General features: G+C 67.9%; 85 protein-coding genes. 46 read left to right on the forward strand and 39 right to left on the reverse strand.

Annotated elements, in window-relative coordinates:
* Nucleotides 1-734 precede the first annotated feature (734 nt).
* The gene (locus WG922_RS08900; RefSeq protein WP_340282156.1) at nt 735-2195 is read right to left on the reverse strand and encodes a PRC-barrel domain-containing protein; all 1461 of its coding nucleotides are present in this window, start codon (nt 2193-2195) and stop codon (nt 735-737) included.
* A gap of 341 nt (nt 2196-2536) precedes the next feature.
* Between WG922_RS08900 and WG922_RS08905 the strand changes: the two genes are divergently transcribed.
* Nucleotides 2537-4804 (forward strand): arginine/lysine/ornithine decarboxylase, encoded by a 2268-nt coding sequence (locus WG922_RS08905; protein ID WP_340282157.1) that lies wholly within the window; start codon nt 2537-2539, stop codon nt 4802-4804.
* Nucleotides 4805-4914: 110 nt separating this feature from the next.
* Here the strand turns inward: WG922_RS08905 and fabI are convergent, their stop codons facing one another.
* Nucleotides 4915-5706, reverse strand: coding sequence for an enoyl-ACP reductase FabI (gene fabI / locus WG922_RS08910; protein WP_340282158.1), 792 nt, complete (start codon nt 5704-5706; stop codon nt 4915-4917).
* Between the two features lie 67 nt (nt 5707-5773).
* Here fabI and WG922_RS08915 point away from each other — a divergent pair, with 67 nt between their 5' ends.
* From WG922_RS08915 to WG922_RS08985, 15 genes are all read left to right on the forward strand, one after another.
* Nucleotides 5774-7573 carry an extracellular solute-binding protein gene (locus tag WG922_RS08915; RefSeq protein ID WP_340282262.1) on the forward strand — a complete coding sequence of 600 codons (1800 nt, stop codon included), beginning with the start codon at nt 5774-5776 and terminating at the stop codon, nt 7571-7573.
* Nucleotides 7574-7579: 6 nt separating this feature from the next.
* Nucleotides 7580-8614: a microcin C ABC transporter permease YejB gene (locus tag WG922_RS08920; RefSeq protein WP_340282159.1), complete on the forward strand. Its 1035-nt coding sequence runs from the start codon at nt 7580-7582 to the stop codon at nt 8612-8614.
* The gene (locus WG922_RS08925; protein WP_340282161.1) at nt 8598-9824 is read left to right on the forward strand and encodes an ABC transporter permease; all 1227 of its coding nucleotides are present in this window, start codon (nt 8598-8600) and stop codon (nt 9822-9824) included. The genes WG922_RS08920 and WG922_RS08925 overlap by 17 nt, the downstream gene beginning before the upstream one ends.
* Entirely contained in the window at nt 9821-11443 is a 1623-nt protein-coding gene (locus tag WG922_RS08930; protein WP_340282163.1) for an ABC transporter ATP-binding protein, read from the forward strand. The genes WG922_RS08925 and WG922_RS08930 overlap by 4 nt, the downstream gene beginning before the upstream one ends.
* A 102-nt stretch (nt 11444-11545) precedes the next feature.
* Complete coding sequence (gene arfB / locus WG922_RS08935) at nt 11546-11950, forward strand: alternative ribosome rescue aminoacyl-tRNA hydrolase ArfB (RefSeq protein ID WP_340282165.1); 405 nt, start codon at nt 11546-11548, stop codon at nt 11948-11950.
* Nucleotides 11951-12223: 273 nt separating this feature from the next.
* Nucleotides 12224-12790, forward strand: a complete 567-nt coding sequence (gene rimP / locus WG922_RS08940; RefSeq protein ID WP_340282166.1) for a ribosome maturation factor RimP — start codon at nt 12224-12226, stop codon at nt 12788-12790.
* A gap of 1 nt (nt 12791) precedes the next feature.
* A complete protein-coding gene (gene nusA, locus WG922_RS08945) occupies nt 12792-14294 on the forward strand; it encodes a transcription termination factor NusA (RefSeq protein WP_340282167.1) in 1503 nt (500 codons plus the stop codon).
* Nucleotides 14295-14317: 23 nt separating this feature from the next.
* A complete protein-coding gene (gene infB, locus WG922_RS08950; protein ID WP_340282168.1) occupies nt 14318-17152 on the forward strand; it encodes a translation initiation factor IF-2 in 2835 nt (944 codons plus the stop codon).
* A 22-nt stretch (nt 17153-17174) separates the two neighbouring features.
* A complete protein-coding gene (rbfA, locus tag WG922_RS08955; protein WP_340282169.1) occupies nt 17175-17558 on the forward strand; it encodes a 30S ribosome-binding factor RbfA in 384 nt (127 codons plus the stop codon).
* A 2-nt stretch (nt 17559-17560) separates the two neighbouring features.
* Nucleotides 17561-18511, forward strand: coding sequence for a tRNA pseudouridine(55) synthase TruB (truB, locus tag WG922_RS08960; protein ID WP_340282170.1), 951 nt, complete (start codon nt 17561-17563; stop codon nt 18509-18511).
* Nucleotides 18512-18527: 16 nt separating this feature from the next.
* Nucleotides 18528-20360: a translational GTPase TypA gene (gene typA, locus WG922_RS08965; protein WP_340282172.1), complete on the forward strand. Its 1833-nt coding sequence runs from the start codon at nt 18528-18530 to the stop codon at nt 20358-20360.
* A gap of 90 nt (nt 20361-20450) precedes the next feature.
* A complete protein-coding gene (locus WG922_RS08970) occupies nt 20451-21293 on the forward strand; it encodes a DMT family transporter (RefSeq protein ID WP_340282263.1) in 843 nt (280 codons plus the stop codon).
* A complete protein-coding gene (locus tag WG922_RS08975) occupies nt 21290-22423 on the forward strand; it encodes an enoyl-CoA hydratase/isomerase family protein (protein WP_340282174.1) in 1134 nt (377 codons plus the stop codon). The genes WG922_RS08970 and WG922_RS08975 overlap by 4 nt, the downstream gene beginning before the upstream one ends.
* Nucleotides 22424-22547: 124 nt before the next feature.
* Complete coding sequence (locus WG922_RS08980; RefSeq protein ID WP_340282176.1) at nt 22548-23039, forward strand: CesT family type III secretion system chaperone; 492 nt, start codon at nt 22548-22550, stop codon at nt 23037-23039.
* A gap of 12 nt (nt 23040-23051) precedes the next feature.
* Nucleotides 23052-24362: a lipase family protein gene (locus tag WG922_RS08985; RefSeq protein WP_340282178.1), complete on the forward strand. Its 1311-nt coding sequence runs from the start codon at nt 23052-23054 to the stop codon at nt 24360-24362.
* Between the two features lie 94 nt (nt 24363-24456).
* Here WG922_RS08985 and smpB read toward each other — a convergent pair whose 3' ends face one another.
* Nucleotides 24457-24930 (reverse strand): SsrA-binding protein SmpB, encoded by a 474-nt coding sequence (gene smpB / locus WG922_RS08990; protein ID WP_340282179.1) that lies wholly within the window; start codon nt 24928-24930, stop codon nt 24457-24459.
* A 62-nt stretch (nt 24931-24992) separates the two neighbouring features.
* On the opposite strand from smpB, the gene WG922_RS08995 reads away from it, so the two are divergent.
* The gene (locus WG922_RS08995; RefSeq protein ID WP_340282180.1) at nt 24993-25433 is read left to right on the forward strand and encodes a type II toxin-antitoxin system RatA family toxin; all 441 of its coding nucleotides are present in this window, start codon (nt 24993-24995) and stop codon (nt 25431-25433) included.
* Nucleotides 25426-25896 carry an RnfH family protein gene (locus WG922_RS09000; protein ID WP_340282181.1) on the forward strand — a complete coding sequence of 157 codons (471 nt, stop codon included), beginning with the start codon at nt 25426-25428 and terminating at the stop codon, nt 25894-25896. Before WG922_RS08995 ends, WG922_RS09000 begins: the two co-directional genes overlap by 8 nt.
* A 21-nt stretch (nt 25897-25917) precedes the next feature.
* Here WG922_RS09000 and WG922_RS09005 read toward each other — a convergent pair whose 3' ends face one another.
* Nucleotides 25918-26481: a DUF4124 domain-containing protein gene (locus WG922_RS09005; RefSeq protein WP_340282182.1), complete on the reverse strand. Its 564-nt coding sequence runs from the start codon at nt 26479-26481 to the stop codon at nt 25918-25920.
* A gap of 104 nt (nt 26482-26585) precedes the next feature.
* Here WG922_RS09005 and guaB point away from each other — a divergent pair, with 104 nt between their 5' ends.
* The 4 genes from guaB (at nt 26586) to WG922_RS09025 (ending at nt 31791) form a co-directional block, all read left to right on the forward strand.
* Nucleotides 26586-28055, forward strand: a complete 1470-nt coding sequence (guaB, locus tag WG922_RS09010; RefSeq protein ID WP_340282183.1) for an IMP dehydrogenase — start codon at nt 26586-26588, stop codon at nt 28053-28055.
* Nucleotides 28056-28162: 107 nt separating this feature from the next.
* On the forward strand, nt 28163-29776 hold the full coding sequence (guaA, locus tag WG922_RS09015; protein WP_340282185.1) for a glutamine-hydrolyzing GMP synthase: 1614 nt from the start codon (nt 28163-28165) through the stop codon (nt 29774-29776).
* 72 nt (nt 29777-29848) lie between these two features.
* Nucleotides 29849-30361, forward strand: coding sequence for a pyridoxamine 5'-phosphate oxidase family protein (locus WG922_RS09020; protein ID WP_340282186.1), 513 nt, complete (start codon nt 29849-29851; stop codon nt 30359-30361).
* A gap of 5 nt (nt 30362-30366) precedes the next feature.
* Entirely contained in the window at nt 30367-31791 is a 1425-nt protein-coding gene (locus tag WG922_RS09025) for a GAF domain-containing protein (protein ID WP_340282187.1), read from the forward strand.
* Here the strand turns inward: WG922_RS09025 and WG922_RS09030 are convergent.
* Nucleotides 31772-32536: a hemerythrin domain-containing protein gene (locus WG922_RS09030; RefSeq protein WP_340282188.1), complete on the reverse strand. Its 765-nt coding sequence runs from the start codon at nt 32534-32536 to the stop codon at nt 31772-31774. The two genes, WG922_RS09025 and WG922_RS09030, sit on opposite strands and share 20 nt — an antisense overlap.
* 139 nt (nt 32537-32675) lie before the next feature.
* On the opposite strand from WG922_RS09030, the gene WG922_RS09035 reads away from it, so the two are divergent.
* From WG922_RS09035 to WG922_RS09045, 3 genes are read left to right on the forward strand one after another with little or no spacing between them, the layout of a single operon-like run.
* Entirely contained in the window at nt 32676-33302 is a 627-nt protein-coding gene (locus WG922_RS09035; RefSeq protein WP_340282189.1) for an FMN-binding negative transcriptional regulator, read from the forward strand.
* Nucleotides 33299-34699 (forward strand): tRNA adenosine(34) deaminase TadA, encoded by a 1401-nt coding sequence (tadA, locus tag WG922_RS09040; protein ID WP_340282190.1) that lies wholly within the window; start codon nt 33299-33301, stop codon nt 34697-34699. Before WG922_RS09035 ends, tadA begins: the two co-directional genes overlap by 4 nt.
* A 5-nt stretch (nt 34700-34704) precedes the next feature.
* Nucleotides 34705-35619, forward strand: coding sequence for an LD-carboxypeptidase (locus tag WG922_RS09045; protein WP_340282191.1), 915 nt, complete (start codon nt 34705-34707; stop codon nt 35617-35619).
* 88 nt (nt 35620-35707) lie between these two features.
* On the opposite strand, the gene WG922_RS09050 is transcribed toward WG922_RS09045, so the two are convergent.
* Entirely contained in the window at nt 35708-36079 is a 372-nt protein-coding gene (locus WG922_RS09050) for a hypothetical protein (RefSeq protein WP_340282192.1), read from the reverse strand.
* 213 nt (nt 36080-36292) lie between these two features.
* On the opposite strand from WG922_RS09050, the gene WG922_RS09055 reads away from it, so the two are divergent.
* Nucleotides 36293-36925: an adenylate/guanylate cyclase domain-containing protein gene (locus WG922_RS09055; protein WP_340282193.1), complete on the forward strand. Its 633-nt coding sequence runs from the start codon at nt 36293-36295 to the stop codon at nt 36923-36925.
* Between the two features lie 6 nt (nt 36926-36931).
* On the opposite strand, the gene WG922_RS09060 is transcribed toward WG922_RS09055, so the two are convergent.
* Together WG922_RS09060 and WG922_RS09065 are read right to left on the reverse strand one after the other, a co-directional pair.
* Entirely contained in the window at nt 36932-38020 is a 1089-nt protein-coding gene (locus WG922_RS09060) for a mechanosensitive ion channel family protein (RefSeq protein ID WP_340282194.1), read from the reverse strand.
* 103 nt (nt 38021-38123) lie between these two features.
* On the reverse strand, nt 38124-38549 hold the full coding sequence (locus WG922_RS09065) for a DUF4383 domain-containing protein (protein ID WP_340282195.1): 426 nt from the start codon (nt 38547-38549) through the stop codon (nt 38124-38126).
* A gap of 185 nt (nt 38550-38734) precedes the next feature.
* On the opposite strand from WG922_RS09065, the gene WG922_RS09070 reads away from it, so the two are divergent.
* A complete protein-coding gene (locus WG922_RS09070) occupies nt 38735-39163 on the forward strand; it encodes a BLUF domain-containing protein (RefSeq protein ID WP_340282196.1) in 429 nt (142 codons plus the stop codon).
* 71 nt (nt 39164-39234) lie between these two features.
* Here WG922_RS09070 and WG922_RS09075 read toward each other — a convergent pair whose 3' ends face one another.
* Both WG922_RS09075 and WG922_RS09080 read right to left on the reverse strand, forming a co-directional pair.
* A complete protein-coding gene (locus WG922_RS09075) occupies nt 39235-40185 on the reverse strand; it encodes a 1-phosphofructokinase family hexose kinase (RefSeq protein WP_340282197.1) in 951 nt (316 codons plus the stop codon).
* A gap of 125 nt (nt 40186-40310) precedes the next feature.
* Nucleotides 40311-40664 (reverse strand): winged helix-turn-helix domain-containing protein, encoded by a 354-nt coding sequence (locus WG922_RS09080; RefSeq protein ID WP_340282198.1) that lies wholly within the window; start codon nt 40662-40664, stop codon nt 40311-40313.
* Nucleotides 40665-40763: 99 nt separating this feature from the next.
* Here WG922_RS09080 and modA point away from each other — a divergent pair, with 99 nt between their 5' ends.
* From modA to WG922_RS09095, 3 genes are read left to right on the forward strand one after another with little or no spacing between them, the layout of a single operon-like run.
* Nucleotides 40764-41534 carry a molybdate ABC transporter substrate-binding protein gene (modA, locus tag WG922_RS09085; RefSeq protein WP_340282199.1) on the forward strand — a complete coding sequence of 257 codons (771 nt, stop codon included), beginning with the start codon at nt 40764-40766 and terminating at the stop codon, nt 41532-41534.
* Nucleotides 41534-42196, forward strand: a complete 663-nt coding sequence (gene modB, locus WG922_RS09090; protein WP_340282200.1) for a molybdate ABC transporter permease subunit — start codon at nt 41534-41536, stop codon at nt 42194-42196. The genes modA and modB overlap by 1 nt, the downstream gene beginning before the upstream one ends.
* The gene (locus tag WG922_RS09095) at nt 42197-43249 is read left to right on the forward strand and encodes an ABC transporter ATP-binding protein (RefSeq protein WP_340282201.1); all 1053 of its coding nucleotides are present in this window, start codon (nt 42197-42199) and stop codon (nt 43247-43249) included.
* 60 nt (nt 43250-43309) lie between these two features.
* Here WG922_RS09095 and WG922_RS09100 read toward each other — a convergent pair whose 3' ends face one another.
* The 8 genes from WG922_RS09100 to WG922_RS09135 all read right to left on the reverse strand — a co-directional run bounded on the left by WG922_RS09100 (nt 43310) and on the right by WG922_RS09135 (nt 49151).
* A complete protein-coding gene (locus tag WG922_RS09100; RefSeq protein WP_340282202.1) occupies nt 43310-43696 on the reverse strand; it encodes a hypothetical protein in 387 nt (128 codons plus the stop codon).
* A gap of 320 nt (nt 43697-44016) precedes the next feature.
* Nucleotides 44017-44286, reverse strand: coding sequence for a hypothetical protein (locus WG922_RS09105; protein WP_340282203.1), 270 nt, complete (start codon nt 44284-44286; stop codon nt 44017-44019).
* A 110-nt stretch (nt 44287-44396) separates the two neighbouring features.
* The gene (locus WG922_RS09110) at nt 44397-44753 is read right to left on the reverse strand and encodes a copper-binding protein (protein ID WP_340282204.1); all 357 of its coding nucleotides are present in this window, start codon (nt 44751-44753) and stop codon (nt 44397-44399) included.
* Between the two features lie 208 nt (nt 44754-44961).
* On the reverse strand, nt 44962-45462 hold the full coding sequence (locus WG922_RS09115) for a cupredoxin domain-containing protein (protein ID WP_340282205.1): 501 nt from the start codon (nt 45460-45462) through the stop codon (nt 44962-44964).
* A 28-nt stretch (nt 45463-45490) separates the two neighbouring features.
* Nucleotides 45491-46879 (reverse strand): multicopper oxidase family protein, encoded by a 1389-nt coding sequence (locus tag WG922_RS09120; RefSeq protein ID WP_340282206.1) that lies wholly within the window; start codon nt 46877-46879, stop codon nt 45491-45493.
* Between the two features lie 15 nt (nt 46880-46894).
* Nucleotides 46895-48298, reverse strand: coding sequence for a TolC family protein (locus tag WG922_RS09125; RefSeq protein ID WP_340282207.1), 1404 nt, complete (start codon nt 48296-48298; stop codon nt 46895-46897).
* Nucleotides 48295-48651 (reverse strand): hypothetical protein, encoded by a 357-nt coding sequence (locus WG922_RS09130; protein WP_340282208.1) that lies wholly within the window; start codon nt 48649-48651, stop codon nt 48295-48297. The genes WG922_RS09125 and WG922_RS09130 overlap by 4 nt, the downstream gene beginning before the upstream one ends.
* Nucleotides 48652-48749: 98 nt before the next feature.
* Complete coding sequence (locus WG922_RS09135) at nt 48750-49151, reverse strand: hypothetical protein (protein WP_340282209.1); 402 nt, start codon at nt 49149-49151, stop codon at nt 48750-48752.
* A 169-nt stretch (nt 49152-49320) separates the two neighbouring features.
* Between WG922_RS09135 and WG922_RS09140 the strand changes: the two genes are divergently transcribed.
* Nucleotides 49321-49641 carry a heavy-metal-associated domain-containing protein gene (locus tag WG922_RS09140; RefSeq protein ID WP_340282210.1) on the forward strand — a complete coding sequence of 107 codons (321 nt, stop codon included), beginning with the start codon at nt 49321-49323 and terminating at the stop codon, nt 49639-49641.
* 124 nt (nt 49642-49765) lie between these two features.
* A complete protein-coding gene (locus WG922_RS09145; RefSeq protein WP_340282211.1) occupies nt 49766-52198 on the forward strand; it encodes a copper-transporting P-type ATPase in 2433 nt (810 codons plus the stop codon).
* Nucleotides 52199-52310: 112 nt separating this feature from the next.
* Here WG922_RS09145 and WG922_RS09150 read toward each other — a convergent pair whose 3' ends face one another.
* The 7 genes from WG922_RS09150 to mltG all read right to left on the reverse strand — a co-directional run bounded on the left by WG922_RS09150 (nt 52311) and on the right by mltG (nt 58339).
* Nucleotides 52311-53777, reverse strand: coding sequence for an MFS transporter (locus WG922_RS09150; RefSeq protein WP_340282212.1), 1467 nt, complete (start codon nt 53775-53777; stop codon nt 52311-52313).
* Nucleotides 53774-54433, reverse strand: coding sequence for an ankyrin repeat domain-containing protein (locus WG922_RS09155; RefSeq protein WP_340282213.1), 660 nt, complete (start codon nt 54431-54433; stop codon nt 53774-53776). Before WG922_RS09155 ends, WG922_RS09150 begins: the two co-directional genes overlap by 4 nt.
* 19 nt (nt 54434-54452) lie before the next feature.
* A complete protein-coding gene (locus tag WG922_RS09160; RefSeq protein ID WP_340282214.1) occupies nt 54453-55259 on the reverse strand; it encodes a TatD family hydrolase in 807 nt (268 codons plus the stop codon).
* An 83-nt stretch (nt 55260-55342) separates the two neighbouring features.
* Nucleotides 55343-55699 carry a PilZ domain-containing protein gene (locus WG922_RS09165; protein WP_340282216.1) on the reverse strand — a complete coding sequence of 119 codons (357 nt, stop codon included), beginning with the start codon at nt 55697-55699 and terminating at the stop codon, nt 55343-55345.
* On the reverse strand, nt 55696-56703 hold the full coding sequence (locus tag WG922_RS09170; protein ID WP_340282217.1) for a DNA polymerase III subunit delta': 1008 nt from the start codon (nt 56701-56703) through the stop codon (nt 55696-55698). The genes WG922_RS09165 and WG922_RS09170 overlap by 4 nt, the downstream gene beginning before the upstream one ends.
* Nucleotides 56694-57332: a dTMP kinase gene (gene tmk / locus WG922_RS09175; protein WP_340282219.1), complete on the reverse strand. Its 639-nt coding sequence runs from the start codon at nt 57330-57332 to the stop codon at nt 56694-56696. The genes WG922_RS09170 and tmk overlap by 10 nt, the downstream gene beginning before the upstream one ends.
* The gene (gene mltG / locus WG922_RS09180; protein WP_340282264.1) at nt 57329-58339 is read right to left on the reverse strand and encodes an endolytic transglycosylase MltG; all 1011 of its coding nucleotides are present in this window, start codon (nt 58337-58339) and stop codon (nt 57329-57331) included. Before mltG ends, tmk begins: the two co-directional genes overlap by 4 nt.
* A gap of 45 nt (nt 58340-58384) precedes the next feature.
* Between mltG and ygfZ the strand changes: the two genes are divergently transcribed.
* Nucleotides 58385-59305 (forward strand): CAF17-like 4Fe-4S cluster assembly/insertion protein YgfZ, encoded by a 921-nt coding sequence (ygfZ, locus tag WG922_RS09185; RefSeq protein ID WP_340282220.1) that lies wholly within the window; start codon nt 58385-58387, stop codon nt 59303-59305.
* A gap of 101 nt (nt 59306-59406) precedes the next feature.
* On the opposite strand, the gene WG922_RS09190 is transcribed toward ygfZ, so the two are convergent.
* Nucleotides 59407-60309, reverse strand: a complete 903-nt coding sequence (locus tag WG922_RS09190; RefSeq protein WP_340282221.1) for a YbgC/FadM family acyl-CoA thioesterase — start codon at nt 60307-60309, stop codon at nt 59407-59409.
* 16 nt (nt 60310-60325) lie between these two features.
* A complete protein-coding gene (locus WG922_RS09195; RefSeq protein ID WP_340282223.1) occupies nt 60326-61291 on the reverse strand; it encodes an alpha/beta hydrolase in 966 nt (321 codons plus the stop codon).
* Between the two features lie 70 nt (nt 61292-61361).
* Between WG922_RS09195 and WG922_RS09200 the strand changes: the two genes are divergently transcribed.
* On the forward strand, nt 61362-62498 hold the full coding sequence (locus tag WG922_RS09200) for an iron-containing alcohol dehydrogenase (protein WP_340282225.1): 1137 nt from the start codon (nt 61362-61364) through the stop codon (nt 62496-62498).
* A 272-nt stretch (nt 62499-62770) separates the two neighbouring features.
* Here the strand turns inward: WG922_RS09200 and WG922_RS09205 are convergent, their stop codons facing one another.
* Nucleotides 62771-63859, reverse strand: a complete 1089-nt coding sequence (locus WG922_RS09205) for a patatin-like phospholipase family protein (protein ID WP_340282226.1) — start codon at nt 63857-63859, stop codon at nt 62771-62773.
* A 4-nt stretch (nt 63860-63863) separates the two neighbouring features.
* On the reverse strand, nt 63864-66218 hold the full coding sequence (locus tag WG922_RS09210) for a Tex family protein (RefSeq protein ID WP_340282227.1): 2355 nt from the start codon (nt 66216-66218) through the stop codon (nt 63864-63866).
* A gap of 144 nt (nt 66219-66362) precedes the next feature.
* Here WG922_RS09210 and WG922_RS09215 point away from each other — a divergent pair, with 144 nt between their 5' ends.
* Nucleotides 66363-66980: a hypothetical protein gene (locus WG922_RS09215; protein ID WP_340282229.1), complete on the forward strand. Its 618-nt coding sequence runs from the start codon at nt 66363-66365 to the stop codon at nt 66978-66980.
* Nucleotides 66981-67129: 149 nt separating this feature from the next.
* Here the strand turns inward: WG922_RS09215 and WG922_RS09220 are convergent, their stop codons facing one another.
* On the reverse strand, nt 67130-68611 hold the full coding sequence (locus WG922_RS09220; RefSeq protein ID WP_340282230.1) for a SulP family inorganic anion transporter: 1482 nt from the start codon (nt 68609-68611) through the stop codon (nt 67130-67132).
* A 421-nt stretch (nt 68612-69032) separates the two neighbouring features.
* Here WG922_RS09220 and WG922_RS09225 point away from each other — a divergent pair, with 421 nt between their 5' ends.
* The 3 genes from WG922_RS09225 to WG922_RS09235 are packed head-to-tail and all read left to right on the forward strand — an operon-like array spanning nt 69033 to nt 70741.
* Nucleotides 69033-69704: a c-type cytochrome gene (locus tag WG922_RS09225; RefSeq protein WP_340282231.1), complete on the forward strand. Its 672-nt coding sequence runs from the start codon at nt 69033-69035 to the stop codon at nt 69702-69704.
* Nucleotides 69705-69722: 18 nt separating this feature from the next.
* On the forward strand, nt 69723-70172 hold the full coding sequence (locus tag WG922_RS09230) for a DUF305 domain-containing protein (RefSeq protein WP_340282265.1): 450 nt from the start codon (nt 69723-69725) through the stop codon (nt 70170-70172).
* Nucleotides 70172-70741: a hypothetical protein gene (locus WG922_RS09235; protein WP_340282232.1), complete on the forward strand. Its 570-nt coding sequence runs from the start codon at nt 70172-70174 to the stop codon at nt 70739-70741. Before WG922_RS09230 ends, WG922_RS09235 begins: the two co-directional genes overlap by 1 nt.
* Before the next feature lie 32 nt (nt 70742-70773).
* Here WG922_RS09235 and WG922_RS09240 read toward each other — a convergent pair whose 3' ends face one another.
* Complete coding sequence (locus tag WG922_RS09240) at nt 70774-71997, reverse strand: MFS transporter (RefSeq protein ID WP_340282233.1); 1224 nt, start codon at nt 71995-71997, stop codon at nt 70774-70776.
* A gap of 403 nt (nt 71998-72400) precedes the next feature.
* Between WG922_RS09240 and WG922_RS09245 the strand changes: the two genes are divergently transcribed.
* The 4 genes from WG922_RS09245 to pdeM all read left to right on the forward strand — a co-directional run bounded on the left by WG922_RS09245 (nt 72401) and on the right by pdeM (nt 80324).
* A complete protein-coding gene (locus WG922_RS09245; protein ID WP_340282234.1) occupies nt 72401-74884 on the forward strand; it encodes an NAD-dependent epimerase/dehydratase family protein in 2484 nt (827 codons plus the stop codon).
* A 215-nt stretch (nt 74885-75099) separates the two neighbouring features.
* Nucleotides 75100-76917, forward strand: a complete 1818-nt coding sequence (locus WG922_RS09250; protein ID WP_340282235.1) for an ABC transporter ATP-binding protein — start codon at nt 75100-75102, stop codon at nt 76915-76917.
* Nucleotides 76918-77181: 264 nt separating this feature from the next.
* Nucleotides 77182-79665, forward strand: coding sequence for a ligase-associated DNA damage response DEXH box helicase (locus WG922_RS09255; protein ID WP_340282236.1), 2484 nt, complete (start codon nt 77182-77184; stop codon nt 79663-79665).
* Complete coding sequence (gene pdeM / locus WG922_RS09260) at nt 79662-80324, forward strand: ligase-associated DNA damage response endonuclease PdeM (RefSeq protein ID WP_340282237.1); 663 nt, start codon at nt 79662-79664, stop codon at nt 80322-80324. Before WG922_RS09255 ends, pdeM begins: the two co-directional genes overlap by 4 nt.
* Before the next feature lie 19 nt (nt 80325-80343).
* Here the strand turns inward: pdeM and WG922_RS09265 are convergent, their stop codons facing one another.
* The 4 genes from WG922_RS09265 to WG922_RS09280 form a co-directional block, all read right to left on the reverse strand.
* Nucleotides 80344-81612, reverse strand: a complete 1269-nt coding sequence (locus tag WG922_RS09265; RefSeq protein WP_445322810.1) for an Hsp70 family protein — start codon at nt 81610-81612, stop codon at nt 80344-80346.
* Nucleotides 81613-81832: 220 nt separating this feature from the next.
* Nucleotides 81833-82699: a class I SAM-dependent methyltransferase gene (locus WG922_RS09270; RefSeq protein WP_340282240.1), complete on the reverse strand. Its 867-nt coding sequence runs from the start codon at nt 82697-82699 to the stop codon at nt 81833-81835.
* 16 nt (nt 82700-82715) lie between these two features.
* The gene (locus WG922_RS09275; protein WP_340282242.1) at nt 82716-83603 is read right to left on the reverse strand and encodes an extracellular catalytic domain type 1 short-chain-length polyhydroxyalkanoate depolymerase; all 888 of its coding nucleotides are present in this window, start codon (nt 83601-83603) and stop codon (nt 82716-82718) included.
* A 163-nt stretch (nt 83604-83766) separates the two neighbouring features.
* Nucleotides 83767-84789 (reverse strand): alpha/beta fold hydrolase, encoded by a 1023-nt coding sequence (locus tag WG922_RS09280; protein WP_340282243.1) that lies wholly within the window; start codon nt 84787-84789, stop codon nt 83767-83769.
* A 341-nt stretch (nt 84790-85130) separates the two neighbouring features.
* Between WG922_RS09280 and WG922_RS09285 the strand changes: the two genes are divergently transcribed.
* The gene (locus tag WG922_RS09285; RefSeq protein ID WP_340282244.1) at nt 85131-85604 is read left to right on the forward strand and encodes a hypothetical protein; all 474 of its coding nucleotides are present in this window, start codon (nt 85131-85133) and stop codon (nt 85602-85604) included.
* Nucleotides 85605-85679: 75 nt separating this feature from the next.
* On the forward strand, nt 85680-86240 hold the full coding sequence (locus tag WG922_RS09290; RefSeq protein ID WP_340282245.1) for a dihydrofolate reductase family protein: 561 nt from the start codon (nt 85680-85682) through the stop codon (nt 86238-86240).
* Between the two features lie 60 nt (nt 86241-86300).
* Here WG922_RS09290 and WG922_RS09295 read toward each other — a convergent pair whose 3' ends face one another.
* Nucleotides 86301-87563, reverse strand: a complete 1263-nt coding sequence (locus WG922_RS09295) for a ferritin-like domain-containing protein (protein WP_340282246.1) — start codon at nt 87561-87563, stop codon at nt 86301-86303.
* Between the two features lie 309 nt (nt 87564-87872).
* Between WG922_RS09295 and WG922_RS09300 the strand changes: the two genes are divergently transcribed.
* Nucleotides 87873-88604, forward strand: coding sequence for a hypothetical protein (locus tag WG922_RS09300; RefSeq protein WP_340282248.1), 732 nt, complete (start codon nt 87873-87875; stop codon nt 88602-88604).
* A 280-nt stretch (nt 88605-88884) separates the two neighbouring features.
* On the opposite strand, the gene WG922_RS09305 is transcribed toward WG922_RS09300, so the two are convergent.
* The 3 genes from WG922_RS09305 to WG922_RS09315 all read right to left on the reverse strand — a co-directional run bounded on the left by WG922_RS09305 (nt 88885) and on the right by WG922_RS09315 (nt 93687).
* A complete protein-coding gene (locus WG922_RS09305) occupies nt 88885-90300 on the reverse strand; it encodes a mercuric reductase (RefSeq protein WP_340282250.1) in 1416 nt (471 codons plus the stop codon).
* Between the two features lie 1061 nt (nt 90301-91361).
* Nucleotides 91362-92756, reverse strand: a complete 1395-nt coding sequence (locus WG922_RS09310; protein WP_340282252.1) for an AAA family ATPase — start codon at nt 92754-92756, stop codon at nt 91362-91364.
* On the reverse strand, nt 92710-93687 hold the full coding sequence (locus WG922_RS09315) for a reverse transcriptase domain-containing protein (protein ID WP_340282253.1): 978 nt from the start codon (nt 93685-93687) through the stop codon (nt 92710-92712). The genes WG922_RS09310 and WG922_RS09315 overlap by 47 nt, the downstream gene beginning before the upstream one ends.
* A 556-nt stretch (nt 93688-94243) precedes the next feature.
* Here WG922_RS09315 and WG922_RS09320 point away from each other — a divergent pair.
* A complete protein-coding gene (locus WG922_RS09320) occupies nt 94244-95815 on the forward strand; it encodes a GmrSD restriction endonuclease domain-containing protein (RefSeq protein WP_340282255.1) in 1572 nt (523 codons plus the stop codon).
* Nucleotides 95816-96122 lie beyond the last annotated feature (307 nt).

A 96122-nucleotide genomic window follows, 5' to 3' on the forward strand; every position in this document is an offset into this window, starting at 1 on the left:
CTTCGCCGCGTTGCGGTGAAGGGATCGATCGGCGAAAAGAGTGCTTTCCTACTGATCGGAGGGGGAGAGCTGCCGATGCGCCGCGAATTCTAGAGCTATCGTGCCCGGCGCCGAACACGAGCTGGACTGTAAGAGTTGACGTGTACCGCGGCGCGTGTTGCGGCCGCGCTGCTTTAATGCGTCCAACTCAACGGGAGGTGGAAATGCGCAACAAAGAACTATTCGGCCACGCGGACGCAGTCGTTTCCAAGCCACGCGGCTGGCGAGAACCACACCCTACCGCAGCGCCCATGAAGAAGCCTCCTCAAGGGGCGGACCGTTCTTCCAAGGAGTCGCACAGCCGCTGATTTCGGCTGATTCGAAGCCCCCCTGTCGCGGGGGGGGGAGGAAACCATTCTCTTGAGCATTGCAGCGCGACTGGGTTCCGGCGGGAACGCATGCACTGGAACTGACCCGGCGCGCCGCCAGCCAGAAGCGATTTCGACAAGGGCAGAAGCGCCCCAGTTGCTGACTGCGGCGCTATCGCGTCGGCTGTTAGCCCAGCCTTGGTCTGTATAGGAGTAGCTAGCTCACCGGGCGCCTTTCGCCGCGGCGCCCATCTCCCCAGGGCCTGACGGGCCCGGCTGGGGATTTTCCTCGCGCACTGCGGTCGCCCCGCCTGAGGCGAGTGGCGACCGCAGCCGTGGCAGGGGGTGCCGCGGGTGCGTCCGAACTGCACCCGCCGCCGCAGGGCCTTACTGGCGCTGGCCCGAGGAACTCCCCTGGCCGCTTGTGCTGGCGCCGCCGCCTTGCGAGGAAGAACCGGAACCGGAACCGGAGCCGGAGCCCAGGTCCATCGTCGCGGTACCACCGGTGCCCGACTGCGCTCCCGATCCGCCCGAGCTGCCCTGGCTGCTTCCGGAGGCACCCATCGCGCCAGAGCTGCTGCCCGATGCGCCCGAGCTGCTCTGATTGCTGCCGGATGCGCCCGTGGAGCTGCCCGAGCCGCCGCTTGCACCGGAAGCGCCTTTGCTGCTGCCGCCCGAGGCACCCATCGCGCCCGAGTTCCCCTGGCTGCTGCCCGATCCGCCTGACGCGCCCGAGGAACTGCTCTGATCGCTGCCCGACGCGCCCGTGGAGCTGCCGCTCGCACCGGAGCTGCCTTTGCTTCCCGAGGCGCCCATGGCGTCGGTGCTTCCCTGCGATCCACCGCTGCCCGAGGCACTCTGGCCGGCCGCCTGGCCTTGGCCCGGGCCCTGCGCCGCCTGGCCGCCGCTCGTCGTCACGACGGTCACGAGGTAACGGTCGACGTCGGTCACGAAGGTCCGGTCGTTCATGTTTGCCTGCCAGTTGCGGTCGAGCGGCTGCAGGCCGGTGGCCTGCTGGCGGTTCAGCCGCAGTTGCAGGTCATCCTTCTGGCCCTGGACATTGAACGCCGTCATCGGAAGCGCTACCTGCCGCTCGCTGGTGAACCAGCCGCGGCTCAGGTTGGCCACGACATAGTGGACCTTCTGGTTGGCCATGTTGATCACCACGGACTCGACGTCGCCGAGGTCTTCGCTTCCGGTCGCCGCGACGATGTTCTTGTCCTGCAGCTGGCTCACCCGCACGGCCGACGGCGCACCCGTGGGCTGCTGGATGCCGTAGGCACGGTCGATCCGGCCCCAGGTTTCCTGGCCCTGATTCGTCTCCTGCTTGGCCCACTCGCTGCGCTGGATCGCCGCGACGGCAAGCTTTTCCTTGTTCATGTTCTGGTAGACGAGCGCGTCGCGGCCCTGGTTCATCTTCAACTCGCGCAGCGGCACGGCGAACAGCGTCTCCTGCGACAGGATGTCTGGGTTGAAGCTCAGGATCGCGTAGCGCACGTCCCCCGTGTTGGCGTTCACCACCAGGTCTTCCAGCTTGCCGAGGTTCTGGCCCTGCGCGTTGGTGACGTTCTTTCCGAGCAGGTCCTCGGTGCGCACTGCCTGGTACTGGCCTTGCTGCGTGGTGCTGCTCGCCTGTTGGGACTGCGACTGACCAGCCTGCGACTGCTTCGACTGTTCTTTTGCAGGGTCTTTCTGCGCCTGGCTGGACTGCTGTTTCGATGGGTCTTGCCCCGGCTGCTGCGCCGACTGGGCAAAGACGTTCTGCGAGGCAGCAGCGATGGCCACCGCAAGCGCGCCGCTCGCCAGGGCCGTCATGCGCAGTTTCAGGGTCTGGTGGATTGCCTTCATGTGTGTTTCTCCGTATGTGATGCATGCAAAGGAATGGCCCCGCCGCCGGCAGCCAGACGGGCCACCTCGCAAGCGAGCCTGAGCCCATGCTCCGGCGTGGCACCGGCGCGAGCTGCGTGACGAAGTAACTTCTGCATGAAGCGATTGCCCCTGCCATGGCCGCGCGGGCGGCAGGGCCCGCGGCGTCTTCAATGCGAAACAGCGCTTACCTTCCACAATGTGGGTCGCGGAACTTCCGTGTGAGCCATCATTTCGACCCTGACCTACGGGTGCGTGCGCCGCTTGCATACACTTCGCAGCTTTCCCCACCTTTTGCCGGCCTCCACAAGGCGGCCCCGCCCATGAAATTTCGTTTCCCCATCGTCATCATCGACGAAGACTACCGGTCGGAGAACAGCTCCGGCCTGGGCATCCGCGCGCTCGCCCAAGCGATCGAAGCCGAGCATTTCGAGGTCCTGGGGGTGACGAGCTACGGAGACTTGTCGCAGTTCGCGCAGCAGCAAAGCCGCGCCAGCGCCTTCATCCTGTCGATCGACGACGAGGAGTTCACCCAGGGGCCGGACCTTGGCCCGGCCGTGGTGAGCCTGCGCGGCTTCATCGAGGAAGTGCGGCGCAAGAACAGTGAGGTGCCGATCTACATCTACGGCGAAACCAAGACCTCGCGCCACCTGCCCAACGACATCCTGCGCGAGCTCCACGGCTTCATCCACATGTTCGAGGACACGCCCGAATTCGTGGCGCGCCACATCATCCGTGAAGCGAAAAGCTACCTCGAGGGCGTGCAGCCGCCGTTCTTCAAGGCGCTGCTGGACTACGCCGAGGACGGCTCCTACTCCTGGCACTGCCCCGGGCATTCAGGCGGCGTGGCCTTCCTCAAGAGCCCGATCGGCCAGATGTTCCACCAGTTCTTCGGCGAGAACATGCTGCGTGCCGACGTCTGCAACGCGGTCGATGAACTTGGCCAGCTGCTGGACCACACGGGGCCGGTGGCCGCCAGCGAGCGCAACGCGGCGCGCATCTTCAACGCCGATCACTGCTTCTTCGTCACCAACGGAACCTCCACCTCCAACAAGATGGTGTGGCACCACACGGTGGCGCCCGGGGACGTGGTGGTGGTCGACCGCAACTGCCACAAGTCGATCCTGCACTCGATCATCATGACCGGCGCGATTCCGGTGTTCATGAAGCCCACCCGCAACCATTACGGGATCATCGGGCCGATCCCGAGCAGCGAATTTGAACCCGCCGCGATCAAGGCCAAGATCAAGGCCAACCCGCTGCTGCAGGGCGTCGATGCTGAAACGGTCAAGCCGCGGGTCATGACGCTCACCCAGTCCACCTACGACGGTGTCCTGTACAACACCGAGACCATCAAGTCACTGCTCGACGGCTACGTGGACACGCTGCACTTCGACGAAGCCTGGCTGCCGCACGCTGCGTTCCACCCGTTCTACGGCTCCTACCACGCCATGGGCAAGCGCCGGGCGCGTCCCAAGGAATCGCTCACCTTCGCCACGCAGTCCACGCACAAGCTGCTTGCCGGCATCAGCCAGGCGAGCCACGTGCTGGTGCAGGATTCGCAGAACCGCAAGCTCGACCGGCACCTGTTCAACGAGGCGTACCTGATGCACACCTCGACCAGCCCGCAGTACTCGATCATCGCGAGCTGCGACGTCGCGGCGGCCATGATGGAGCCGCCCGGCGGTACCGCGCTGGTCGAGGAGAGCATCCTGGAGGCGCTGGACTTCCGGCGCGCCATGCGCAAGGTCGATGAGGACTACGGCAAGGACTGGTGGTTCAAGGTCTGGGGCCCCGACCACCTGGTGGAAGAGGGCATCGGGCGGGCCGACGACTGGATCATCAAGGGCGAGGCACGCAGCGCCCAGTGGCACGGCTTCGGCAACCTCGCCGAGGGCTTCAACATGCTGGACCCGATCAAGTCCACCATCGTCACGCCCGGGCTGGATCTGGACGGCAGCTTCGCGCGCACCGGCATTCCCGCTTCCATCGTGACGCGCTTCCTTGCCGAACACGGCATCATCGTCGAGAAGACCGGCCTCTACAGCTTCTTCATCATGTTCACCATCGGCATCACCAAGGGCCGGTGGAACACCATGCTCACCGCGCTGCAGCAGTTCAAGGACGACTACGCGCGCAATCAGCCGATGTGGCGGATCCTGCCGGAGTTCTGCCAGGTGTACCCCCGCTACGAGCGCATGGGTCTGGCCGACCTGTGCCAGCACGTGCACGAGCTTTACGCCAAGTACGACGTCGCCCGCCTGACCACCGAGATGTATCTGTCCGACCTCACGCCGGCGATGAAGCCGAGCGACGCCTTCGCCCACATCGCCCACCGGCGCACCGAGCGCGTCGAGATCGACCAGCTGGAAGGGCGCATCACCACCTCGCTGGTGACGCCGTACCCACCGGGCATTCCGCTGCTGATTCCGGGTGAGGTCTTCAACAAGAAGATCGTCGATTACCTGAAGTTCTCGCGCGAGTTCAATGCGCAGTGTCCCGGGTTCGAGACGGACATCCACGGCCTGGTGGAGGAGGTCGGCGAAGATGGCAAGTCGCGCTTTTATGCGGACTGCGTGAGGCGCGACTGAGGCGTGTCAGCGGGCGCTGCCGGCCTGGGCCGGGGTGCTCGCTCCGTGCGTGCTGCCAGGCCCCCCGGCCTGGAAGCTCACGCGTCGCAGCCTCGCGGATGCGAGGCTCTTCAGGCCGCCGGCTCGGCGATCCCGCCCACGACCTGGCTGAAACCGCCATCGACGTAGGTGATCTCGGCCGTGACGCCGCCGGCGAGGTCCGACAGCAGGAACGCAGCGACGTTGCCGACGTCTTCGATGGTCACGTTGCGGCGGATGGGCGAGGTGTCCGCCACCACGCTGAGAATCTTTCCGAAGCCCTTGATGCCGCTGGCCGCCAGCGTCTTGATGGGGCCGGCGCTGATGCCGTTGACCCGCATGCCGCGCGGACCGAGCGACTCGGCCAGGTAGCGCACCGAGGCCTCGAGCGATGCCTTGGCGAGGCCCATGGTGTTGTAGTTCGGCACCGTGCGGACCGCCCCCAGGTAGGTGAGCGTGAGCAGCGCCGAGCGTTCGTTCAGGTAGGGCAGGGCGCACTTGGCCATGGCCGGAAAGCTGTAGGCGCTGATGTCGTGGGCGATCTTGAAGCCTTCACGCGACAGGCCATCGAGGAAGTCGCCCGCAATCGCTTCTCGCGGCGCATAGCCGATCGCATGGACGAAGCCGTCAAACTTCGGCCAGTGCTGCGAAAGATCGGAAAAAAGTCGCTCGACCTGGGCGTCGTCGCCGACATCGCAATCGAAAACCAGCTGGGAGCCGAACTCCGCGGCGTATTCCGTGATCCGATCCTTGAACCGCTCGCCGACGTAACTGAAGGCCAGTTCCGCCCCCTGCGCATGGCAGGCCCGGGCAATCCCATAAGCGATGGAGCGATTGGACAACACCCCCGTGATCAACAATTTCTTCCCAGACAGGAAGCCCATGGAACGCCCTCCGATAAAAACTCGGCAGAATTGTCGCATGCGAGCTTCGCTCATCCTTCCAGCGCCCATGCTGTTCGCGGCGTTGGCCTTGCTGGTGATGATGGCGGCCGCGCCGGCCTGGGCCGCGCATGCGTATGCACAGTTCGGCGACATCAAGTACCCGCCCGGCTTCACCCACTTCGACTACGTCAATCCCGACGCGCCCAAGGGCGGCGAGATCCGCATGGTGCCGCCCACGCGGCCCACCAACTTCGACAAGTTCAACCCGTTCACGCTCAAGGGCACCGCGCCGTACGGCATCAGCACCCTGATGTTCGACACCCTGCTGACCGGCAACGCCGAGGAGCCCACCACGGCCTACGGCCTGCTGGCCGAGGACGTCACGGTCGCGCCCGACGGCCTCTCGGCGACCTTCCGCCTGCATCCCAAGGCGCGCTTCCACGACGGCAAGCCGGTGCTGGCGCAGGACGTGGTGCATTCCTTCAGGACCCTCATCAGCAAGGAGGCGGCGCCGCAGTTCCGCACCATCTATGCCGAGGTGAAAGGAGCGCAGGCCCTCGACGATCGCACCGTTCGCTTCGACTTCGCCACACCCAACCGCGAACTGCCGCTGATCGTCGGCGGCATGCCGGTGTTCAGCCGCGACTGGGGCCGCGGCAAGCCGTTCGACCAGGTTGTGTCGGACATTCCGATCGCGAGCGGCCCCTACCGGCTGCCCGACGCGCGCATGGGCCGGGACATCACCTACGTGCGCGACCCGGACTACTGGGCGGCCGACCTGCCGGTGCGCCGCGGGCACTACAACTTCGACCGCATCAGTTTCAAGATCTACCTGGACGAGACCTCGCGCTTCGAGGGATTGAAGGCGGGTGAGTTCGACTTCATGCGCGAGTTCATCTCCCGCAACTGGGCGCGCCAGTACACCGGCAAGGTTTTCGAGTCGGGCGAGCTGGCCAAACGCGCCTTCCCGAACAAGAATCCCGGCGACTTCCAGGGCTACGTGTTCAACCTGCGCAATCCGAAATTTCAGGACGTGCGGGTGCGCAAGGCGCTCAGCCTCGCCATGGATTTCGAGTGGATGAACCGGCAGCTGTTCTACAACCTCTACAAGCGCGTGCACGGCTATTTCCCCAACAGCGAATTCCACGCCGAAGGCCTGCCCAAGCCCGACGAGCTGGCCATCCTCGAGCCGCTGCGGGACAAGCTGCCGCCCGAAGTGTTCGGTCCCGCCTACGTGCCGCCGGGCACCAGCCCGCCGGGCAGCCTGCGCGAGAACCTGCGCGACGCACAGGCCCTGCTGGCCGAAGCCGGCTGGACCTACCGCGACGGCGCGCTGCGCAACGAGAAGGGTGAGCCCTTCACCATCGAGTTCCTCACGGACCAGCCTTCGCTGATCCGCATCGTGACGCCCTTCGAGAAGGCGCTCGAAAAACTGGGCATCCAGCTCACCTATCGATCGGTCGATTTCTCGCTGGCCAAGCAGAAGATGGACGCGTTCGATTTCGAGTTGACCACCACGCGCCTGCCGGGAACCACGGCTCCGGGCAGCGAGCTCATCGAGCGCTTCGGCTCGGAGGCAGCCAAGACGCCGGGCTCATCCAACATCTGGGGCATCGCCGATCCGGCTGTCGATGCGATCGTGCAGAAGGTGGTGACCGCCCGCACCCGGCCCGAGCTCTCGGCCGCCATGCGGGCCTTGGACCGGGTGCTCTCGCACGGGCACTACTCGATTCCCCAGTACTACGGAAGCGACTTCCTGATCGGATTTCGCCCGCGGCGCTTCGAGCTGCCCAAGACCATTCCTCCGTACTACGACGCCCACAACTGGGCCATGTCCACCTGGTGGGCGTCCCCCAGCAACCGGTAGAGCCCGATGGCCAGCTACATCCTCAAGCGCCTGCTGCTCATGATCCCCACGCTGATGGGAGTGCTGCTGGTGACCTTCGTCGTCACGCAGTTCGTCCCCGGCGGTCCGGTGGAACAGATGGTCGCGCAGCTGCAGGGGCGCGACGCCGGCGGCGAAACCGCCGCGACGGCGGGTGCGGGCTACCGTGGGCGCCAGGGCGTGGACGAGCAGCGCATCGCCGAAATACGGGCGCTGTACGGGTTCGACAAGCCTGCCCACGAACGCTTCGTGCAGATGGTGGGGCAGTTCCTGCGCTTCGACCTCGGCACCAGCTTCTACCAGCACAAGGACGTCTGGCAACTGGTGGTGGAGAAGCTCCCCGTGTCCATCAGCCTGGGCCTGTGGACCTTCTTTCTCAGCTATCTGATAGCGGTGCCGCTCGGGGTCGCCAAGGCGGTACGTGCGGGCACGCGCTTCGACTTCATCACCACGCTGTTCGTGCTGGTCGGCTACGCCATTCCCGGCTTCGTGCTGGGTGTCGCGCTGCTGGTGATCTTCGGCGGGCAGCTGCAGTGGTTTCCGCTGCGCGGGCTCACCTCGGCCAACTGGGACCAGCTGAGCCTGGGCGGCAAGATCGTCGATTACCTCTGGCACATCACGCTGCCGGTCACGGCCATGGTCTTCGGCAGCTTCGCCGTCACCTCCATGCTGACCAAGAACGCCTTCCTCGAAGAGATCCGCAAGCAATACGTGCTCACGGCGCGGGCCAAGGGCCTGAACGAAAACCGGGTGCTCTGGAAGCACGTGTTCCGCAACGCGCTGATTCCCATCATCACAGGCTTTCCGGCTGCTTTCATCGGTGCCTTCTTCACCGGTTCGCTGCTGATCGAGACGCTGTTCTCGCTGGACGGCCTTGGATTGCTCAGTTACGAGAGCATCATCCGGCGCGACTACCCCGTGGTGCTGGGAACGCTGTACCTCTTCACCCTGATCGGCTTGTTCACCAAGCTGATCAGCGATCTTTCTTACGTGCTGGTGGATCCGCGTGTCAAGTTCGACTAACCCCCCCGGCGCGGCCTTCGATCGCCGTCCTTCTGCTGCGGACGGCTCCGCGTTGGCAGCGGCCGGGCCCGCCCGCATGCACTCGGGCGCCGATGTGGACGGATCGCCGGTGGTCGCGCGCGTCGGAGCCTATGGTCAGGCCGCGCCGCTGCGACCCGAGCCGGGCGCAGCCGACGCGCTGCCGCCGCCCATCTCGCCAGCCCGCAGGGCCTGGCAGCGCTTCCGGCGCAACCGCCTGGGTTTCGTGAGCCTGGTGATCTTCACCACGATGGTGGTTCTGAGCCTGTTCGCCGAGGTGCTGTCCAACGACAAGCCGCTGGTGGTGCGCTTCGAGGGGCAGTGGTACTTCCCGCTGGTGCAGACCTACCCCGAGAAGACGTTCGGCGGCGACTTCCCCACCCCTGCGGACTACCTCGACCCGTTCATTCGCCAGCGCATCACGGAAGGCGACAACTGGGCGATCTACCCGCCCAATCCCTACGGTCCGCGCACGCTGAACTACTTCGCGAGCCAGCCCAATCCCGCCGCACCGTCCAGCGAGAACTTCGTCGGCAGCGACGACCGCGGCCGCGACCTGCTCGCCCAGCTGATCTACGGCTTTCGCGTCAGCGTGCTGTTCGGCCTCGCGCTCACGGCCATCGGCGTGGTGCTGGGCGTCATCACCGGCGCGGTGCAGGGCTTCTTCGGCGGCAAGACCGACCTGGCCTTCCAGCGCTTCATCGAGATCTGGGGGTCGATGCCCGAGCTGTACCTGCTGATCATCTTCAGCGCCGTGTTCGCCCCCAGCATCTCGCTGCTGCTGGTGCTGCTGTCGCTGTTCGGCTGGATGGGCCTGTCGGACTACGTGCGCGCCGAGTTCCTGCGCAACCGGCAGATGGACTACGTGCGCGCGGCGCGGGCGCTGGGCGTGGGCAACATGCGCATCATGTGGCGCCACATCCTTCCCAACAGCATGACCCCGGTCGTCACCTTCCTGCCGTTCCGCATGAGCGCAGCCATTCTTGCCCTCACGTCGCTCGACTTCCTGGGCCTGGGCGTGCCGCCGGGCACCCCGTCGCTGGGCGAGCTGCTGAGCCAGGGCAAGGCCAACATCGACGCATGGTGGATTTCGCTGTCGACCTTCGGCGTGCTCGCGCTCACGCTGCTGCTGCTCACCTTCATGGGCGACGCGCTGCGCGATGCGCTCGATCCGCGGAAAAACCCGGTATGAGCGGCGCACGCGATCCGCAGGGCGCCTTGCTCGACGTGCGTGGGCTCACCGTGGCCTTCGGCGGCAAGAAGGTGGTGCACGGTGTCGATTTCTCGATCGCGCCGGGCGAGAAGCTCGCCCTCGTCGGCGAATCGGGCTCGGGCAAGACGGTGACCGCGCTGTCCCTGCTGCGGCTGGTGCAGAACGCCAGCTTCGGCGGCTCGGCCCGGCTGCACGGACCCGAGGGCACGCGCGAGCTGCTGCAGCTGTCCGAGCGCGAGATGCTGGGTATTCGCGGCAGCGAGATCGCGATGATCTTCCAGGAGCCCATGACGGCGCTGAACCCGCTCTACACCGTGGGCGACCAGGTTGCCGAGGTGATCGAGCTCAAGCAGGCCCTGGGCCGCAAGGCCGCCTGGGACGCGGCCGTCGAGGCGCTCGCCGCCACCGGCATCCCGGAGCCGCAGCGCCGCGCGCAGGCCTTTCCGCACCAGCTTTCGGGCGGCCAGCGCCAGCGCGCCATGATCGCGATGGCGCTGGCCTGCCGGCCGCGCCTGCTGCTGGCCGACGAGCCGACCACCGCGCTCGATGTCACCCTGCGCGGGCAGATCCTGGAGCTGCTCGCCGAGCTGCAGCGGCAGACCGGAATGGCCGTGTTGATCATCACGCACGACCTCAACCTGGTGCGCAAGTTCGCCGACCGCGTGGCCGTGATGGAGCAGGGCCACCTGGTGGAGCAGGGCGACGTGCCAGACGTATTCGCGGCGCCGCGCCACCCCTACACGCGCAAGCTGATCGACAGCGTGCCGCGGCGCGAGGTGGTCGAGGAGCCCGCGGCGCCCGGCGCCCCGCCGGTGCTGCGCGCGAGCGGCATGCAGGTGGCCTACCCGGTGCCGGTGCCCGGGGTGCGCGGCTGGTTCCGCAAGGCCGAGTTCGTGGCAGTCCACGGCGCCGATTTCACGCTGCCGCCCGGACGCACGCTGGGCGTGGTCGGCGAATCGGGGTCGGGCAAATCGACGCTCGCGCTGGCTGCCCTTGGATTGATTCGCCACCGCGGCGAGCTGCAGGTAGTGGGGCGCCAGTGGGCAGCCGGTGCCACCGCCAACCGGCCGCTGCGCCGGGCCGTGCAGGTGGTCTTCCAGGATCCTTTTTCGTCCTTGTCGCCGCGCATGACGGTAGAGGAGATCGTGGGCGAAGGTCTGCTGGTGCACGAGCCCGCGCTCGGCGAAGCCGAGCGCCGCACCCGCGTGCTGGAGGTGCTGTCCGAGGTGGGCCTGACCGACGCACAGTTCCCCGGGCTGCTGCAGCGCTATCCGCACGAGTTCTCCGGCGGCCAGCGCCAGCGCCTGGCGGTGGCGCGCGCGCTGATCGTGCGGCCCGAAGTGCTGGTGCTCGACGAGCCCACCAGCGCGCTGGACGTGACCATCCAGCAGCAGGTGCTGCGGCTGCTGCAGAAGCTGCAGCGCGAGCGCGGGCTCAGCTACCTGCTGATCACCCACGACGTGCAGGTGATCCGTGCCATGGCCCACGACGTGCTGGTGATGAAGGACGGTCACATCGTCGAGGCCGGCACGGTGGCCGAGGTGCTCGACGCCCCGCGCGAGGCGTATACGCAGGAGCTGGTCGCAGCGGCGGGGTGAGGCGGCCCCCCATCGTTGGCAGGGGCGTACGGATGAGGTCCGCCGGATCCTGCCGGTTCCCCCGTATTTGCCTGACGGCCCGTGCGGGCATCATCGAAGCCCATGGCCACCACCATTCCCGAATCCGAGGTCGAGATCACGGCCGTGCGCTCCCAGGGGGCGGGCGGCCAGAACGTGAACAAGGTCGCGAGCGCGATCCATTTGCGCTTCGACATCCAGCGATCGTCCCTGCCGCAGGAGCACAAGGAGCGCCTGCTGGCGCTGCGCGACCAGCGCATCTCGCGCGACGGCGTCCTGGTGATCAAGGCCCAGACACATCGCAGCCAGGAGCTGAACCGGGCCGAAGCCTGGGGCCGGCTGCAGGAACTGGTCGAGAGCGTGGCGCGGCCGCCGAAAGTGCGTCGGCCGACCCGCCCGACCCTGGCCTCGCGGGTGCGGCGCCTGCAGTCCAAGAAGATGCGCAGCGAGGCGAAGCTGCTGCGCCGGCGCGAGGACCCGGCGCAGTAGGTCTCGGCAGGGGCGGCCCGGCTGGGCTGGAGGCTTGCCTGGGCTGGGCTGGCTTGTCGCTGCGCTGCCGTCGGCGGTGAAACGCCGTGCCGTCCCGATGAGTGCGTTCTGCGCCACGCGCGTTGCGCGCGTCCTCTGCCGGAGGCTTGCTAGTGCCATCGGCGCCGCAGTACAATGCGCGGTCATCGACCACATCGGGCGGGTACCAACCGCCCGTTTTTTTTGGTCGAACGCTTTCGGCACCCAGGCAACGCGCAGGCATCCTCAACACAAGTGGCACTACAGGACATCGTCGAACAAGTCGTGAGCGGGCTCGGCTACGAGCTCGTGGAGATCGAGCGCTCCGCCGGCGGACTGCTTCGCATCACGATCGATCTGCCCTGGGAGCCCGGCTCCGAGCAACTTGTCACCGTCGAGGACTGCGAGAAGGTCACCCGGCAACTCCAGTTCACGCTGGAGGTCGAAGAGGTCGACTACTCGCGCCTGGAGGTGTCGTCCCCGGGAATCGACCGGCCGCTGCGCAACGAGCGCGATTTCGAGCGTTTCGAGGGCGAGGTGATCGATGTCACCCTCAAGTCGCCGATGGGCGCGGCGGCAGGGGGGCAGGTCGCTGCCAATCGCAAGAAGTTCCGGGGCCAGCTCGCGCGGGCCGAGGCGGGCGACTGGCAGATCACCTGGAGCGACGAGCCGCCGGCCAAGCCAGGCCAGAAGGTCAGCAAGAAAAAAGAGGTGCCGCTCCAGGTGCTGGGCTTCAGGCTCGACGAGCTGAAGGACGCCCGCCTGGCGCCCATCGTGAATTTCAAGGGGCGCCGCCCCAAATCGGTTTCAGGAGAGTCGTGAGATGAATCGCGAAATGTTGATGCTGGTGGAAGCGATCTCGCGCGAGAAGAACGTCGAGCGTGACGTGGTTTTCGGCGCGGTGGAGTCCGCCCTGGCGCAGGCCACCAAGAAGCTGTACGAGGGCGACGTGGACATCCGCGTGGCGATCGACCGCGACACCGGCCAGTACGAGACCTTCCGCCGCTGGCTGGTGGTGCCCGATTCGGCGGGCCTGCAGAATCCCGACGCCGAGGAACTCCTGATGGACGCCCGTGAGCGCGTGTCCGACGTGGAAGAGGGCGACTACATCGAGGAGCCGATCGAGTCGCTGCCCATCGGGCGCATCGGCGCCATGGCCGCCAAGCAGGTCATCCTGCAGAAGATCCGCGATGCCGAGCGCGAAATGCTGCTCAACGACTTCATGTCGCGCGGCGACAAGATCTTCGTGGGCACCGTCAAGCGCATGGACAAGGGCGACATCATCGTCGAGAGCGGCCGCGTCGAAGGCCGCCTGCGCCGCGGCGAGATGATCCCCAAGGAAAACCTGCGCAATGGCGACCGCGTGCGCGCCATGATCATGGAGGTCGATCTCACCCTGCGCGGCGCTCCGATCATCCTCTCGCGTTCGGCGCCCGAGTTCATGATCGAGCTGTTCCGCCAGGAAGTGCCGGAGATCGAGCAGGGCCTGCTGGAGATCAAGAGCTGCGCGCGCGACCCCGGCAGCCGCGCCAAGATCGCCGTCCTGTCGCACGACAAGCGGGTCGATCCGATCGGCACCTGCGTCGGCGTGCGCGGCACCCGCGTCAATGCGGTCACCAATGAGCTGGCCGGCGAGCGTGTCGATATCGTGCTGTGGTCCGAAGACCCCGCGCAGTTCGTGATCGGCGCGCTGGCGCCCGCCAACGTGAGCTCCATCGTCGTCGATGAGGAAAAGCACGCGATGGACGTGGTGGTGGACGAGGAAAACCTGGCCATCGCGATCGGCCGGGGCGGCCAGAACGTGCGCCTTGCCTCCGACCTCACCGGTTGGAAGATCAACATCATGGACGCCAACGAGTCCGCCCAGAAGCAGGCCGAGGAGACCACCACGCTGCGCTCCCTGTTCATGGAGAAGCTCGACGTCGATGAGGAAATCGCCGACATCCTGATCTCCGAGGGATTCACCAGCCTTGAAGAAGTCGCCTACGTCCCCATCCAGGAGATGCTGGACATCGAGTCGTTCGACGAAGACACCGTCAACGAACTGCGGTCCCGCGCCAAGGACGCGCTCCTGACGATGGAGATCGCCCGCGAAGAGAGCGTCGAGGAGGTCTCGCAGGACCTGCGCAGCCTCGACGGCTTGACGCCCCAATTGATTGGCACGCTGGCCGAGGCCGGCGTCCACACCCGCGACGACCTGGCCGACCTGGCCGTCGACGAACTCACCGAAATGACCGGGCAGACCCCGGACGAGGCCAAGGCCCTGATCATGAAGGCGCGCGAGCACTGGTTCACCACCAGTGCGGCAGCAGCGGCCCAAGAGTGATGTGATGGGAGGCACCAGAACATATGTCCAGTACGACCGTCGCCGAGTTCGCCAGCGAACTCAAGAAATCTCCCGATACCCTGCTCGAGCAGTTGCGTAGCGCCGGCGTGGCCAAGTCCACGCCCAGCGATGCACTGTCCGAGTCGGACAAGCAGAAGCTGCTCGGCTACCTCCAGGCAAGCCACGGCACCTCGTCGCCCGAGCGCAAGAAGATCACGCTGACCAAGAAGTCGACCAGCGAGATCAAGCAGGCCGATGCCTACGGCAAGGCCCGCACGATCCAGGTGGAAGTGCGCAAGAAGCGCACCTTCATCAAGCGCGACGACAACGAGGGCAGCGCCGAGGCCCCCGAAGCTGCCGCGGCGCCGAGTCCCGAGGACGCCGAGCTCGCACGGCGCGAGGAAGAGGCGCGCCGCCAGGCCGAGCTGATCCAGCGCCAGGAGGTCGATCTGGCCGAGAAGCGCTCGCAGCGAGAAGAGATGGAACGCCGCGAGCGCGAAGCCGAAGCGCGCGCCGCTGCCTACCTCGCCGCCGAGGAAGCCAAGAAGGCGCAGGCCCTGGCCGAGCGCAAGGAAGCCACGCAAGAGGCCGCCACGGCTGCTGCCGAGCGTGCCGCAGCGCAGGCCGAGGCCCGCGCCAAGGCAGAGGCCGAATCCAAGGCCCGCTCGGACGAAGAGTCGGCGCGTGCCCGCGACCTCGAGGAGCGCCGCCGCAAGGCACTGGCCGAGGCCGAAGCCATCCGCGCCATGATGGCCGCACCCAAGAAGGTGCTGCTGGCCAAGAAGCCCGAAGAAGCCAAACCCGCGGCCAAGACGGCCGATGCGGCCAAACCCGCGGCCAAGGGCACCCTGCACAAGCCGGCCGTGACGGGCCGGCCCGCGACGGCACCCGGCGCGGGTGCGCCCGGTGCCGGCAAGGAAGTCAAGTCGGCCAAGCTGTCGTCCAGCTGGGCTGGCGACACCGCCAAGAAGAAGGCCATTCCCACCCGCGGCGACGCTTCGGGTGGCGTGGGCCGCAACACCTGGCGCTCCGGCCCGCGCGGTCGCCGCGGCAACGACCGTGACCATCGCGAGCACCAGCCGGCGCAAGCCGCCGAGCAGCGCGTGGTCGAGGTGCACGTGCCCGAGACCATCACGGTGGCCGAACTCGCCCACAAGATGGCGGTGAAGGCGTCCGAGGTGATCAAGGCGCTGATGAAGATGGGCCAGATGGTCACCATCAACCAGCCGCTGGACCAGGACACGGCCATGATCGTGGTCGAGGAAATGGGCCACAAGGCAGTCGTCGCCGCCCTGGACGATCCGGAGGCGTTCACCGAGCAGGACGTCGGCGCAGCCGAGGGTCCGGCGCTGCCGCGTGCTCCGGTGGTCACCGTCATGGGCCACGTGGACCACGGCAAGACCTCGCTGCTGGACTACATCCGCCGCGCCAAGGTGGCGGCGGGCGAAGCCGGCGGCATCACGCAGCACATCGGCGCCTACCACGTCGAGACCGAGCGGGGCGTGATCTCCTTCCTGGACACCCCCGGCCACGAAGCCTTCACGGCCATGCGTGCCCGCGGCGCCCAGGCGACCGACATCGTGATCCTGGTGGTCGCGGCCGACGACGGCGTGATGCCGCAGACGCGCGAGGCGGTCAAGCACGCCAAGGCGGCGGGCGTTCCGATCGTGGTCGCGGTCAACAAGATGGACAAGCCCGAAGCCAACCCCGATCGCGTGAAGCAGGAGCTGGTGACCGAGCAGGTGGTTCCCGAGGAGTACGGCGGCGAATCGCCGTTCGTGAATGTCTCCGCCCGTACCGGGCAGGGCATCGACGAGTTGCTCGAACAGGTGCTGCTGCAGGCCGAGGTGCTGGAGCTCAAGGCGCCCGTCGAGGCCGCCGCAAAGGGCCTGGTGATCGAAGCGCAGCTGGACAAGGGCCGCGGCCCGGTGGCCACCGTGCTGGTGCAGTCGGGCACGCTCAAGACCGGCGACGTGGTGCTGGCAGGCCAGACCTATGGCCGCGTGCGCGCCATGCTCGACGAGAACGGCAAGACCATCAAGTCGGCCGGCCCGTCCATTCCCGTGGAGATCCAGGGCCTGTCGGACGTGCCGCAGGCCGGCGACGAGTTCATGGTGCTGGCCGACGAACGCCGGGCGCGCGAGATCGCGACCTACCGCGCCGGCAAGTTCCGCAACACCAAGCTGGCGCGCCAGCAGGCCGCCAAGCTGGAGAACATGTTTGCCGACATGACGGCGGGCGAGATCAAGACGCTGCCCATCATCATCAAGGCCGACGTGCAGGGTTCGCAGGAGGCGCTGTCCGCATCGCTGCTCAAGCTGTCGACCGACGAAGTGAAGGTGCAGATGGTGTACGCCGGCGTCGGCGGCATCAGCGAGTCGGACATCAACCTGGCCATCGCTTCGAAGGCCGTGGTGATCGGCTTCAACGTGCGTGCCGATTCGGGCGCACGCAAGCTGGCCGAGAACAACGGCGTGGACCTGCGCTACTACAGCATCATCTACGACGCTGTGGACGAGCTGAAGGTCGCGATGTCCGGCATGCTGGCTCCCGAGCAGCGCGAGGAAGTCATCGGCACGGCGGAGATCCGAACCGTGTTCGTGGCTTCCAAGATCGGCACGGTGGCGGGTTCTTACGTCACCTCGGGCATGGTCGTGCGCAACGCGAAGTTCCGCCTGCTGCGCGACAACGTGGTCATCTACACCGGAGACGTCGAGTCGGTGCGCCGCCTGAAGGACGACGTGCGCGAGGTCAAGGAAGGCTTCGAGTGCGGTATCAAGCTGCGCAACTACAACGACATCAAGGAAGGCGACCAGCTGGAGTTCTTCGAGGTCAAGGAGATTGCCCGCACGCTGTAAGGCGTAGCGAGCAGGGCACGACATGCCGGCCAGGAAATCTTCCACCCCGAACCGCACGTACAAGATCGCGGACCAGATCCAGCGCGACTTGTCGGACCTGATCGCGCGCGAGTTGAAGGACCCGCGCGTGGGCATGGTCACCATCCAGGCGGTGGAGGTCACGCCCGACTATGCGCACGCCAAGGTGTTCTTCAGCGTCCTGGTGGGCGAACCCCAGGAGACGCAGGACGCGTTGAACCAGGCCGCGGGCTTCCTGCGCAACGGCCTGTTCAAGCGCCTGCATATCCATACGGTTCCGACGCTGCACTTCCAGTTCGATCGCACCACCGAACGCGCGGCCGACATGAACGCGCTGATCGCTCGTGCCGTGGCCTCGCGTTCCAAGGACGACGACGTCGGGTCATAAGCATGAGCGCACCACGAGCACGGGTCGTGAGGCGCCCCGTGCATGGGGTGCTTCTGCTGGACAAGCCGCGCGGCCTGTCGAGTAACAACGCATTGCAGAAGGCCAAGTGGCTGCTGCGCGCCGAGAAGGCGGGCCACACCGGCACGCTCGATCCGCTCGCTACCGGCGTGCTGCCCCTGTGCTTCGGCGCGGCGACCAAGTTCAGCCAGCTGCAGCTCGAAGCCGACAAGGCCTACGAGGCGGTGGCGGTGCTGGGCGTGCGCACGAGCACCGGCGACGCCGAAGGCGAGGTGGTCGATGCGCGGCCGGCCGAGCTGCCGGACGGCCAGGCGCTGGAAGCGGTCACGCGCCGGTTCACCGGCCCGATCCGCCAGGTGCCGCCCATGCACAGCGCACTCAAGAAGGACGGCCGCGCGCTCTATGAGTACGCGCGTGCCGGCGAGGAGGTCGAGCGCGAAGCGCGCGACGTGGTGGTGCGCGAGTTGCGGCTTGCGCCCGGCGACCCCACGCCTGAGGGCCGCCCCACGCTGCGGATCTTCGCGCGCGTGAGCAAGGGCACCTACATCCGCACGCTGGGCGAGGACATCGGCACTGCGCTCGGGTGCGGCGCGCACCTGGCGTCGCTGCGTCGCGTGGCGACGGGGAACTTCGAGCTTTCGCAGTGCACCACCCTGCAGGCGCTCGAGGCGCTCGCCGAGGGCGAGCGCAGCGCGCTGCTGCAGCCGCCCGAATGCCTGCTGACCGGTCACGTGCCGGTCACTCTCGATGCGGAGAATGCGGGCCGCTTCCTCTCGGGCGTGCGCCGACGCGGCGACTGGCCCGACCAGGACGCAGCGGCCGTGTTCGCCGACCACCCGCGCGCGCTGCTGGGCACGGCCCACGTGCGCGCCGGGGAACTGATACCGGGGCGTTTGCTGAGCCCCATCGAAATCCAGCAGATCCTGAGTTCGTGAGAACCGACAACTACCCATGAGCAACAAGCAAATCCGCAACATCGCGATCATCGCGCACGTCGATCACGGCAAGACCACCATGGTCGATCAGCTGCTGCGCCAGTCGGGCACCTTCGCCGAACACGAGAAAGTCGTCGATACGGTGATGGACAACAACGCCATCGAGCGCGAGCGTGGCATCACCATCCTGGCCAAGAACTGTGCCGTGAGCTGGCAGGGCACGCACATCAACATCGTCGATACCCCCGGCCACGCGGACTTCGGTGGCGAGGTCGAGCGCGCGCTGTCGATGGTCGATGGCGTGGTGCTGCTGATCGACGCGCAGGAAGGCCCCATGCCCCAGACGCGCTTCGTCACCAAGAAGGCACTGGCTTTGGGCCTGCGCCCGATCGTGGTGGTCAACAAGGTCGATAAGCCGGGCGCTGCGCCCGACAAGGTGATCAACGCGGCGTTCGACCTGTTCGACAAGCTCGGCGCCACCGACGACCAACTCGATTTTCCGGTGGTGTATGCCTCTGGCATCAACGGCTGGTCTTCGCTGGAAGAGGGCGCGCCGGGCGAGCAGTGGGGGCCGGACATGTCGGCGCTGTTCGACACCGTCCTCAAGCATGTTCCGGCGCACGAGGGCGACGCGGCGGCTCCGCTGCAGTTGCAGGTGTCCGCCCTCGACTACTCCAGCTTCGTGGGCCGCATCGGCGTGGGCCGTGTGAGCGCCGGCACCATCCGCCCGGCCATGGACGTGCTGGTGATGGAGGGCCCGGACGGCAGGAGCACCAAGGGCCGCATCAACCAGGTGCTGACGTTCCAGGGACTGGACCGCGTGCAGGTCACCGAAGCAGGCCCGGGCGACATCGTTCTGATCAACGGCATCGAGGACATCGGCATCGGCGTCACCATCACCGATCCCACCACGCCCCAGCCGCTGCCCATGCTGAAGGTCGATGAGCCGACGCTGATCATGAACTTCTGCGTGAACACCAGCCCGCTCGCCGGGCGCGAAGGCAAGTTCGTCACCAGCCGCCAGCTCTGGGACCGCCTCCAGAAGGAGCTGCAAAGCAACGTCGCGCTGCGCGTCAAGGAAACGGACGAGGAGGGCGTGTTCGAAGTCGCCGGACGCGGCGAACTGCACCTCACGATCCTGCTGGAGAACATGCGCCGCGAGGGCTACGAGCTGGCCGTGTCCAAGCCGCGCGTGGTGTTCAAGGACATCGACGGCGAGAAGTGCGAGCCCATCGAGCTGGTCACCTGCGACATCGAGGAGCAGCACCAGGGCGGCGTGATGCAGGCACTGGGCGAGCGCAAGGGCGAGTTGATCAACATGGAGCCGGACGGCCGGGGCCGCGTACGCCTGGAATACCGCATCCCCGCGCGCGGGCTGATCGGTTTCTCGAACGAGTTCCTCAACCTCACCCGCGGCTCGGGCCTCATCGCGAACATCTTCGACAAGTACGAGGGCCACAAGGGCGAGATCGGCGGGCGCAAGAACGGCGTGCTGATCTCGATGGACGACGGCGAAATCTTCACCTATGCGCTGGGCAAGCTCGACGACCGCGGCCGCATGTTCGTGAAGGCGAACGATCCGGTGTACGAAGGCATGATCGTCGGCGTGCACAACCGCGACAACGACCTGGTGGTGAACGCCACGCGCACCAAGCAGCTGACGAACTTCCGCGTGAGCGGCAAGGAAGACGCCATCAAGGTCACGCCGCCGATCCAGCTCACCCTGGAGTACGGGGTCGAATTCATCGAAGACGACGAACTGGTGGAGATCACCCCCAAAAGTGTGCGGCTGCGCAAGCGCTTCCTGAAGGAGCACGAGCGCAAGCGCGCGCTGCGCGAGGCAGCCTGAGTCGTGGCCGGCCCGGCTTCGTCCGCTCCGGCCTCCCTGGGGCGCGCACCGCGCGGGCCCGCGCTCACGCACGGCCAGGCCGTGCTGCTGATGGTGCTCGTGACCCTGATGTGGTCGATCGCCGGCGTCGTCACGCGCCATCTCGAAGCGGCGCGCAGTTTCGAGGTGACGTTCTGGCGCAGCTTCTTCACGGTGCTGTCGCTGCTGCTGATCCTGCCGATGTTCCAGGGGCGCGCGGCGGTCATCGACAAGCTGCGCAGGGGCGGGCGGGCCATGTGGCTGTCCGGCGCCTGCTGGAGCGTGATGTTCACGGCCTTCATGGTGGCGCTGACGCTGACCTCCGTGGCCAACGTGCTGGTGACCATGGCGCTCGGGCCCCTGATGACCGCGCTCATCGCGCGCGTCGCCATCGGCCACCGCATCGCGCCGCGCACCTGGGCCGCCATCGTCGTGGCGGGCGCCGGCATCGTCTGGATGTACGGCGCCAAGTTCTCGGCGGGCGAGATGGCCGGCACGCTGGTCGCCCTGGCCGTGCCGATCGCCGGCGGCATCAACTGGACCGTCACCCAGCGCGCCCACGGCCGCGGCGAGCAGGTCGATCTCGTGCCGTCGGTGCTGATCGGCGCCGTGCTGTCCTCGCTTGCGACGCTGCCGCTGGCGCTGCCGCTGCAGGCCACGCTGCATGACGTGGGCCTGCTCGCCCTGCTGGGCCTGGTGCAGCTGGCGATCCCCTGCACGCTTGCCGTGATCTGCGCGCGTGTGCTGGCCGCGCCCGAGATTTCCCTTCTGGCCCTGCTGGAGGTGATCTTCGGCATCCTGCTGGCCTGGCTCGGCGCGGGCGAGCGGCCGGTGCCTGAGGTGCTGACGGGCGGTGCGTTGGTGATCGGCGCACTGGTGGTGAATGAACTGATCGGATGGAGACAACGCGCATGAGCGAGAACGTGCAACAGGCGGACGGCATGGACGTGATCTGCGAGCGGCGGGGCCGCATGGGCCTCATCACGCTCAATCGGCCGCGGGCGCTGAACGCGCTGTCGCTGGCGATGGTGCGCACCCTTACCGCCACGCTGCTGGCCTGGGAGCGTGATCCGCTGGTGGACGCCGTCGCGCTGCGCGGCATGGGCAAGGAAGGGCCCTTCGGCGCCTTCTGTGCGGGCGGGGACATCCGCTTTTTCCATCAGGCGGCGCTCGCCGGCAACCCGGAGCTCGAAGATTTCTTCACCGAGGAATACGCGCTCAACCACCTGGTGCACCGCTACGCCAAGCCGTATGTCGTCTTCATGGACGGCATCGTCATGGGCGGCGGCATGGGCATCGCCGGACACGGCGGCGTGCGCAGCCTGCGCATCGCGACAGAGCGCACGAAGATGGCCATGCCCGAGACGAACATCGGCCTGTTCCCCGACGTCGGGGGCGGATGGTTTCTCGGGCGGTGTCCAGGCGCCCTGGGCGACTATCTTGCGCTCACGGGCCAGGTGATCGGCGGTGAGGACGCGCTGGCCGCCACCCTGGCCGACGGCGTGCTGCCCGCGGGCGAGCTGGCGGCCACCTGGGAGGCGCTCGCGTCCGGCGGCCTGCCGGCGGTGGAGGCATTGCGTGGTGCGCTCGCTGGGGCCGGACAGGCGAGGCAGGGCGGCGACACGGCGGGCGGGCTGGCCGCCCGCCGCGAGGTCATCGACCGTTGTTTCGCCGCGCCGAGCGTGCCCGCCATCGTGCAGGCACTGGAGGCCGAGCCGGGTGACTGGGCGCGCGAGACCATCGCTGCGCTGCGCAAGCGCTCGCCGCTCATGCTGCACGTGGTGCGCGAGCAGCTGCATCGCGCGCGCAGCCTGAGCCTGGCGGATGCGCTGCGCATGGAGCGCGACATGGTCCGCCGCTGCTTCCACCTGCGGCCCGGAGCCGCCAGCGAAACGGTGGAAGGCATCCGCGCCCTCGCGGTGGACAAGGACCACGCGCCACGCTGGAATCCGCCGCGCATCGAGGACGTCACACCGGCAATGTGGGCGCCGTTCTTTCAGAGCCCCTGGCCGCCGCATGCACACCCCTTGAGGGACTTGCATTGAGCTGCACTGCCGAAGCGGCGTCGAATCTGCTGTCCAATCAAATCTTTTATATTACTTACGAAGCGGCGGCATCCTGGTAGTTCTACCAAGGTACGTATTTACTGCGGATGAGTAGGGTTGCGCCATGCCCAACCGACCTTCCTTGCTCCAGCCCCTGGCGGACGCTCTTGCCAGTACTTTCGGCTCCGAATTCCGCATAGCCGATGACGGCGCGCTGCACTTGGCGACGCAGGACGGCCGGACCATCTCCGCAGGCTGCTCTCCAGATGGTCAAGACATCGTCTTTCACAGTGTCCTGGCGGTGCTCGATGGTCCCCACGACCTGGTGCGCATGACGGCGGCGCTGGCCTGCAACCTGCACCAGGAGCAGACCTGTGGCGGCGCGATCGGGCTCGACGTGACCAGCGGCGCCCTGGTGTTCTCCTGGCGCATCCCTGGTGCCGACGCCAGCGAGGCGCTGCTCATGACGAGTTTGGACGGCTACTGCGCTACGGTGGAGGCGCTTGCGAACCGACTGGATGAGGCCGAGGCCGCGCTCAGCCCCGAGGAGGCCGTAGCCCTGGCGCAGCGTTCGCGGGCGGCATCTTCACTCGACCGGCATTCCCATCTGCTCTGAAAGAGGGTCCCCATGACACCAATTCTGCCGAGTGGGCTGCAATCGAACCTCTATGGCGCCATAAGGCCGACGCCGGGCCGCGCCACCTATTACCTCCTGCGGTATGCGGGCGAGGTGCTGCGCGAGAAGTTCGGCGCGCTGTGGCGGGCGAACCCCCGGCAGGCCGACGGCCCCTCCATGCAGCGCCCGCCAGGGAACGCGCGGCCCATGGCGGCCGCGCCGATGGGCGCGACGCCACCGCGCCGCACGCTGCGTCCCGTCGCCGACGAACCCGCTGCCACCCGGTTGCCGCACGCTCGCATCGCCGACTTCAAGAGCTACTTCGACGCTGCCATGGTGGCATATACTCCCGCCCTCAGCGTGCGCCAGGCCCGCACCGCGAATCTGGCCGATGCCTTCCAGAAGCAGGGTCTGCTGCCGCAGACCCTCTTGACGTCACCGCTCCTGAATCGGGGAGCGTGGGGTAACCATCCGGGCGAGCCTGTGCGGGCACCGGGCAAGGTGAAGGAGGGCCCTGTCCCCAACGCTCTCTATGACCCGTTGACGGGCTTCGCCGCCGCGATCAGCGTGCGGGCCCAGCGCGAAGTGGTGATCGGCTTCGGGCCGCTGGGCAGCCAGGCGGGTGTGCTTGGCGCCTTTAGCCAGGCCTGCCGCAGCTTCCTGGGCTGGCTCGGGTTTTCGTCCACGCGGAACATGCAGCAAGCAGCCGAGCTCACAGCGCAGGTGAAAGCACACCTGGCTACCCTGAATAAGTCCTTGCCACCAGGCGAGCGGTACACGCTCACCCTGGCAGGCCACTCCATGGGAGGCTGCCTCGCCACCTTCGCCGCCTTGAAGAACGGCGTGCCTGCCGTGGTGACCGAGCCTTTGCGGCTCAGCCTCGCAGCGCAGGGCGAGATCGGCCGCGAGCGCATGAAGCAGGCCCCCGACCTGGTGGAGGAACTGATGGTCGATGGCGACTGGATAGCGTCGGTCAACGCAATCAGCCTGCAGCGCGGGCCCATTGGCACGCGCTATACCGTGCCGCGACCCAGTGAAGACCAGATTGAGCACATCAACTGCCTACTTCGTGGCGTGGAGACCTATAGCCCTCACATGCACGTAGACCACGCTCTGAACGCGCTTGCGCAGACGTACTCGAACCAAGACAGCCAGGCAGAAGACCCGCAGGAGGACGAAGACGAAGAGGCGTCCGTGGTCCGTCACGACGCGGCGACGATGCCGGAGCTCGAGTCGGAAGACGACGACGAACCCTCCGTGATCCGCTTCCATCCCTTGAAGCGGGATGGCGAAGACCCTGTACGGCCGCAGAACCGGGCCTGAACCTCAGAGCTTTCCGTGCACGGCTTGCGCCAGTGCCAGCAGGCGCTGCCGTGGCAGGCGCCCCGCCAGGGCGTTGGCTCACCGGCTCACCGGCTTACCGGCTGCGCTGCTTCATCGCGCGCTCCACTTCCCGCTTGCCCTCGCGGTCACGGATGGTGTCGCGCTTGTCGTGCTCGGCCTTGCCCTTGGCCAGGGCGATCTCGCACTTGACCTTGCCCGCCTTCCAGTGCAGGTTCAGCGGCACCAGGGTGTAGCCCTTCTGCTCGACCTTGCCGATCAAGCGGCGGATCTGCTCCTTGTGCAGCAGCAGCTTGCGCGTGCGGATGGAGTCGGGCGTGACGTGGGTGGACGCCGTTTTCAGCGGATTGATCTGGCAGCCGATGATGAACATCTCGCCGCCCTTGATGACGACGTAGCCGTCGGTGAGCTGCACCTTGCCTTCGCGCAGGGCCTTGACTTCCCAGCCCTGCAGCACCATGCCGGCCTCGTACTTCTCCTCGAAGAAGTAGTTGTAGGCGGCTTTCTTGTTGTCGGCGATGCGCGCCTGGGGGTCGGGTTTGTGGGCCATGGACTGACAGATGGGGCCGCGGTTGCCTCTCTACAATCCTCGCAGCGGGCCCGCAATTCTCCATGAAATCCGTTCACAAATCCGTCCTCATCTGGTACAGCGCGGAGGAGATGTTCGCCCTCGTCACCGACGTCGAGTCGTATCCGCAGTTCCTCCCCTGGTGCGACCAGTCCAAGGTGCTCACACGCGACAAGCACGGCATGCAGGCCCAGGTCGGCATCGCGTTCGGCGGCATCCACCAGTCCTTCACCACCCACAACCAGCATGTGCCCGGCCGCGAGATCCGCATGGCGCTGGTCGATGGGCCGTTCTCCCGGCTGGAGGGGCTCTGGACCTTCACCCCGCTGGGAGACGACGCCCAGCGCGCCTGCAAGGTCGAGCTGAAGCTCGACTACGCCTTCCGCAGTGCCGCGCTCGCCGCGCTGGTGGGGCCCGTGTTCGATCGCATCGCCGGCAGCCTGGTCGATGCCTTCGTCAAGCGCGCCGAGCAGGTGTATGGCTGATCGCCTGCAGGTCGTGGTGGCGTGGAGCCCTGCGCCGCGCACCGTGCACGAAGAGCAGCTCGATCTGCCCGCCGGCAGCACCGTCGCCGATGCGCTCGCCCGCAGTGCGTTGCAGGCAGCCTGGCCGCAGGCGAGCGGAAAGGGGCTGTTCGTCTGGGGCCGCTGCGCGCAGCCGGCCCAGCCGCTGCGTGATGGCGACCGCATCGAGGTGCTGCGGGGATTGCGGGTGGATCCCAAGCTGGCGCGCCGGGAGCGATTCCAGCGGCAGGGCGCCCGCGCGGCCGGTCTGTTCGCACGCGGCAGGCAGGCGGCGCCATCGGCTTCGCCGGAGCCGGAGCAGCAGTCGGCGCAGCACTCAACACCCTCGGCGCTGGGCCCTTCCGATGCCCTGGAGCAATCGCAGGTGCACGAGCGGCCGCCAGCGCCTCAGGATGCGGGCACGAAGGGCCGCGGCGATCGCTGATCGGCCCCGGCGGGGCTTCTTTCAGGAGGGCGCCTTGCAGTCCGCTGCGATCACCTCGTCCATCCGCTTGATCTCGGCATCGCGGGCCTTCTCGTCCAGGAACTCGCGCTCACCCTTGGCGTTGACACGTGCGAGGCGCATGCCGGAGGCGAGGGTCGCCTTGCCCTGCCGGGCCCGGTCGCAGCTCTCCGCCTTCTGCTTGGCCAGGCGCTCCTCGTCTTCCTTGCGCTTGGCCGCTGCGGCTGCTTCGGCTTCCTTGCGCTTTTTCTCGAGTGCCTCGTCGCGGCCGCCGGGGCGGGTAGCGGCGGCGGCGCTGCCCGCTGCGGCTTGCGCGGGGGCTGCGGGGGAGGTGGAAGCAGTGCCGGAAGCGGGAGGGGGAGCGGCTTGCGTGCCGATGTCGGCGGCCGGAGACGATGGGGCCCGCACTCCGGGCTGCTTGAGGATGTTCTTCGCCGGCGTGTCCGGTGGCGGCGCCTGGTCGCTGAAGACGCGCCGCCCGGAGGGATCGATCCACTGCCACTGAGCCGTTGCCAGGGTGGGTGCGGTCAAGGCCAGCCCGAGCAGGAGCGCGCGAAGGAGAGTCATAGCGCGGCAGTTTAGCGGCACCTGCCGCGCCAGCGCCACTGCGCCGGGGCGCCGCAGGGAAAGCTGAGGGCCCAAAGATACAATTCGCCTTTTGGAGCTCACCCATGCGCCTTCTCGGAAAAGCGCTCACCTTCGACGACGTGTTGTTGGTGCCAGCGTTCTCCCAGGTCCTGCCCAAGGACACCTCCCTCGCCACCCGCCTCTCCCGCAACATTTCCCTGAACCTGCCCCTGGTGGCCGCCGCCATGGACACGGTGACCGAAGCGCGGCTGGCGATCGCGATCGCGCAGGAAGGCGGCATCGGTATCGTCCACAAGAATCTCACCGCGCAGGAGCAGGCGGCGCAGGTCGCGCGCGTGAAACGCTATGAATCCGGCGTGCTGCGCGATCCGGTCGTCATCACGCCAGGCCATACGGTGCGGCAGGTGCTGGCGCTGCAGGAGCAGCTCGACATCTCCGGCTTTCCGGTGATCGACGGTGGCAAGGTGGTCGGTATCGTCACCGGCCGCGACCTGCGCTTCGAGACGCGCTACGACGTGCCCGTCAGCCAGATCATGACCCCGCGCGAGAAGCTGGTCACGGTGCGCGACGGCACCACGCCCGAAGAGGCCAAGCAACTGCTGAACAAGCACAAGCTCGAACGGTTGCTGGTGGTCAACGATTCCTTCGAGCTCAAGGGACTGATCACCGTCAAGGACATCACCAAGCAGACCAGCTTTCCCAATGCGGCCCGTGACGCCTCCGGGCGCCTGCGCGTCGGCGCTGCCGTGGGTGTGGGCGAGGGCACCGAGGAGCGGGTCGAGGCGCTGGTGCGCGCCGGAGTCGATGCCATCGTCGTCGATACGGCGCACGGCCACAGCAAGGGCGTGATCGAGCGCGTGCGCTGGGTCAAGCAGCACTATCCCCAGGTCGATGTGATCGGCGGCAACATCGCCACCGGTGCAGCGGCCCGTGCTCTGGTCGAGGCGGGCGCAGACGCGGTGAAGGTGGGCATCGGACCCGGCTCGATCTGCACCACGCGCATCGTGGCCGGCGTGGGCGTGCCGCAGATCACCGCCATCGACAACGTCGCCACCGCGCTGCAGGGCAGCGGCGTGCCGCTCATCGCGGACGGCGGCGTGCGCTATTCGGGCGACATCGCCAAGGCCATCGCGGCCGGCGCGAACAGCGTGATGATGGGCGGCATGTTCGCCGGCACCGAAGAGGCGCCCGGCGAGATCGTGCTGTTCCAGGGCCGCAGCTACAAGAGCTACCGCGGCATGGGCTCGATCGGTGCCATGCAGCAGGGCAGCGCCGACCGCTACTTCCAGGAAGCGACCAGCACCAACCCCAACGCCGACAAGCTGGTGCCCGAGGGCATCGAGGGCCGGGTGCCGTACAAGGGCTCGCTGGTGGCGATCGTCTACCAGCTCGCCGGAGGCGTGCGCGCCGCCATGGGCTACTGCGGCTGCGCCAGCATCGAACAGATGCGCAGCCAGGCCGAGTTCGTCCAGATCACGGCGGCCGGCATGCGCGAGAGCCACGTCCACGACGTGCAGATCACCAAGGAAGCACCGAACTACCGCAGCGAGTGACCCCCGGCGGGGACCACCCGGGCGGTACAGGCCCGGGGCCCGCCGCCCGGCCGTGCCGGCCGCCTCTCAGCCATCCGCCGGCAGCCCGCCGGTCGCGAGCTTTTGACATGCAACACGACAAGATCCTCATCCTCGACTTCGGCAGCCAGGTCACCCAGCTGATCGCGCGGCGCGTGCGCGAAGCCCACGTGTTCTCCGAGGTGCATCCGGCCGATGTCGATGACGCCTGGGTGCGCGCCTATGCCGCCGAGAACCGCCTCAAGGGCGTGATCCTGTCGGGCAGCCACGCCAGCGTCTACGAAGACACCACCGACAAGGCGCCGCAGGCGGTGTTCGAGCTGGGCGTGCCGGTGCTGGGCATCTGCTACGGCATGCAGACCATGGCGCACCAGCTGGGCGGCCGCGTAGAGGGTGGCCACAAGCGCGAGTTCGGCTTCGCGTCGGTGCGTGCGCGCGGCCACACCGAGCTGCTGCGCGACATCGCCGACTACGTCACGCCCGAGGGGCACGGCATGCTCGACGTCTGGATGAGCCATGGCGACAAGGTGGTCGATATGCCGCCGGGCTTCAAGCTGATGGCCTCCACCGACAGCTGCCCCATCGCCGGCATGGCCGACGAGGCGCGCCGCTTCTATGCCGTGCAGTTCCACCCGGAGGTGACGCACACCGCGCGCGGCCGCGAGATCATCGAGCGCTTCGTGCTGGGCATCTGCAAGGCGCAGCCCGACTGGGTCATGCGCGACCACATCGAGGAAGCCGTCCAGGCGATCCGCGCGCAGGTGGGCGACGAGGAGGTGATCCTCGGCCTGTCCGGCGGGGTCGATTCGTCGGTGGCCGCCGCCCTGATCCACCGCGCCATCGGCGACCAGCTCACCTGCGTTTTCGTCGACCATGGCCTGCTGCGCCTGCACGAGGGCGACATGGTGATGGACATGTTCGCCGGCAAGCTGCACGCCAAGGTGGTCCGGGTCGATGCCAGCGAGCGCTTCCTGGGGGCGCTGGCGGGGGTGAGCGATCCCGAGGCCAAGCGCAAGATCATCGGGCGCGAGTTCGTCGAGGTGTTCAAGGCCGAGGCGGCCGGGATCAAGCAGACGCACGCGCGCCATGTCGCCTGGCTGGCGCAGGGCACCATCTATCCCGACGTGATCGAGTCGGGCGGCGCCAAGAGCAAGAAGGCCGTCACCATCAAGAGCCACCACAACGTCGGTGGCCTGCCCGAGCAGCTGGGCCTGAAACTGCTGGAGCCGCTGCGCGACCTGTTCAAGGACGAGGTGCGCGAACTCGGCGTGGCGTTGGGCCTGCCGCCCGAGATGGTGTACCGGCACCCTTTCCCGGGCCCTGGCCTGGGCGTGCGGATCCTCGGCGAGGTGAAAAAGGAATATGCCGACCTGTTGCGCGCGGCGGACGCCATCTTCATCGACGAGCTGCGCAGTCACGTCGATGCCGGGACCGGCAAGACCTGGTACGAATTGACCAGCCAGGCCTTCACGGTGTTCCTGCCGGTGCGCAGCGTCGGCGTGATGGGCGACGGCCGCACCTACGACTATGTCGTCGCGCTGCGCGCGGTGCAGACCAGCGACTTCATGACCGCCGACTGGGCCGAGCTGCCCTACGCACTGCTCAAGAAGGTGTCCGGCCGCATCATCAACGAGGTGCGCGGCATCAATCGGGTCACCTACGACGTGAGCAGCAAGCCGCCGGCCACCATCGAGTGGGAATGACGGCGCGGCGCACTGCGCCGCTGCGTCTGGCGCGCTTGCCGCACCCGTGCCGGCTGGCCTAGACTTTCCGGCATGTCCGCAAGCACGCCGCCCCTCTTCGACGCCGCACAGGCGCAGTGGATGCAGGGGCCGCTGTCCATCCTGGTGGGGACCTGCGGACCGATGCGGCGGCCCCATGTCGCCCGGGCGGTCGGCTGCTGTGTCGGGCGCGATGGCGCAAGCCTCGCGGTCTTGCTGCAGGCCTCCACGGCCGAAGGCACGCTGGACGACCTGCGCACGGACGGGCGCATCGCGGTGGTGTTCAGCGATCCGTTCGACCACCGCTCCTTGCAGGTCAAGGGCGGCGGAGTGCACATCGAGCCCGCCGGGGCAGGCGGCGCGGAACTCGCCCAGCTGTGGATCCGCAGCTTCGCGCGGCGCCTCGCGGGGGGCGTACCCGCACACTGGACCCCCCAGGCGATGGCCGACACCTTCCTCACCCGGGTTCCCGGGGACCTGGTGTCCGTGCGATTCGTGCCCGACACCATCTTCGACCAGACGCCCGGCCCCGCCGCCGGAGCGGCGCTGGCCCGAAGCGCGGCCTGAGCTCCATGCAGGTCGAACTCGCCAGCATCCGCGCGTGCTTCGAAGGCGGGGCACCTTCGTCCCTGGCCAGTGCCGACGCTGATGGTCTGCCGAACGTGGTGATCGTCTCCCAGGTGGAATACGTCGATCCCACCCACCTGGCGCTGTCCTTCCAGTTCTTCAACAAGACCCGGCGCAACATTCTGGCCAACCCGCATGTGCAGCTGATGGTGGTGCATCCGCAGACCGCCGAGCAGTTCCGCATCACCGCGCGCTACCTGCACACCCAGTCCGAAGGCCCGCTGTTCGAGCGCATGAAGGCCAAGCTCGCGGGCATCGCCTCGCACACGGGCATGGGCGCGGTGTTCAAGCTGCGCGGCGCCGACCTGTACGAGGTGCAGGACGTCGAGCGGGTGCCCACCGGAGCCCTCGCTCCGCCGGTCCCCGCGCCCAACCGCCTCCCGGCCCTGCGGCGCGCCGTCGAGCGGCTCGGAACCAGCGGCGATCTCGAAGACCTGTTCGACCGCTGCATGCAGGCGGTTGTGCAGGACTTCGGCGTGCGCCACGCCATGCTGCTGCTGCCGGATGCGCCGCGCCAACGGCTCTACACGGTGGCCAGCGCGGGGTATGCCCACTCGGGCGTCGGCTCGGAGGTGGCGGTGGGAGATGGCGTGATCGGGGTGGCCGCGCAGGCGCGCAGCCCGATCCGCATCAACTTCATGACGCAGGACACGGCCTACTGCCGCGCGGTGCGCGACGGCCTGGAGGGGGAGGGCGGCGCGCCCATGGATCGCGAGATCGCCTATCCCGGGCTGCCGCAGCCGCACAGCCAGATGGCGCTTCCCGTGATCGGCGCCGGCGAGCTGCTGGGGCTGCTGTTCGTCGAGAGCGAAGAGCCCATGCGCTTCGACGGCGACTTCGAAGACGCGCTGGCCGTGTTCTGCGGGCAGCTCGGCGCACAGCTGCGCCTGCTGCAGCCGACGCCGGACGCTGCGGAGGAGGGCCTGGCGCAGGGGGACGATGCGCTCGGCGGGCGGGCAGCAGGGTGTTCCGGCGAGGCAGGACCTTCTGGCGCGGCTTCGCAGAAGACGCCGTCTACATCGCCGCTCACCGGCAAAGCCGGCGATGCGCTGCGCGTGCGCTACTTCGAGGGCGATTGCAGCGTGTTCCTCGGCGACGATTACCTCATCAAGGGGGTCGCCGGCGCGGTGCTGTGGACCTTGCTGAGCGAATGGGCCGCCAGCGGCCGCGTCGAGTTCAGCAACCGCGAGCTGCGCCTGTCCGACCGGCTGCGCCTGCCCGATTTCAACGACAACCTCGAGGCCCGCCTGGTGCTGCTGCGACGGCGGCTGGCCGAGCGCAGCGACGCAGTGCGCCTCGAGAAGGCCGGGCGTGGACGCCTGCGCCTGGTGGTGCGGCAGCCCGTGCACCTCAGCTGCGTGGCGCGGTGACCAGGCCGGGCATGGGCGCGACGCCCAGCTGGGCTGCGAGCTTGCCGAAGTCCACCTGCGAGAGCACGTCGCGCGCGATGCCGAGTGCAGCCTCGAAGGCCGGTGCCGGCGCCATGGCCCGCATGCCGGCCAGCATTTTCAGCCGCTCGGGCGCATTGAGCGCGGGCATGAACCACGGCAGCAGCGCCATCGCCTTGTGCGGCGGAATCGAGGCGACGATGCGGCCTTCCACGGCCTGCAGCTCGGCGTCGCTGTAGCGGGCCCACAGCAGCGCGTTGTGCACGGTCTCCTCGTGCTGCATGTGGCGCAGGTCCTTGGCCACGTAGCCCGCCAGCGCGGCGTAGAGCATCGACAGCGCACGCGCGCGCTGCTGCGGCCCCGCGGCCGCCGCGGCATCGGCCAGGGCGCGCAGCTGCTCGATGGCCGCCTCGTGCGCCAGGTGGTCGTCCATCGCGGCGGCAGTGCTGCCGGGCTGTGCCTGTTCGAGCAGGGGGTGCATGAAGGCGTCTTCCTTGGCCATGTGGTCCTCGCTCAGGTCGAGCAGCGCGTGCACCGCCTGGACGGCCTGAGCGACTTCGGCCTCGTCCGAGGGGTCGGCGCTGCCCACGCGCACCAGCGTGCGGCTCAGGCACAGGCGCAGGGCCTTGTGGATGCCGGCGTAGCAGTCGAAACGCGCGGCGGGCGCGGCATCGAGGGTGGCGGCGGGTGCGGTGGTGGCGGTGGTTTCGATGTCGAGGACTTGCATGTGGGTCTCCAGTGAGGGAAGCCCGCACTGTAGGAAAGGCGTGCCGCACGCGTTCTTAAGAGCTGCCGCAGCAAACCTTAAAAGTTTCGGAAGGCGCTGCGCGTGCGATCCCGGCCGCGCTGCCGGCACAATCCGCGGCATGTACCTGCCTTCGCATTTCCGCAGCGACGACCTGGAAAGCGCGCTGGCCGAGATGCGTGCGCATCCGCTGGCCAGCCTGATCTCGGTGGACGAGACGGGCCTGCCGTTCGTGAGCCACCTGCCCCTGCACGTGCTGCCGCCGCACGAGGGCGGGGCCCTGCGGCTGCTCGGCCACTGCGCTCGAGCCAACCCGCACTGGAAGCTGTTGCAGGCGCACCCCCGCGCGCTGGTCAGTTTCCTCGGGCCGCAGGCCTACCAGTCGCCGCGCATCTATCCCGACCTGCAGCGCGTGCCGAGCTGGAACTACGTCGCCGTGCAGTGCACGGTGCAGGCGCGCCTGATCGAGGACGCCGACGACAAGGACCGGCTGCTCAAGTGCCTGATCGGCGACCACGAGCCCGCGTATGCGCAGCAGTGGCGCGGACTCGATGCGGCCTTCACGCAGCGCATGCTGGCCGGCATCGTCGGCCTGGAGCTGGAGGTGACCGCCTGGCAATGCAAGATCAAGCTCAACCAGCACCGCCCCGAGTCGCACGCGGCGATGCGGGCCGGCTATGAGGCAGGCGGCGAGAGCGGGCAGGCGCTCGCCGCGTGGATGGATCGGCTGGGCATGGGTCGACCATGAGCGCAGACAGCGCAGCGCAGCGCGACGCGCGCTTCATGCGCCTGGCGCTCGACCAGGCGCAGCAGGCGCTGGCCGCCGGCGAAGTGCCGGTCGGGGCGGTGGTGGTGCAGGGCGACCGCGTGGTGGGCACCGGGCGCAATGCGCCGATCTCGGCCAGCGACCCGACCGCCCACGCCGAGGTGCAGGCGCTGCGCGCGGCGGCGCAGGCGCTGGGCAACTACCGCCTGGACGGATGCGAGCTGTACGTCACGCTGGAGCCCTGCGCCATGTGCAGCGGCGCGATGCTGCACGCGCGGCTCGCGCGGGTCGTCTGGGGCGCGGCCGACCCCAAGACGGGCGCCGGCGGGTCCGTGCTGGACCTCTTCGCCGAGCCGCGCCTGAACCACCGCACCCAGGTCCAGCCTGGCGTGCTGGCGCAGGACTGCGGCGACCTGCTGGCGGCGTTTTTCCGCACCCGCCGGCTGGCCGCGCGTTCGGCCGTGCAGCCTCTGCGCGAGGACGCGCTGCGCACGCCCGAGAGCCGCTTCGACAAGCTTCCGGACTATCCGTGGGCACCCCATTACCTGGCGGACCTGCCCTCGCTTGCCGGGCTGCGCATGCACACCCTGGACGAAGGCCCTCGCGACGCGCCGATCACCTGGCTGTGCCTGCACGGCAATCCGGCCTGGAGCTACCTGTACCGCCACATGGTCCCCGTGTTCCTCGAAGCCGGGCACCGCGTGGTGGCGCCCGACCTGATCGGCTTCGGCAAGAGCGACAAACCCAAGCGCGAAGACGCGCACAGCTTCGGCTGGCACCGCCGCGTGCTGCTGGAGTTCGTCGAGCGGCTGGACCTGCGCGACGTGGTGCTGGTCGTCCAGGACTGGGGCGGGCTGCTCGGACTCACGCTGCCGATGGAGGCGCCCGAGCGCTATCGCGGGCTGCTGGTCATGAACACCACGCTCGCCACGGGCGAAGAGCCGCTGCCTGCCGGCTTTCTCGCGTGGCGGGAGATGTGCGCGCGCAACCCCGAATTCGGCGTCGGCCGCTTGTTCGCGCGGGGCAATCCGCAGATGTCCGAGCAGCAATGCGCCGCCTACGACGCCCCCTTCCCGGATCGCGGGCACCGGGCGGCCTTGCGGGCTTTCCCGCCGATGGTGCCCGACCACCCCGATGCCGACGGCGCCGCCGAATCCCGACGCGCACGCGGCTTCCTGGCCGGTGCCTGGCAGGGGCGCAGCCTGATGGCGATCGGCGCGCAGGACCCGGTTCTGGGCGAGCCGGTGATGCGGGCGCTGCACGCGCACATCCGCGGCTGTCCTGCGCCGCTGGTGATCGCCGAGGCCGGGCATTTCGTGCAGGAGCACGGCGCACCCATCGCGCGCCGCGCCCTGGAGCATTTCCGCCGAGAGGACTGATTTTCTTGAGCCACATCTACATCTATTCGCCCTCCAGTGCCGTGCGCGACCGCAAGGCAGCGCGTCGCGGCATCGCCCGGCTGAAGGCGCTCGGCCATGAAGTCGAGATCGACGAGGATGCCTTCGCCACGCACATGCGCTTCGCTGGCGACGACGCGACGCGTCTGGCCGCGATCCACCGCGCCTGCGCGAGCGGCGCCGACATCGCCCTCATCACGCGCGGCGGATACGGCCTCACGCGCCTGCTGCCGCAGATCCGCACCAAGGCGGTGGCCCGCGCGGTCGAGCGCGGTACGCACTTCGTCGGACTGAGCGACTTCACCGCCTTCCAGGGGGCCGTCATGGCGTCCACGGGCGCCACGACCTGGGCGGGTCCCGCGCTGGGCGAGGACTTCGGCGTCGAGGGCGACGCCGACGAGATCATGCTGGCCTGCTTCGACGACCTGGCGCTCGGCCAGGCCGAGGGCAGCGGCTGGCAGCTGCCGCGCAGCGAAGCGCGCGACAGGCTCCTGCACACGCGCGGCACGCTCTGGGGCGGCAATCTCAGCGTGCTCACCTCGTTGCTCGGCACGCCCTACATGCCGCAGCCGCAGGCCGGCATCCTGTTCCTCGAAGACGTGCACGAGCACCCCTACCGGGTGGAACGCATGCTCACGCAACTGCTGCACGCGGGTGTCCTGGCGCGGCAGAAGGCGATCCTGCTGGGACAGTTCACCAATTACCGCCTCGCGCCGCACGACAAGGGCTACAAGCTGCAGACGGTGGTGGACTGGCTGCGCGCGCAGGTGAAGAAGGTCCCTGTCTTCACCAACCTGCCGTTCGGGCACGTGACCACCAAGGTGCTGCTGCCGGTGGGCAGCGAGGTCGAACTGGCGGTAGAAGGGCGTGATGCGCTGATCGTCTGGGGGCACCGCCACTGACGCAGGCGCCGGAGCGCGGGAGCGCGGAGCCCTGGAGCGCGGGAGCGGACGGGTAGCGGCGGGTACGGGGTAGGGACGAAGGAGGGGCTCAGACCTGCGGCGGGATCGTGTCCTGCCGGTCGTACGTGCGGCTCGGACGGGCGCAGAGCCCGCCGGGCACCAGCCCGGCAAAGAGGGGAGTGAGGCGCTCGACTTCCTGGCGTGCCCGCGCTTCGCCGCGCTGTGCGGCCAGCGCTGCCATCAGGTCGCTTCGGGCATACCAGAGCGTCTGGACCTCGGTGGCGTGGCGCAGGCGCCGCACGAGCAGCGGCACCTCCAGCTCGGCACGGTCGCCGAGCAGGGCGAGCATCGCGGCGCGAATGCGTTCGGTGCCCGCCTGCAATGTCTCGTCTGCCGGCCCGCCGGAATGACCGAGCAGGGCGTAGAGACTGCTCTTGATATTCGGTTTGAGCCAACGCATGGGTGCAAGCCTAAGAGACATGCTCGTGGGCGGGCAACCGGGTTGTCAGGGGCTCGCAACAAAGGCGGCGCCAACCCGGCAGGCTTTTCGTAACAGGACGTGAGCGCGCCACGCGCCATGGGCGGCGCACCGGCGACGGCGCGGCGTACAAGTCGCTACAGCTGCACGCGCGAGGCGCACCATGCGACTGCACCCGGCCGCCTAGCATCGGGAATGGACCTTCGCCTGCAGCGCGCCCCAGTCACCGCGTCCGGGCCTGCGTCGCGCGCCCCGTCCCAGGCGCGCGACGGTGCCCACAGCCTTCGCGCCGCCGTCCTGTTCACCGACATGCGGTCCTCGAGCGAACTCGTCACCCGGGTCTCGCCCCACGCCTTCTTCGGCATCCTCAACCGCGTCCTCGGGCCGCAGGCAAGCTGCGTGCGTGCCCACCAAGGGCGCGTGGTGAAGTTCACCGGCGACGGCCTGCTGGCGGTGTTCGAGGGCGAGCGCCGGTGCCGCGCCGCGCTGCAGGCGGCCTGCGCACTCGCCGCCGCATCGACGGGCTCCGAACTTCCGTACGGCGTGGGCCTGGCCGAAGGCTGGGTGATGGCCGGGCCGGTGGGAGGCGAGGCGCCGGGCCTGCCGCTCCAGTTCGATGTCATCGGGGCGACGGTGCACCTGGCCGCCCGCCTGTGCGAGAGCGCCGGCCCCGGCGAAGCCGTCACCACGGGCGAGGTGTGGCGCGAGGCCGGGCTGCAGCCGAAGGACGCGGCGTGGCCGCGCGCGTGGGCGGAGAGTCCCATCCGGCTGCGCGGGTTTGCCGAGCCCGTCTCGTGTGTGCGCCTGCGCTGCCACCCCAGGGGCTGAGACCGTTCAGGAGAGCGCGCCGGCTGCCTGCCGGTGCGGCCCCGTCGGCGCAGTGTCGTCCACGTCGGTCCGCAGCCGGGGCAGGGCCTGCGGGTACTCCCGCTGGATGAGATCGATCAGGCCCTCACGGACCGCACAGCGCAGGTCCCAGTTCTGGCCGGACGAGGCGGAGGTGACCAGCACCCGCAGCTGCATCGCACGCTCACCGGCCTCCGTCACCTGCAGCTTGCACAGCCGCCCGTCCCAGTCCGGCGATGACTCGCACAGCTTCTGCGCAGCTTCGCGCAGCGGTGCGAGCGGCATGCCGTAATCGACCCACAGCGTCACCGTGCCGATGATCTGCGAGCCCGTTCGGGTCCAGTTCTGGAAAGGGTTCTCGATGAACCACTGCAGTGGAATGATGAGCCGCCGCTCGTCCCAGATCCGCAGCACGACATAGGTGCCGGTGATCTCCTCGACCCGCCCCCACTCGCCCTCGACGATCAGCACGTCGTCCATGCGGATCGGCTGCGCCAGCGCGATCTGCAGGCCGGCGATGAGGTTGCTGAAGACCGACTTCGCGGCGATACCGGCCACCAGGCCGATCACGCCGGCAGACGCCAGCAGGCTGGCGCCGAACTGGCGCGCGCCGGGGAACGTCATCAGCATGAAGGCGATGCCCGCCACCAGGATCGCGCCCATCAGGGTGCGCGACAGCACCCGGGCCTGCGTCTGCACGCTGCGCGCATGGAGGTTGTCCTCGACGTCGGCAGGGTGCTTGCGGATCACGCCTTCGGCGATGCCGCCCACCGCCGCAATGGCCAGCCACGTCAGGGCGGCGATCAGCAGGACGGCGTTGGCGTGGCGCACGCCTTCGATCGCCGGCACGGTGGCCGGCACCCCCTGCCACACCACCTGCAGCGCCGCCAGCGGAAGGACGAATGCGGACGGGCGCTCGATGCGCTCCTCCATGGCGGTGAGCAGCACGGAAAACCGCACCACGCGCCGCACCACGGCGCGCCCTATCGTGTGCACGAGCAGCGCCAGCAGCACGGCACCCGTTGCGGCAAGCAGCGGTCGGCCCCAGAGCTCGAAATCGATCCAGTAGTTCAGCATCCGCGCGATTTTGGCCGAAGCCCGACCACTGCCGGACGGTCAGGCGCCGGGCAGGGCAGCCATGCGCAGGCGGCCCGCACGGCCAGACGCCAGGCGCGCGCCCTCAGGCGTGACTGCGCGGCAGCTCGCGGGGGCTGCGGAAGCCGAAGTACGCGGCCACCAGGGCCAGGCCCGCATGCAGCCAGATGTCGTTGCCGTACAGCGGCACCAGCCCGAACAAGGTGTGCAGGTTCCACAGGCCGATGAACCCCAGCACCATCAGCACCGCATAGATGATCGCCACCGACTGCGCATAGGCGCGCGATGCGCGGTCCGAGCTGGAGGCGCCCAGCCCCCAGACGCCGAACAGCGCGTGCACCAGGTTGTGCAGCACATTCACGGGGAAGATCCCGAGCAGCAGCCCGTGGAACGAGGTCACCGCGACGTCGGGGTGCGTGTGCGGTGCCAGCAGCCCTGGGATGAACCCGGCAATACCGGCCAGAAGGAAGACGATGCCGTAGACGAGGGCGAACTTGCGCAGACCGGACATGGCGACTCCTTGGCGGTGTTGTTCCGCGCAGGATAGGACCGGCGCCGTCCGCGCCGATGTAGGAAATCGCCGCCGCGGGCGCGCCATTTGTAGCGTAGCGGCCATCCCTGTTCGCAGGCGAGTTGCTCCGCGCTCGCCTCGCCAACACAATGGCAGCTCATCAGTAATCAAGGAGTGTTCGGGTGGTGAGAGCGCAGGACTCGGCGGCGGCAGATGCGGCAGCAGCGGACAAGAACGATTTGTGGAGCATCGGCTACGTGAGTACCGCGATGAACGCCTTGCAGCCTGAGGCCTTGCAGGCCTTGCTGGCGCATTCCCGGCGGGCGAACGACGCGGTAGCGGTCACGGGCGTGCTGCTGCATTGCGGGGGCAACTTCATGCAGGTGATCGAAGGCCCGCCCGAAGCCGTACGGACCACCTACGGGCGCATCTGCCGCAACCCGGCCCACCACACCATCATCGAGCTGTTCAACGAGCCGGTCGCCCAGCGCGATTTCGGCGGCTGGGCGATGGCCTGCCGCGAAATCAGCTCGATGCACCTGGAGCAGCTCCGCTGCGGCACCCTGAGCGTGCGTCGCCAGATGCTCGCCGAATTCTGGGCGGGCAACCGGTAAGCCGCGACGGGGCGTGACACGCTCCGGCTGCCCAGTGGCTGCTGAAGCTGCGGCACACGCTGGTGCGCTGGTCAGTGCCCGGCCAGTTCGCTGACCTGCACGTCCGCGCGCAGGCGTTGGACGTCCTCGGGGCGACACAGTGCGGTGCCCGGCGACAGCAGGGCGGCCGCGGACGCAGCCATGGCACCACGGAAGGCGTGCGGCATGGCCTCGCCGGCAGCCAGCCCGGCCACCAGGCCACCGAGGAAGCTGTCGCCCGCCCCGATGGTGCTGAGGACCTTCACGCGCAACGCCGGCGCGCGCCAGGCCGCCTCGCGCGTCACCAGCAGCGCTCCGTCTTCCCCTAATGAGAGGGCCACCGCCTGGGCGCCGTTTCGGCCGATGATCTCGCGGCATGCGGCGACCTGCTCGGCGGTGTCCAGGAGCGCGCCCCCGCTCAGTTCGCGCAACTCGCGCAGGCTCGGCTTGACCAGATGCACGCCGGCCTCGAGCGCTGCGGCCAGCGCTTTGCCGGAGGTGTCCAGCACCAGGGGCACACCGTCTCGCGCCGCCTGCTCGGCGACACGGCCATAGAAGTCGTCGGGCACGCCGGGCGGCAGGCTGCCGCTCGCCACCAGCAGCGCTGCGCCGCGGCAGGCGAGGGCGGTGCGCGCCAGGCACTCGCGCCATTCGGCTTCGCCGAGGGTCGGACCGGGCAGCACGAAGCGCCAGTCGAGGCCGCTGGCATCGTCGTGCACCGAGAAACTTTCGCGCGTGTCTCCGGCCACCGGAACGGACTCACTGGGCACGCCCTCTGAGTCGAGAAGGCGCCGCAGCAGCTCGCCCGTCACGCCACCGGCGGGGTACAGGGCAGTGGCTTCGGCACCCAGTCGGCACACCACCCGCGCCACGTTGACGCCGCCGCCCCCCGGGTGGAAGGTGGGATCGCCGCAGCGGATCTTGTGCGTCGGCGCCACCGTCGGGGCCCGGGCAGAGACGTCCACTGCCGGGTTCATGGTGAGGGTCAGGATCTTCTTGTGCATGAGGAGAGGATGCGGCGCCCTGCCGCCACCGGCTGGCGGCGCTGCGTGCAACGGTGATTGTGGGCGGAAGCCGCACGGGCCCGGTGTCGGCCGTCACCGGGTCAGGCGGATAAACACGCCTTCCGCTATCGCAGCAGTCGCTCGAACCCTTTCGTATGGCGGGCGATCGCGGCGTCGGCCGCCGCGTGCATGTCCCGGTACTTCTGGAGTGCCTTGGCCCCGAGCGCGGTCACCACCGCACCGCCGCGCGATGCGCCGCCACGCCCGACATCGACGAGCGGCGCCTGGAACTGTTCGTTCATGCTCCTGACGAGCAGCCAGGCACGGCTGTAGCTCATCTCCAGCGCCCGGGCGGCGCCCGAGATGCTTCCGTGCGCCTGGATTGCCTCGAGCAGGGCGGCCTTGCCGGGCCCCATGGCAACCCCGGCCTTGATCGAGACCTTGACGACGAACTTCGGCTCAACGCGCTTGGTGCCCACCGCGGCAGCATACCGTGCGCAAGTTGCGCTGCGCCGCTCCGTTATATTTCACCGGCTATATCGGACGACCTCTCTCGCACATCCCGAGAACGCAGTGCCATGAACCGACGCCAATTTCTGCCCCTCGGCCTTGCGCTCGCCGGTGCCTGCGCGGGCGCCCAGCCGGCCACTCCGGTGGTGGCAGCCGCGTCGGACCTGAAGTTCGCGCTCGACGAGATCGTCGAAAACTACGTGAGAAGCACCGGCCACAGGGTGCGGGTGGTCTATGGATCTTCGGGCAACTTCGCGCGGCAGCTTGCGCAGGGCGCCCCGTTCGACCTCTTCATGTCGGCGGACGAAGCGTTCGTCGAGCAGCTGGAGCGCAGAGGGCTCACCCAGGACGGCGGGGCGCTCTACGGGGTCGGCCGGATCGTCCTGTTCACGCCCGATCCACCCGCGTTCCGGCTCGACCCCGAACTCACCGGCCTGCGCGACGCCCTCGCGCAAGGCCGCATCCGGAAGTTCGCCCTGGCAAACCCCGAGCACGCACCTTACGGCCGCGCGGCCATGCAGGCGCTGCAGGCGAGCGGCCTGTGGACGCAGCTCGAGCCCAGGGTCGTGCTCGGCGAGAACGTCTCACAGGCGGCGCAGTTCGCCGTCAGCGGAAACGCACAAGGCGGCATGTTCGCCCTGTCCCTCGCGCTGGCGCCGGGATTCGGCGGTCGCGGCACCTACGTGGTAATTCCTGAGCACCTGCACCAGCCGCTGCGCCAACGCATGGTGCTCATGCGCCGCGCCGGCCCCGACGCGAAAGCGTTCCATGCCTATCTCGCGCAGCCGGATGCCCGCAGCGTCCTGCGTCGGTACGGCTTCCGGCTGCCGGGCGAGTGATGGACTGGACCGCGCTCAAGCTCTCGTTCCTGCTGGCCCTGGGTACCTGCCTGACGCTGCTGCCGCTCGGCATCCTCGTGGCCCGGCCGCTGGCGCGTTCGCGCGCGCGCCATCGCTGGCTCGTGGAGGCCGCGCTGAACCTGCCGCTGGTGCTGCCGCCGACCGTGCTGGGCTTCTACCTGCTCGTCGCGCTGGGCGCGGGGTCTCCGCTCGGGGCGGCATACGAGCATCTCGTAGGGCACCCGCTGGCGTTCTCGTTCGAGGGCCTGCTGCTCGCATCGGTCCTGTTCAACATTCCCTTTGCCGTCGTCCCGATGCTGCGTGCGTTCGAGGGCGTGGGCGAAGAGGTTCTGCAGGCTGCCCGCTCGTGCGGAATGACTCCGTGGCAGGCGTTCGTGCGCGTCGAGTTGCCCCTGGCATGGCCCGGCGTGGTGTCGGGGCTGGTGCTCACGGCGGCGCACACGCTGGGCGAGTTCGGCGTCGTGCTCATGGTGGGAGGCAGCATTCCGGGCGAGACCAAGACCATTGCCATCGCCATCTACGATCGCGTCCAGGCGTTCGACATGCGTTCGGCCGGCACGATGTCGGCCTTCCTGCTGCTCGTTTCGATGGTGGCGCTGGGCCTGGCTGCGCGGCAGGGTCGAACTGCGAGGGCTCTCTAGGTGCTGCGCGTCGAGTTGCGCCAGACGCACCCCGTCAGCCTGGAGGCGACGCTCGCCTGCGCTCCCGGCGAGCTGCTCGCAGTCGTCGGTCCGTCCGGCACGGGCAAGTCCACGCTCCTGAAATCGATCGCCGGACTCCTGCACGGCGCTACGGGGCTGGTCCGGGTGGGCGAGACGACCTGGCTGGACACCGCGGCGGGGGTGGACGTGCCGGTTCACCGGCGACCGGTGGGGTTCGTCTTCCAGAGCTACGGCCTGTTCCCGCACATGACCGTGCTCGAGAACGTGATGGCGGGCGCCAGCGGCTCGGGGGCGCAGCGGCGCGCCCAGGCTGTATCGGCACTCGAGGCGGTTCATATGGTGGGGCTGGAGGGGCGCATGCCTTTCCAGCTGTCGGGCGGCCAGCAGCAGCGCGTCGGCGTCGCGCGGGCACTCGCCCGGCAGCCGCAGCTGCTGCTGCTCGACGAGCCTTTCTCGGCAGTCGATCAGATGACCAAGGAGCGCCTCTACGAGGAGCTTGCCGAGCTGCGATCGACGCTCGCCATCCCGACGGTGCTGGTGACGCACTCCATCCCGGAAGCGCAGGTCCTTGCCGACCGCATGGTCGTGCTCCATCGCGGCAGAACCTTGCAGGAGGGTGCACCGCAGGACGTCTACCGGCATCCCGCCGACGCAGACGTCGCGCGCCTCATGGGACACAAGAACGTGTTTGCTGCGCAACTGCGAAGAGAGCAGGGCGCCACGGTGCTGACGTGGGAGGAGGCGGACCTGCAAGTTCGTTCGGACCTGCCGGCCGGGCCGGTGCGTTTTTGCGTAGCCACCGACGACGTGCGGCTCATCGAACCTGGTGCGGCCATGGAAAACACCCTGGACGCGGCGGTGGTCCGGATGGTCTCGGTGGGCGCGAACACCCGCGTCTACGCCCGGCTCGCGACCGGCACCGTGCTCGCGCTGACCGCGCCGAAGCACGTGCTGCGTCGGCGCGGCATCGAGGTCGGGCGGCCGGTGCGCCTGTCGCTGCCGGTCGATGCGGTGCATGTCATGCCCGGCTAGCGGCGATGGTTTCGCGGCGGCCGCGTCAGTCCGCGAGGCTTTGCAGCGGCCAGTTCCCGCTCACGACTTCACCATGTGCTTCATGTGGTCGATCACGTGCGTGTGTTCGTGCTGCGGGCTGAACATCACGATCTCGGCGTCCGCGTCCACCCGCACGTTGTGGCCCGGCGGCCAGTAGAAGAGGTCGTGCGCGTTGACCGTCTCCTGCGTTCCTTGCTCGTCCGTCGTGGTGATCCGCCCTTGCAGGACATAGCCCCAGTGCGGGCACTGGCAGGCGTTGTGGTGCAGCCCCTGGAACAAGGGGGTGGTATCGACGCCGGCGGACAGGCTGAAATACTCGCCGCTGATCTTGCCGTAGCCGGCGGCGTCGCCGAAATCGAGTTTCTGCCGGATCACCGCGCCCGGAATCTCCATCTGCACGTCCACTTTGTCTCTGGCGATATGCATGTTGCTGCTCCTGTGAATGCCGCGGGTGCTCGGTTCATGCGTCTGTCGATCGCGCCCGCCGGGAAGGAATCGACGACGAGCCCATGATCCACAAGGGGCGTTCCCGAAACGTTCCCGGTGGCGCAGCGATGAGTGAGAGGGGCGCGCCTGCATCTGAGCGATGAGCGAGCACTGATGCCTCTGCCATGCGCACGGCATTTGACATAACGCACATCGTATTCCTCCTGGATGGATCTCAGCACAGGGGCGGACGGAACGCCGCAGGCTCGGCTGACCGGCCCCGAAGTCATCCAGCGCCCGGGGTTCATCGAGTAGCCGCGCTACGTGCATTGCTCGTGGATCGACTGCATCTGCTGCCGCATCTCGGGCGTCATCGACTTCATGTGCTCCTGCATGAGCGCCTGCTGCTGCGCGGGAGCCTTGCCGCTCATCATCTTCTTGTGCATCTCGCACATGGCCTGCGGGTCCATCCTGCCCATGCGCGCGTGATCGTGCGCATCGCTGTGCGCAGGAGCGGCGGCACAGCCGGCCAGGCCCACGGCGACGAGCGCAGAAGACCACAGGGGCACTGCGCGTGAAATCAGCATCATGGTTTTCCTCTCTTACGGTTGGAGTACGGAGCGAACTACCGCAGCCCCGCGATGCGGGCGCCCGGCTGCCGCAGCGAGATGCGCCACTCGCAGGCTGGGCGCTGTGCGCGTTATCGGATGCTCTCGATGGTGGTGACGAAGTACGTGCCGTCCTTCTTGTTCGCAACGAAGCGCACCTTGTCGCCCTGCTTGAGACCCTCCAGCAACCCGGGGTCGGCAGCGGTGAAGACCATCGTCATGGCCGGCATGTCCAGGTTGGCCAGCGGGCCGTGCCGCAGGGTCACCTTGCCTTGCTCGAGGTCCACCTTGCGGACTTCGCCCTCGGACCGGGGCTCGCCCGATGCCGCGGCAGTGCCTGCGGCCGCAGGGTGGTGAGACGCGTGGTCGCCGCTTGCGGGGACCTGCTGTGCGCCCGCCGCGAGTGCCATGAGGCTGGCCGCGAAGGCCAGCATGTGCTTTGCTTGCATGTGAATCTCCGTCAAAGGTGCAGAAAGAGGTGGCCCCGCTGGCCCGGCGCGGCGTGGCGATGAGAAGGTCTTGGAACGAATCGCTCGCGCGGCCCCGCAGCCGCGCCCGAATCGCTCACCGGCGTGCCCGCAGCGATCGGGAGTGCCAGGAGCAGCCGTCTTTCCGGGAGGCGCTTCACCTGACGGCGCGGCAGATGATCGATGCGCGTCATCGCACCCTCACCTTGCCAACCATGCCTGCTTCGAAGTGACCCGGAATGAGGCAGGCGAACTGGAACTCGCCGGCCTTGGTGAACCGCCAGACGATCTCGCCCGCAGTTCCAGGCTTGACGTGGGCCATGCTCGGCTCGTCGTGCTCCATGCCGGGGTGCTTCTTCATGAGTTCGGCGTGCTCCTTCAGCGCCTCGGGCGTGCCCAGGACCATCTCGTGGAGGACGGCGCCCGCGTTGGGTATGACGAACCGGACGGTCTCGCCCTGCTCGACGGTGATGTTCTCCGGGTGGAAGCGCATCGAATCGTCCATCGTGACGCGGATGGTGCGCGTGACCTTCTTGGGGTCGCCCTGCTGCCCGAACGGGGTGTCTTCCACCCTGCCCGGCTCGAACCTGGGGGTCGATGTGTGCGGCATGTCGGTGTGGGCAAAAGCGCTGGACGTTGTCGCCACGGCAGACGCAGCAATCACGACACCGAGGACTTGCTTCAATTTCATTGGAGGACCTTGGGTAGTTGGCGTGTGATCAATGCCCGGAGTGCCCGGAATGGCCGGTCGGCTTGCGAACGCTCATCGGGCTGGAAGCCGGCGCCGGCGTGACGCCCGCGTCCGGCGCGCGTGCGGGCGACGCGACGGGGCCGGTGTATTCGTAGGCCACCGTGCCGGGCGGATGCCTGTACCAACCCGGGTCCGAGTAGACGCCGGGCTTCACGTCGTCGCGAACCTTCACGGCCGTGAACATGCCGCCCATCTCCATGGGTCCGAACGGTCCCTGGCCGGACATCATCGGCAGCGTGTTGTCCGGAAGGGGCATTTCCATCGACCCCATGTCCGCCATGCCTTTCTCGCCCATGACCATGTAGTCGGGAACGAGCCTGGTGATGCGCTCCGCGAGGCCGCGGTGATCGACACCGATCATGTTGGGAACGTCGTGGCCCATGGCGTTCATGGTGTGGTGCGACTTGTGGCAATGGATCGCCCAGTCGCCCGCCACCGCGTCGAATTCGAAGGCGCGCATCTGGCCCACCGCAATGTCGGTGGTGACCTCGGGCCAGCGCGCAGCCGGAGGCACCCAGCCGCCGTCGGTGCCTGTCACCGTGAAGTGCGGTCCGTGCATGTGGATGGGGTGGTTGGTCATGGTCAGGTTGCCCACGCGAACGCGCACACGCTCGCCCGTACGCGCGACGATCGGGTCGATCCCCGGGAACACGCGGCTGTTGAAAGTCCACAGATTGAAGTCCGTCATCTCGGATGTGCGCGGCGTGGCGCTACCCGGCTCGATGTCGTAGGCGGCGAGCAGGAAGACGAAATCCCGGTCCACCCGCATCTGCCGCGGGTCCCTGGGATGGACGATGAACATGCCCATCATCCCCATGGCCATCTGCACCATCTCGTCGGCATGGGGGTGGTACATGTGCGTGCCGGAGCGCAGCAGGGTGTACTCGTAGACGAAGGTCTTGCCGGGCGGGATGTGCGGCTGGGTGAGTCCGCCGACTCCATCCATGCCCGAGGGCAGCATGATCCCGTGCCAGTGCACGGTCGTGTGCTCCGGAAGCCTGTTCGTCACGAAGATGCGGACGCGGTCGCCCTCCACCGCTTCGATGGTGGGCCCCGGGCTGGAGCCGTTGTAGCCCCACAGGTTGGCCTTCATGCCAGGCGCGAACTCGCGCACCACCGGTTCGGCAACCAGATGGAACTCCTTGACGCCGTTGTTCATGCGCCAGGGCAGCGACCATCCGTTGAGCGTCGCCACCGGGTTGAACGGCCGTCCCGTTTCCGGGGCGAGCGGCGGCTGCGTGGACGGAGCAGTCCGCGTGACCGCTTCGGGCAGCGAGGCTGCGCCGATGCGGCTGACCGCGGTCGCACCGAGCGCGACGGCGCTTGCGGTTCTGAAGAAGTTTCGTCGAGTCGACATGTGGTCTGTTCTCTCTCAATGGGCGGCAGCTTCAGGCGCTGATGCCTGGGCAGGGCCTGCGACGGCGGCGCTGGTTGCGGGCGACCCGCCGGTCACGGCGGTGGACAAGGCGGTCTCGGCGATCCAGAAGTCGCGCAGGGCCTGGACGTAGGAGCTCACTGCGCGAACCTGTTCTCGCGAGTCGGCGAGCAGCTCGAAGACTCCGATCAGCATGCCGTTGTAGCGAAGCAGGTTTTCCTCCGAGATACGCTTCCTGAGTGGGACGACCTCGTCTCGGTAGTGCCGGGCGAGGTCGTAGGCCGTCCGGTAGGCGGAGTACGACTCCCGGACCTCGGATCGCGCATTGACCGCCATCTCCGCGGTGCGGTTCACGGCCTGCATGTAGGTGGCTTCGGCACGCGCCCGGCGGGTCGATCCGAAGTCGAACAGCGGCAACTCCAGCTCCACCTCGTAGCCGTTCGCACGGGGTTCTCCGGACACGCTCTTGTTCGCGTAGCCCAGCTCCAGCACGTTGACGAAGCCGGTCGCCCGGGTGAGCCCGAGCGCGCGCGCCGTCGCTTCGGCGCTCCGCCGCGACGCCAGCACATCCAGTCGCTTGTGCATCGCCGTCTGTTCCGCGTGCAGCGGTTCCACGGGCGCTCCCGGAAGGTCCGGCAAGCGCTGGGGCAAGGTGAAGCCGAGCTGCGGGCCCCACAGGCCGAGCGCCCGCGTCAGCCGTTCGCGTTCGGCGACCGCCTGGTGCTGCGCGCGGGCCAGCTCCGACGTGGCGTCGGCATAGAACGCCTGTTCGCGCATCTGCGCCAGCTTGTTGAAGTTTCCCGCCTGCACCATGCGCCGTGCCAACTCGTTGGACACATCGGCCGCCTCCTTGACCTGCTGCAGGTACACGACCAGTTCCTGCGCGGCGACGGCCGCGTAGAAGGCCTGGCGCGCCTGAGCGCCAAGCGCGACGGCATCGCTCGCTGCCTGCAGTTGGGCCTGTTCGAAGCGCCGCTGTTCCACCTGGCGTGCCACCGGCCGGGTAATGAGTGCGAGCACGTTGAACATCACCGACCGCTCTATCTCGACGGCGCCCTGCCCTTCCCTCATGCGGCCGAAGCTGAAAACCGGGTTGGCCAGTCGCCCGGCGCGCACCAGTTCCGATTCCGCGATCCCGAGAGCGTGGAGATCGGCCTGCAGGCCGCGGTTGTTCAGGAACGCCACTTCCACGGCGGCGTCGGCGCTCAGCGGCTGCGCGAGCAGCTCGTCGATCCGGGCCTGCGCGTGGAGCGTGTCTTGCGCGCTGCGCTGGTAGGACGGCGCCTGCCCGGTGCGCTCCCGCGTGAGCTCGGCGACACGGTCGAAGCCGCCGTCGGGAGAAAACGACGCGCATCCGGCAAGCAGCACGGCCGCCGCTGCGCTTGCACACAGGCGGATCACTGGTGCGCTCCCATGCCGGAGTGACCCGCCGGCGGATAGGGTGCGGCGGAGGGCGCAGCGGATGGCCCATGCGCGGGTGCGGTCGAGCGCGCCGCCTCGGCGGGACGGGCCGGCTCGGAGGGTGCTGCCCCCGCACCGTGACTCCCGCTGTGCTTCGCGCTCCCGACGGTGTCGTTGACCGCCCGCCAGTCGCCCCGCTTGAGCTCTCGCCAGGGCTTGTAGTCCGAGAAGGCAGACTGGTACTGCAGTGCGGGAGCATCGCCCGCTGGGTGGGCGGGATGCGTCTGGGCCAGCGCCATGAGCGGCAGCCCGAAGAAGGCAGCCGCAGCGCGCCACAAGGTTTTCCTGTTCATTGTCCAAACCCGATCTGAACTGCCGACGATGTCGGCCAATGCCCGTGCGCAGGCGCACACGGGCCCCTTCAGGCCCCCCGCGTGGGGGCCTCGATGGGTCAGACGGTTCGGGGTGGCCGCTCCTGGCCTTCGGGCACGAAGCTCGCAGGCGGAACGTAGAGATGGGGAAATACCGTCGAGACGGGCTGCAGTTCGGCGACGGTCACGGAGCCGCTCACCAGGCCGGTCACGGAACAGGACGCAGCGCACAGGTTGCACTTGTCCGACGCGCCCGTATGGCCGTGGCCACCAGCGTCGCCCGTTCCCGTGTGCTCGTGCGCCGTCGCATCATGGTGGGAGCTGCTTTCCTGCGTGACGTGCTCGTGGCCGTGTCCGCTTGGCTGGGCCTGTGCCTGGACGTGTGCGGGAGGACCCGAGCACGGCATGGACACGGCCAAAGCACCCCGTGCCGGCAGAAGCACAGCGAGCAGCAGCAGGAGCCAGAAGCGAAACGACGTCACGACGCGAGGTTAGCACGGGCAGGAATTTCCTAGCCTGCAGACCGGCCGGTCGAGGTGCGCTCAGCTTCGGAAACTCTTCGCGCGGCAAAGGCGGGCTGCGCGAAAAAAACACTTGACTCTGACATGGTGGGAAGGTTGACAGTGCCTCACCAACCGAAAAGGAGAAGCAATGGTCACGATCACTTTCCACGTCGACGGCATGTCCTGCGGACACTGCGCGAGCACCATCTCCCGCGCAATTGCCGCGGTGGACAAAGCCGCTCGCCTGGACATCGACATCGCCCGCAAGCTCGTGCGGGTCACCAGCAGCGAGTCTGCTGCGGAGCTTGCCGAGGCGCTCCGGGACGCGGGCTACCCGCCTCGGGTTTCCGCGGCCGAGCGTGGCCAGGCCGCGTCCAGCGGCTGTGGCTGTGGCTGCGGAAGCCGAAAGACCGCTGCGGCTGACTCCCGTCGAGACGCAGCAGCCGCAAGCTGTCCAAGCTGCGGCTGATGCGAGAGCCCACGAGCAGGTGACGACCAGCAGGGGCACCGTCGCTTCTGCAGGGGGCGCGCAGCCGCCGGCGCCCACGCGGCCGCCGCCCCGCGCTGAGAACAAGCAACACCAGGAGCACACCATGCACCCCAACAACGCGTCGCACCGGGAATGCGGTGGCGAGCACGGCCACCAGCACCAGCACGAGAAAGGGCATCCGCCTCGAGATCGGCAGCAGCAGCTCGAACCCGCAGAGCCCGACGCTGCACAGCTCGAGCACACCTGTCCGATGCACCCGGAAGTGCGTCAGACGGGCCCTGGCTCGTGTCCGGAGTGCGGGATGTTCCTGAAGCCCGTGGCGGCAGCGGCCGTTCACGCACATTCGCCCGGCCCGCACCGTGGGGGGCACCTCCCGCGCACCCCTCCTGCGCCGTCACGGCCGGGCGATCTGGACCAGGGCAGTCCGGATGCCGAATACACCTGCCCGATGCATCCGGAGATCCGGCAGGTCGGCCCAGGAAATTGCCCCATCTGCGGCATGGCCCTGGAGCCGGTGCTGGCAAGCGGCGCTACCGGCGAGAGCGCCGAGCTGCGGGACATGAGCCGTCGATTCTGGATCGGGCTGGCGCTGACGGTCCCCGTCTTCGCACTCGAAATGGGCGGGCACTTGCTGGACCTTGGCCACCTCGTCGAAGCGCAGACCTCCAATTGGCTCCAGCTGCTGTTCGCCACGCCGGTCGTTCTCTGGGCCGGGTGGCCATTCTTCGTCCGCGGCTGGCAGTCGCTGCGCAACCGCAGCCTGAACATGTTCACCCTCATCGCCCTGGGCACGGGTGCCGCCTGGCTGTACAGCATGGTCGGCACCATCGCGCCGGGGCTTTTCCCGCAGGAGCTGCGCGGGCACGGCGGGGCGGTCGCCATCTACTTCGAAGCAGCCGCCGTCATCACGGTGCTGGTCCTGCTCGGTCAGGTGCTGGAGCTGCGCGCGCGCGAAAAGACGTCGGGCGCCATCAAGGCGCTGCTGGAACTCGCCCCGAAGACGGCAGTGCGGGTGGCGGCGGACGGATCGGACGAGATCGTGCAGATCGACACCATCCAGGTGGGCGAGCTGCTGCGCGTGCGGCCCGGCGAGAAGATTCCGGTGGATGGCGAGCTGACCGAGGGCAAAGGCACCGTGGATGAATCGATGGTGACCGGCGAGCCGATGCCGGTGCGGAAGGCGCCGGGCTCGAAGGTCACCGCGGGCACCATCAACCAGACCGGCGGCTTCGTCATCCGGGCAGAAAAGGTGGGCGCCGACACCCTCCTCTCCCAGATCGTCCACATGGTGGCGTCGGCGCAGCGTAGCCGCGCACCGATCCAGCGCATGGCGGACCGCGTGGCTGCGTGGTTCGTGCCCGTGGTTCTCGTCGTGGCCCTGCTCACTTTCGGCGCGTGGCTGCTGTGGGGCCCGAGTCCCGCGTTGTCGTACGCGCTGATCACATCGGTGGCGGTCCTCATCATCGCGTGCCCGTGTGCCCTGGGCCTCGCCACGCCCATGTCCATCATGGTGGGCGTGGGTCGCGGAGCGCAGCAGGGCGTGCTGATTCGCGATGCGCAGGCGCTCGAGCGCATGGAGCAGGTCGATACGGTCGTGGTCGACAAGACCGGCACCCTGACCGAAGGCAAGCCCCGAGTGGTCCACATCGAGCCGGCCGCAGGCTTCGAGGCCACCGAAGTGTTGCGCAAGCTGGCCAGTGTCGAACGCGCGAGCGAGCACCCGTTGGCCGTCGCCGTGGTGGCGGCCGCCCACGAGGGCGGTCTGCAGCTCTCGCAGGTGAGCGACTTCGACTCCCCTGCCGGCAAGGGAGTCGTCGGCAGGGTCGATGGAGTCGCTGTCATCAGCGGAGCCGCCAGGTTCCTCGCGGAGCACGGCATCGAGGTGTCGCCCCTGCACGCCGCCGCAGAACGGCAGCGCGCCAGATCGGCCACGGTCATCTACGTGGCGCTCGACGCCAGGCTGGCCGGCTTCGTGGCCATCGCCGACCCGATCAAGGAAACCACTCCTGCGGCGCTCGCCGGCTTGCGGGAAGCCGGAATGCGCATCGTCATGCTCACCGGCGACAGCCAGACCACGGCCCGGGCGGTGGGCAAGGAACTGGGCATCGAGGAGGTCGTCGCGGAGGTTTTCCCCGAGGACAAGGCCAGCATCGTCCAGCGGCTGCGAAAGGAAGGGCGCATCGTGGCGATGGCTGGCGACGGTGTGAACGACGCGCCGGCCCTGGCGGCGGCCGACGTGGGCATTGCGATGGGGACCGGCACGGACGTTGCGATGGAGAGCGCCGGAATCACGCTCCTGAGAGGCGACCTCACCGGCATCGTCCGCGCACGGCGGCTCTCGCAGGCCACCATGAAGAACATCAGGCAGAACCTCTTCCTGTCCTTTGCCTACAACGTGGCGGGCATACCGGTCGCCGCTGGCGTGCTGTACCCCGTGTTCGGGCTGCTGCTCTCGCCGGTGGTCGCCGCCGCTGCGATGTCGCTGTCGTCCGTCAGCGTGATCGCGAACGCGCTGCGCTTGAGAACTTCACGGTAGATCGCCGGTCCGGCGCAGCGGCCGTCGGTACGCCTGGCGCGTTGCCGCGGTGCCATCGAACTGCGTCCAGCGCGCCTGCGGTACCGCGCCTGGCACCGCCGGCGCGAGGCCCTCAGGCCGATTCGATGCCCGGCGGGGAGCGCAGCTGCCAGGCCGCCAGCATCGCAAGCGCGCACACGGCGGCCAGCAGCAGGAAGGTTTCGTTGAACGCGGCCAGGCGCTGCGGGCTTGCGGCCGCAGCGATCAGCGAGGCGCCGTGCACGGCGGCACGCCATTCGAGCACCAGGGCGCACAGGCTCACGCCAGCGGCGCCGCCCAGCGTGCGCAGGAAGTTGATCGTGCTTGCTCCCTGCGGAATCAGCGCGTTCGGCAGCGGGCGCATGGAGCCGAGGTTGAGCGCGGGCATGACCAGTCCCAGGCCCATCCTTCCGAGGATCGTCCACGCCGCCACGAGCAGCAGCCCGGCGCCCAGCTTCACCGTGGGCATCAGCGCGAAGGACAGCGCGAGCATGCCGAGCCCGCAGCCGAGCAGCACGTGGATCGGCACGCGGTTCACCAGCCGGCCCGACACGCCGATGGTGACGGCGAGGACGGCGCCTGCCGGCAGCAGGATGGCCCCCACGCTGGAGGGCGGCAGCGCCAGCCCGATCTGCATGTACACCGGTACCAGGTAGGTCGATCCGAACAGCGCCACCCCGAAGATGAAGGACACGATGCTGCCGAAGGCGAACGTGCGGTGGCCGAACAGGCCGAGGTTCATGAGCGCCGGGGTACCGAGCCGCCCGGCCCGACGCAGCCACGCGACGAGCGAGGCGAAGAGCACGACCGCGCTGCCGAGCAGCCCCGCCGCCAGGAGGCGGTCGCCTCCGCGGATCTCGAGCAGGCCGTTGAGCAGGCACAAGGTGGCGGCCGTGCCGATGACCAGGCCGGTCCAGTCGAGGCGCGGGCCGTGCCGGTCGGCGGCGGCCCCGCCGGGAGCGCTGGTCGGCACGAACCGGCTGGCCAGCCAGATGGCGGTCAGGCACACCGGAACGACCATGAAGAACGTCGAACGCCAGCCGAACCAATCGACCAGCACGCCGCCGATGCTGGGGCCGAGCGCCGGCGCCAGCACCACGCCCATGCCGAAGAAACCGCTCGCGCGGCCCTGCTCGTGCCGCTCGAAGGCGCGCAGGATGACGATGGCTGCGATCGGTTGCACGACTCCGGCTGCGAGCCCCTCCACCACCCGCGCGGCGAGCACCACCGGGTAGGTGCTCGCCAGCCCGCCCGCCACGCCGCCGGCCATCAGGACCATCATGGCCCCCACGTAGGTGCGTCGATAGCCGTGCCGCGCCAGCAGCCAGGGCGTCGTGAGCATGGACACCGTCATGGCCACCATGAAGCCGGAACTCACCCATTGCGCCCTGCCCTGGCTCAGCCCGAACACCTGGCTCAGGTCGGGAATGGCGACGTTCACGACGGTGGCCGACATGACGGAGGCCACCGTGCCGGTCATGACGGCCAGCAGCAGCAGCCATCGGTAGCGCGGCCCGTGGCGCGCGCCCAGTCCCGCGATGGAGTCGTCGCGCCCCGTCACCAGGTGCCGCGGGGCCGTTGCGCGCGCACGTGCTGCGCGATCAGTTCGGCGGCGTCGCGGCGCTGGGCCTGCACGGCGAAGTCGAGCGCGGTCATGCCCAACTGGTTGCGCATCGTCACGTCGGCGCCGGCATCCAGCAGCAGCTTGACGGCCGGCGCCGTGCCGTACATGGCCGCCATCATGAGCGGCGTCGTTCCGTTCGGCGACTCGGCGTCGATGAAGGCGTGGTGCTCGAGCAGCAGCGCCATGATTTCCAGGTGCCCGCCGGTCGCCGCATAGTGCAGCGGCGCCCAGCCGGGCTTGCTCACGTGGGCATCGCGTGCGATCAGCCGGCGCACCATCTCGGTATGGCCTTTCAGCGCAGCCATCATGAGCGGGCTCTCGTCCTCGCGGTTGCGGGCTTCGACGTTGGTCTTGGGCCAATCGACCAGCACGCGCGCGACCTTCAGCGCCGGTTCGCGCAAGGCGAGGTACAGCCCGTGCTGCCCGTCGGGAGCACGGGTGTCGGCGTCGAAGCCACGCTGCAGCAGCGACTGCACGGCGGCGGCATCGTCGCGCTTGATGGCGGTGAAGAAGTCCTCATAGGAGCCGGCGTGTGCGGCAGAAAAACAAAGCAGGACAACGAGATACGCGGCGAACTTCGTCCAGATTCTCATGAAACTCTCTCCCTGGAGGTCAGGCCGGGAGCGTCTGGAAGAGCCGCTCGAAGTTGGCGGTGGTCCGGCGCCCGACCTCATCGACGTCCATGCCCCGCAAAGCCGCGATCTGGGCGGCCACGTACGGGACATACGACGGGTTGTTGGTCTTGCCACGATACGGCACCGGCGCCAGGTAGGGGCTGTCCGTCTCGATCAACATGCGGTCGAGCGGCACGAAGGCGGCCACTTCCCGCAGCTCGACCGCGTTCTTGAACGTGAGGATGCCGGAGAACGAGATGTGGAAACCCAGGTCTAGCGCGGCACGGGCGACTGCGGCCGTCTCGGTGAAGCAGTGGAAGACACCGCCCGCCGTGCCGGTCGAGCCGTCCTCGCCCTCCTCCCGCAGGATCGCCAGCGTGTCGTCCGAGGCCGAGCGGGTGTGGATCACCAGCGGCTTGCCGGTCGCGCGCGCCGCGCGGATGTGGGTGCGAAATCGCTCGCGCTGCCACTCCAGGTCGGCGACGCTGCGCCCGCCCTTGCGCGTGTCCATGCCGTAGTAGTCGAGCCCGGTTTCGCCGATCGCCACCACCCGCGGGTGGTCGGCGCGCTGGACGAGGTCTTCGACGCCCGGCTCGGTCAACCCTTCCGTGTCGGGATGCACGCCGACGCTCGCCCAGAAGTTGGGGTAGGTGGTGGCCAGCGCGAGCACCTGCTCGAATTCCTCCAGCGTGGTGCAGATGCACAGAGCCTGCTCGACCCGTGCCGCAGCCATGGCCTCCCGGATGGAGGGCAGCTCGGAGGCCAGTTCAGGAAAACTCAGGTGGCAGTGGGAATCGACGAACATGGAAGCGGGCGGAAAAGGAACGGCGGGGCGGCCGCGCAACGCGGCACCCGGGCATGGAATCGACGAGGCGCAGGCGCCGCGTGTCAGATGGTCTGGGTCGGCCGCTCGGACGCGAGATGGCTGCCCAGCAGCTCCTCGATCTTGATCTTCAGCAGCTTGGACTTTTCGTCCATCGGGAAGCGGATGCCCACGCCCTGCGTGCGGTTGGCCGCGGCGCGCGGCGGCGTAACCCAGGCCACTTTTCCCGCCACGGGGTAACGCTGCGGATCGTCCGGCAGCGACAGCAGCACGTAGACGTCGTCGCCGAGCTTGTAGTCGCGGGTCGTGGGGATGAACACGCCCCCTTCCGTGAACAGCGGGATGTACGCCGCATACAGCGCGGCCTTCTCCTTGATGGCCAGCTGAATGACGCTCGGGCGGGGGGTGGCGGTAGTGCTCATGGGTGTCGGCCCGGCAAGTGTAGGGCCGTGCGGGCGCGGCTCACAAGCGCTTCCAGCATCAGGCCCGGATTGAAGGGGTGTTCGGCGGTGCGGGCTGCCGAGATGAGTTCGCGCCACCATGCGGACAGCTCCGCCACCGGCGGCGGCGCAGGCAGCTCGGACGGTGCGAAGAACCGCGGGCGGGCGCCGGTCGCTGCCGCCAGCAGATCGTGGCAGACCTTCTGCAGTGCGTTGACGGCCTCGGCCGGCGACAGGCCCGCCAGGGCCTGCACGTCGCCGCGGGCCAGCGCGCGGGGCAGCTGGCTCCACTGCCGCGCCTCGCGCCCGGCCCGCGCCGCCCGCATGGCGTCGTCGGGGCGGCCGCCGGCAGCGCGCAGCAGCACCGCCGCATCGGCCGCCGCCAGGCCCTCGGCCGCCAGCCAGGAGAGCGCCTGCGCCTCGTCCGGCCAGGCCATGGTGTGGCCGATGCAGCGGCTGCGGATCGTGGGCAGCAGCTGGTGCGCGGCGTCGCTGGCCAGCACGAAGCGCGTATCGCCGGCCGGCTCCTCCAGGGTCTTGAGCAGCGCGTTGGCGGCGATGGCGTTCATGCGCTCGGCCGGGTAGACCACCACCACCTTGCCGCGACCGCGGGCGCTGGTGCGTTGCGAGAACTCCACGGCGTCGCGCAGCGCCTCGACGCGGATTTCGCGGCTGGGCTTGCGCTTCTTGTCGTCGATCTCCTGCTGCGCCTTCTCGCCCAGTGGCCAGCCGAGTTCGAGCATGCCGGTCTCGGGCATGAGCAGGCACAGGTCGGCGTGGGTGCGCACGGCGATGGCGTGGCAGCTCGGGCACGCTGCGCAGCCGCCGTCTGCGGTGGGCTGCTCGCACAGCCAGCCGCGTGCCAGACCGAGCGCCAGCTCGTACTGGCCCAGCCCCGACGGTCCCTGCAGCAGCAGCGCATGGCCGGGCTGTACCAGCAGCTGGCGCAGTTGCGACGCGATCCATGGAGCGGCGCTCACAGCCACCCCCTCGAGGCGACTGCGGCGCGCACCTGCTCCCACACGGCTTCGCGCGGGCCGGAGGCGTCGATGCGGACGAAGCGCCCGGGCTCGGCCCCGGCGCGCAGCGCGTAGCCCTCGGCCACGCGGCGGAAGAACGCGAGGGGCTGCGCTTCGAACTTGTCGGGCACGCGTGCGCCGGCCAGGCGCTCGGCAGCCTGCTCCGGCGCCAGCTCGAACAGCAGCGTCAGGTCGGGCTGGCGCAGGGTGCCGTCGGCCCTGCCCTGCACCCAGCGTTCGAGCTGCGCCAGCACGCCGGCATCGAATCCGCGCCCGCCGCCCTGGTAGGCGAAGGTCGCATCGGTGAAACGATCGCACAACACCAGTTCGCCCCGTCCGAGCGCCGGCTCGATCACCTGCACGAGGTGGTCGCGCCGCGCAGCGAACATCAGCAGCGTCTCGGTCAGCGCGTCCATGGGCTCGCCCAGTGCCATCCGCCGCAGCGCTTCGGCCAGGGGGGTGCCTCCGGGCTCGCGCGTGCGGACCACGCTGTGCCCCGCGGCTGCCAGCGCCGAGGACAGGGCCTCGACGTGCGTCGATTTGCCGGCCCCGTCGATACCTTCGACGCTGATGAACACGCCGCTGCGTCCGCTCATTTGCCGCCGCCGCGCTGGTATTTGTTGACGGCCCGGTTGTGCTCTTCCAGGCTGTGGCTGAACTGGCTGCTGCCGTCCCCGCGCGCCACGAAATACAAGGCCTTGCTCTGCGCCGGCTGCACCGCCGCCAGCAGCGAATCCTTGCCGGGCATGGCAATGGGCGTGGGCGGCAGCCCGGGCCGGGTGTAGGTGTTCCAGGGCGTGTCGGTGCGCAGGTGCGAGCGCTTGAGGTCGCCGTCGAAGGCGGGGCCGATGCCGTAGATGACGGTGGGATCGGTCTGCAGCGGCATGCCGATGCGCAGCCGGTTGTGGAACACCGCCGAGACCATGGTTCTCTCGGCGCCGCGGCCCGTCTCTTTCTCGATGATGCTGGCCAGGATCAGGGCCTGTTCGGGATTGCGCACCTGCGCGTCGGGTGCGCGCTGCTCCCACGCCTGGGCCAGGCGCCGGTCCATGGCGCGCGCCGCGCGCTGCAGCACGGCGAGGTCGCTGCTGCCCTTGGCGAAGGTGTAGGTGTCGGGGAAGAAGCGGCCCTCCGGGTGGACCCCCGGCTGCCCGACGCGCTCCATCACGGCTTCGTCGCTCAGGCCCGCGGTGTCTGCCCGCAGTTCGCCGCTCTTGGCCAGCGCGGCGCGGAACTGCCGGAAGGTCCAGCCCTCGACCAGGGTCACGGTCGACAGCGCCTCTTCGCCGCGCGCCAGCTTGTCCAGCAGCGCGCGCGGGCTCGTCCCCTGCGTGATCTCGTAGTTGCCGGCCTTGATCTGACGCGCCTGGCCGGAAAGGCGGAACCACGCGTACAGCAGGCGCGGATCGACCGACACCCCGGCGTCCGCGACCGCCTGCGCCACCTTTTTCGGCAGCGTGCCGGGCTCGATGACGAGATCGACCGTGGGCTGGCGCAGCGGCAGCGGGTGCTGCAGCCACCACAGCGCGGTGGCGCCGGCCGCTACGGCCAGAAGGGCGCCGATGAGGAAGATCGAAAGGAGGAAGCGCCGCACGAAACGCAAGGCCCGCAAGGGAGGAAGGGGGAGGAGCGGGGATGATAATTCAGCATGACTTCAGCACTGGACGGCGTTGCCCCCCTGCCCCACCTCGGCCTCATCCGTGTGGAGGGCGACGAAGCGGCGAAATTCCTCAACAGCCAGCTCACCCAGGATTTCGCCTTGCTGCGCCCCGACGAGGCCCGGCTGGCGGCGTTCTGCAATGCCAAGGGGCGCATGCAGGCCAGCTTCGTCGCGGTGCCCATCGCCCCCGGCGACTTCCTGCTGGTGCTCTCGCGTGACTTGCTCGCCCAGACGCTCAAGCGGCTGTCCATGTTCGTGCTGCGCACCAGGGCGCGCCTCACCGACGCCACCGCGGCGTTCGAATTGCGCGGGCTGGCGGGTGGCGCCGTTCGTGCGGCCGCCGGCGGCGCGCCGCTTTCGCCGTGGTCGCACCGCGTGCAGGAGGCTGGCCATCTGGTCGGGCTCTACTCCGCCGACGGTATCGAGCGCGCCCTCTGGCTGGCGCCCCACGGCACGCCCTCCCCGGCCGGCTCCGCCATATCGACCGAGGACTGGCTGTGGGGCGAGGTGCGCAGCGCGGTGCCGACCTTGACCGCCCCCGTCTTCGAGGCCTTCGTTCCACAGATGCTCAACTACGAATCGGTAGGCGGCGTGAACTTCAAGAAGGGCTGCTATCCAGGCCAGGAGGTCGTGGCCCGCAGCCAGTTCCGGGGCACGCTCAAGCGCCGCATGTTCCCGGCGCATGCGTCGCAGCCGCTCGCCGCGGGCATGGAGCTGTTCCACGATGCCGATCCGGGCCAGCCCTGCGGACTGGTGGTGCAGGCCGCCGCGGCGCCGCAGGGAGGCTGGGACGCGCTGGTGTCGGTGCAGCTCGCCGCCACCGAAGGCGGCCAGATCCGCGCCGCAGCGCCGGACGGGCCTGCGCTGGAGCTGAAACCGCTGCCCTACCCGCTGCTCGCCGACATCTAGGTCGCCAGCGTGTCCCTATCGGAGCGCTTCGAGCGCGACGCTCGAACGCACCACCGCGCCAGGCATTTCGGCAGCGTGCGCCTGCGGGCGTTCGGCCCCGCTCAGGCGGCCTGGCCCTCCAGCGGCAGCGGTGCCGACATGAGCACGTGGGGAATGCCGGCTTCCTCGAAGGGCGCGCCTTCGCTGCGAAAGCCCAGCCGGCGATAGAACGACTCGGCCGAGCGCTGCGCGTGCAGCACGCAGCGCGTGTCGCCACGTTGCGCCGCCGCGTCCAGCAGCGCGCGCATCACCTGCTGCCCCACGCCGCTGCCGCGCAGCGCCGCGTGCACGGCCACCCGCCCCACCTTGGCCACACCCGCATCCGCGCGCAGCAGCCGGCCGGTGCCCACCACCTGCCCGAGCCGGTTGGTGGCCAACGCGTGCAGCGCGCCTTCATCCTCGTCGTCCCACTCGAGCTCCTGCGGGACGCCCTGCTCCTGCACGAAGACGCGGGTGCGCAGCGGCCGGGCGTGCGGACCCAGCGCGTCCCACGGGCCCGTGCGCACCGCGACCATCGCCTCGCCGGCTTCGTAGCCGCTCAGGACGTCGCGCAGCGCCTGCGGCACCGGCCGCGAGGTCTGGGTGCTCGGGTCGGCGAACACATACAGCAGCTCACAGCCGACGAGCCGCTGCTCGCCACGGAAGATGGCGCCCTGGAATGCCATCGAACTGTTGCCGATGCGTCCGCAGCGCAGGCCGACGTCCAGGCGGTCGTCCATGCGGGCCGAGGCGTCGTATTCGACCGTTGCCTTCTTCACGTAGAGGTCGCCGCCGAGCTGGTGCATGGCCTCTTCGTAGGGCAGCGCCAGCGCCCGCCAGTAATCGGCGACGGCGGTGTCGAAGTACATGAGGTAGTGGGCATTGAAGACGATCTTCTGCATGTCGATCTCGGCCCAGCGCACGCGCAGGCGGTGGAAGAAGCGGAAGTCGTCGCGGGAAGCGGGAGCGTCGTGCGTCATGGTCATGCGGTTGTCTTCGTGGTCATGCGGTCTGCGTCAGTGCCTCCGCCAGTGCGCGCGCGGCGTCCTGGTGCGCCTGCCGCGCCTCGGGAATCGCGCGGCTCATGCGGATGAATTCGTGGACCACGCCGTGGTAGATCTCCAGCGCTACCGGCACGCGTGCCGCGCGCAGCCGATCGGCGTAGGCGATGCCTTCGTCCACCAGCGGATCGCATTCGGCCAGGCCGAACCACGCCGCAGCCACGCCCTCCAGGTCGGGTGCGTACAGCGGCGCGAAGCGCCAGTCGCCGCGTGCCTGCTCGTCCAGGTAGTGCGCGAAGAACCAGTCGATCAGCGTGGCGTCCAGCAGCAGGCCTTCGCGGTAGTGCTGGTGCGAGGGCAGCTCCCCGTAGCCAGCGCAGCCGGGATAGAACAGCAGCTGCAGCGCCAGCGACAGGCCTGCGTCGCGGGCGAGGATGGCGCACACCGCCGCCAGCGTGCCGCCGGCGCTGTCGCCGCCCACCGCAATGCGCCCGCCGTCGAGGCCGAGCGTGGGCCCTCGGACTGCCAGCCAGCACAGCGCATCCCAGGCGTCGTCCACGGCCTGCGGAAAACGGTACTCGGGCGCGAGCCGGTAGTCGAGCGACACCACGGCACAGCCGCTGAGGCGGCACAGCTCGCGGCACAGCACGTCGTGCGTGGCGATGCTGCCGATGGTGAATCCCCCGCCGTGGAAATAGAGCAGCACGGGCAGGCGCCGCCCGTGCCCCGCCCGCGCGGGCAGCCCGGTGGCGTACAGACGCGCAGGCATGGCATGGCCGTCGCGGGCGGGAATGAAAAAATCCTCGACGTGCGGCAGCGGCGCCGCTGCCACCTCCAGCACGCCGGCCGCCTTTTCATAGACGGCGCGGGCAGCTTGCGCACCCATGGTGTGCAGCGGCGGATGACCAGCGCGGGCCATGCGTTCGAGCACGGAACGGGTAGCGGGCGTCAGTCGCGGATGTGGCATGGCGTGGTTTGGAAACTGTGGCATCGTAGCCGCCCCACTTCGCAGATTGGCAGCTCCGCAGCCTCGCACCATGGCCCTCATCCACTACATCACCCAGGTCCAGTTCGAATTCGGCGCCTTGCGGCTGCTCGCGCAGGAGTGCGCGCGGGTGGGCATCCGCCGGCCGCTGGTGGTCACCGACGCGGGCGTGCGCGCAGCCGGCGTCCTGCAAGGCGCGCTCGACGCGCTGGGCGACTTGCCTGTGGCCGTGTTCGACCAGACCCCCTCCAACCCCACCGAAGCGGCGGTGCGCGCGGCCAGCGCGCTCTACCACGCGCAGGGCTGCGACGGGCTGGTGGCGGTAGGCGGCGGCTCTTCGATCGACTGCGCCAAGGGCGTTGCGATCGCCGCCACGCACGATGGCCCCCTGACCCACTACGCCACCGTCGAGGGTGGCGCCGGCCGGATCACCGAGCGCGTCGCGCCGCTGATCGCGGTGCCCACCACCAGCGGCACCGGCAGCGAGGTGGCACGCGGCGCGATCGTCATCGTCGATGACGGCCGCAAGCTCGGCTTCCACTCCTGGCACCTGGTGCCCCGCGTGGCCATCTGCGACCCCGCGCTCACGCTTGGGCTGCCGCCGCGCCTCACGGCGGCCACCGGCATGGACGCCATCGCCCACTGCATGGAAACCTTCATGGCGCCCAGCTTCAACCCGCCGGCCGATGGCATCGCCCTGGACGGGCTCGAGCGCGGCTGGGCGCACATCGAACGCGCCACCCGCGACGGCAGCGACCGCGAAGCGCGCATGAATCTCATGAGCGCGTCCATGCAGGGTGCGATGGCTTTCCAGAAAGGCCTCGGCTGCGTGCACTCCCTCAGCCACAGCCTGGGCGGGGCCGACCCGCGCCTTCATCACGGCACCCTCAACGCCTTGTTCCTGCCGGCCGTGGTGCGCTTCAACGCGCAGGCCGAGTCGGTGCGCAGCGAGCGCCGGATCGAGCGCATGGCCCGCGCCATGGGCCTGCAGTCCGCAGAGGACGTGCCCGAGGCCATTCGCGACATGAACGCGCGACTGGGACTGCCCACGCGCCTGTCCGAGCTCGGCGTCACGCCCGCGCTCTTTCCCAAGGTGATCGCCGGCGCCCTGGCCGACCACTGCCACAAGACCAATCCGCGCGAGGCGAGCGCGCAGGACTACGAACGCATGCTGTCCGAGGCGCTCTGAGGGTAGGGCAGCCGCGCACTGCGCACGGCTACGCCTTCGCGATCCTTCGGCGTCGCGGCCCCGCGGCGAAAGAGTCCACCGCGACATCAATCTCCGCCGCGATCCGGAACTTGAGCGCCCTCACCTTGGGCGCCTCACCTTGGGCGCCCGGACGTTCGGAACACCCGACTCCCGACGCATCCGGCCGTCAGCAAACCGGGTCCCGGCGCACCGGGTCCCGAGCCCCTCCCAAGCCGGCCACGCTGCAAAGCCGTCGCCGAGAACGTCCGTCTTCAAAGCGCCTCGACATGGCGCACATCCGGCCGCTCGATCCACGCGGAGAACTCCTCGGCGAGCTGCTCGCTGGCTGCGACGGCGGCGCTCCACGCGGCTACCCGGGCGTCGAAGTCGAGCGCATACCGGGAGAAATCGGTGCGATCGGGCAGCTTGCCGTTCGGCAGGCGCGCGACCCACGCCGGGTCGGGCGCGAGCACGACCATGTGATCCAGGAAGGAAGTGGCCGCGTGGCGCCAGCGCAGGCCCTTGTCGAGCCAGCCGGGCACCACCGCGCGCTGGAAATGCGGATAGAGCACCAGCCCGCCGCCACGCGACGGCGGGTGCCAGCACAGGTGCAGGTGGTAGTCGGTGATGCCGCCGTCCCAGTAGGCGCCGGGCGGCGCACCCGGAATGTCGTGCACCGCCCGCAGCGCGAAAGGAATCGAGCAGCTCGCCTGTACCACCTGGAAGAAGTTGTCCTGCGTCAGCGCGACGCGGCGGGTCCGGAAGTCCTGCGTGTCGAAGGGCAAGGAGGCCCCGCCGGTGGAGAACACCACGCGCTCGAGCCACGCGCCGAGGGCCTTGCGGTGCACGGCGTTGCTCAGGAAGGCACCCAGGTAGCCCAGAGGCGTCGCCAGGCGGTGCTCACGCCCGAGCAGGTGGCGGCCGCGCGCGGTGACCACATGGAGCCGCCACCGCGGATGCCCCAGCACCGAGGCCACCTGTTCGCCGTAGAAGCTGCGAAGACCCTGGCCGAAACGCTCGGAGACGTGCTCCGGCGTCGGCATGCGACGCCCCGGCGCAACTTCGTACTGCTGGCGGATGTAGTCGTGCGAGAGGCGCGCGAACGCGGCGGACGCATCGGGCAGGCAGGCGGCTGCCATGCGCCAGGCGCCGATGGAGGCGCCCACCAGGTGCACCGGCTGGCTGCTGCGCGGCAGCCAGTCGCCAAAGATGAAACGGTCCAGCGGCCCCAGCACCAGCCCCTTGGGTCCGCCGGCAGCCGCCGGAATGGCCCCGATGTCCTCTGCGCGCAAGCCCTCGCGGGCGATGTGCTGGCGTGCCGCGGGGCCCGCATAGATGCGCAGCGCACGCGGGCCGGCCATGTCGCTATTTGCGCGCAGCCTGCAGCTTGGCGAAGGCGCCGGCCATCGCCGTCGGCGCGGGTGTCTGGGGCGACTGCTTCCAGTTGCGGCCGGGGTTACCCCGCTCGAAGCGGTTCTCGCTGGCGCGTGGGTCGCGTCCGCCACGCGCCGGTGCCTCGCCCAGTTTCATCGTCAGGCTGATGCGCTTGCGCGCTGCATCCACTTCCAGCACCTTCACCTTCACGATGTCGCCGGTCTTCACCACCTCGCGGGCGTCGTTGACGAACTTGTGCGCGAGCTGGCTCACGTGCACCAGCCCATCCTGGTGCACGCCCAGATCGACGAAGGCGCCGAAGGCCGCGACGTTGCTCACCGTGCCCTCGAGGACCATGCCCTCGCGCAGGTCGGCGATGTCTTCCACGCCCTCGTTGAAGCGCGCCACCTTGAAGTCCGGACGCGGGTCGCGGCCGGGCTTTTCGAGTTCGACGAGGATGTCCTTGACCGTGATGGCGCCGAACTTCTCGTCGGCGAAGCGCTCGGGCTGCAAGGACTTGAGCAGTTCGCCGCGCCCCATCACCTCCTGCACCGGCTTGCCCAGCGCGCCGAGCAGGCGCTCGACCACCGGATAGGTCTCGGGGTGCACGCCGGTCATGTCGAGCGGGTTGTCGCCACCGCGGATGCGCAGGAAGCCGGCGCTCTGTTCGAAGGTCTTGGCGCCCAGGCCGCTCACCTCCATCAGCTGCTGGCGGCTGCGGAAGGCGCCATGCGCTTCGCGCCAGCGCACCACCGACTTGGCGACGCTGGCCGAGAGCCCCGACACGCGCGACAGCAGCGGCACGCTGGCGGTATTGAGATCGACGCCCACCGCATTCACGCAGTCCTCGACCACCGCCCCCAGGGTGCGTGCGAGCTCGCCCTGGTTCACGTCGTGCTGGTACTGGCCCACGCCGATCGACTTGGGATCGATCTTCACCAGCTCGGCCAGCGGGTCTTGCAGCCGGCGCGCGATGCTGGCGGCGCCGCGCAAACTCACGTCCACGTCGGGCATCTCCTGCGAGGCGAATTCGCTCGCCGAATACACCGAGGCGCCCGCTTCCGAGACGACCACGCGCTGGATCTCGCCCGCATCTGCCTGGCGGCTCGCGAGGCGCTTGACCAGATCGGCCGCCAGCTTGTCGGTCTCGCGGCTGGCGGTGCCGTTGCCGATCGCGATCAGGTTCACGGGGTGCTTGATGCACAGCGCGCCGAGCGTGTGCAGCGCGCCTTCCCAGTCGCGCCGCGGCTCGTGCGGATAGACGGTGGCCGTGTCCACCAGCTTGCCCGTGGCATCGACCACGGCCACCTTCACGCCGGTGCGGATGCCCGGATCGAGCCCCATCACGACGCGCGGGCCCGCCGGCGCCGCCAGCAGCAGGTCGCGCAGGTTGTCGCCGAAGACCTTGATCGCCACCGCCTCGGCCCCTTCACGCAAGCGCGCGAACAGGTCGCGCTCGGTGGACAACGAGAGCTTCACCTTCCAGGTCCAGGCGACGCAGCGGCGCAGAAGGTCGTCGGCCGGCCGACCGGCGTGGCTCCAGCCCAGGTGCAGGGCGATGCGGCCTTCGGCAATCGAGGGCTTGCCCGGCTCCGGCTCCACCGGCTGCGCGAGCCGCGCCTCCAGAACTTCGAGCTGCCGCCCACGGAACACCGCCAGCGCGCGGTGCGAAGGCACGCGCCCGATCGGCTCGTCGTAGTCGAAGTAGTCGCGGAACTTCGCGACATCAGGGTGATTTTCATCCTTGCCCGCGGCCAGCTTGCTGCGAAAGAGGCCCGCTTCCCAGAGCCATTCGCGCACCGACTGCACCAGGCCCGGGTCCTCGGCCCAGCGCTCGGACAGGATGTCGCGCACGCCGTCGAGCACGGCAGGCACGCTGGTGAAGTCTTCGCCACCCTCACCCTTCTCCGTTTTCACGAACGCCTGCGCCTCGGCCTGCGGGTCGCGCGTGGGGTCGGCGAACAGCAGGTCTGCCAGCGGCTCGATGCCGGCCTCGCGCGCGATCTGCCCCTTGGTGCGGCGCTTGGGTTTGTAGGGAAGGTAGAGGTCTTCGACCTCCTGCTTGGTCGGCGCCGCCTCGATCGCGGCGCGCAGCTCGGGCGTGAGCTTGCCCTGCTCTTCGATGCTCTTGAGGACGGCTGCGCGCCGCTCCTGCAGCTCGCGCAGGTAGGCGAGGCGGGCCTCCAGCTCGCGCAGGTGCACATCGTCGAGTCCGCCGGTGGCTTCCTTGCGGTAGCGCGCGATGAAGGGGACCGTCGCCCCGGTGTCGAGCAGGGTCACCGCCTGCTGGACCTGGTGTTCTCCCACTCGGAGCTCGGCAGCGATCTGCCTCACGATGCTTTGCATGAACAGCACGGGTGCGTTTTGAGGACGGGCGAGTTTGCCACAGCACTGCGGAGCAACCGTGTACAGGAAATCGGGTCTTCCGCTGACACTTTTGCCGATCAGCCGTCCAAGAATGGGGTTCAGGCCCAGAACACTGGAGATCCCATGCGCATCCGAACCGTAGTACTCATCCTCGCCGCCGTGCTCGTCGTCGCGTTCACTCTGCTGAACTGGGAAGAAGTCACACGCCCGACGACGCTGAGCCTCGGGTTCGCCACACTCGCGGCGCCGCTCGGCCTCATCCTGCTCGGCCTGCTCGGCCTCGCGACTCTGGCCTTTCTGGCCGCCAGCGCATCCACCCACACGCGCCACCTCATGGAAGCGCGGCAGCAGAGCCGAGACCTGCAGGCGCAGCGCGAGCTCGCCGACAAGGCCGAGACCTCGCGCTTCGTCGAGTTGCGACAGCACCTGGACAACCACCTGCGCGAGTCGCGCCAGCGCGAGGGCCAGGCGGCCAGCGAGACGGAGCAGACCCTCAGCCGCATCCAGCGCGAACTGCGCCAGCAGATCGAGCAGATGCAGCGAATGATGTCGATGCGTTTGGGAGAAATGGAGGCCCGGCTGGGAGCGCGCCTCGACGAAGGGGGCCCTGGCCACGCCCAGGGCTCGAATGGTTCAGCGCGCAGCGCGACGACGGTGCTGCTGCGCGACGAGGCCCCCCGGGCGGATCAGCGCGAGGGCTTCGACCACGTGGTGCAGGAGGACTCGCAGGCGCCGCGCTGAAGGGGTGCGCCTCTGCATCGGTGCCAGCGCCGGGCGTGATCAACCGTCGGCCCGGCCCCCGGCTGGCTCGGAACTGCAGAAGGCTTCGGCGGCGCGGCACTCGGCACGTACGCCATGCCTTTGCGGCGTTGCTTCCGGCGGCAACGCCCTCAATGCCCCGGCACCAGGTCCGCGCTCCCGCCCTTGTCGTGGACGGCGAAGCGGTCCACCAGCGTGGCACTGGCCTCGTTGAGGCCCACCACGTCGACCACCGTGCCTTCGCGGCGGAACTTGAGCACGACCCGGTCGAGGGCGCTGACGGCGGTGATGTCCCAGAAGTGCGCGCGGCCCACGTCGATGCGAACACGCTCGAGCGCTTCCTTGCAGTCGAAGGCCTCGACGAACCGGTCCGCGGATGCGAAGAACACCTGGCCTGCGACTTCATAGTCGCGGCTGCGCCCGTCGTCGGCAAGACGGGAGCGCACATGCAGGATTCGTCCGACCTTGTGCGCGAAGAAGAAGCCCGACAGCAGCACGCCCGTGAGTACGCCCTTGGCGAGATCGTGGGTGGCCACGGTGACGGCGACCGTCGCCAGCATCACGACGCTGGAGCTGGCCGGATGGGCGCGCAGGTTGCGGATGGATGCCCAGTTGAAGGTCCCGATGGACACCATGATCATCACCGCGACGAGCGCCGCCATCGGGATCTGCCGCACCCAGTCGCCGAGGAACACCACCAGCACCAGCAATGCCAGGCCCGCGGTCAGCGCAGACAAGCGCCCTCGCCCGCCCGACTTCACGTTGATCACCGACTGCCCGATCATCGCGCAGCCCGCCATGCCGCCGACGAACCCGGTGGCCACGTTGGCGATGCCCTGGCCCACGCATTCGCGGTTCTTGTCGCTGCGGGTGTCGGTGAGTTCATCGACGATGGTGGCCGTCATCATCGACTCGAGCAGGCCGACCACGGCAAGCGTGAGCGAGTACGGCAGGATGATCGCCAGCGTGTCCCAGGTCAGCGGGACGTCCGGGATCAGGAAGACCGGCAGGCTGTCGGGCAACGCACCCATGTCGCCCACCGTGCGGATGTCCAGGCCCAGCGCCATCACGACGCCGGTGAGGACCACGATGGCAACCAGCGGCGAGGGCACGGCGCGGGTGAGCAAGGGAAGGCCATAGATGATCGCGAGCCCCGCCGCCGTCACGGCGTAGACGTGCCAGGTGACGTTCACCAGCTCGGGCAGCTGTGCCAGGAAGATCAGGATGGCCAGTGCGTTCACGAATCCGGTGACCACGGAGCGCGACACGAAGCGCATCAGTCCGCCGAGCTTGAGAGCGCCGGCGACCACCTGCAGCACGCCCGTCAGCACGGTGGCCGCCAGCAGGTACTCGAGGCCGTGGGTTTTCACCAGCGTGACCATCACCAGCGCCATGGCGCCGGTGGCCGCCGAGATCATGCCGGGGCGTCCGCCCACGAACGCGATCAGGGTGGCGATGGAGAAGGACGCGTACAGCCCGACCTTGGGATCGACGCCGGCGATGATGGAGAAGGCGATCGCCTCGGGGATGAGGGCCAGCGCGACGACAAGACCGGCGAGCAGGTCCTTGCGGACGTTGGAGAACCACTCGTTGCGGATGGTGTGAATGGACATGCATGCGGGCCGCGCCAGGGCGGGCGGCCAGAACGGAGGAAAAAGGAAAAAGGCGGTCAACCGCGGCGCGGCGCCGGGCCTGTCGGAGCGAAAGGGAGCGATCTGACCGGGCGCAGCCCGATGCCCGTCATGGCGGCGCGACGGCGCAGAAGTAGCCGCGCGGCAAGCCAGCTCCCCGGTAGTTCACCGATCGGGTGCGGGCGCGCGGCGTCATCAGCATGGCGGCGATTCTAAGTCGGCGGTAAACCGCGCCTGCGCCCGAGCCCTCGCAGAAGCTCAGCCGCGCCGCAGCGGTTTGTGAGCGATGGTGACCGGCCAGCCCTGCGTGCCGTGGACAGAGCAAAGATCAGATCCCGTGCGGCGCGGTGCTCCCGCAGTCGCAGCAGCAGCAGCAGCAGCAAACAACGACGGGTCGCAAGGCATGGCAAGAAAGGCTGGATTCTGGAGCGGTCTGATCGCCGGATTGATGGCGGCGCTGGCGGTGCTTGCCGTCGGTGCGCTGGCCCTCGTCTACAGCGGGTCGTACAACGTGGCCGCCACCGAGGAGCACGCGTCGCTGACCCGCTGGGCGTTCGACACCACCATGCGTCGGTCGGTGCGCCAGCGTGCCGAGGACTTCCAGCGGACCGAGGCAGTCACCGAAGCGATGCTCTCGGCCGGCGCACGGGACTACCACGCCACCTGCCAGCACTGCCATGGCGGGCCGGGCGCCAGGCGGGCGGACTGGGCCGAGGCGATGCGTCCGCGCCCGCCCCACCTTGCGGAAGCTGCGGCCGAATGGGAGCCCGGCGAGATTTTCTGGATCGTGAAGCACGGCATCAAGATGACGGGCATGCCCGCCTTCGGCCCCAGCCACGACGACGCGGCGCTGCGCAGCATCGTCGCGTTCGTCAAGGCCCTGCCCGCCATGACGCCCGAGCGCTATCAGGCGCTGGGCGGTTCCGCGTCCGCGGGCCACGGCCACGGCTCGGAGGGCCCCGGCAGCCCGGGCGGCCAGCAAAGAGCGCCAGCAGCCGCGGCCCCCGCCGTCTCGAGCCCTGCCCATGCCCACCCCCCCGCCCCTGCCCCGCGCAGCAACGACCGAACGCGTTGAGGAGATTCCACCGTGCACATGTCCTACTGGCGCTTCGCCGCGATGATTGCGACCTCGACCGTGGTCATGTACGGGCTCATGTACCTGAACACCTACGCCTTCGAACAGGTGTTCTGGAGCGAAACCCGGGCCTGGATGGCGCTCGTGATGGGCGCGACCATGTCGGTGATCATGCTGGCCTTCATGCTCCACATGTACCCGCGCAAGCGCGTGAACTACGCCATCTTCGCCGGCTCGGTCGCGGTGTTCGCCGGCGCGCTGTGGCTGGTGCGCAGCCAGGCCACGGTCGATGACATCGCGTACATGAAGGCCATGATCCCGCATCACTCGATCGCCATCCTGACCAGCAGCCGATCGCAGATCACCGACCCGCGCGTTCGCAAACTCGCGGACGAGATCATCGAGGCCCAGGAGCGCGAGATCGCGGAAATGAAGTACCTGGTCCGCGACCTGGAAAGGCGTGACTGATGCACCCTCGCACGCACTCGATGGCGCTGAGCCTGGCCTGCCTGGCCATGGCCACCGGTCTGCTGGCGGGATGCGGCCAGAACGATGCGCCCGACGACGCTCCTGCAACGGCTCCCGAGATCGTGCGCATCCGGCAGGCGCCCCAGGCGCTCGAGGGAGCGCATGTGTCGATGCTCGATCCGGCCACGCTGCAAGGCGCCGAAATCCGGAAGGTCATCGGCGCACGCGCCCACTGCTCATTCCGCTACACCAGCTCCGGCAGGCCGGTGATGGTGGTCGGCCTGGGCTCGGACGGTCTGGCCGAGCTGGGCGTGGTCAAACTCAACGGCGTTCTCGTGCCGCTCCAGCCTGCCCCGGCGACCGCCATTGCGCCGGCAGCCTTCGCCCTCGCGGCCGAACCGGTGCACCTGACCGTGCGCCCCGATGCAGATCCCTCCGCCATACCGCAGACCGATGGGAGCCGTGTCGCAGCAGAAATGATTTTCGAGGTGGGGCAGCAGCTCAGGGCCGGCTACCACGGCTACCTCGAGTGCCGTCCGGCCGCACCGGCGCCTGCGGCCCAGCGCTGAGCGAGCGGCGCCGCGTCGCGGCTGCCGGCGATTCAGCGCGGTCGGCGCGCGAGGATGAACAGCACCGAGCCGGAGCCCGAAACCAGCGCCAGGATGGTGAAGCCCAGGCGATAGTCCCCGGTGAGGTCCGACAGCCCGCCCGCCACCATCGGCCCCGCCACCTGTCCCACGGCGATGAGAAACGCAGACAGTCCCATGATCACCCCGATCGCCTGGAGGCCGAAATAGTCGGCCCGCAGCGCCTGCATGAACGGGCCGCGCAATCCCCACGCCACGCCGTGGAAGACGGCGAAGCCGACCAGAAACACCGGATGCACGGCGAACGTCAGCATCAGCAGGCCCACCATGTGGCCAAGCATGCAGGCGGCAGCGACGTAGCGCTTGTCCCAGCGGTCGCCGATCGCCGCCCCCATCAGCACCCCCGCCACCTGGCAGCCGGTCATGAGGGCGATGACGGCAGAGGCCTCACCCACCGAGTAGCCCAGCCCTTCCTTCATGTGCGAGATGGCGTGCACGTTCACGGCAGTCACCACAAGCAGCGCGAAGCCATGCCCTACGCCGAGAAGCCAGAAGGCCGGGGTGCGCAGGGCTTGGATGGCACTGAAATCGCGCTGCAGCGGGGCAGCCACGGCCCCCGGAGCGAGAGCGGGTGCGGGCTCGGGCGGCAGGCCGTCCTCGGTCTCGCCGACCTCGCCCGGATGGCGGCGCAGCACACGCGCGAGCGGCCAGCCGACCACGATCGCGAGGACACCGGACATGAACGCCGTCGAGCGCCAGCCGTACGCCTGCATCGACCAGGCCACGAGCGGCACCGCGACGCCTCCCAGCGCCAGGCCGAGGCCCATCGTGGACAAGGCCCGTGCCCGCTTGCGCCGGAACCAGTGCACCAGCGTGACCGTGAGCGGAAAGTAGCCCGACAAGCTCGAGCCGAGGGCGAGCAGCACGATGGCGACATAGAAGCCGCCGATGCTGTCCACCTGGCTGAGCACGATGAAGCCGAGGCCGAACACCAGGATGCCGGCCTGCACCATCAGCCGGGCCCCGATGCGGTCCATGACCCACCCCAGGGCCGGCCCGAGCACCGCGCCTTCGAGCGACTGGATCGCCGCGCCCCCGGACAGCGAGGTCTTGCTCCAGCCGAACTCCTGCGAGAGCACGGCCACATAGGCGCCGAAGGCCTGCATCAGCAGGCCGCCGTGGAGAAACTGGATGACGGAGGCTGCGCCGACCAGGCGCCAGCCGTAGAAGATTTTCAAAGAGGGCTCCGCCCTGCGCAGGGGGCGCAATCGCTCTCGCACATGCCTGGAGAACTGCGCCCGCACTGCTGCCTCATGGGAGGGCCGAGCATACCGCCGTCGTCTCCAGCGCGGTCGCGCGGAGCCCGGCACGCCTCGCGCTGTGCCCTCTCCGGTGGACCGCCGGCCACCACGCCGCGCCGATCCGGCAGCGCTGCATTCACCCGCACCGGGCATGCGCTCTGCGGCACTGTCCGACGCGCGCGCTTCCCTGCGCCCCCTACCATGGCCCAGGCGCCCGGCCGTCGAGCGCCACCTCTCAGACCAGCCTATGCACCTGCGCAACCACGCCGCTTCGCCCACGCCTGCTGCCCCGCTGGACCGCGCGGCGTGCGCAGCCGCCGGCCCCCTGGGCTGTTGACGCATGGCTGAGATCGCATCGCGACCGATCGTCCTGATTTCCGGCGCGGACGGCAATCTGGGCGCCACGCTTGCCGAGGCTCTGTCCGCAAATTACCGGATCGTGGGCCTCTCGCGCAGCCCGGGCACGGCAGACTTTCCCCTGATCGAGTGCGACATCTCGTCCGACGAGTCCGTGACGCGTGCAATCGGAGAGTTTCGCGAACGGTTCGGCTCGACGATCGCCAGCGTCGTCCACCTGGCGGCCTACTTCGACTTCACCGGCGAGGACAACCCGCTGTATGAATCGGTGAACGTGGAGGGCACGCGCCGCCTGCTGCGTGCGCTGCAGTCGCTGGAGCTAGGGCAGTTCCTCTATGCCAGCACGATGCTCGTGCACGCCCCCGGGCGCCCGGGCATGTATATCGACGAACAGCAGCCGATCGATCCGCGCTGGGCCTATCCCAAGTCCAAGGCGGCTGCCGAACGGGTCGTTCGCGAGGAGCACGGCCGCATTCCCTACGTGCTGCTGCGGCTCGCGGGCGTGTACGACACGCACTCGATGGTGCCCACCCTGGCGCAGCAGATGTCCCGCATCTACGAGCGCGACTTCCAGAGCTATCTCTACTCGGGCAACACCCTGGCGGGGCAGAGCATGCTCCACCGGGATGACTTGCTGGACGCCTTCCGACGCACCGTCGATCGGCGCGGCGCCCTGCCCCTCGAAGCCGAAATCCTCATCGGCGAGCCCGAGGCGATGGGCTACGACCAGCTACAGGACGAGCTGGGCTATCTGCTACACGGCGCCGAAGACTGGCCGACCCTGCGCGTGCCCAAGCCGCTGGCGGCTGCGGGGGCCTGGGCGCAGGAGAAGCTGGAGCCGGTCATCCCGGACGCGATCGACGGCGGCGAGGCCCCCTTCATCAAGCCCTTCATGGTCGCCATGGCGGACGACCACTACGCCCTGGACGTGCGGCGCGCGCGCGAGCTGCTCGGCTGGGAGCCACGACACCGGCTGAAGAACGAACTGCCGGCGATGGTGGCCGTCCTCAAGAAGGACCCGGCGGGCTGGTACCGCATCAACAAGATCACGCCGCCTGCGCGCGTGGCCGAGGCACAGCAGATCGGCCACAACGCGGAAGACCTGCGCCGCCGCCACGAGGCGCTGCTGCACTCGCAGCACGCCGCCAACCGCTGGGCGCATTTCGTGAACATCGCGCTCGGGACATGGCTGATCACGCAGCCGCTGCTCATTGCGGTCGAATCGCCCTGGCTGCGCTGGAGCGAAGTCGTGCTGGGCGTGCTGCTCGTCATCGGTGCTTCCTGGGCGCTGGCCTGGCGCGCGCAATGGGCGCGCTGGTTCTGCGCCGGCATCGGTGTAGTGGTGATGGCGATACCGTTCCTGTTCTCCACGCCGAACGCGGCGGCCTACCTGTCCGATACCTTGGTGGGCGCGCTGATCTTCGGCCTGGCCGTCGCCACCCGGCCCGAGCCCGGACCGTCGGCCATCGCAGTCCTGACCGGCCCGATGGTGCCGCCGGGCTGGAGCTACAACCCGTCCGACTGGACCCAGCGGATTCCCATCATCGCGCTGGCGCTCGTCGGGCTGTATGTCTCGCGCTACCTTGCGGCCTACCAGCTCGGCCACATTCCCGACGTGTGGGACCCGTTCTTCGCGGGCTCCCCGACCGACCCGCGGAACGGCACCGAAGAAATCATCACCTCCTCCGTATCGAAGGCCTGGCCCGTCTCAGACGCCGCGGTGGGCGGCTACACCTACCTGCTGGAGATCCTCACCGGCATCGTGGGCTCGCGCATGCGATGGCGCACCATGCCCTGGCTGGTGGTCCTGTTCGGCCTGATGATCGCGCCGCTTGGCATCACGTCCATCTTCTTCATCATCATCCAGCCGGTGGTGATCGGAACCTGGAGCACCATCGCACTCATCGGCGCCGCCGCGGTGCTGCTGCAGATTCCCTATTCGCTCGACGAACTGCTGGCGACGCTGCAGTTCCTGCGCCGGCGCGCGAAGGCCGGACAGAACTGGCTGCGCGTGTTCTTCGTGGGCGACACGGACGACATGCATCCCGGCAAGAAGCACGATGTGCTCGCCGACGAGTTCGACCGCTCCCCTGGTGCGGTGCTGAAGGACGTCACCATCGGCGGCGTCGGGCTGCCGTGGAACCTGGTGCTCGCCGCGCTCGTCGGCCTGTTCCTGCTGTTCACGCGCCCCGTCCTCGGCGTCGATGGCGGCCTCGCCAACGCACACCACGTGATCGGCTCGCTGGTGCTCACCGTGATATCCGTCGCCGCGGCCGAAGTCGCGCGTGCGTTCCGATTCCTTCTCATGCCGCTCGGGGCCGCGCTGGCAGCGACTCCCCTGTTCTACGCCGCCGACACGGTGACCACCGCGGTGAGCGTCGCGCTGGGGCTGGCCATCGTCGTCCTGAGCGTGCGGCGCGGCGGCATCCGGGAGCGTTACGGAAGCTGGCAACGGCTGATCAGGTAGCGCCTGACCGTCGATAGACCAATAGTGACTGCGGCGGACAGCAGCATGCATCCGCTGAGCGCACCGGTACGCCTGACGCCCCACGCTCTGCCCCACGCGGACCACACGGTCGATTCGCCAGCGCCGCGTTGCTGCTGAAGGGTGCCAGCCTTTCAAGCGTCGATGCCGCCGCCGCACGTGGATGGCTGCGACCCGAACGCCCAGGAGAATGCGCCATGCATCTACTGCACAAGTACCTGAAGCCGCAGCGCAAGCTGGCGGCGGTCGCGCTTGTGCTCGCAGCGGTGGGGCAGGTGCTGGCGCTGGTCGATCCCATCATCTTCGGCTGGCTCATCGACGACTACGCCACCCAGCGCAACGTGAAGCCCGACGACGAGCTGATCAGCGGCGCCCTGCGCCTGCTCGCCGTCGCTGTCGCGGTGGCGATCGCATCCCGCGCATGCAAGGCGATGCAGGACTACGTCGTGCGGCTGGTGGTGCAGCGCTTCGGCACGCACATCTTCAACGACGGGTTGCGCCAGACACTGCGACTGCGCTATCAGGAGTTCGATGAGCAGAGCAGCGGGGAGACGCTGTCCCTGCTGCTGCGGGTGCGGCGTGACACCGAGCGCGTCATCAATGCCTTCATCAACGTGCTCTTCGCCTCCGTGGTCGGACTGGCCTTCCTGCTGTGGTATGCCATCACCAAGAGTTGGCTGCTGGTGCCGGTGTTTCTCCTGGGCCTTCTGGTCCTGGGCGGGCTCTCTGGGCTATTGAGCCGGCAGATCCGATCGCAGCAGCGCGCCCTGAACCGGGAAACGACGCGCAACGCCGGCTTCATTACGGAGAGCCTGCGCAACGTCGCCCTCATCAAGAGCCTGGGCCTGACCTTTCGGGAGATCCGGCGACTCGAGGCGCAGACGCAGGTCATCTTCGAACTCGAAATGGCGAAGGTTCGCCGCATTCGCTGGTTGGCTTTCTTGCAGGGTTCGACCCTGAGCCTGCTGAAACTGTCGGTGCTCTTCGCGCTGCTCTGGTTGATCTTCCGCGACGTGCTGTCCACGGGCGAACTGATTGCAATGCAGTTCATCTCGGTCGCGATCCTCACGCCGCTGCAGGAACTGGGCGTCGTCATCCTCGCCTGGCGTGAAGCGAGTTCGTCGATGACGAACTTCGCCGAGCTGATGGCCAAGCCGATCGATCAGCGCGCGAAAGATGCGGTGCACGTCGGGCCGATCGAGTCCCTGCGTTTCGAGCGCGTGGTCTTTCGCCACCGAGGCGCCGAGGAGAACGCACTGGACGATGTGAGTTTCTCGGCGCGGCGCGGCGACACCATCGCCTTCGTGGGCCCGTCCGGCTCCGGCAAATCGACCTTGGTGAAGCTGCTACTGGGCCTGTACCGACCTGCCGCGGGCGAGGTCTACTTCAATGAGGTCAGCGCCCGCAAGCTGCGCTACAACGAGGCCCGCAGGCAAGTCGGCTACGTCACGCAGGAAACCAGCCTGTTCGCCGGCACCGTGCGCGAGAACATGCTCTTCGTACGCCCCGACGCGACGGATGCCCAGATCCTGTCCGCCCTGGAGAACGCCCAGTGCGCGCAGCTGCTGGCGCGCATGCCGCAGGGGCTGGACACGGTGGTTGGCGAGGGCGGCGCCCGGCTGTCGGGAGGCGAGCGCCAGCGGCTTTCCATCGCGCGAGCCCTGCTGCGCGAACCGCGGCTGCTGGTGTTCGACGAAGCCACCTCGGCGCTCGACTCACTCACAGAACAGCAGGTGACAGAGACGCTGCGGCGCATCTCGGCGGAACGCAACCAGATCACGCTGCTGATCGCGCATCGTCTTTCGACCGTGCTGCACGCAGACGCGATCCACGTGCTGGAAAGAGGGCGCGTGGTGGAAAGCGGCAGCCATGCGGAGCTCGTCGCGCTGAAGGGGCTGTACTACGCGATGTGGCGCCAGCAGATCGGTGAGCGAAAGGTGCCGACGTCCGGCCGGCTGCCGGAGCCCGACGATGCGGGAGAAATCGGCTCCGGTGGCGCTACGGATTATCTGTAGAGCGGGATCAGGAGCCTGATGGCATTCCGCCCTGCCCGTTCGAGGCGAGGACGCCTGTCCGCACGATGCCGAAGGCGGACGCAGCCACCGGCAAGGTGGCGCCGCCCAGCCGCCGTTCTCCCGAGCCCGCCGCGGCCCCACGGCGCCTGCGACTTTGGGATGATCCTGCGACGGCAGGCGCGCAATGGGCACTCCCGACCGGGCAGACCCGAAACCCTCAAACCCAACCGCATTCCCCGCGCGGCCTGTCAATCCGACCTCACGATGGCAAAGCACCGGCACTCCGAATCGACCGTCACTGCGGTGCCGACAGGCGCGGGCGACCGGGCGTCGGCGCTGGGCGTGCCGCAGGTGTTGACGTCGTGGCTGCAGGCCCAGGGGTGGGACTGGTTCGCGCACCAGCTCGACGCGTTCGAAGCGGCCGCGAGCGGGCGGCATGTGCTGCTATGCGCCCCCACCGGGGCCGGCAAGACACTGTCGGGCTTCCTGCCGTCGCTGGTCGATCTGCTGGGCACGCAGGGCGAGCCGCAGGGCCCCCACACCCTGTACATCTCGCCGTTGAAGGCGCTGGCCGTGGACGTGCATCGCAACATCGGCCGCCCCATCGCCGAGCTGAAGTTGCCCATTACCCACGAGACCCGCACCGGCGACACGCCGCACGGCAAGCGTCAGCGGCAACGCCGGCGCCCGCCCCACCTCTTGATGACCACGCCCGAATCGCTGTCGCTGATGCTGTCGTACGAGGACGCGGCCGCGCACTTCCGTCCCCTGCGCTTTCTCATCGTGGACGAGCTGCATGCCCTGATGGCTTCGCGGCGTGGCGACCTGTTGTCGCTGGCCCTGTCCAGGCTGCGGTCGATCGCCCCGCAGGTGCAGCTGATAGGCCTGTCGGCCACGATCCCCGATCCCGAGCTGGCCCGCGACTGGTTGTGCGGACCCAGGGGGGCCATCGTGCGGGCACCCACGCGCACGCCACCCGACATCCGTTTGCTGCACTCCACGCGGCGCATTCCCCTGGCGGGCCACATGGCCCTGTACGCCATGCCGGAGATCTACCAGGCGCTCGCCGGCAGCCGCATGTCCATCGTGTTCGTCAACACACGGGCACAGGCCGAGCTGATCTTTCAGGCGCTCTGGACGATCAACGAGAACAACCTTCGCATCGGGCTGCATCACGGCTCGCTCGAGCCGACGCTCCGGCGCAAGGTCGAAGACCAGATGGCCAGCGGCGCACTCGACTGCGTGGTCGCCACCTCCTCGCTCGACCTGGGCATCGACTGGGCCGAGGTGGAGCTTGTCGTGCAGGTAGGTGCCCCGAAGGGCGTGAGCCGCTTGCTGCAGCGCATCGGTCGGTCCAATCACCGCCTCGACGAACCCAGCAAGGCCCTGCTGGTGCCGACCAACCGCTTCGAATGCATCGAATGCCAGGCCGCGCTGCAAGCCGTGGCGCATGGTGAACTCGACGGCACGCCAGCAGGTTCTGGAGGGCTGGACGTGCTGGCACAGCACCTCATTGGCAGCGCCTGCAGCAGCCCCCTCTACCCCGATGCCATGTACGACGAAGTGCGCCAGGCCTGGCCTTATCGCGACCTGAGCCGCCAGGATTTCGACAGGACGCTGGGCTTCGCGGTGGATGGCGGCTACGTGCTGAAGAACTACGAGCGCTACAAGCGCCTGGAACGCGGGGAGGACGGGGCCTGGCATCTCACCGATCCATCCTTCGCACGGCAGTACCGCATGAACGTCGGCACCATCGTCGAGGCGCCGATGCTGCGGGTCAAGCGCCGCCGCCAGCTGCTCGGGATGATCGAGGAGTACTTCATCGAGAGCCTGAGCCCGGGCGATACCTTTCTCTTTGCCGGGCAGGTGGTGCGCTTCGACGGCGTGCGCGATGGCGTGGTCATGGTGTCGAGCGCCAAAGCGGATTCGCCCCGCATCCCCAGCTATGACGGCGGCAAGCTCCCCATGACCACGCACCTGTCGCAGCGCGTGCGCGATCTGCTGCAGCACCCGGACCGGTGGACCGAGCTGCCGCCCGAGGTGGTGGAGTGGCTGCAGCAACAGACCCTGCGCTCGCGACTGCCCGGCCCGAACGATCTCCTGGTGGAGACCTTCCGCTACCGGCGCAAGGCCTACACGGTGGCCTACCCCTTCGCCGGACGCAATGCCCACCAGACGCTGGGCTTCCTGATCCTGCGGCGCATGAAACAGCAGGGCTGCCGCCCGCTCGGCTTCGTGGCATCGGACTACGCACTCGCCTTCTGGTCACTGCAGGTGCCGCAGGACATCGACGAGCTGTTCTCGATCGACATGCTGGGCGAGGAGTTGCAGGACTGGCTGCACGATACGCCACGCCTGAAGCGCGCCTTCCGGGAGGCGGCGGTGGTGGCCGGTGCGGTGGAGCGCCGGCACCCCGGCCACCAGAAAACCGGGCGGCAGTTGTCGATCAGCTCGGACCTGATCTACGACGTGCTGATGCGCTATGAGCCGGACCACGTGCTGATCCGCGCGGCCTACCAGGCCGCGATGGGTGGCTTGATGGACATCGAGCGCCTCTCGGACCTGCTGCGGCAGACGCAGGGGAAGGTCGTGGTGCGCCACCTCGACAAGGTCTCGCCGCTCGCTGTTCCGCTGATCCTCGACATTGCGCGCGAAAGCGTCTCGCGCCAGGACGCCGGTGACTACGTGCTCGAGGAACTGGAACAGAACCTTCTTCGCGAATCAGGCCTGGGAGGGCCTCCGGCATGACCACCATGACCGGAATGACGATCGCATTCGCCGGGCAGCAGTTGCTGCTGCACCCCAGCGGCGCCCTGCTGTGGCCGCGCCGGCAAATGCTGGTGGCCAGCGACCTGCATCTGGAGAAGGGGTCCCACTGGGCGCGGCGCGGGTACTTCTTGCCGCCCTACGACACCCACGCCACCCTGGCACGGCTGCTGCGCACCTGCGAGGAGACGCAGGCCCGGCGGCTGCTGCTGCTGGGTGACTGCTTCCATGATCCTGGTGGCCATGCTCGGCTCGATCTTGGGGCGCGGGCGGCGTTCGATGCCTTGCAGCGGCTCGAGCCGATCTGGATACGCGGCAACCACGATGGCGGCTTCGTGCCGCCGGGCTTCGAGGCCCACGACACGTACGAAGACGAGGGCCTGCTGTTTCGTCACGAGGCGCAGCCCGGCGCGGCGCACGAGATCAGCGGACACTTTCATCCCAAGGCCCGGATTGCGCACAAGGGTGGCAGCGTCGAGCGGCCCTGCTTCGTCGAAGACGGCCGCAAGTTGATCCTGCCGGCTTTCGGCGCTTACACGGGCGGGCTGTCGGTGGAGAACCCGGCCATCCGACAACTGTTCACCGGTGCACCGCGCTATCACCTGCTCGGACGTGAGCGGGTTTTCAGTTTTCGGGCGTGAGGCCTCAACGGCCACGCAATCACGAATAACGCCGCGCCGCCGAGTAGGCCAGGCCCGCCGCCACACCGCCGAACAGGTCTCCCGACACCAGCGGTACCCCGGGGAAGCGGGCGGCGAGTTGGTCCTGCAAGGGCCGCAAGGCCGAAGAGCCGCCAGTGAGGTAGATGGCGTCCAGCTTCGGCGAACCGGCGCGCTGCACGCACTCCTCGGCACAAGCGGCCACTTGCGCCACAAGCGCATCGAGCTGTTCGTGCATCTGGGCTGCGCTCAGCTCGACGTGCAACCCGGCTTCAAGCTCGTCCAGCGCCACGACTGCCGTGTCGTCCCGCACCGAGCAGGCGATCTTCGCCTGCTCCACCTCGGTCGCCAGCCGGTGCCCAAGCCGTTTGCGCAGCACCATCATGAGGCGATCGTGCAGTTGCGGATCGGTATAGCCCGAACGCAAAGCCTGGACGCGTGCCACGCCCACCGGCGCATACGAAAAGTTGATCAGATGCCAGGTCGCGAGATCGTGGAACACCGAGTTCGGCACCTCCCGCCCCTGCGGGCCGCGATGCCCCAGCCCGAGCAGCGGCATGACGCGTGCCAGGCTGAGCCGGCGGTCGAAATCGGTGCCGCCCAGATGCACGCCTGCAGTGGCCAGAACATCCGACGCGCGGTCTCCGGGCACAGCGCGTTGCGCACCGAGGCGCAGCACCGAAAAGTCCGAGGTGCCGCCGCCCACGTCCACCACGAGCGCAATGGCCGCTCCGGCAAGCTGCCGCTCGTAGTGGAAAGCAGCAGCCACGGGCTCGAGCTCGAAGGCGATTTCGTCGAATCCGGCGGCGCGCGCCGCCTGCTCGAGAGCATCCTGCGCCTGCCGGTCTCGCGCAGGGTCGTCGTCCACGAAGTGGACGGGCCTTCCGAGCACCAGCAGCGGCGGGCCGGTGCCGATGCGTGGGCGGGACCGCTCCAGCAGCTCGCGCAAGAACAAGGCGAGGATGTCCAGATACCGATGCTCTCCCCAGCCGACTGCGGTTTGCTCGTGAATGAGCGAGCTGCCAAGCAGGCTCTTGAGCGAGCGCATCAACCGGCCCTCCGTGCCCGCCAGGTAAAGGTCCACTGCCTCGCGGCCGAAATGCACGCTGCGTTCCTCGGAATCGAAGAACACTGCGGTCGGCAGAACGGCGGCTTCGCCTTCCATGGGAAGCAGGCGCGCCGTGCCATCGGCGTCGAGCGATGCCACCGCAGAATTGGAGGTGCCGAAGTCGATGCCCAGCAGCGGCCGGCTCGAAGACTGCGGGCGCATGCGCGACCTGGCACTGCGAGCGGAAGTCGGATGGTTCAAGATGAGTGAGGCCGCGCGGCGCCGAGAGAAAAAGGGGCGGATTCTACGGCTTCGTTCCCCGCCGGCAGCGCCGCCGCCGCCCCTTCCGGCGCGCGCACGGAGAGCCTCCAGCAGGGCGGCAAGCACGGGTGCCGGTCAGCAGGGCCTCGAACTCAGGGAAGTCGCTTCAGAACTGCCACACCTAGGTCGTGCGCTCGAGCAAGGCGACCCCGGACATGCGCTGAACAGCTTCCTGCACGAGGGAGCCGCCCCACATCGACAGCCGGTTCCAGGTGGCCGCATGCGGAGCTGTCCGCCCGAGGCGGATGGAATCTGTCCACGTGGAATGGAACTCGATCTCGCGCCAGCCCAATGCGTCGAAAAAGCGCACGCTGTCAGACGGCGCGAACCGGAAGGATGCTTTCGCGTTCGAAAGTTGTGACCGCCACACCATGCCCATCGTCTGTTGCAGCATTGGCGTGACCAGGTCTGCCAGCCATAGAGTCGCCTGCGGGTCGGCGTGCAGCTGTGCCGCCAAGCCGCTCACCTGCTCGGGGGTGAGATAGAGCAGCAGGCCTTCGGTCACGACCAGCAAGCGTCCGTGTGCATCGTCGCGTGCCATCTCCAGCACCCGCGCCCGCGCCGCCGCTTGGCTCAAGTCGGCGGCGACATGCGCGTGCCTGCACGCGGGCTCCTCGCCGGCCAGGCACTCCTTGCGGTACGCAGTGATCGCCGGCAGATCGACGTCGAACCAGCGAAGGGAGGACGGCAAGGGCAACCTGAAGGCCCGGGTGTCGAGACCGGCGCCCAGGTTCAATACGGTGCCCACGCCGCGGTGGAGGACGCACTCGACGATGACCTCGTCCATGACGGCCGTCCGCACCACCATCGACCAGGCCATAGAACGCCCGAATGGAAGCGCATCGACGATGTCCTGCCCGCGCTGTCCGGCCATTCGACGGGCGTACGGGTCGGCGAACAGCGCGTCCGGGCGTTCGGATTCGCTGGCTCGGTACGCAGCGACCCACAGGGCCGTATCGGAGACGTCCTGGATCAGGGGCGCATGCACGGCAGCGGGCTGGACCTCAAGCAACTTTGCGCCCCCGGCAACGCGCAAGGCTCTGCCTGAGGAAGAAGCGCAGCATTTCGCGCGAGGCATCGGGTCCGGATTCGTCCGTGAAGCTGCCTTTCGCGCTGCCGCCGGTCCAGGCATGGCCGCCGCCATGCACCAGCCACATCTCCGCGTCTGGACGCCCCTTGCGCCGGACATGTCTCACCAGGGTGACGGCTCGTCCGCCCGGCACGTTCATGGTTCCGGTGTGAGACGCGGCGTCGCCCCGGGAAGGGGTTCCGCCGCTGCGGTTCAGCGCCTGGGCCAGCACGGCCTCGGCGTTGAGCGGATGGACGGTCTGGTCGCGATCCCCATGGAACACGATAGTGGGGACGGCCGGCAAGGAGGCGCACACGGCGGCACGGCCCTTCGCCGGCGAATCGCCCGGCGGGCCACTGCTCATGGCCCTGAGTGCCGACATCAGGTCATGGGCCACGCCGGTCGCAATGCCGGAGTGCACACCCACGGCAGCGTAGAGGTCGGGGTAGGTCTGCCCGAGAATCACCGCCATCGCACCGCCGGCGGACATGCCCGCGACGTACACCCGCACCGGGTCCGCATCATGGTCGCGAATGATCTGGCGTGTGAGCCCGGCAAGCATTGACGGCTCTCCGCCGGACGCGAACTGATGCTTGACGTCATACCAGTTCCAGCTGCCCAAGGGGTGGGCACTGCGCGACTGCTGGGGAAAGAGGGCGATTCCCCCGCACTCCCGAACCGCTTCGTGCATCTGCGTCCCTGCGGCGAAGTCCGAAGCACTTTGGCAGGCGCCGTGAAGCATCACGAACAGTGGCGGGCGCATGCCGACGTTGGCGGGCACGTAGAGCGTGTAGTCGAGCGAGCCGACGGGGTCCGTGTACACCGCCTCGACGACGCGGTCGGCGTCGGACAGGGCAGTCTCGGAAGCGAGAGATGAGGGTCTTGGCATAGGTCCTTAGCTGGGTCGCCGCGCCAGCACGCTCGGGTGCTGGCGGGAAGAGCCCGTCTTCGAGGTCGTCGGAGCTCTGGAATCGGATGAACGCCGTTCAGGCGACCTGGAGTGCGGGGAGCGGCCTGGTCCGGTCCGGCGCCTGCTCCTGGGGGCTCGACGTCTCGCCACCGATCGCGGCAGCGATGACGTCCTGCGCGGCGTGGTGGACCATGTGCCCTTCGCCGGGCACGACGATGAGGCGGCTCGCGGGCAGTTCCCGGTGCAGTCGCTGTGCATGCGCTTCGGGGTCCACCACCTGGTCGTCGGCGCCTGCCACGATCGTGACGGGCATCCGCAGCTCGCCATAGCGGCGCGACAGAGTCCGCGCCTCGGGGATCATGAAAGTCGCGTCTTCCGCATTGGCGCGCAGCTGCCCAGGGCGCACCATGATCTCGCGCGGCACCGCGGTGTAGAAGCCGGAGGGCACCGCTGCGGGAGCGAACATGCCCTTGACCATCGGGCCGATGAGCGCGCGCGCTGCCACGGCGGTGACCGTGTAGCGCATGACGTCGCCGACCACGGGGAGCGCAACGGGAGCGGTCGCCAGCGCGTCGTAGCGGATCTCCGGGTAGTAGTAGCCGCTTACCAGGACGAGTCCGCGCACGGCAGCCGGATGCTCGAGCCCGAGCGCGACCGCCACCATCGTCCCCATCGAATGCCCTACCACGACGGGCTGGTCTATCCGAAGGGCGACGAGCGCCCGCTGGATCAGCGCGGCCTGGGCCGTCGGCGTCCAGAATCGGTCTCGAGGCCGGCTGCTATGGCCGAATCCCGGCCGATCGAAGGCGAGTACGAGGTGGTCCCTGGCCAGCCGGTCGATGAGGCCGCTGGCATGGAAGTCGGCGTGCGTCACGGTGTTCCCGTGCAGCAGCACCACCGGGGGGCCCTCGCCGCGCATGACGTAGTGCAAGCGCACGCCATCGATCTCGACGAACTTCCCCTGCGGGGGATGGTCGGCGTCGGCGCGGGCTGCCTTGCGGCGGACCCACCAGGCTGTCGCCGCTGCCGCGGTCGCTGCCAGCAGCCCGGTCATGAGGAGGGTGTGGTGCCGCAGCTTCCGTGAGGTTGTGATGTTCATGCGAGAGCATGGCAGCGTCGCGTCGCGCGCCGGGTCGGCGGAAGGGCTCACATGACGTAGGGTCCGTTCACGTGATCGGTCCCATGAGCAACTTGCGCATGGTTGCGCTCGGCTTCACGTCGTTGCCGCCCTGCATAGAGCGGTCGGATGCGCTCGCAAAAGCCTCGCACAAGCATCGAAGAAGCATGCGAGTCGCTGCCGTCAGGAGCCGCTCAGCACGTCCTGCGCTCAATCACGCCGACGCAGCGATACATTCGTCGGTGGACGATGAACGCGCTTCATCGGCCGACTCATGCGCCAGGCAGGCGCCGCAGCCCCTACAGCAGCAGAAGAGGCCCCCAGTGAGCAGCGAGCCCATCATCAAGCTCCAGAAGAACCCGGACATCGTTCGCCAGTTCGCGGACTTCTCCCGCTGGCAAGTTCAACTCCGAGACCGCTACAAGGAATTCCATGCGGCGCTCGCGAACGTACCTGGCAGCAGCGTCGGTCCTGGCTTGGGCCTCGAAGTCGGTGTTCTGGAACGTGACCGATTCGACCTGACGTACTCGGGTATCAGGGTCCGCGTACGCTACACCAGCGAACTGAACGATGCCGCAGATCCTTCCGGTCGAGTCTCCTTCTACGAAGTGCAGGCACATGGGAGTAACGCAGAGGAGCTGCTTGCTTCGATCGCACTCAGTCCCGATGGCATGAGCAATGACATCTCTTCGGACGGCGACATCGGGGTCTCCATCGCATCCTCCGCACTCGAGATCACGCTGAGCGTCTTCAAGAAGGTCCTTTGCAGGCGCTTCCGCCCGGAGGGATCGAACTGAGCCAGGCACCTCCCCCTCGACCCGACGGCACGCGACAGTCCAGCGGTCCCCCCAATCTGGAATAGATTTGTCGCCATGGGAATCTTGACCTTCAGCATCAACGTCACCCTCGACGGTTGCGTCGATCACCGCGAGGGAATTGCCGACGACGAGACACACGCATTCTTCACCCGCCTGATGGACGAGGGAGGGGCGATGCTATGGGGCCGCGTCACCTACGAGATGATGGAGAGCTACTGGCCGGCCGTCGCTCGCGGCGACGAGGAGGCGCCGCCGGCGATGCGCGCGTGGGCGGTCCGACTGGAGGCCAAGCCGAAGTACGTGGTGTCATCGACGCGAACGGATTTCAGGTGGACCAACAGCCACCACATCACGGGCGACTTGCGTACGAGCGTGCAGAAGCTCAAGGACGCAACCCCTGCCGGCGTGCTCCTCGGCAGCGGCAAGCTCGCGACCGAACTGGACCGGCTGGATCTCATCGACGAGTACAAGTTCCTGGTCCACCCCCGGGTCGCCGGCCATGGACCGACCCTGTACCAGGCCGGGCTGCCCGGCACGCGGCGGCTCGAGCTGGTCTCGGCGGTGGCTCTGCGCAACGGCGCCGTCGCTGTGCACTACCGGCGCGCGGGCAGCTAACGGCAGGTTGCAGTGGACGGTCCGCGGCGCCGCCGTGCGCTCGCGTCAAAACCGATGCTGCTACGCGGAGCGCCGCAGCGCTTCGGCAGCATCGGCCAACGCGGACCCCGTCGCCTCGACGGAGCCCGGCGCCCCCAAGGTCGCAACGCGCGCAGCAATGTCCGACAAGCGCTCGGCAAGCATCGACAGCGCGCGCTCCGGAAGCGGCCCCTCGATCGCCCGCAGCATCGCGAAGCTCATGCCTGCGCGGGGCGCGCCCTCTTCATCCCGGGCAGGCAGTTCGGTGAGCGCCGAGCCCAGAGCGGTGACAGCCTTCATGCACGAGAGAGCCGCCCCAAGAAGCGACCGGCGCTGCTCGGCTCGCGGCGCCGGGGTCTCATAGAGCTGCGCGAGGCAACGGAGCATCGTGGAATAAGCGCCATTGGCTGCATCGACGACGTGAGCGGCTTGCCGGTTCTCGATCCACACGCGCCCATCGACCACCGGAGCGTGCATGACGGGGTCGCGCGCGGCGTCGCGCGCTGGTTCGAACTCGGGCCGCGCGGCACGCAGCGCCAGCAGCTCGCCGCGGATTGACTCGAATCGTCCGAAGTGAGAGTCGTCCCGCCGTCCGCCGGAGCCCTCCCCCTGCTCGACGATGGAAAGGATCGCGCGCCGCGCGTCCTCGACGCTTCGGACCACGACCAGATCCTCGCAGCGAAGCTCCTTGGCGGTCAGTTGCAGCCCCACGGGGCCGCTGAACAGGCGCCTCTCGCCGAACTCCGCCGCGGCGAGCTCGATCTCGCATCGCAGTGCGTCGTAGAACCCGCCGATGGTCTCGTAATCCGGAGCGCGCGGCATGAGCGGCCGGAAAAAAGGCTCAGGCCTCTCGGCTGCGCCCTCCTCCTGGAAACAGGCCGGATCGGCGACCGGAATCTCCTCCGGCCGCTCCAGGAAAATGAAGTGCTCAAGGGATTCGAGGCTGAACGGAGCCAGAGCGATCGCAACGCCTGCGGGGTGATAACCGGGCGCGACGGGGAAGTTCGGACGGTTGAAGTGGGGCCGCGAACCCATCGCGACCATCAGGTTGCACACCTGCGCGAGGTGGACCATTTCCTCCACGCATAGCCCCATGATGTCCGCGCGCCAGCGCGAGATGGCTTCGAGCTCCTTGGTGGTGACGCCCTCGTCCTCGCGCTGCTTCAGGCTGAATGCCGCGTAGAGGTAGCTGCAAAGAATGTTGTGTTCCAGCTCGGCCGCCTCGGCCAGGAGGTGCAGCACCTGCTCGCGGGACGTGCGCGACGTCACCGCCGAAGGAGTTCCGGATGTCGCGCGGGTGGTCATCCGACCAGTGTGTCTCATTCTTCTGTTGACGTGAGCCTCGGCAGGAGTGAGGGGTCCACCAGGCGCGAACGGCCTTGGGACAGAACAGGCATCGACCGACATGCGCGGGCGCCTGGTGAGCCGGCAGTCGCGCGGGGCTGTCCGCGACGGTCCGCACACAGAACTGCGAGCAGCAGCTCAACCGGTCCCTCGTTGCAGCCTGCTCGTTGGATTGCCGATCGTGTCGCGCGGGGCGAAGCCTTGCGAGCACTTCAGGACCTGTTAACCTGATTCGGGGCGCGCGCCCCTCGCCTCTCCGACTTATCCGCGATGACGCAGAAAGACCTTGCATTCGAAGCAGGTGCTGCCACGGACCGTTCCTTGTCGCGCGTCGGCGCGGCTGGGGCGTTCCTCGGACTGGTGGTCTACTTCACTTCTGCGGTCCTGCATCCAGACACGCCGCCGCACGACACTCGCGCCGCTTTCGCGCATTACGCGGATGAGCCCTACTGGGGCATCATTCACCTCGCAGAACTCCTCGGCGCCCTGTTGATGAGTGCCTCCGGCCTCGCGCTCAGCTGGCGGCTCCGAAAAGGCGCGGCGTGTGCATGGGCCGCCCTCGGTGGCGCAGCGATGATCGTCTTTTCAGCCGTGTACGCGGTGTTTGCCGCAGTGGACGGCGTGGGCATCGGAATCTTGGTGCGACGGCTCGCAGCCGCGGGACCCGACAACGCGGTCGTGTTCGAGGCCGCCTATGCCGTCCGGCAGGTGGAAGCGGGCTTGTTCGCGCTCCAGTGGTTCATGTTCGGCTTGGCCGCGGCCATGTACACGTTTGCATTCATAAGCGCGCGCTCGGCTGGCCCTTGGTTCAGCGCAATGGCGGTGCTCAGCGCGCTGGCGAGCGTGGGGACGCTGGCTTTCGCCGTCGCGCAGGCCCAGACGGGCTTCACCGAAACGTCAATGGCGTTCCAACTCGGCCTATACCCAGGCGTCCTCTGGGTCGTGGCAGTTGGAATCTTCTTACTGCGCTCACCGGTGAGCGAAGCCCAGGTCTGGTATTGACCCCATCCCCCGGAAAGGAATCGCTTGATTCTCAAGCCGTGACGCGCTTGGTCGGGAGAGCGACCCGATTTGGCTGGAGTTGCGCGAAGCGGCAATCGAGGTCCACACGCCGTGTTCGATAGGCAGCCCCGGTGCCCGTCGTGAGATGGCTCGATGCAGATCGGCGTCGAAACTACTTGCGCGCATTGCGCGAACACTGCTCCGGTCGTGGATGCCCGGGACAGCGGGCCCAACTTGCTGAATCGCAGGTCGAGAATTTCAGGTGTTCCTCAAATGACATTCAGTCGCCCGAAAGCGGCTTGCGTTTGTCGATCAGCGTCGGGAGAAACTCGGTGACCGTCGGGTGCACTGGCAAGGCATTGCGTACGATTCGCCAGTGCGTGCCAGCGCTCATGGCTTGACCGATGACCTGGATGATCTCGTCTGCGCCAATGCCCAGCATGGTGGCACCCAGGAACTTGCCGCTTTGCTCATCGATCAGCAGCTTCAGCCGCCCGAAGGTCTCGCCCTCCTCCTTGGCACGGCTGACCTCCTCCATCTCGATCACCGCCAGGGAGATGCTGCGTCCCTGTCGAACCAGCTGGCGGGCATCGGCTTCGTACAAGCCCACGTGGCCGAGCGGCGGGTCGGTGAACATGGCGTAGATGGCGTGGCGGGCCTCGGCGCTACGCGGCGCGTCCGGATTGCCCAGGATGTTTTCCGCCACGATGTCGTGGTCGTGATAGCTGGTGTGGGTGAAGGCTCCGCGGCCGTTGATGTCGCCCAGCGCCCAGATACCGGGCGCCGAGGTCTCCAGCTGCGCGTTGGTGGTGATGTAGCCGTGGTCGTCCATTTCGATCTTGGTGTCCAGCGTCTCCAGTCCCAACGCGTCGGTGTTCGGGGTACGACCCGTCGCGACGAGCAGGTGGCTTCCTTGCGGCGCCGCCCCTCCAGCCAGCCGCAGTTGGACGCCCCCTGCATGAGCTTCGGCGCCTTCTATCTCACAACCAAGGTGAACAGAGATGCCCTCGGCTTTCATCAGTGAAGCTAACGCCTCGGAGATGTCCTTGTCCTCCCGCGAGGCCAGGCGTTCGCCGCCGTCGATCACGCTGACGGAAGAGCCTAGCCGGCGGAATATCTGCGCCATTTCGAGCCCGATATAGCTGCCTCCGATGATCAGCAAATGTTCGGGTCGATCGCGCAGCGCCAGAAGCGTCTCGTTATCGAGGTAGTCGACGGCCGCGAGACCTGGTATGTCGGGAATGCGAGGCCGGGTGCCGGTGTTGAGCAGAATCCGCGGTGCCGTCAAGCGCCGCCCATCGACCATGACCACATAGGCCTTACCGCTGCAACCCGCCAGTCGTCCTCTGCCCTCCATGACCTTCAGGCCTTCAATCCCGTCGAGCCACCTCTTCAGCCCGGCGCGGGATTGCTCCACACGGTCCTGCATGCGCCGCATCGCGGCTGCGAAATCAACCCGAACCTCGCCCGCATGAACTCCGAAGCGCGGTGCCTGCTGCACCATGTATGCCACACGGGCCGACTTGCGCAGCGTCTTTGTAGGGGTGCAGCCCCAGTTGACGCAGGTGCCCCCGAGCTCTCGTGACTCGAGCAACGCCACTCGCCTGCCCGCCGTGGCCAGTTTGGCGGCAAGCGGCGGTCCAGCCTGCCCTGCGCCGATCACGATGACATCAAAGCTCGACTGCCGCTCGCTCATGGTTCACCTCGGATCGGTTTGCGCTGCACGAACTCTGCTCACATCATTATGAGTAGTCTGCCGTGTGGTCGCATCGCCCTTCTTCCGCGAAGTACCAAGTGCGAGCACGGCACCCGCCGAATCACGTGAAGGCCATCTGCTCCGCCCATCAGCGCGAAGCAACTAGAGAGGGGGATCTATCAACTCGCCCCCAAGCCAGCGTCGCTACGCCCGAGGTTCGGTACTGGGCCTCGGCCGAGTGCCATTCTCTCGATGTCGGCACCCTGGTTCATTCCCAGCACGGCGGTGACAGCTATGGCCGAGCCGCCCGTCATTCACGACTTCTAAGGCTTCCCGCCGGAACTGTTCGCCTTCGACTACCCGGCGCCTGGCTCACCCGAACTCGCTTTGGAGGTGGCGAATGCGGAATCCTGATCCTCCGCAGCGGGAACAATGTGCACAACCTGCGCGGGATCGACTTCCGACAACCGGACATGGTGTACGACTGGGGATGCGTTTCGACGACGCGGTGCGCTCCGTCATGGCAACCGCGCCGGCGAAGCTGGATGCCCTCAGCAAGCACCCGATTACGCGGCCAGCGTCCCGACCCCCGAGCACTTCGTGCCGCTCGCTTATCTGTGCGGCATCCTGCGATGCATGCGGCGAGAACGCGGTACCGTTCAATGACGGGGGAACGCTGGGTGCAGTGATCTCCGGCTCTCTCAGATCTCGCAGCCAGAGCGCAGGAGGGCGGCCACACGAGATGCCGGGAGCTGCGCACCACCTAGGGCCGCTCTTGGCCGAAAGCAGGCGTTGACGTCGTCTCAGGCTCCGAAGACTGAATGTCTGCTGCAGACTGGTTGCAGACAGTCAGGTTGGGCAACGCGAATGCAGGCGGTTGCCGACACCGGACATTCGCCGATGTGCGCGGAAGGGGACCACGATTGGTCGGAAGCGGACATGCGGTCCCTTCGCACTGCTCTCTAGTCCACATAGACGCATCAGGGTGAGTCCGTTCATGAAGGGGTCCTCAACCAATAGAACATCCATGCTGCCGGTCTCCTCATGAGCTGAGGTGGCTACTAGGATAGCTTACCGCCGAGAAACTCCGACAACTGCATCGCGAAAGAAGATAACCCCTTCTCGTGCCGAGAGCACAAGAACTCGAACACCTGCCTGCGCTTGAATACGCCAATCCGCAGCAACTCGTTGAACAGTTCCTTGCCGTTTGGATGAAACTTGCGGCGGTTCAAGCAATATGCGGCGGGGATGGCCCCTGCCATGAATGCGGCATAGAGTGCCTTCTCGACGCTATCGAGCGGGATACACAGGATGTTGCGCCCGCCAGCATGCGGTTGCTTAGCCTGATCGCCGTCCAGCACACAGATCACATCTTTCTCGGGGCCGAAGAAATGCTCCCTGCTATTGCGATCAAGCAAGGACGCGACCTGAACTGCCCCCCCAATATGGATGACCTGATACTGATAGAACGTCGGAGTGCAATAGCGCTCGATGAGATACCGCAAGAAGTCTTCCAAAACTTCGTCTTCGGTGAGGATATGCTTGTCCCATCCCCTAAAGCCGAACATCAGCGTACGGACGTAGTTGTAGGAAGCTTGACGTAACGTCACTTCGCTTGCTTCGCGTTCCATGTACAGCATCTCGCCCAGCTCCAGGGTGCTCATGAGCGCTAACGAGTGAGTCGTGAAGACCAGATGCACACCTTGGCGCTCGCAAAGCGAACGCAACTCGCCTGTCAAGCGTGCCTGGGCATCCGCATCGAGCGAGATGTCGATCTCGTCAATGAACAGGAATTTGACTCCCGAGACGATTCGCCGGTAGACACTGATGAGGAAATATTCTCCGGAGCTTAGATGGTCTTCGCGCAGGTACCGCTCTTGCGGCCGGCGAAAGCAGTAGAACGATCGGTGCCGGATACGGACTTCCAGCAGATCCGTGAACCTGTCGGTGCGATAGACGCGATTGAGAAAGTCATTGAGTTCCTGGCGAGGCGCGCCCCGCCCGATCGCTAGCGCGGTACGGAGGTCGTGGTCATGTTCGACGATTGCCTGAAACGCCTTGAATCGGTCACCGTGAGGCACGGGCAATTCCACACCGACCATGGCCTTAAGGTGGCGCGGGATCGGCTTGCGCGAGCTGAGAGTCTCGAGGTCCGTGTCGAACCTGAGCTCAAAGACTTGCTCGCCAAACTCGTACCGAATCCAACTATCGGGGCCGACGATCCCCTCAGAGGAGGTCGATGCCAATGTGTCCCCGAGCGGGATAGTTAGCAATGCCTTGGCCAAGGTGGTTTTGCCGCAACCGTTGCGCCCGACGATCGCAGTGATCCCGCGCCGGTCCAAGTCCACCGACCATTGCAAATTCGCGATGTGCTGGATTTTGGTGAGAGTGACCCGAAGCTGCATGTGATCACCCGAACGACCGGTGAACGAACCGATCGACCAGGGCCGAGCCATACTTCATCCGCAGCTTGTCCAAATAGTCCTGATCGACCGAGTTGATGTAGTTAAGCCAACCCGAAAGGCGGGCTTCCGCCTTGTCCGGCTCGCCCGTCACCTTCTTGGCGAACTCGGCGAACTTGGCACGGTCCTTTAGGTAGAAGTAGAGGAGCACTTCGATGTTTGCCCGCAACTTTGCATCGACCGTCACCTTGCCGTTGGGCAGCAATACCATACCCAGTATCCGCACCTTCGAGCCCAGGTGCAGGGACTTCGACTTGAACGGGTTTAGGCGCAGCTTCTCGCCAAAATGCTCATGCAGCAGCCCTTCTACAATTTTTCCAGCGCCAGCGACCTCATCCCGATCTGACCCCGAGATGATCAGGTCGTCCGAGTAGCGGCTATAGACGAGGCTTCGCGACTCGCATGCTTTTTGCAACGCCGTGTCGAAGGCGAACAGGGCCGCATTGCTGAGAATCGGCGACGTGGCAAAGCCAAGCGGTAGGGCGTCGCCGATGCAAACCAGCTGCAGGATGCGACTTAGGTGCGATTCGAGTGCTTCCACTGGACAGGCGGTCGCGCCAACAATCAGCGTGGAGCGCACCAGGCTAACGTCGATGCTGGGAAAAAAGTCCGCCAAATCGTTCACGAGGAAGTGGCGCCCGTCTTTGTGAACCCGGACCGCGTCCGCAGCGCTGGAGCCCTTTCGATAGGCGAAGGCGATACTGGTGTTCACCGGCAAGAACTCGAATACAAAGAGATTCAAAAACTCGTGGTACGCGCGAAGCTTGTCGGACGGCACGTGGAGTGTCCGCCGCTTGCTGCCGATTCGGGGCGTCTTGGTGGTATAGAGCGAAGCCACATCCGCGCCGATGAAATCTGCAAAGTTCTGCTTGCCGTGGTACATCGCGGCGAACAGCTCTTCGATCGGCTTCTTGGGAAGGTTCAAGGCTCAGCCTCCGGGCAACATCGAAGGTTGTACAATAGCGCTATGCCAGCGACTAGGAGGATCTCCGGTCATAAACGTTGGCCTCTGAGGCGTCTGAATCTACTTGTGTGGGGACCACGGGTCTCCACACAAGGCGTAGAGTTCCAGCCTTTTTAGCGCTTGGTGCCGGCCACCGGCCCGCCTCAAAAAGCGCGCCGTAGCAATCGCACTCCTTTCGCAGCATCCGCCCTCACGCTGCGCTCGGGCCAATTGGCATCCGGCGACAGACACCGCTTTCGACCATTGCCGTCGATCGCGCTTCTACAGGTCAGGGTAGCTCAATGACCGTATTGGTGCCGAATCCGAAAACGGGCGCCCACCAGCGAGCGACCGCAGACGCTGCGAAGTGAGACCTTGCCTAGGCGGCAGCTTCAGACTGGTTGCGGACGTTCGTGCTGAACGCGCAGATGGCCGCGGCCGGCGCAAGCGGTCACCCTCCGCGAGTTGGCGGCGCACCCTGTTTGGGGAATCCTTCGGCTAAGCTCTTCGGATCAACACCCTACAAGGAGGGAAAGCCATGGCAGGAGCTCACAAGATCACACCGTCCAACCCGCGCCTCTCGTCGCTGCTTTCCGATGTGGCGAAGGGGAACATCAAGATTCCAGTCTTCCAGCGTGAATACGTCTGGAATGACGAGCAGATCATGAGCCTGCTTGACTCGATCTACCGCGGTTTCCCGGTTGGTTCCCTGCTACTGTGGGCAACCAAGGAGGCGCTCAAGCATGAGCGCAACGTGGGTGGCTTCGAGCTGCCGAAGACGCCCGAGGACTACCCCGTTAACTACGTCCTCGACGGTCAGCAGCGCCTGACCACCCTCTACGGTGTCTTCAACTCGGACGCCAAGACCTCTGATCCCGAGCTGGCCGATCGGTTCAGCGTGTGCTTCGTGCCTTCCACCGAGGAGTTCATCCACTACGCTGAGGCTGACCCGAAAGCCTCCATCAACTTACGTGTCATCCTCGACACCACGAAGCTCCTTCCCGAGATGACGCGCTTTGACGACGCCATGAAGACGGTGATCGCAAATCTCACCGAGCGCTTCAAAGACTACGAGTTCCCGGTCGTCACCATCAAGGACCGCACCAACCAAGAGGTTTGTCGGGTGTTCCAGCGGATCAATTCGTCGGGGACGAGCCTTAGCACTCTCGAACTGCTCGCAGCCTGGACGTGGTCAGATCAATTTGATCTTAGGAAGGAAATTGAGGGAGTTCTCGACAAGCTGGCTGACAAGGGGTACGACCAACTTGATGAGGGGCTGCTCATGCGCAGCCTCGCGGCTGTGGTGCTGAACAGCATCGAGGCCGATGCGTTAGTGGACACGCCTCCGCAGAACTTGATTGACGGCATGCTGCGCTTGAAGCAGGCGATCTTCGCCACCGTGGATTTTCTGGAAAAGGAACTGCAGATCAAGAACGTGGTCTTCATCCCCTTCCCAATCATGTTCGTTCCGCTTGTGAAGTTCTTCTCTCTAACACTGAAGCCGAACGCCGCTCAGATGGCGGGGCTCAAGCGCTGGTTCTGGTTTGTGTCCTTCACGCAGCGCTACAAGGCGGGTACCAACGTCGCTGTCATGGAAGACATCGGCGCGATGCACGCCCTGGCGAACGGAAAGCCGGTGTTCGACGCGCTCGACGCCGAGGTTCACCCCAACCTTTTCATGAAGACGTGGCGAATCAATTCGACCGTCGCGAAGGCCACCATCTGTCTCCTCGCCCAGTACGCGCCGCGCAGCTTGCTGTCCAACAGTCTGGTGGACCTGAGCACGGCCATGTCCGCGTACAACGCGCGCGAGTTCCATCACGTTTACCCGAAGGCATTTCTGAACTCTCAAGGTATCAAGTTCAACGAGTCCAACATCATCGCCAACGTCTGCTTCCTCAGTCAGGCCGACAATCGCGCGATCAGCGACTCGTCACCCGCGGACTACATGCCCAAGATCGACGCCGCGCTTCGCCCCTCGATTGCTGCTTCGTCCCTGCTGCCGGTCGCTGCGATGGACGGTTCGATGAGCTACGCGGACTTCATCGGGACGCGCGCAGGGATGTTGGCAGAAGCAGCGCGCAAGCTCATCAAGACCGCGGCGATCTGAAGTGCATCAACCGGCTGCTGCAGGGTCTTCCTGCGCGTGCGCGGGCGCGGTCCTCATCACGACGCGTCACTCGTCGGACTTCAATCAACGCCGCGTCAGCGTTCCAGTGAGAGCCTTCGGCCGAGCGGCCGTTGGTGAGGTCGATGGCAAAGGACAGCAATCGCTGCGAAGCAGTCACTCGCGAGCCAAGTGCACCGGATTTCTGCTTCCGACCCGAAGCGGTCGGTCTGCTGTCGCGCCGCTAGCAATAGCGTTCCCGCTCTTCTCCTAAGCTCGACTCTCTACTCTTGGCCGCCACCATTTTCCG

It is taken from the genome of Ramlibacter sp. AN1015, from assembly GCF_037726105.1.
Classification (GTDB): domain Bacteria; phylum Pseudomonadota; class Gammaproteobacteria; order Burkholderiales; family Burkholderiaceae_C; genus Ramlibacter.

Excerpts from the sequence above, each read along its gene's own strand:
- WG922_RS08900 (WP_340282156.1), bottom strand. The coding sequence starts at position 2,195 with ATGAAGGCAATCCACCAGACCCTGAAACTGCGCATGACGGCCCTGGCG.
- WG922_RS08905 (WP_340282157.1), top strand. The coding sequence starts at position 2,537 with ATGAAATTTCGTTTCCCCATCGTCATCATCGACGAAGACTACCGGTCG.
- fabI (WP_340282158.1), bottom strand. The coding sequence starts at position 5,706 with ATGGGCTTCCTGTCTGGGAAGAAATTGTTGATCACGGGGGTGTTGTCC.
- WG922_RS08915 (WP_340282262.1), top strand. The coding sequence starts at position 5,774 with ATGCTGTTCGCGGCGTTGGCCTTGCTGGTGATGATGGCGGCCGCGCCG.
- WG922_RS08920 (WP_340282159.1), top strand. The coding sequence starts at position 7,580 with ATGGCCAGCTACATCCTCAAGCGCCTGCTGCTCATGATCCCCACGCTG.
- WG922_RS08930 (WP_340282163.1), top strand. The coding sequence starts at position 9,821 with ATGAGCGGCGCACGCGATCCGCAGGGCGCCTTGCTCGACGTGCGTGGG.
- arfB (WP_340282165.1), top strand. The coding sequence starts at position 11,546 with ATGGCCACCACCATTCCCGAATCCGAGGTCGAGATCACGGCCGTGCGC.
- nusA (WP_340282167.1), top strand. The coding sequence starts at position 12,792 with ATGAATCGCGAAATGTTGATGCTGGTGGAAGCGATCTCGCGCGAGAAG.
- infB (WP_340282168.1), top strand. The coding sequence starts at position 14,318 with ATGTCCAGTACGACCGTCGCCGAGTTCGCCAGCGAACTCAAGAAATCT.
- rbfA (WP_340282169.1), top strand. The coding sequence starts at position 17,175 with ATGCCGGCCAGGAAATCTTCCACCCCGAACCGCACGTACAAGATCGCG.
- truB (WP_340282170.1), top strand. The coding sequence starts at position 17,561 with ATGAGCGCACCACGAGCACGGGTCGTGAGGCGCCCCGTGCATGGGGTG.
- typA (WP_340282172.1), top strand. The coding sequence starts at position 18,528 with ATGAGCAACAAGCAAATCCGCAACATCGCGATCATCGCGCACGTCGAT.
- WG922_RS08970 (WP_340282263.1), top strand. The coding sequence starts at position 20,451 with ATGGTGCTCGTGACCCTGATGTGGTCGATCGCCGGCGTCGTCACGCGC.
- WG922_RS08975 (WP_340282174.1), top strand. The coding sequence starts at position 21,290 with ATGAGCGAGAACGTGCAACAGGCGGACGGCATGGACGTGATCTGCGAG.
- WG922_RS08980 (WP_340282176.1), top strand. The coding sequence starts at position 22,548 with ATGCCCAACCGACCTTCCTTGCTCCAGCCCCTGGCGGACGCTCTTGCC.
- WG922_RS08985 (WP_340282178.1), top strand. The coding sequence starts at position 23,052 with ATGACACCAATTCTGCCGAGTGGGCTGCAATCGAACCTCTATGGCGCC.
- smpB (WP_340282179.1), bottom strand. The coding sequence starts at position 24,930 with ATGGCCCACAAACCCGACCCCCAGGCGCGCATCGCCGACAACAAGAAA.
- WG922_RS08995 (WP_340282180.1), top strand. The coding sequence starts at position 24,993 with ATGAAATCCGTTCACAAATCCGTCCTCATCTGGTACAGCGCGGAGGAG.
- WG922_RS09000 (WP_340282181.1), top strand. The coding sequence starts at position 25,426 with ATGGCTGATCGCCTGCAGGTCGTGGTGGCGTGGAGCCCTGCGCCGCGC.
- WG922_RS09005 (WP_340282182.1), bottom strand. The coding sequence starts at position 26,481 with ATGACTCTCCTTCGCGCGCTCCTGCTCGGGCTGGCCTTGACCGCACCC.
- guaB (WP_340282183.1), top strand. The coding sequence starts at position 26,586 with ATGCGCCTTCTCGGAAAAGCGCTCACCTTCGACGACGTGTTGTTGGTG.
- guaA (WP_340282185.1), top strand. The coding sequence starts at position 28,163 with ATGCAACACGACAAGATCCTCATCCTCGACTTCGGCAGCCAGGTCACC.
- WG922_RS09020 (WP_340282186.1), top strand. The coding sequence starts at position 29,849 with ATGTCCGCAAGCACGCCGCCCCTCTTCGACGCCGCACAGGCGCAGTGG.
- WG922_RS09025 (WP_340282187.1), top strand. The coding sequence starts at position 30,367 with ATGCAGGTCGAACTCGCCAGCATCCGCGCGTGCTTCGAAGGCGGGGCA.
- WG922_RS09030 (WP_340282188.1), bottom strand. The coding sequence starts at position 32,536 with ATGCAAGTCCTCGACATCGAAACCACCGCCACCACCGCACCCGCCGCC.
- WG922_RS09035 (WP_340282189.1), top strand. The coding sequence starts at position 32,676 with ATGTACCTGCCTTCGCATTTCCGCAGCGACGACCTGGAAAGCGCGCTG.
- tadA (WP_340282190.1), top strand. The coding sequence starts at position 33,299 with ATGAGCGCAGACAGCGCAGCGCAGCGCGACGCGCGCTTCATGCGCCTG.
- WG922_RS09050 (WP_340282192.1), bottom strand. The coding sequence starts at position 36,079 with ATGCGTTGGCTCAAACCGAATATCAAGAGCAGTCTCTACGCCCTGCTC.
- WG922_RS09055 (WP_340282193.1), top strand. The coding sequence starts at position 36,293 with ATGGACCTTCGCCTGCAGCGCGCCCCAGTCACCGCGTCCGGGCCTGCG.
- WG922_RS09060 (WP_340282194.1), bottom strand. The coding sequence starts at position 38,020 with ATGCTGAACTACTGGATCGATTTCGAGCTCTGGGGCCGACCGCTGCTT.
- WG922_RS09065 (WP_340282195.1), bottom strand. The coding sequence starts at position 38,549 with ATGTCCGGTCTGCGCAAGTTCGCCCTCGTCTACGGCATCGTCTTCCTT.
- WG922_RS09075 (WP_340282197.1), bottom strand. The coding sequence starts at position 40,185 with ATGCACAAGAAGATCCTGACCCTCACCATGAACCCGGCAGTGGACGTC.
- modA (WP_340282199.1), top strand. The coding sequence starts at position 40,764 with ATGAACCGACGCCAATTTCTGCCCCTCGGCCTTGCGCTCGCCGGTGCC.
- modB (WP_340282200.1), top strand. The coding sequence starts at position 41,534 with ATGGACTGGACCGCGCTCAAGCTCTCGTTCCTGCTGGCCCTGGGTACC.
- WG922_RS09100 (WP_340282202.1), bottom strand. The coding sequence starts at position 43,696 with ATGCATATCGCCAGAGACAAAGTGGACGTGCAGATGGAGATTCCGGGC.
- WG922_RS09105 (WP_340282203.1), bottom strand. The coding sequence starts at position 44,286 with ATGATGCTGATTTCACGCGCAGTGCCCCTGTGGTCTTCTGCGCTCGTC.
- WG922_RS09110 (WP_340282204.1), bottom strand. The coding sequence starts at position 44,753 with ATGCAAGCAAAGCACATGCTGGCCTTCGCGGCCAGCCTCATGGCACTC.
- WG922_RS09115 (WP_340282205.1), bottom strand. The coding sequence starts at position 45,462 with ATGAAATTGAAGCAAGTCCTCGGTGTCGTGATTGCTGCGTCTGCCGTG.
- WG922_RS09120 (WP_340282206.1), bottom strand. The coding sequence starts at position 46,879 with ATGTCGACTCGACGAAACTTCTTCAGAACCGCAAGCGCCGTCGCGCTC.
- WG922_RS09130 (WP_340282208.1), bottom strand. The coding sequence starts at position 48,651 with ATGAACAGGAAAACCTTGTGGCGCGCTGCGGCTGCCTTCTTCGGGCTG.
- WG922_RS09140 (WP_340282210.1), top strand. The coding sequence starts at position 49,321 with ATGGTCACGATCACTTTCCACGTCGACGGCATGTCCTGCGGACACTGC.
- WG922_RS09145 (WP_340282211.1), top strand. The coding sequence starts at position 49,766 with ATGCACCCCAACAACGCGTCGCACCGGGAATGCGGTGGCGAGCACGGC.
- WG922_RS09155 (WP_340282213.1), bottom strand. The coding sequence starts at position 54,433 with ATGAGAATCTGGACGAAGTTCGCCGCGTATCTCGTTGTCCTGCTTTGT.
- WG922_RS09160 (WP_340282214.1), bottom strand. The coding sequence starts at position 55,259 with ATGTTCGTCGATTCCCACTGCCACCTGAGTTTTCCTGAACTGGCCTCC.
- WG922_RS09165 (WP_340282216.1), bottom strand. The coding sequence starts at position 55,699 with ATGAGCACTACCGCCACCCCCCGCCCGAGCGTCATTCAGCTGGCCATC.
- tmk (WP_340282219.1), bottom strand. The coding sequence starts at position 57,332 with ATGAGCGGACGCAGCGGCGTGTTCATCAGCGTCGAAGGTATCGACGGG.
- ygfZ (WP_340282220.1), top strand. The coding sequence starts at position 58,385 with ATGACTTCAGCACTGGACGGCGTTGCCCCCCTGCCCCACCTCGGCCTC.
- WG922_RS09190 (WP_340282221.1), bottom strand. The coding sequence starts at position 60,309 with ATGACCATGACGCACGACGCTCCCGCTTCCCGCGACGACTTCCGCTTC.
- WG922_RS09195 (WP_340282223.1), bottom strand. The coding sequence starts at position 61,291 with ATGCCACATCCGCGACTGACGCCCGCTACCCGTTCCGTGCTCGAACGC.
- WG922_RS09200 (WP_340282225.1), top strand. The coding sequence starts at position 61,362 with ATGGCCCTCATCCACTACATCACCCAGGTCCAGTTCGAATTCGGCGCC.
- WG922_RS09205 (WP_340282226.1), bottom strand. The coding sequence starts at position 63,859 with ATGGCCGGCCCGCGTGCGCTGCGCATCTATGCGGGCCCCGCGGCACGC.
- WG922_RS09210 (WP_340282227.1), bottom strand. The coding sequence starts at position 66,218 with ATGCAAAGCATCGTGAGGCAGATCGCTGCCGAGCTCCGAGTGGGAGAA.
- WG922_RS09215 (WP_340282229.1), top strand. The coding sequence starts at position 66,363 with ATGCGCATCCGAACCGTAGTACTCATCCTCGCCGCCGTGCTCGTCGTC.
- WG922_RS09220 (WP_340282230.1), bottom strand. The coding sequence starts at position 68,611 with ATGTCCATTCACACCATCCGCAACGAGTGGTTCTCCAACGTCCGCAAG.
- WG922_RS09225 (WP_340282231.1), top strand. The coding sequence starts at position 69,033 with ATGGCAAGAAAGGCTGGATTCTGGAGCGGTCTGATCGCCGGATTGATG.
- WG922_RS09230 (WP_340282265.1), top strand. The coding sequence starts at position 69,723 with ATGTCCTACTGGCGCTTCGCCGCGATGATTGCGACCTCGACCGTGGTC.
- WG922_RS09235 (WP_340282232.1), top strand. The coding sequence starts at position 70,172 with ATGCACCCTCGCACGCACTCGATGGCGCTGAGCCTGGCCTGCCTGGCC.
- WG922_RS09245 (WP_340282234.1), top strand. The coding sequence starts at position 72,401 with ATGGCTGAGATCGCATCGCGACCGATCGTCCTGATTTCCGGCGCGGAC.
- WG922_RS09250 (WP_340282235.1), top strand. The coding sequence starts at position 75,100 with ATGCATCTACTGCACAAGTACCTGAAGCCGCAGCGCAAGCTGGCGGCG.
- WG922_RS09255 (WP_340282236.1), top strand. The coding sequence starts at position 77,182 with ATGGCAAAGCACCGGCACTCCGAATCGACCGTCACTGCGGTGCCGACA.
- pdeM (WP_340282237.1), top strand. The coding sequence starts at position 79,662 with ATGACCACCATGACCGGAATGACGATCGCATTCGCCGGGCAGCAGTTG.
- WG922_RS09265 (WP_445322810.1), bottom strand. The coding sequence starts at position 81,612 with ATGCGCCCGCAGTCTTCGAGCCGGCCGCTGCTGGGCATCGACTTCGGC.
- WG922_RS09280 (WP_340282243.1), bottom strand. The coding sequence starts at position 84,789 with ATGAACATCACAACCTCACGGAAGCTGCGGCACCACACCCTCCTCATG.
- WG922_RS09290 (WP_340282245.1), top strand. The coding sequence starts at position 85,680 with ATGGGAATCTTGACCTTCAGCATCAACGTCACCCTCGACGGTTGCGTC.
- WG922_RS09295 (WP_340282246.1), bottom strand. The coding sequence starts at position 87,563 with ATGACCACCCGCGCGACATCCGGAACTCCTTCGGCGGTGACGTCGCGC.
- WG922_RS09300 (WP_340282248.1), top strand. The coding sequence starts at position 87,873 with ATGACGCAGAAAGACCTTGCATTCGAAGCAGGTGCTGCCACGGACCGT.
- WG922_RS09305 (WP_340282250.1), bottom strand. The coding sequence starts at position 90,300 with ATGAGCGAGCGGCAGTCGAGCTTTGATGTCATCGTGATCGGCGCAGGG.
- WG922_RS09310 (WP_340282252.1), bottom strand. The coding sequence starts at position 92,756 with ATGGCTCGGCCCTGGTCGATCGGTTCGTTCACCGGTCGTTCGGGTGAT.
- WG922_RS09320 (WP_340282255.1), top strand. The coding sequence starts at position 94,244 with ATGGCAGGAGCTCACAAGATCACACCGTCCAACCCGCGCCTCTCGTCG.